Source organism: Pseudomonas sp. TREG-RG-20F-10-E-6-01 (genome assembly GCF_022662455.1).
GTDB lineage: Bacteria > Pseudomonadota > Gammaproteobacteria > Pseudomonadales > Pseudomonadaceae > Aquipseudomonas.
The window spans coordinates 1-91,195 of the sequence record NZ_JAKNQP010000017.1 but is presented as its reverse complement, the minus strand read 5'-3'; the positions used below and the strand labels follow the sequence as shown (position 1 = coordinate 91,195).

76 protein-coding genes, 1 tRNA gene and 3 pseudogenes are annotated in these 91,195 nt (G+C 60.7%); 39 read left to right on the top strand and 41 right to left on the bottom strand.

Going from position 1 to position 91,195, the window contains the following annotated elements; translation table 11 throughout:
- The 3 genes and pseudogenes from L8K08_RS28165 to L8K08_RS28155 all read right to left on the bottom strand — a co-directional run.
- Positions 1-474, bottom strand: a pseudogene (locus L8K08_RS28165) (hypothetical protein); the annotation flags it as partial.
- 246 nt (positions 475-720) lie between these two features.
- Complete coding sequence (locus L8K08_RS28160) at positions 721-1,956, bottom strand: tyrosine-type recombinase/integrase (RefSeq protein WP_242201462.1); 1,236 nt, start codon at positions 1,954-1,956, stop codon at positions 721-723.
- Positions 1,957-2,123: 167 nt separating this feature from the next.
- Positions 2,124-2,200 (bottom strand) — tRNA-Arg (locus tag L8K08_RS28155).
- A gap of 371 nt (positions 2,201-2,571) precedes the next feature.
- Between L8K08_RS28155 and gabD the strand changes: the two genes are divergently transcribed.
- From gabD to L8K08_RS28140, 3 genes are all read left to right on the top strand, one after another.
- The gene (gene gabD / locus L8K08_RS28150) at positions 2,572-4,014 is read left to right on the top strand and encodes an NADP-dependent succinate-semialdehyde dehydrogenase (RefSeq protein ID WP_242201460.1); all 1,443 of its coding nucleotides are present in this window, start codon (positions 2,572-2,574) and stop codon (positions 4,012-4,014) included.
- Between the two features lie 180 nt (positions 4,015-4,194).
- Positions 4,195-5,472, top strand: coding sequence for a 4-aminobutyrate--2-oxoglutarate transaminase (gabT, locus tag L8K08_RS28145; RefSeq protein ID WP_106577350.1), 1,278 nt, complete (start codon positions 4,195-4,197; stop codon positions 5,470-5,472).
- A 139-nt stretch (positions 5,473-5,611) separates the two neighbouring features.
- Positions 5,612-6,814 carry an HDOD domain-containing protein gene (locus L8K08_RS28140; RefSeq protein ID WP_242201457.1) on the top strand — a complete coding sequence of 401 codons (1,203 nt, stop codon included), beginning with the start codon at positions 5,612-5,614 and terminating at the stop codon, positions 6,812-6,814.
- A 52-nt stretch (positions 6,815-6,866) separates the two neighbouring features.
- Here the strand turns inward: L8K08_RS28140 and L8K08_RS28135 are convergent, their stop codons facing one another.
- Entirely contained in the window at positions 6,867-7,868 is a 1,002-nt protein-coding gene (locus tag L8K08_RS28135; protein WP_145159695.1) for a sensor domain-containing diguanylate cyclase, read from the bottom strand.
- Between the two features lie 421 nt (positions 7,869-8,289).
- The gene (gene desA / locus L8K08_RS28130) at positions 8,290-9,474 is read right to left on the bottom strand and encodes a delta-9 fatty acid desaturase DesA (protein ID WP_242201455.1); all 1,185 of its coding nucleotides are present in this window, start codon (positions 9,472-9,474) and stop codon (positions 8,290-8,292) included.
- A 165-nt stretch (positions 9,475-9,639) separates the two neighbouring features.
- Between desA and dibA the strand changes: the two genes are divergently transcribed.
- From dibA to L8K08_RS28100, 6 genes are all read left to right on the top strand, one after another.
- Complete coding sequence (dibA, locus tag L8K08_RS28125) at positions 9,640-11,553, top strand: phosphodiesterase DibA (RefSeq protein WP_242201453.1); 1,914 nt, start codon at positions 9,640-9,642, stop codon at positions 11,551-11,553.
- A 300-nt stretch (positions 11,554-11,853) separates the two neighbouring features.
- Positions 11,854-12,036, top strand: coding sequence for a sulfur starvation response protein OscA (gene oscA, locus L8K08_RS28120; RefSeq protein WP_003170956.1), 183 nt, complete (start codon positions 11,854-11,856; stop codon positions 12,034-12,036).
- Positions 12,037-12,110: 74 nt separating this feature from the next.
- Positions 12,111-13,121, top strand: a complete 1,011-nt coding sequence (locus L8K08_RS28115; protein ID WP_106577355.1) for a sulfate ABC transporter substrate-binding protein — start codon at positions 12,111-12,113, stop codon at positions 13,119-13,121.
- 199 nt (positions 13,122-13,320) lie between these two features.
- Positions 13,321-14,139 carry a sulfate ABC transporter permease subunit CysT gene (cysT, locus tag L8K08_RS28110; RefSeq protein WP_003218141.1) on the top strand — a complete coding sequence of 273 codons (819 nt, stop codon included), beginning with the start codon at positions 13,321-13,323 and terminating at the stop codon, positions 14,137-14,139.
- A gap of 13 nt (positions 14,140-14,152) precedes the next feature.
- Complete coding sequence (cysW, locus tag L8K08_RS28105; protein ID WP_003218139.1) at positions 14,153-15,025, top strand: sulfate ABC transporter permease subunit CysW; 873 nt, start codon at positions 14,153-14,155, stop codon at positions 15,023-15,025.
- A gap of 3 nt (positions 15,026-15,028) precedes the next feature.
- Positions 15,029-16,009: a sulfate ABC transporter ATP-binding protein gene (locus L8K08_RS28100; RefSeq protein ID WP_145159703.1), complete on the top strand. Its 981-nt coding sequence runs from the start codon at positions 15,029-15,031 to the stop codon at positions 16,007-16,009.
- A gap of 121 nt (positions 16,010-16,130) precedes the next feature.
- Here the strand turns inward: L8K08_RS28100 and L8K08_RS28095 are convergent, their stop codons facing one another.
- A complete protein-coding gene (locus tag L8K08_RS28095; protein WP_145159705.1) occupies positions 16,131-16,658 on the bottom strand; it encodes an Mpo1-like protein in 528 nt (175 codons plus the stop codon).
- Positions 16,659-16,741: 83 nt separating this feature from the next.
- Between L8K08_RS28095 and L8K08_RS28090 the strand changes: the two genes are divergently transcribed.
- Positions 16,742-17,428 carry a Crp/Fnr family transcriptional regulator gene (locus tag L8K08_RS28090; RefSeq protein ID WP_242201451.1) on the top strand — a complete coding sequence of 229 codons (687 nt, stop codon included), beginning with the start codon at positions 16,742-16,744 and terminating at the stop codon, positions 17,426-17,428.
- A gap of 38 nt (positions 17,429-17,466) precedes the next feature.
- Positions 17,467-17,832: a response regulator gene (locus tag L8K08_RS28085; protein WP_119738264.1), complete on the top strand. Its 366-nt coding sequence runs from the start codon at positions 17,467-17,469 to the stop codon at positions 17,830-17,832.
- A 230-nt stretch (positions 17,833-18,062) separates the two neighbouring features.
- On the opposite strand, the gene L8K08_RS28080 is transcribed toward L8K08_RS28085, so the two are convergent.
- The gene (locus L8K08_RS28080) at positions 18,063-19,067 is read right to left on the bottom strand and encodes an AraC family transcriptional regulator (protein ID WP_242201449.1); all 1,005 of its coding nucleotides are present in this window, start codon (positions 19,065-19,067) and stop codon (positions 18,063-18,065) included.
- Positions 19,068-19,168: 101 nt separating this feature from the next.
- Here L8K08_RS28080 and L8K08_RS28075 point away from each other — a divergent pair, with 101 nt between their 5' ends.
- Positions 19,169-20,248 (top strand): fatty acid desaturase, encoded by a 1,080-nt coding sequence (locus L8K08_RS28075; RefSeq protein ID WP_242201448.1) that lies wholly within the window; start codon positions 19,169-19,171, stop codon positions 20,246-20,248.
- Here the strand turns inward: L8K08_RS28075 and L8K08_RS28070 are convergent.
- Genes L8K08_RS28070 through L8K08_RS28060 form a run of 3 tightly spaced genes read right to left on the bottom strand, consistent with a single transcriptional unit; the run spans position 20,220 to position 24,255 of the window.
- Entirely contained in the window at positions 20,220-21,830 is a 1,611-nt protein-coding gene (locus tag L8K08_RS28070) for an arylsulfatase (protein WP_242201437.1), read from the bottom strand. The two genes, L8K08_RS28075 and L8K08_RS28070, sit on opposite strands and share 29 nt — an antisense overlap.
- A gap of 14 nt (positions 21,831-21,844) precedes the next feature.
- Positions 21,845-22,660, bottom strand: a complete 816-nt coding sequence (locus L8K08_RS28065; protein WP_242201435.1) for an ABC transporter ATP-binding protein — start codon at positions 22,658-22,660, stop codon at positions 21,845-21,847.
- Positions 22,657-24,255 (bottom strand): ABC transporter permease subunit, encoded by a 1,599-nt coding sequence (locus L8K08_RS28060; protein ID WP_242201434.1) that lies wholly within the window; start codon positions 24,253-24,255, stop codon positions 22,657-22,659. The genes L8K08_RS28065 and L8K08_RS28060 overlap by 4 nt, the downstream gene beginning before the upstream one ends.
- A gap of 288 nt (positions 24,256-24,543) precedes the next feature.
- Between L8K08_RS28060 and L8K08_RS28055 the strand changes: the two genes are divergently transcribed.
- On the top strand, positions 24,544-25,545 hold the full coding sequence (locus tag L8K08_RS28055) for an ABC transporter substrate-binding protein (protein ID WP_145159720.1): 1,002 nt from the start codon (positions 24,544-24,546) through the stop codon (positions 25,543-25,545).
- Positions 25,546-25,642: 97 nt separating this feature from the next.
- Here L8K08_RS28055 and L8K08_RS28050 read toward each other — a convergent pair whose 3' ends face one another.
- Complete coding sequence (locus tag L8K08_RS28050) at positions 25,643-26,563, bottom strand: LysR family transcriptional regulator (protein WP_242201433.1); 921 nt, start codon at positions 26,561-26,563, stop codon at positions 25,643-25,645.
- A gap of 182 nt (positions 26,564-26,745) precedes the next feature.
- Between L8K08_RS28050 and L8K08_RS28045 the strand changes: the two genes are divergently transcribed.
- Positions 26,746-27,651, top strand: coding sequence for a TauD/TfdA family dioxygenase (locus tag L8K08_RS28045; RefSeq protein WP_242201432.1), 906 nt, complete (start codon positions 26,746-26,748; stop codon positions 27,649-27,651).
- A gap of 134 nt (positions 27,652-27,785) precedes the next feature.
- Here L8K08_RS28045 and L8K08_RS28040 read toward each other — a convergent pair whose 3' ends face one another.
- Positions 27,786-29,393, bottom strand: coding sequence for an alkaline phosphatase family protein (locus L8K08_RS28040; protein WP_242201431.1), 1,608 nt, complete (start codon positions 29,391-29,393; stop codon positions 27,786-27,788).
- 106 nt (positions 29,394-29,499) lie between these two features.
- A complete protein-coding gene (locus L8K08_RS28035; RefSeq protein ID WP_145159728.1) occupies positions 29,500-30,444 on the bottom strand; it encodes a LysR family transcriptional regulator in 945 nt (314 codons plus the stop codon).
- Between the two features lie 155 nt (positions 30,445-30,599).
- On the opposite strand from L8K08_RS28035, the gene L8K08_RS28030 reads away from it, so the two are divergent.
- Positions 30,600-32,915 carry a TonB-dependent receptor gene (locus L8K08_RS28030; RefSeq protein ID WP_145159730.1) on the top strand — a complete coding sequence of 772 codons (2,316 nt, stop codon included), beginning with the start codon at positions 30,600-30,602 and terminating at the stop codon, positions 32,913-32,915.
- On the opposite strand, the gene L8K08_RS28025 is transcribed toward L8K08_RS28030, so the two are convergent.
- Complete coding sequence (locus L8K08_RS28025) at positions 32,886-34,085, bottom strand: CynX/NimT family MFS transporter (protein WP_242201430.1); 1,200 nt, start codon at positions 34,083-34,085, stop codon at positions 32,886-32,888. The genes L8K08_RS28030 and L8K08_RS28025 overlap by 30 nt on opposite strands.
- Positions 34,086-34,195: 110 nt before the next feature.
- On the opposite strand from L8K08_RS28025, the gene L8K08_RS28020 reads away from it, so the two are divergent.
- The 11 genes from L8K08_RS28020 to L8K08_RS27970 all read left to right on the top strand — a co-directional run bounded on the left by L8K08_RS28020 (position 34,196) and on the right by L8K08_RS27970 (position 43,645).
- Complete coding sequence (locus L8K08_RS28020; protein ID WP_242201429.1) at positions 34,196-35,047, top strand: LysR family transcriptional regulator; 852 nt, start codon at positions 34,196-34,198, stop codon at positions 35,045-35,047.
- A gap of 396 nt (positions 35,048-35,443) precedes the next feature.
- Positions 35,444-36,265 carry an energy transducer TonB gene (locus L8K08_RS28015; RefSeq protein ID WP_242201428.1) on the top strand — a complete coding sequence of 274 codons (822 nt, stop codon included), beginning with the start codon at positions 35,444-35,446 and terminating at the stop codon, positions 36,263-36,265.
- Positions 36,266-36,316: 51 nt separating this feature from the next.
- Positions 36,317-37,039 (top strand): MotA/TolQ/ExbB proton channel family protein, encoded by a 723-nt coding sequence (locus L8K08_RS28010; RefSeq protein WP_242201465.1) that lies wholly within the window; start codon positions 36,317-36,319, stop codon positions 37,037-37,039.
- Between the two features lies 1 nt (position 37,040).
- Entirely contained in the window at positions 37,041-37,442 is a 402-nt protein-coding gene (locus tag L8K08_RS28005) for a biopolymer transporter ExbD (RefSeq protein WP_145159738.1), read from the top strand.
- 307 nt (positions 37,443-37,749) lie between these two features.
- Entirely contained in the window at positions 37,750-38,331 is a 582-nt protein-coding gene (locus L8K08_RS28000) for an alpha/beta hydrolase (protein WP_119738240.1), read from the top strand.
- A gap of 49 nt (positions 38,332-38,380) precedes the next feature.
- Positions 38,381-39,322: a sigma 54-interacting transcriptional regulator gene (locus tag L8K08_RS27995; RefSeq protein ID WP_242201427.1), complete on the top strand. Its 942-nt coding sequence runs from the start codon at positions 38,381-38,383 to the stop codon at positions 39,320-39,322.
- 124 nt (positions 39,323-39,446) lie between these two features.
- Entirely contained in the window at positions 39,447-40,229 is a 783-nt protein-coding gene (locus tag L8K08_RS27990; protein ID WP_145159742.1) for a MetQ/NlpA family ABC transporter substrate-binding protein, read from the top strand.
- Between the two features lie 489 nt (positions 40,230-40,718).
- Complete coding sequence (locus tag L8K08_RS27985; RefSeq protein WP_106577379.1) at positions 40,719-41,384, top strand: amino acid ABC transporter permease; 666 nt, start codon at positions 40,719-40,721, stop codon at positions 41,382-41,384.
- Positions 41,365-42,024 carry an amino acid ABC transporter permease gene (locus L8K08_RS27980; protein ID WP_032884905.1) on the top strand — a complete coding sequence of 220 codons (660 nt, stop codon included), beginning with the start codon at positions 41,365-41,367 and terminating at the stop codon, positions 42,022-42,024. Before L8K08_RS27985 ends, L8K08_RS27980 begins: the two co-directional genes overlap by 20 nt.
- A complete protein-coding gene (locus L8K08_RS27975; protein WP_106577380.1) occupies positions 42,021-42,797 on the top strand; it encodes an amino acid ABC transporter ATP-binding protein in 777 nt (258 codons plus the stop codon). The genes L8K08_RS27980 and L8K08_RS27975 overlap by 4 nt, the downstream gene beginning before the upstream one ends.
- Positions 42,794-43,645: a transporter substrate-binding domain-containing protein gene (locus L8K08_RS27970; RefSeq protein ID WP_242201426.1), complete on the top strand. Its 852-nt coding sequence runs from the start codon at positions 42,794-42,796 to the stop codon at positions 43,643-43,645. The genes L8K08_RS27975 and L8K08_RS27970 overlap by 4 nt, the downstream gene beginning before the upstream one ends.
- A 396-nt stretch (positions 43,646-44,041) precedes the next feature.
- Here the strand turns inward: L8K08_RS27970 and L8K08_RS27965 are convergent, their stop codons facing one another.
- A complete protein-coding gene (locus L8K08_RS27965; RefSeq protein WP_242201425.1) occupies positions 44,042-45,202 on the bottom strand; it encodes an AAA family ATPase in 1,161 nt (386 codons plus the stop codon).
- A 122-nt stretch (positions 45,203-45,324) separates the two neighbouring features.
- Between L8K08_RS27965 and L8K08_RS27960 the strand changes: the two genes are divergently transcribed.
- The 4 genes from L8K08_RS27960 to L8K08_RS27945 all read left to right on the top strand — a co-directional run bounded on the left by L8K08_RS27960 (position 45,325) and on the right by L8K08_RS27945 (position 52,836).
- A complete protein-coding gene (locus L8K08_RS27960; RefSeq protein ID WP_242201424.1) occupies positions 45,325-46,407 on the top strand; it encodes an efflux RND transporter periplasmic adaptor subunit in 1,083 nt (360 codons plus the stop codon).
- Positions 46,404-47,474, top strand: coding sequence for an efflux RND transporter periplasmic adaptor subunit (locus L8K08_RS27955; protein WP_242201423.1), 1,071 nt, complete (start codon positions 46,404-46,406; stop codon positions 47,472-47,474). Before L8K08_RS27960 ends, L8K08_RS27955 begins: the two co-directional genes overlap by 4 nt.
- The gene (locus L8K08_RS27950; protein ID WP_242201422.1) at positions 47,471-50,524 is read left to right on the top strand and encodes an efflux RND transporter permease subunit; all 3,054 of its coding nucleotides are present in this window, start codon (positions 47,471-47,473) and stop codon (positions 50,522-50,524) included. Before L8K08_RS27955 ends, L8K08_RS27950 begins: the two co-directional genes overlap by 4 nt.
- Before the next feature lie 116 nt (positions 50,525-50,640).
- Entirely contained in the window at positions 50,641-52,836 is a 2,196-nt protein-coding gene (locus tag L8K08_RS27945) for a glycoside hydrolase (RefSeq protein ID WP_242201421.1), read from the top strand.
- Positions 52,837-52,944: 108 nt separating this feature from the next.
- On the opposite strand, the gene L8K08_RS27940 is transcribed toward L8K08_RS27945, so the two are convergent.
- From L8K08_RS27940 to L8K08_RS27885, 12 genes are all read right to left on the bottom strand, one after another.
- On the bottom strand, positions 52,945-53,571 hold the full coding sequence (locus L8K08_RS27940; RefSeq protein ID WP_242201420.1) for a class I SAM-dependent methyltransferase: 627 nt from the start codon (positions 53,569-53,571) through the stop codon (positions 52,945-52,947).
- A 39-nt stretch (positions 53,572-53,610) separates the two neighbouring features.
- On the bottom strand, positions 53,611-54,255 hold the full coding sequence (locus L8K08_RS27935) for a methionine ABC transporter permease (protein WP_145159760.1): 645 nt from the start codon (positions 54,253-54,255) through the stop codon (positions 53,611-53,613).
- On the bottom strand, positions 54,245-55,360 hold the full coding sequence (locus L8K08_RS27930) for an ATP-binding cassette domain-containing protein (protein WP_145159762.1): 1,116 nt from the start codon (positions 55,358-55,360) through the stop codon (positions 54,245-54,247). The genes L8K08_RS27935 and L8K08_RS27930 overlap by 11 nt, the downstream gene beginning before the upstream one ends.
- Positions 55,357-56,172 carry a MetQ/NlpA family ABC transporter substrate-binding protein gene (locus tag L8K08_RS27925; RefSeq protein WP_242201419.1) on the bottom strand — a complete coding sequence of 272 codons (816 nt, stop codon included), beginning with the start codon at positions 56,170-56,172 and terminating at the stop codon, positions 55,357-55,359. Before L8K08_RS27925 ends, L8K08_RS27930 begins: the two co-directional genes overlap by 4 nt.
- 141 nt (positions 56,173-56,313) lie before the next feature.
- Positions 56,314-57,666 carry an LLM class flavin-dependent oxidoreductase gene (locus L8K08_RS27920; protein WP_242201418.1) on the bottom strand — a complete coding sequence of 451 codons (1,353 nt, stop codon included), beginning with the start codon at positions 57,664-57,666 and terminating at the stop codon, positions 56,314-56,316.
- Complete coding sequence (locus L8K08_RS27915) at positions 57,666-58,859, bottom strand: SfnB family sulfur acquisition oxidoreductase (RefSeq protein ID WP_242201417.1); 1,194 nt, start codon at positions 58,857-58,859, stop codon at positions 57,666-57,668. Before L8K08_RS27915 ends, L8K08_RS27920 begins: the two co-directional genes overlap by 1 nt.
- A 24-nt stretch (positions 58,860-58,883) precedes the next feature.
- Entirely contained in the window at positions 58,884-60,125 is a 1,242-nt protein-coding gene (locus tag L8K08_RS27910) for an SfnB family sulfur acquisition oxidoreductase (protein ID WP_242201416.1), read from the bottom strand.
- Between the two features lie 187 nt (positions 60,126-60,312).
- Entirely contained in the window at positions 60,313-61,098 is a 786-nt protein-coding gene (locus L8K08_RS27905) for a hypothetical protein (protein WP_242201415.1), read from the bottom strand.
- 381 nt (positions 61,099-61,479) lie between these two features.
- Entirely contained in the window at positions 61,480-62,226 is a 747-nt protein-coding gene (gene tcyN / locus L8K08_RS27900; RefSeq protein ID WP_242201414.1) for an L-cystine ABC transporter ATP-binding protein TcyN, read from the bottom strand.
- 3 nt (positions 62,227-62,229) lie between these two features.
- On the bottom strand, positions 62,230-62,895 hold the full coding sequence (gene tcyL / locus L8K08_RS27895) for a cystine ABC transporter permease (protein ID WP_106577395.1): 666 nt from the start codon (positions 62,893-62,895) through the stop codon (positions 62,230-62,232).
- Positions 62,895-63,689: a cystine ABC transporter substrate-binding protein gene (gene tcyJ / locus L8K08_RS27890; RefSeq protein WP_145159776.1), complete on the bottom strand. Its 795-nt coding sequence runs from the start codon at positions 63,687-63,689 to the stop codon at positions 62,895-62,897. The genes tcyL and tcyJ overlap by 1 nt, the downstream gene beginning before the upstream one ends.
- Before the next feature lie 280 nt (positions 63,690-63,969).
- Positions 63,970-64,965 (bottom strand): D-cysteine desulfhydrase, encoded by a 996-nt coding sequence (locus tag L8K08_RS27885; RefSeq protein ID WP_242201412.1) that lies wholly within the window; start codon positions 64,963-64,965, stop codon positions 63,970-63,972.
- Between the two features lie 166 nt (positions 64,966-65,131).
- Here L8K08_RS27885 and epsC point away from each other — a divergent pair, with 166 nt between their 5' ends.
- The 4 genes from epsC (at position 65,132) to mgrA (ending at position 71,098) form a co-directional block, all read left to right on the top strand.
- Positions 65,132-66,058 carry a serine O-acetyltransferase EpsC gene (gene epsC, locus L8K08_RS27880; protein WP_242201411.1) on the top strand — a complete coding sequence of 309 codons (927 nt, stop codon included), beginning with the start codon at positions 65,132-65,134 and terminating at the stop codon, positions 66,056-66,058.
- 414 nt (positions 66,059-66,472) lie between these two features.
- Complete coding sequence (gene betT / locus L8K08_RS27875) at positions 66,473-68,434, top strand: choline transporter BetT (RefSeq protein ID WP_178119672.1); 1,962 nt, start codon at positions 66,473-66,475, stop codon at positions 68,432-68,434.
- A 168-nt stretch (positions 68,435-68,602) separates the two neighbouring features.
- Positions 68,603-69,952, top strand: a complete 1,350-nt coding sequence (locus L8K08_RS27870) for an OprD family outer membrane porin (protein WP_145159784.1) — start codon at positions 68,603-68,605, stop codon at positions 69,950-69,952.
- A 108-nt stretch (positions 69,953-70,060) separates the two neighbouring features.
- Positions 70,061-71,098 carry an L-glyceraldehyde 3-phosphate reductase gene (mgrA, locus tag L8K08_RS27865; RefSeq protein WP_145159786.1) on the top strand — a complete coding sequence of 346 codons (1,038 nt, stop codon included), beginning with the start codon at positions 70,061-70,063 and terminating at the stop codon, positions 71,096-71,098.
- Positions 71,099-71,378: 280 nt separating this feature from the next.
- On the opposite strand, the pseudogene L8K08_RS27860 reads toward mgrA, so the two are convergent.
- From L8K08_RS27860 to L8K08_RS27825, 8 genes and pseudogenes are all read right to left on the bottom strand, one after another.
- Positions 71,379-71,465: pseudogene (locus tag L8K08_RS27860) on the bottom strand (taurine dioxygenase); the annotation flags it as partial.
- A gap of 340 nt (positions 71,466-71,805) precedes the next feature.
- On the bottom strand, positions 71,806-72,642 hold the full coding sequence (gene tauD, locus L8K08_RS27855) for a taurine dioxygenase (RefSeq protein ID WP_242201410.1): 837 nt from the start codon (positions 72,640-72,642) through the stop codon (positions 71,806-71,808).
- A gap of 11 nt (positions 72,643-72,653) precedes the next feature.
- On the bottom strand, positions 72,654-73,490 hold the full coding sequence (gene tauC / locus L8K08_RS27850) for a taurine ABC transporter permease TauC (RefSeq protein WP_242201409.1): 837 nt from the start codon (positions 73,488-73,490) through the stop codon (positions 72,654-72,656).
- Positions 73,487-74,266, bottom strand: coding sequence for a taurine ABC transporter ATP-binding subunit (gene tauB / locus L8K08_RS27845; protein ID WP_064450187.1), 780 nt, complete (start codon positions 74,264-74,266; stop codon positions 73,487-73,489). The genes tauC and tauB overlap by 4 nt, the downstream gene beginning before the upstream one ends.
- Before the next feature lie 18 nt (positions 74,267-74,284).
- Positions 74,285-75,259, bottom strand: coding sequence for a taurine ABC transporter substrate-binding protein (tauA, locus tag L8K08_RS27840; RefSeq protein WP_242201408.1), 975 nt, complete (start codon positions 75,257-75,259; stop codon positions 74,285-74,287).
- A 247-nt stretch (positions 75,260-75,506) separates the two neighbouring features.
- A complete protein-coding gene (gene gshA / locus L8K08_RS27835; protein WP_242201407.1) occupies positions 75,507-77,090 on the bottom strand; it encodes a glutamate--cysteine ligase in 1,584 nt (527 codons plus the stop codon).
- Positions 77,091-77,304: 214 nt separating this feature from the next.
- Positions 77,305-77,688, bottom strand: coding sequence for a PaaI family thioesterase (locus L8K08_RS27830; RefSeq protein ID WP_242201406.1), 384 nt, complete (start codon positions 77,686-77,688; stop codon positions 77,305-77,307).
- A complete protein-coding gene (locus L8K08_RS27825; protein WP_119738198.1) occupies positions 77,688-80,012 on the bottom strand; it encodes a Tex family protein in 2,325 nt (774 codons plus the stop codon). Before L8K08_RS27825 ends, L8K08_RS27830 begins: the two co-directional genes overlap by 1 nt.
- Before the next feature lie 357 nt (positions 80,013-80,369).
- Here L8K08_RS27825 and ompR point away from each other — a divergent pair, with 357 nt between their 5' ends.
- Together ompR and L8K08_RS27815 are read left to right on the top strand one after the other, a co-directional pair.
- Positions 80,370-81,110, top strand: a complete 741-nt coding sequence (gene ompR / locus L8K08_RS27820; RefSeq protein ID WP_053255745.1) for a two-component system response regulator OmpR — start codon at positions 80,370-80,372, stop codon at positions 81,108-81,110.
- A gap of 116 nt (positions 81,111-81,226) precedes the next feature.
- A complete protein-coding gene (locus L8K08_RS27815) occupies positions 81,227-82,540 on the top strand; it encodes an ATP-binding protein (protein WP_145159800.1) in 1,314 nt (437 codons plus the stop codon).
- A 143-nt stretch (positions 82,541-82,683) separates the two neighbouring features.
- On the opposite strand, the gene rimK is transcribed toward L8K08_RS27815, so the two are convergent.
- Genes rimK through L8K08_RS27800 form a run of 3 tightly spaced genes read right to left on the bottom strand, consistent with a single transcriptional unit; the run spans position 82,684 to position 84,861 of the window.
- Positions 82,684-83,589, bottom strand: a complete 906-nt coding sequence (gene rimK, locus L8K08_RS27810; RefSeq protein ID WP_025855543.1) for a 30S ribosomal protein S6--L-glutamate ligase — start codon at positions 83,587-83,589, stop codon at positions 82,684-82,686.
- Positions 83,586-84,068: an ATP-dependent zinc protease gene (locus L8K08_RS27805; RefSeq protein ID WP_094950878.1), complete on the bottom strand. Its 483-nt coding sequence runs from the start codon at positions 84,066-84,068 to the stop codon at positions 83,586-83,588. Before L8K08_RS27805 ends, rimK begins: the two co-directional genes overlap by 4 nt.
- A 13-nt stretch (positions 84,069-84,081) precedes the next feature.
- Positions 84,082-84,861 carry an EAL domain-containing protein gene (locus L8K08_RS27800; RefSeq protein WP_242201405.1) on the bottom strand — a complete coding sequence of 260 codons (780 nt, stop codon included), beginning with the start codon at positions 84,859-84,861 and terminating at the stop codon, positions 84,082-84,084.
- Positions 84,862-84,977: 116 nt separating this feature from the next.
- On the opposite strand from L8K08_RS27800, the gene L8K08_RS27795 reads away from it, so the two are divergent.
- The gene (locus L8K08_RS27795; RefSeq protein ID WP_053255749.1) at positions 84,978-85,385 is read left to right on the top strand and encodes a S4 domain-containing protein; all 408 of its coding nucleotides are present in this window, start codon (positions 84,978-84,980) and stop codon (positions 85,383-85,385) included.
- Between the two features lie 134 nt (positions 85,386-85,519).
- On the opposite strand, the gene L8K08_RS27790 is transcribed toward L8K08_RS27795, so the two are convergent.
- Positions 85,520-86,323 (bottom strand): phosphatase PAP2 family protein, encoded by an 804-nt coding sequence (locus L8K08_RS27790; RefSeq protein WP_242201404.1) that lies wholly within the window; start codon positions 86,321-86,323, stop codon positions 85,520-85,522.
- Between the two features lie 125 nt (positions 86,324-86,448).
- On the opposite strand from L8K08_RS27790, the gene hslO reads away from it, so the two are divergent.
- Together hslO and L8K08_RS27780 are read left to right on the top strand one after the other, a co-directional pair.
- Positions 86,449-87,351 (top strand): Hsp33 family molecular chaperone HslO, encoded by a 903-nt coding sequence (gene hslO, locus L8K08_RS27785; RefSeq protein WP_242201403.1) that lies wholly within the window; start codon positions 86,449-86,451, stop codon positions 87,349-87,351.
- Between the two features lie 179 nt (positions 87,352-87,530).
- Complete coding sequence (locus tag L8K08_RS27780) at positions 87,531-89,072, top strand: phosphoenolpyruvate carboxykinase (protein WP_145159806.1); 1,542 nt, start codon at positions 87,531-87,533, stop codon at positions 89,070-89,072.
- A gap of 39 nt (positions 89,073-89,111) precedes the next feature.
- Here L8K08_RS27780 and L8K08_RS27775 read toward each other — a convergent pair whose 3' ends face one another.
- Positions 89,112-90,854 carry a hypothetical protein gene (locus tag L8K08_RS27775; protein ID WP_242201402.1) on the bottom strand — a complete coding sequence of 581 codons (1,743 nt, stop codon included), beginning with the start codon at positions 90,852-90,854 and terminating at the stop codon, positions 89,112-89,114.
- Positions 90,855-91,096: 242 nt separating this feature from the next.
- Positions 91,097-91,195 (bottom strand): annotated as a pseudogene (locus L8K08_RS27770) (EamA family transporter); the annotation flags it as partial.

The following is a 91,195-nucleotide window of genomic DNA, read 5'->3' as shown; positions in this document are numbered from 1 at the left end:
ATACTGGGTGGCGTCAGTTAGCCTGATCTGCTCGACCAGATCATAGTCAAGGTCATAGAGACGCAGCTCTAGGTTGAAAAGCCAGTTGCCAAGTGCCGTTACTGCCTCGACTGCCTGAATGAGCGCATAGGTTGCTACAAGCTGGGTGTCGCTGGCTGGGTGATTGATCTCTAAGACGCCTCGAATGACTCTAGGTAGTGAGGTCGCTTCGGAAAAACAAACGTGCTGATCAATCACGCTTCGAAGATGAAACATCTTCGTCGTAGTTGATTCTGCGCAGTCAGCGTAGCGGCCGTCCTCTAGCCAGTAGGACATCGCGTTGTCGATGCAGTGAAACGCATCGCTAAAGCGTTCGGAGAATTGGTGATACAGCGACAACGTGCGAACAGCGATTTCAACATCGTCGAGGTCCCAAAGTAGGCAGTCGACATCCACACCGGCGATTTCTAGTTCTATGCCGTACTCAATGTCCATTGAGTTCTCCCCGACGCCCCGAGGCCAGTGGGCTAACGCAGCGGTTTTCGGAAGGAAACGCGGATGCCAGCAGGGTTGCGGGTGTGGCCTTTCTGTAACACGACTGCTCGATGTAACACGTGGTGCTCAGAAGTTTTTCAGTGCGTGTAACGCTAAATATATTCAATAAAAACAACTGTTTATAGGTTTGCGTAACACGGGTAACACCCGTAACACCATTTGTTAGGGGGTATAGGGTGAATTGCTTCACACGGGCTTCCCAAATTGACCTTGCACTACATTTCCGGCCACAAGGGAATCAAGATAATCGGCGTACCACTGCATCATCACTCTGCGCTGAGGGAGGTACACCGCTTTGTTATAGACCCCGGCGATCCCCTCCTTTGCATGAGAGAGCTGTGCCTCAATGTGATTCTCATCGAAACCCTGCTCACTGAGTATGGTACTCGCGATGTGACGAAAGCCGTGGCCTGTTTGCCGACCGGCATATCCCAGTCTGCGGAGCGCCATTAGAAAGACGGTGTTGCTACGGGGGATTGTCCTGTCTTTCCTGCCTGGAAATAGGAGAGGGTACGCACCTGTCAGTGTTCGTAACTCAGTGAACGCTTCGATTGCCTGTCGAGAGAGAGGCACCACATGTTCGCGACGGCGTTTCATTCGCTCGGCTGGGATCGTCCACAGCTTTTTGGAGAGGTCGATTTCTGACCAGCGTGCTTCTCGGATTTCGCTCGGGCGCGATGCTAGTAAGGAAAGCAAGCGAAGCCCTATACGAACGTCCTTTGCGTGAGGGTAGGAGTTGATCGCTCTAAGTAGCGCAGGCAGCTCTTCAATCGAAACGTGTGCATAGTTTTCAGCGCTACGTGATTGCAGGAATTTGCTGAGACCTTCAAGGGGGTTGTGGACGGCTCGTCCTGTTACGCGGGCCAGGTCATAGATCTCTTTGCAAAAGGCACGAACTCGGCCCATTTGTTCAATGATCCCCTTCTGCTCCATGCCGCGTAGAAACTCCATCCATTCCAGGGGCAATATTTCTGTGTACACGCGTTTTCCGAAGACGGGGAACACATGAAGCTCAAGTGCGCCAAGTACCCGTCGAGACGTACCTGATTCCCAGCTTGTGCGTCTGGCCTCAAACCACTCGCGCCCTAACGCTTCAAAGGTGTTGTTGGCAGCAACCTGGTCTGCAACCTTCCGAGCCTGCTTGCTCACCAATGGATTTTTGCCGGTCGATGCGTCTTCACGCAGTTGAGCTGCTTTCTGTCTCGCCAATGAGCCACTGATTTCCGGGTAGCCGCCGAGACCCAGCCAAGACCATTTTCCGTCTGGCTTTTTGTAGCGCAGCTCCCATGATTTCTGCCCGTTAGGTTTCACCCGGAAGTACAGGCCATTCCCGTCCTGCTCCCGATACGTTGTTTGCTCAGGCTCCAGGCCTGCAAGCGTGGTGTCTGCTAAGGGGCGGCGTTTGATTTCAGTGCGCTTCACTTCCTGTATGCCTCCAGTTATAGGAATCTCAAAGCATACACGTGGGCATACACGGCGGGAAGTTATAGGAGTAGACAGGGACGGATAGCCAGAAACAAGAAAGCCCGCACAGGGCGGGCTTCTTGGGGTGTTTAGTAGACTGTCTGAGACAGCCCGAGACTGCTATGTGGTGCACCCGGCGGGATTCGAACCCACGACCCCTGCCTTCGGAGGGCAGTACTCTATCCAGCTGAGCTACGGATGCTTGTGCGGGCGACATCATACCCATGTCGTCCTTGGGCGTCCATGCCGGTCTTTGGCCGTTTGTGGGTAGGAATTGGCTGCACAGAGGCCCTGCGCCGGGCGCCGGTGGTCGATGGGGTGGAACGCGGCCGAATCACGCTGATCAGAAAGATTCGGCAAATGCGCCGTTTTCGTTCTTTTTTTCGAACAGACTATTGCCCTGTACCCCCATTGATCCTAGGATTCGTTTGAGATTTCAAACGCTCTGTCTCCCGTGCGCTCTTTCATTCTTGCCGCGCGCTGGGGCTGATTTCCCTGACGGCAGCCCACAAGGCGCCTTTCAACAACTCTAATTCGCTCCGCGTGCGCGCGGTGCTGTTAAGGAAAGCCGACATGCAGCTCAAAGATACCCAGTTGTTCCGCCAACAAGCCTTTATCGATGGCGCTTGGGTCGATGCGGACAACGGTCAAACCATCAAGGTCAACAACCCGGCCACGGGCGAAATTCTCGGCACCGTGCCGAAGATGGGCGCCGCCGAAACCCGCCGCGCTATCGATGCCGCCGACAGGGCGCTGCCGGCCTGGCGTGCGCTGACCGCCAAGGAGCGCGCGAACAAGCTGCGCCGTTGGTTCGAGCTGCTGATTGAAAACCAGGACGACCTCGGTCGCCTGATGACCCTGGAACAAGGCAAACCGCTGGCCGAAGCCAAGGGCGAAATCGTCTACGCCGCTTCCTTTATCGAGTGGTTCGCCGAAGAAGCCAAGCGCATCTACGGTGATGTGATTCCCGGCCACCAGCCCGACAAGCGCCTGATCGTGATCAAGCAGCCCATCGGCGTGACCGCTGCTATTACCCCGTGGAACTTCCCGGCCGCGATGATCACCCGTAAAGCCGGCCCGGCCCTGGCCGCCGGTTGCACCATGGTGATCAAGCCGGCTTCGCAAACGCCGTTCTCGGCCCTGGCCCTGGTTGAGCTGGCGCACCGCGCCGGTATCCCTAAAGGCGTGCTCAGCGTGGTCACCGGCAGTGCCGGCGACATCGGCGGCGAGCTGACCAGCAACCCGATCGTGCGTAAATTGTCCTTCACCGGCTCCACCGAAATCGGTCGCCAGCTGATGGCCGAATGCGCCAAGGACATCAAGAAAGTCTCCCTGGAGCTGGGCGGCAACGCGCCGTTTATCGTGTTCGACGACGCGGACCTGGATAAGGCCGTCGAAGGCGCGATCATTTCCAAATACCGCAACAACGGCCAGACCTGCGTCTGCGCCAACCGCCTGTACATCCAGGATTCGGTGTACGACGCGTTCGCCGAGAAGCTCAAAGTGGCTGTGGCCAAACTCAAGATCGGCAACGGTCTGGAAGACGGCACCACGACTGGCCCGCTGATCGACGAAAAAGCCGTGGCCAAGGTTCAGGAGCACATCGCTGATGCCCTGAGCAAAGGCGCCAAGCTGTTGGCCGGTGGCAAGGTGATGGAAGGCAACTTCTTCGAGCCGACCATTCTGGTCGACGTGCCGAAAAATGCCGCCGTGGCGAAGGAAGAAACCTTCGGCCCATTGGCGCCATTGTTCCGCTTCAAAGACGAAGCCGAAGTGATCGCGATGTCCAACGACACCGAGTTCGGCCTGGCTTCCTATTTCTACGCCCGCGACCTGGGCCGTGTGTTCCGTGTGGCTGAAGCCCTGGAATACGGCATGGTCGGCGTCAACACGGGGTTGATCTCCAACGAAGTGGCGCCGTTCGGCGGCATCAAGGCGTCGGGCCTGGGCCGTGAAGGCTCCAAGTACGGGATCGAGGATTACCTGGAAATCAAATACCTCTGCCTGGGCATCTGACCGGCAAGAGCTTGCAGCAAACGCAGAGGGCACGAGAGCGCTGACCCTTTGCGTGTTTCACACCGTTATTCGTAGTGGCCGGGAAAGCTGTGGCAGTCGATCATCGCATGCTGCCGTAGTTGCCTCCCCGCCACGTATTCCTTGGACCACGCCACCCGATGAGTGGCGAATGAGGACTTTATGAGCAAGACCAACGCATCCCTGATGAAACGCCGCGAAGCCGCTGTACCGCGCGGTGTTGGCCAGATTCACCCGATCTTTGCTGAATCCGCGAAGAACGCCACCGTGACCGATGTTGAAGGTCGCGAGTTCATCGACTTCGCCGGCGGTATCGCTGTGCTGAACACCGGCCACGTGCACCCGAAAATCATCGCCGCTGTGACCGAGCAACTGAACAAGCTGACCCACACCTGCTTCCAGGTTCTGGCCTACGAGCCTTACGTGGAACTGTGCGAAAAAATCAACGCCAAGGTGCCAGGCGACTTCGCCAAGAAAACCCTGCTGGTCACCACCGGTTCCGAAGCGGTTGAAAACGCCGTAAAGATCGCACGTGCCGCCACTGGCCGTGCCGGCGTGATCGCCTTCACCGGCGCCTACCACGGCCGCACCATGATGACCCTGGGCCTGACCGGCAAAGTCGTGCCGTACTCGGCCGGCATGGGCCTGATGCCAGGCGGCGTATTCCGCGCGCTGTTCCCGAACGAACTGCACGGTGTGAGCGATGACGACGCCATCGCCAGCATCGAACGCATTTTCAAAAACGATGCCGAGCCGCGTGACATCGCTGCCATCATCATCGAGCCGGTGCAGGGCGAAGGCGGTTTCTACGTCGCGCCTAAATCCTTCATGAAGCGCCTGCGCGAACTGTGCGACAAGCACGGCATCCTGCTGATCGCCGACGAAGTGCAAACCGGTGCCGGCCGTACCGGTACCTTCTTCGCCATGGAGCAGATGGGCGTCGCCGCCGACCTGACCACCTTCGCCAAATCCATCGCCGGCGGCTTCCCGTTGGCCGGTGTGTGCGGCAAGGCTGAATACATGGACGCCATCGCCCCAGGCGGCCTGGGCGGCACCTACGCCGGTAGCCCGATCGCGTGCGCCGCTGCATTGGCGGTGATGGAAGTGTTTGAAGAAGAGCACCTGCTGGACCGCTGCAAGGCTGTTGGCGAGCGCCTGGTGACTGGCCTCAAAGCCATTCAAGCCAAGTACCCGGTAATCGGTGAAGTGCGTGCCCTGGGCGCGATGATTGCGGTCGAGCTGTTCGAAGGTGGCGACAGCCACAAGCCGAACGCTGCTGCCGTCGCCTCCGTGGTGGCCAAGGCGCGTGACAAGGGCCTGATCCTGCTGTCCTGCGGCACCTACGGCAACGTGTTGCGCGTACTGGTCCCGCTGACCTCGCCAGACGAGCAGTTGGACAAAGGCTTGGCGATCATCGAAGAGTGTTTCTCCGAGCTGTAAGCGGAACCTGATTTGATCGACAGAAAAAACCCGCCTCGGCGGGTTTTTTTGTGCCCGATGCAGCACATTCAGGCCGTGTTCATTGTACGTAGGCAGCGTGATTGTCTAAGGTTGCAGCATTGCCGATGGAGCGTGCTGGATGACTGCTGTTGATTTACCGGCTGTACCCCGAGTGTTGATTGCCGAGGCGGACCCTTGGTCGCGGGATCTGCTCAAGCAAGTGTTGTTGAATGTGCGCTGCGACGCACGGCTGGATGTGTGTGCTGATGGGCAGCAAGCAGCCACGCTGTTGCGAGAAAAAACCTACGACCTGATTCTCGCGGATTGGGAGCTGCCGGGCGTCGATGGCTTGAGCCTGCTGCGCAGCGTGCGCCAGAAGCGCCGTTCGCTGCCCTTTATTCTGTTGAGCAGTCGTAATGACAGCGCCAGCGTGCGCGAAGCCTTGCCCCTGGCGCCGACGGCGTACCTGACCAAACCACTGAACATGGAAGGCCTGACCCAGCGCCTGCAAGACCTGCTGCTCAACGAAGGCGAAAGCGTGTACTGCGAAATTGCGCCGCTGGCGCCGGGAATGACGCTGCCGGTGTTCCTGGAGCGCCGCCGCGAAGCCTCTGACGGCGCGCCGTTGCGCGTGGATGTAAAAGACGCCGTAGAGCACAGCCTCACGCCGGATGGCCTGGACCTCGGATGCCTGGAAGACCAGGTGCGCATGGACCCGCAAATAACGGCCGTATTGATCGCCGCCGCCAACAGCGCCGGCCATCACGGCACGCCGGTGCAAACCCTGTCCGCCGCGCTGCACACACTGGCAGCCGGGCAGAGCATGAACCTGATTCTGGGCCTGGCCCTCAAGCACAACGTGGTGCTGGGCGACCCGGCGCTGGTGGCCTATGCCGAGCGCCACTGGCAACTGTCCCAAGACACTGCCGACTATGCTCGCCGCCTGGCGCGCATGCTGGAGCTGGACCACGAGCGCTGCTACAGCGCCGGCATCCTGCATCGGTTGGGCGACTTGGCGTTGTTGCGCTGCCTGGAAGACTGGCGCCAGGGCGGCGGGGCGTTGGATGACGAAGCAATTGGCGAGTCTCTGGCTACCTACGGTGCGGCCTATGGTTCGGCATTGCGCGCGCGTTGGCGTTTGCCGTTGGAGCTACGCCAGTTGATTGCGTCGATCTATTCACTCGAAGGCGGGGTGTATTCGCGAGAATCGCTGGTGATGAACCTGGCAGCGCAGATGGCGCGGCTGACCGAGCGTGAAGGGTTGGAAGAGCTGGCCGGCAGCAAAACGGCGCGCTTGCTGAGGGTCGGGTTGTCGGAGTTGACTCGGGTACGCAAGGCCTAGCCAGCAACGAGGTCACGTGTGGGAGCCGGCCCGCTCCCATCGTTGAGTGCCGTTAACTCGCTATGACGCGGTTCTTGCCTTGGCGTTTGGCCTCGTACATCGCCGCATCCGCGCGCGCAAACAGGCTGTCCAGAGACGCATCTTCTTCGCGCAGCGTAGCCAGGCCCTGGCTGACGGTGACGGTAAATTGCCGCCCTTCGTAGCTGAAACTCAGCGCCTGGATTTCCTTGCCCAACCGCTCGGCCACTTGCAACGCCATGTGCGGCGCACAACCGGGCAGCACGGCGGCGAATTCTTCGCCACCGATGCGCCCGAACAGGTCGCCACGGCGCAGTACGCTGCGACCGCTCTCGGCGATACGCCGCAACACCTGATCGCCCTCCAGGTGGCCGTAACTGTCGTTGACCTCTTTGAAGTTATCAATGTCCAGCAACAGGAACGCCAGCGTTGTGCCCTGGGCGCAGGCGCTGTCGAAGGCCAGGTTGGCGCATTCGAAAAAGTGCCTGCGATTGCTGCTCTGGGTCAGTACGTCGGTGGTGGCGAGTCGGTGCAGTTCCAACTCCATCTGTTTCTTTTCGGTGATGTCTTCGGCCATGCCGACCACGATCACCGGCCTGCCGGGCTCGACCTGTTGATTGATATAGCATTTGTCGCTCAACCAGCGAATCTGCCCGTCGGCGGTAATGATGCGGTACTCGCGGTCCTCCACGGCGCCTTGCTCCAGCACGCGAGCGAGGCTGTATTCAGCGTAATCGAGGTCTTCGGGGTGAACGCTGTTGCGCCATTCGCGATGGTCGGCCAACAGCAGACCGGCCGGACGGCCAAACACTCGCTCGTAGGCCGGGCTCACGTACAGCACTTGGCGCGTTTCCCAGTCGATGGCCCACAGCACGGCATTCACGCTGACCAGCAGTGAGCTGAGCAGTTGCTCGCGCTCACTCAGCCGCTCGACTTCACCCTGGGCGTGCATGAGCGCCAACAAGGTTGCCGCCGCGGCCGGGCGGGCAGGCTCAGCTGTGGGGGCATCGGGCAAGTAAGGCTTTTCGTGAACCATCGGTACAACTCTCTCTGGGCGCGCCGCAGGATGGAGCAGCGGTCACTACAAGGGGTCACCATGATGGCGAAGTGTTCTTTGAGAGAGGGGAATTGCGGTGAAGTTCCATGAACAGGCTGACTAAGAAATGACGTCAGAAACCGGTTGTAGGCCGATTTTCGCGGTGAATAGGCTGGTTTTGGTGATTAGTTTTACGGTGGGGAGGGTGCTTGCTGTGGCGAGCGGGCTTGCCCCGCGTTGGGCTGCGAAGCGGCCCTGAAACCTGACGCTGCGGTTTATCAGCAGAAATGCGATGGCGTTTATTGGGGCTGCTTCGCAGCCCAACGCGGGGCAAGCCCGCTCGCCACAGGGAGCCCGCCTGCCAAGGCCAACCCGCCTATCACGGCAAGCCCGCTCACTTGAGCGGGCTGTGAATGCTCGATCAGGCCGCTGCAGGACGCAGCGAATAGGTCTTCAGCTGGTGGGCAAAATCGCGCAGGGACTGAATGCCGCTGGCCTCGGCCTCGTGCACCCATTCCTTGATCGCAGCCAGCATGTCGTGGCCATTGGAGCTGGTTTTCAGCCAGATCTGCTGCAGCGCCAGGCGCTTCTCGTAGATCACGGTGAGCGCATGGCTGTGTTCCAGCAGGCTCTGGATACGCACGTGGTGGCGGTCATCCAGCAAGCTGGTTTCACGCGACAGCAGACGTTTGGCACGGTGGAACTGATGACGCACCGAGTGATCGACCTTCTCCAGCTCTTGCTTAACCAGCGGGCCGATCACCAACTTGCGGTACTGGGCCATGATCTGGAAGCGGTTGTTGAGGATCGCCATGGCGGTGTCCATGTCCAGATGGCCTTTGCCTTCGACACGGTGGGCGATGGGGGCAACGCGCTGCACCTTGGCCAGGCGCAGGAAGCTGAAGACTTTGATCCACGCCCAACCCAGGTCGAACTCCCACTTCTTCACCGACAGCTTGGCCGAATTGGGATAGGTGTGGTGATTGTTGTGCAGCTCTTCGCCGCCGACGATGATGCCCCACGGCACCAGGTTGGTCGCCGCGTCACGGCATTCGAAGTTGCGATAGCCCACGGCGTGCCCCAGGCCGTTGATCACGCCGGCAGCCCAGAACGGAATCCACATCATCTGGATCGCCCAGATGGTGATGCCGATGGTGCCGAACAGCATCAGGTCGATGACGCCCATGATCGCCACGCCCAGCAGCGGGTAAGGCGTATAGATCTTGCGCTCGATCCAGTCGTCCGGGCAGTTCTTGCCATAGATGCGCAAGGTCTCTGGGTTTTCGGCTTCAGCACGGTACAGCTCGGCGCCTTTGCGCAACACGGTGGACAGGCCTTTGACGACCGGGCTGTGCGGGTCGTCGACGGTTTCGCATTTGGCGTGGTGTTTGCGGTGGATGGCGGTCCACTCGCGGGTGTTCTGCGCCGTGGTCAGCCACAGCCAGAAGCGGAAGAAGTGTTTCAGGCCGGCATTGAGCTCCAGGGAGCGATGGGCTGAATAGCGGTGCAGATAAACCGTGACCCCAACGATGGTCACGTGGGTCATCAACAGAGTGACTGCCACCAGTTGCCAGGCTGACAAGTCAAGAAAACCGTTGTACCACATAGGCTGTATGGCCCTCAGATAAAGAAAAAAGCAGCTCACGCATTATCACTAAGCCTACAGAGAAAACCAGCCGCCCTTTCAGATAGAAGTGACTGGATGTTTCTTATTCTATAATCCGCAGCCTTTGTAGGGCGATTTTGTTTTTTGGTAAGGATTACTGACCATATGCTGTTTTCATACCGAGGTGCCCTGCGTGTGGGGCTGGTATACCTGCTGGTTTCCATTGCGTGGCTCCAGCTCAGCCATCATCTATTGATCGACTTTCTCGATGACCCTCGAGAATTGGAACGCTGGCTGCAGGTGCGCGGCTATGTCTGGGTGGGGCTCAGCGCGCTCACCCTGTCTCTGATTTGCGCCCGTTTTGCCCGTGCTCACCAGCTGCAGCAGCCCCTGAAAGAAAACCGCGAGCGCCTGCGCCAGGCGGCTGCCGTGTTCGATTGCACCCGCGAAGGCGTGCTGGTCACCGACGCCCAAGGGTTGATCGTGCACGTCAATCGGGCGTTTATCGAGATCACCGGCTATCGTCGCGAAGACGTCATGGGCGAGCGACCAAGCTTGTTCAAGTCCGGGCGCCATTCGTCGAATTTTTATCAACAGATGTTCCAGACCCTTGAACGCACCGGCGAATGGAGCGGCGAAATCTGGAATCGGCGCAAAAGCGGTGAAATTTATCCACAGTGGCAAACCATCCGCGTCATCCAGGATGACCAAGGCAAGGTCAGCCATTACGTCGCGGTGTTTTCCGATATCAGCGCGATCAAGGATTCCGAGCACGAACTGGCGCACCTCGCCCATCACGACCCGCTCACCGACCTGCCCAATCGCCTGCTGTTCACCGACCGCGCCGAGCAGGCGCTGGCCTCGGCGCAAGTGCACAAACGCGGCTGTGCCTTGCTGTTGCTGGACCTGGATCACTTCAAGATCATCAACGACAGCCTCGGCCATAACGTCGGCGACCAGTTGCTCAAGGCGGTCGGCGAGCGGCTCAAGGGGCTGTTCGGCCCCGGGGTGACCCTGGCGCGCCTGGGCGGCGACGAGTTCGCCGTGCTTGCCGAAAGTTGTCCACAGGTGGTGCAGGCCGCCGCCCTGGCCCAGCGCATGCTCGATGCGATGAAGCAGCCGTTCATCTTTGACGGCCACCAACTGTTTATCAGCGCCAGTATCGGTATCAGCCTGTTCCCCAGCGATGCCCTGAGCGCCCAGCAGTTGCTGCGCAATGCCGATTCCGCGCTGTTCAAGGCCAAGAGTGCCGGGCGCGAAAGCTACGCGCTGTACACCGAAGAGCTGACCGCCCATGCGCAGAACCGCGTGGAAATCGCCAGCGAACTGCGCCGCGCCCTCGACCAGCAGGAGCTGCGCGTGTATTACCAGCCGGTGCACAACCTGCAGGGCAGCCGCCTGATCGGCGTCGAAGCGCTGGTGCGCTGGCAACACCCGGAGCGCGGTCTGGTGCCACCGGGCGATTTCATCCCCATCGCCGAACGTACCGGGCTGATTGCCGACATCGACGCCTGGGTCATGGACCAGGCCTGCCGCCAGATGTGCCAATGGCTGGCCGATGGCGCGCCGCTGAGTTTTATCGCGGTGAATGTCTCCAGTCGACTGTTTGCCCGGCGCGAGCTGTACGAGCAAGTCGCTCAGGTGCTGCACGCCACCGGCCTCGATCCGGCGTTTCTTGAGTTGGAGGTCACCGAAAGCGCGGTGATGGATGATCCGGAAGTGGCCCTTGAGCAGCTGCACCGCCTGCGTGAGCTGGGCTTGCGCCTGGCCATCGACGACTTTGGCACCGGCTATTCGTCACTGCTGCGCCTCAAGCGCCTGCCGGTGCAGAAGCTCAAGATCGACCAGGGCTTTGTCGCCGGGCTGCCATGGGATGAGGACGATGCGGCGATTGTGCGCGTGGTAATCGCCCTGGCGAAAAGCATGGGCATGCAGGTGCACGCCGAAGGCATCGAGCAAGTGGAGCAGGCGCGGTTCTTGTTGGAGCAGGAATGCGATATGGGGCAGGGGTATTGGTTCGGGCGGCCGATGCCGGCACAGGAGATTGATTGGCATCGGGCACCTGCTATCAGAACCTGAAATACGATCAAATGTGGGAGCGGGCTTGCTCGCGAAGGCGGAGTGTCAGTCAATACATGTGTGGCTGACCCAACGCATTCGCGAGCAAGCCCGCTCCCACATTTGGATCTGTTCCCGGCTTATTTTCGGGGTGAGCGCCTAAAAATCCTTCGCAACCCCACGTCCTGCCAGAAAATTCTTTCTGGTTATATAAACATTCTTAAATAGTATTTTTAAGAATATCCGCGCTTATCTACTATCGCCCTCACGCCGCAAGCAGTGCCGCCACTGCCAGGCACTATTCATTTCAGGAGCGAGACCATGAGCGCATCTCTACGTAGCGTCGACGGCCAGGACGAAGCAGCCATTTTGCGTGAGATCCAGAGCGCCTTGCGCGACCTGCGGTTTGGCGCGGTGGAAATCACTGTGCATAACGCCCAAGTGGTACAGATCGAACGCAAGGAAAAATTCCGTTTGCAGAACCCGGGTAACAAACCGAGCTGAGCAACAACGGCGACTCGCATGCTAGACCCGCAACTATAAGAAAAAGCCAACACCCAGAATTTCAGGAGCCTTCTATGTCGTCGATTCGCCGTTACGCCCTGGCCGCACTGGCCAGTGCCGTGTTTGCCGGTTCCGCTGTTGCCAAAGACTACGAGCTGCTCAACGTCTCGTATGACCCGACCCGTGAGCTGTACCAGGACTACAACGCTGAGTTCACCACCTTCTGGAAACAGTCCCACCCAGGCGACAACGTCAAGATCCAGCAATCCCACGGCGGCTCGGGCAAACAGGGCCGAGCGGTGATCGACGGCCTGCGCGCCGACGTGGTGACCCTGGCCCTGGCCGGCGACATCGACGAAATCGCCAAACTGGGCAAGACCCTGCCGGAAAACTGGCAAACCCGCCTGCCGGACGCCAGCACGCCCTACACCTCGACCATCGTGTTCCTGGTGCGCAAGGGCAACCCTAAAGGCATCAAGGATTGGGGCGACCTGATCAAGAAAGACGTGTCCGTGATCACCCCGAACCCGAAAACCTCCGGCGGCGCCCGCTGGAACTTCCTCGCCGCCTGGGCCTACGGCCTGAAAGCCGGTGGCAGCGAAGCCAAGGCCCAGGAATACGTGAAAGAGCTGTTCAAGCACGTGCCGATCCTCGACACCGGCGCGCGCGGTTCGACCATCACCTTCGTCAACAACGGTCAGGGTGACGTGTTGCTGGCCTGGGAAAACGAAGCGTTCCTGGCGCTGAAAGAAGACGGCGGCGCCGACAAGTTCGACATCGTCGTACCTTCGCTGTCGATCCTCGCCGAGCCGCCAGTGGCCGTGGTCGACAAGAACGCCGAGAAAAAGGGCAACACCGAAATCGCCACCGAATACCTCAAGCACCTGTACAGCCCGGCTGGCCAGGAGATTGCGGCGAAGAACTTCTACCGCCCACGCGATGAGAAAGTCGCCGCCAAATACGCCCAGCAGTTCCCGAAACTGGACCTGGTGACTATCGACAAAGACTTCGGCGGCTGGAAAACTGCCCAACCGAAATTCTTCAATGACGGTGGCGTGTTCGACCAGATCTACTCGGCGCAGTAAGCCAAATTAAACTGTAGGAGCCAGCTTTCTGTGGGAGCCGGGCTTGTGTGGGAGCTGGCTTGCCTGCGATAGCATCACCCCGGTGTGACTGACACACCGAGGTGCCTGCATCGCGGGCAAGCCCGGCTCCCACAGACAGAGCCAGCTCCCACACAAGCTCGCTCCTATAGTGGTATCTACCCGCTAACCAAGGACTCTTATGTCGCGTCGTATTTCCCCCGTCATACCCGGCTTCGGGCTGACGCTGGGCTACACCGTGGTGTACCTCAGCCTGATCGTACTCATCCCCCTGGCGGCGATGTTTGTACATGCCGCTCAACTCACTTGGGATCAGTTCTGGAACATCATCTCCGCTCCGCGTGTGCTGGCGGCGTTGAAACTGAGCTTCGGCACGGCGCTGTATGCCGCCATCATCAACGGCGTGATCGGTACGCTGCTGGCCTGGGTGCTGGTGCGCTACACCTTTCCCGGCCGCAAGATCATCGATGCGATGATCGACCTGCCCTTCGCACTGCCCACCGCCGTTGCCGGCATCGCACTGACTGCGCTCTACACCCCCACCGGCCTGGTCGGCCAGTTCGCCGCTGACCTGGGCTTCAAAATCGCCTATACCCCGCTGGGCATCACCCTGGCGTTGACCTTCGTCACGCTGCCATTCGTAGTGCGCACGGTGCAGCCGGTGTTGGCCGATATCCCCCGGGAAATCGAAGAAGCCGCCGCGTGTCTCGGCGCCAAGCCCTTGCAGGTGTTTCGCTACATCCTCGTGCCTGCGTTGCTGCCCGCCTGGCTGACCGGCTTCGCGCTGGCCTTCGCCCGTGGCGTCGGTGAGTACGGTTCGGTGATTTTCATCGCGGGCAACATGCCGATGAAAACCGAGATCCTGCCGCTGCTGATCATGGTCAAGCTCGACCAGTACGACTACCACGGCGCCACCTCCATCGGTGTGCTGATGCTGGTGGTTTCCTTTGTTTTGCTGCTGCTGATCAACTTGCTGCAGCGGCGCATCGAACACCCATAAGGAGGCGCGGAACATGTCCCAATCGTCTATTTCCGCCGCGTCTTCGGCCAACGCCGCCCGTCGTGGCAGCGCGGTGTCGCGACGCATCCTGATCAGCCTCGGCTGGCTGGTGTTCTTCCTGTTCCTGCTGCTGCCGCTGTTTATCGTGGTGTCCCAAGGCCTGAAGAATGGCCTGGGGGCGTTCTTCACCGCGATTCTCGAGCCGGACGCGCTGTCGGCGCTGAAACTCACGGTGATCGCCGTGGTGATCTCGGTGCCGCTCAACGTGGTGTTCGGCGTCAGCGCCGCCTGGTGCGTGAGCAAATACTCGTTCCGTGGCAAGAGCATCCTGGTCACGCTGATCGACCTGCCGTTCTCGGTGTCGCCGGTGATCGCCGGCCTGGTCTACGTGCTGATGTTCGGCGCCCAGGGCTTCTTCGGCCCGTGGCTGCAAGACCACGACATCCAGATCGTATTCGCCTTGCCGGGCATTGTGCTGGCGACCATCTTCGTAACGGTGCCGTTCGTGGCCCGTGAACTGATCCCGCTGATGCAGGAGCAGGGCACCCAGGAAGAAGAGGCCGCGCGCCTGCTCGGTGCCAATGGCTGGCAGATGTTCTGGCATGTGACCGTGCCGAACATCAAGTGGGGCCTGATCTACGGCGTGGTGCTGTGTACCGCACGGGCGATGGGTGAGTTCGGCGCGGTGTCGGTGGTGTCCGGCCACATTCGTGGCGTGACCAACACCCTGCCGCTGCACGTCGAGATCCTCTACAACGAATACAACCACGTTGCCGCGTTTGCCGTCGCGAGCCTGTTGCTGATCCTGGCGCTCTTCATCCTGCTGCTCAAGCAGTGGAGCGAGAACCGTATCAACCGCCTGCGCAAAAGCGCCGGTGAGGAATAAGTCATGTCGATTGAAGTCCGTAATGTCAGCAAGAATTTCAACGCCTTCAAGGCCCTGAACAGCATCAATCTGGACATCCAGAGTGGCGAGCTGGTGGCGTTGCTGGGCCCGTCCGGCTGCGGCAAGACCACCTTGCTGCGCATCATCGCCGGCCTGGAAACCCCGGATGCCGGCAGCATCGTGTTCCACGGTGAAGACGTGTCCGGCCACGATGTACGTGATCGCAACGTCGGTTTTGTGTTCCAGCACTACGCGCTGTTTCGCCACATGACCGTGTTCGACAACGTCGCTTTCGGCCTGCGCATGAAACCGAAAAACCAGCGCCCGAACGAAAGCCAGATCGCGGTAAAAGTCCATGAGCTGCTGAACATGGTGCAGCTGGATTGGCTGTCGGATCGCTACCCGGAACAACTCTCCGGTGGCCAGCGCCAGCGTATCGCCCTGGCCCGCGCCCTGGCGGTCGAGCCTAAAGTGTTGCTGCTGGATGAGCCGTTCGGCGCCCTCGACGCCAAGGTGCGTAAAGAGCTGCGCCGCTGGCTGGCGCGTCTGCACGAAGACATCAACCTGACCTCGGTGTTCGTGACCCACGACCAGGAAGAGGCCATGGAAGTCGCCGACCGCATTGTGGTGATGAACAAGGGCGTGATCGAACAGATCGGTTCACCGGGCGAAGTCTACGAGAACCCGGCCAGCGATTTTGTGTACCACTTCCTGGGGGATTCCAACCGCCTGCATTTGGGTGAGGACCAGCACGTGCTGTTCCGCCCGCATGAAGTGTCGTTGTCGCGCCATGAACTGGAAGATCACCACGCGGCTGAAGTGCGTGATATTCGGCCGCTCGGCGCCACCACACGGGTGACGCTCAAGGTCGAAGGCCAAAGCGAGTTGATCGAGGCCGAAGTGGTCAAAGACCATGACAGCCTGACGGGCCTGGCGCGTGGCGAGACCTTGTTCTTCAAACCCAAGGTTTGGCAGAAAGCTTAAAAACACCGCATGACCCCTGTGGGAGCGGGCTTGTGTGGGAGCTGGCTTGCCTGCGATAGCATCACTGCGGTGTGACTGAGACACCGAAGTGCCTGCATCGCAGGCAAGCCAGCTCCCACATTCAGACCTTGCTCGGCTTTAGATCGCGGCGTTCTACCGGGCCGGACCGCGCCTCAATCTGCTCCTTGAGGTCATGCCGCAACCCCAGCACAAACGCCAACTCCGCCACCACAAACAGTGGCCCGACGATCAGCCCCGAGACGTCATCCACAAACGCCGGCTTCCTGCCCTCGTAATAGTGCCCGACAAACTGAATCGCCCAGCCCACCACAAACATCCCTATGCCGCTGCCCAGCCACACCGCTGTGCTCTGCGCCGCCAGCGCATGCCCGGCCCACACCGACAGGCCCATCAACACCGTCATCAGCACGCCCAGCGCCAGTTCCAGGCGCAAGTAAAACCATGCCGAAAACAGCGCGAGTAGCACTGCCGGAGATATCCACAGGCTACCGACGGCCCATTCGGGGCGCGACAACAGCACCGCCACGGCGACGACGATCAGCGGGATGCCGACAAAGTGGCTGGCGATATTGCGCGGGTCGCGGTGGTAGGCGGCGTATTGACTGAGGTGCTCGACGAGGCTTTTCATTGTTGTTCCTCCTGTAGGATGCTTGATCATGCCCTGCCAGCCTGTGACTGACTGTCAGCTGGGCGACAATCTTCGGAGTTCGCATGGACACAGAGAAATGGCGCGCGCAGCTGGCCAGCGGTCATTGGTTCAGGCACTTGCCTGCCTCTTTTCAGCATAGCCTGCTGGCCAGTGCCCGGCAGCGCCAGCTGGCGGCGGGGCAATACCTGTTCAAGCGCGGCGACCCGCCCTGTGGCCTGTATGCGGTGCTCGATGGCACGCTGCGCATCAGCGCGGTGAACGAACACGGTAAGGAAGCGCTATTGAGCCTGGTAGAGCGGCCGTATTGGTTCGGCGAAATCTGCCTGTTCGACAGCTTGCCGCGCACCCACGACGCCTGCGCCGTGGGGCCGTGCACGCTGTTGCAGGTGCCGCAGCAGGCGTTGCTGAGCATCCTTGATGAGTCCCCGCAGTACTGGCGCGACCTGGCCTTGCTGATGAGCCAGAAACTGCGCCTGAGCTTTATCAATATCGAGCACCTGAGCCTGATGCCGGCCTCGGTGCGGCTGGCGCACCGTTTACTGATGATCGTTGAAGGTTACGGCGATACCGAGCACTCAAAACGTGTGCTGCAACTGCCCCAGGAAGACCTGGCGGCGATGTTGAGCCTGTCACGCCAGACCACCAACGCCTTGCTCAAGGACCTGCAGACCCAGGGCGTCGTGCGCCTGGGCTACGGGGAAATTGAAATCCTCGATGCTCATCGCTTGCGTGAAGCGGCGCAGACCTGAGGGTGATAGCCTGCAAACCTGATCAATCGAGGTGTGTTATGCGCGTGCTGTTAGTGGAACATGAAACCGAAGAGGCACAGCGGATGGCCCGGGGTTTGAACGAGGCCGGCTACACCGTGGAGGTCGCGGCCAATGGCATGGCAGCGTTGCGCTTCGTGGAGAGTACCGAGTACGAGCTGGTGATTCTGGATGTGATGTTGCCGGGCTTGAACGCCTGGAAGTTGCAGCAGGCTATTCGGTTGAAGGGCGAGACGCCGGTGTTGTTCCTGACCACGCCGGGCGGGATTGAAGACCGGCTGCGCGGGTTGGAATTGCATGAAGATGATTATTTGCTCAAGCCCTTTGATGCCAAGGCGCTGGCGGCGCGGGCAAGAAAGTTACTGCGCCGCGATCGTGGGCGCTGATTGATCCAGGATGTGCATGGCCTGATCCACCGCCTTCGCGAGCAAGCCCGCTCCCACCTTTGACTGCATTCATACATCTAAATGTGGGAGGGGGCTTGCCCCCGAAGGCGCTGATTGATCCAGGATTTGCAGGGTCTGATCCACCGCCTTCGCGAGCAAGCTCGCTCCCACCTTTTGATTTGTTAACGCAGTCAAATGTGGGAGGGGGCTTGCCCCCGAAGAGGCCCTACCTAGCGCAACCCATCCCGAAACTGCCCCGGCGTCATCCCCGTCCAGCGCTTGAACGCCCGATTGAAACTGCTGGTATCGGCAAACCCAAGCAAGTGGCTGATCTCGGCCAATGAGCACTGCGGATCCCGCAAGTGCAGCAGCGCGAGATTCTCCCGACATTCATTGAGCAACGCGTCAAACCGGCAGCCTTCATCGGCCAGATGCCGTTGCAAGCTGCGCAAACTCAAATGCAACGCCTGGGCGATCCGTTCGGCACTCGGCTCACCCTCCGGCAATTGCGCCTCGATGGCCGCGCGCACCTTGCGCTCCCAAGTCAGCGGTTGCAGCTGGGCGAGGGTGCGTTTGAGCACGGTTTCATTGTGTTCGGCCAACTCCGGGTTGGCGTCATCCAGGTGGCTGTCGAAGTCCCGCGCGGCAAACTCCAGGCGGTCTTCCTCGGCGCCAAAGAATACCGGTGCGCGAAACACCGTGTGCCACGGCGTGGGGTCGGCCGGCTCCGGGCGCTGCAGGTACACCGCCAGCGGCGCGTACTCACGGCCCAGCCGATTTCGGCAGGTGCGCACATAGATCGCTGCAAACGCATCAATCGCTTCCAGCGCCGGTGCCGGGCTGCCGACGGGTTGCAGCAGGCGAAAGCAATAGCGCTCGCCCTCTCGACTAAGCTCCAGCGTCAGCGCATCGCTGACCACTTGGTGATAGCGCACGATCCGCTCAAACACCTCGCGCAGGCTGCCGCTGGCCACCAACGCATAACCCAGCGCATGAAAGGTGGTCGGGCTGACAAACCGCGACACCCGCAAGCCGATGGCCGGGTCGCCGCTGGCCTGCACGGCCAGTGCCCATAACCGCGTGGTGGCCGACAACGGATAGCGCGCGTTGGGGTCGTCCATCTGCTGCGGGTCGAGCCCGGCTTGCGCGCACAGGGCGGCGCTGTCGAGGTTCAGGGCGTCGAGCTGCTTGCGCAGGGCGCGGGTCCAGCTGGCGAGGGAAGTGGCTTCGGGCATGACGATTGGCGCTTGCGGTCAACAGGTTGGCGTGTGGGGCTGATGCCCTGGCGCACCGCTTGGGCCAGGATGCATCAATCAATAACCAAGAGGATGGAAGCATGGACGGTACTTCTGCAAGTCCCCAGCAGATGAACGCACAACAGCGTTCAGCGCATATCCGTGACGTGGTGCTCGCCGAAGGGGCCAGATTACGCCAGCAGCACCCCTGGCTGCGGCACCAGGACGCCCTGGGCGCGGGCATTCTGGCGTTTGCCTTGCTGGGCATGCTCGGCTCGGCGGCGCTCTACATCACCGGCCACATGGCGTGGTGGGTATGCCTGCTGCTCAATGCCTTCCTCGCCTCGCTGACCCACGAGCTGGAACACGACCTGATCCACAGCATGTACTTTCGCAAGCAACGCCTGCCCCACAACCTGATGATGGGCCTGGTATGGCTGGCGCGTCCGAGCACCATCAACCCGTGGATACGCCGGCATCTGCACCTCAATCACCACAAGGTGTCCGGCACCGAGACCGATATGGAAGAACGCGCCATCACCAATGGCGAGCCGTGGGGCCTGGCGCGGTTGCTGATGGTGGGTGACAACCTCATGTCGGCGTTCATCCGCATGCTGCGCGCCAGGACCTGGAAGCACAAATTCAACATCCTCAAGCGCTCGCTGTTGGTGTACGCACCCTTGGCGCTGCTGCATTGGGGCGCGTGGTATGTGTTTTTGGGCTTTCATGCGGCCAATGGCATTGCCAGCCTGATGGGCGCGCCGATCGCCTGGTCAGCCGGCACCTTGCAGGTGATGCAGGTGATCGACATCGCCGCCGTGGTGATCATTGGCCCCAACGTGCTGCGCACCTTCTGCCTGCACTTTGTCAGCTCCAACATGCACTACTACGGTGATGTGGAACTGGGCAACGTGATCCAGCAAACCCAGGTGCTCAACCCCTGGTGGATGTGGCCGCTGCAAGCGTTTTGCTTCAACTTCGGCAGCACCCATGGCATCCACCATTTTGTGGTGAAAGAGCCGTTTTACATCCGCCAGATGACCGCCAGGGTGGCGCACAAGGTGATGCGCGAGATGGGCGTGCGCTTCAACGATTTCGGCACCTTTGCGCGGGCCAACCGCCTGGAACCGCAGGCCCGCACACAGGTCGGGCTCAATCCGGCTGAAACGGCGACGCGCTGAGCACTACGCCGGTCTCGTCCACGTACTGCTGCCAGTGGCCGATCAGGGTCTCGAGTTTGTCCGGGTGACTCAAGGCCAGATCATGGATTTTTCCGGGGTCCTGGCCCAGGTCATACAGTTGCCACGTCGCCGGCCCTGCCGGGCCTGGGATGTACACGGCTTTCCACTGGCCCTGGCGAATCGCGCGGCGGCCGAACAGCTCCCAGCCGGTGACGGTATGTTCGTCGTGCACCTGATTGGTCTCGCCGGACAAAAAGCCCAGCCACGACTTGCCCCGCAACGGCGCCACCGGCTTGCCGCGCCAGTGCTTGCCGGGGTGGCGTACACCGGCCAGGTCCAGAATCGTCGGCGTAATATCCATCACCGTGCCGAACCCATGGCTGATCCGCCCGTTGAGCGCCAGTGGCGGGTAGTGCACCAGCGCCGGCACCCGAATGCCACCCTCGGTGGTAAACGCCTTGAACAGCCGCGAGGGCGCGGTCGCCACCTGCGCCCATGACGGCCCGTACCAGACGTACGAGTTGGCACGGCCGATGTTTTCCAGGCTGTTGTCGTAATGCTGGTTGAGATAGGTCAACAGCTGCGGCCCGAACGTGGGGAAGGCTTCCAGCAGCGCGCCCTCGGCGCCGTTATCGGACATGAACACGATGAAGGTGTTGTCCAGTTGCCCCTGGCGGCGCAGGTACTCCACCACCCGGCCGATGTTCCAGTCCATGCGCTCGACCATCGCCGCATACACTTCCATCGCGCGGGCCGAGAGCTGGCGCTGTTCATCGCTCAAGGCCGCCCATTGGGTGTTCAGCTCAATCAGCGGGTGAGGCTCGACATGGGCGTCGATCAACCCCAGCGACTTGAGCTTTTCCAGGCGTTCCAGGCGCAGCACTTCGGGGCCGGCGTCGTAGCGGCCACGGTATTTTTCGACAATGTCCGCCGGCGCCTGCAATGGCCAATGCGGCGCCGAAAACGGCAGGTAAGCGAAGAACGGCCGCGCCTGGTCGCGCTCCTTGAGGTACTGCAGCAGCTTGTCGCCAAACGCATCGGAGGAATAGAACCCCTCGGGCAGTTGCGCGACGAAGGTGTCGTCCTCGATGTACAGCGCCGGGGTGGATTTGAGCAGGCCTGGCGTGTCGTCGTCATAGGTCGGCTCGAAACCATAGTGGTTGGCCGCGCCGGGCAACAGTGAAAACGACCGCTCGAAACCCCGCGCATGCGGCGCCAGTTCGGCGGTGAGGCCCAGGTGCCATTTGCCGCTCATCAAGGTCTGGTAACCGGCCTCGCGCAGCAGCTCCGGCAGCGCCACGACGTTGTCGTTGAGGTAGCCCTCGTAACCCGGTTTGCCGATCAGCTCCGGCGTGAGCGCCTCGGCCATGGTGCCGATGCCGGCGATGTGATGGTCGGTGCCGGTCAGCAGCATCGAGCGCGTGGGAGAGCAGGTCGGCGCGGTGTGGAAGTCGGTCAGGCGCAAACCCTTGAGCGCCAGGGCATCCAGGTGCGGCGTAGAGATTTCCCCGCCGAACGCGCCGAGGTCGGAAAAGCCCATGTCATCGGCCAGGATCACGAGAAAATTGGGACGTTGCGGCATCACGGCACTCCTCTTCAGCAGGCAATAAAGGCCAGCGGCAGGTCGCGAATCTGTTCGCGCACGGGCGGCTGATAGTGGTCATCGCTGATCAGTTCATGCAGCAGTTCTTCGCGCAGCTGGTGGAATTCGAAGCTGCTGCGCTGGCGCGGATGGGGCAGGGCGATATCGACGATTTGCTTGATCCGCCCAGGCCTAGGCTCCATCACCACCACGCGGTCGGCGAGGAAAATCGCCTCTTCCACGTCGTGGGTCACCAACACCGTGGTGATCCTGGCGCGCGCGCGGATCGCCAACAGCTCGTCCTGCATTTGTTGGCGGGTCAGTGCGTCCAGGGCGCCGAACGGCTCGTCCAGCAGCAGGATGCGTGGGCTGGCGACAAGGCCACGGGCGATCGCCACCCGTTGCGCCATGCCGCCGGACAGCTGATGGGGATAGGCGCGGGTGAAGTCGCTCAGGCCCACCAGCTCGATAAAGTCGCTGATGCGGCGGTTGCGCTCGGCTTCGCTCAGCGGCTCGTTGACCAGACCCAGGCCGATGTTTTGCGCCACGGTCAGCCAGGGGAACAGGCGGTGCTCCTGGAACACAATGCCGCGCTCGCCGCCGATGCCGTCTACGGCCTTACCGTCGACCTGGATGTCGCCGCGAAACTGCGTATCGAGCCCCACCAACAGGCGCAGCAGGGTGGATTTGCCGCAGCCGCTGGAGCCGACAATTGCGACGAATTCGCCCTCGGCAATCTCCAGGTTGAATTCACGAATGGCTTCCAACGCGAAGCCGTCGACGTCGAAGGACTTGCCCACATGGTTGAAGCGGACGATAGGTGCGTTCATGCGTGTCTCCAGCGGGTGGCGCGGGTTTCGATGCGTTGGCCGATAACATTGAGCGTGGCGCCGGTAAGGCCGACCAGCAGCATGCCGCCCATGATCACGTCCATGCGCAGCAGTTGCTGGGCGCCGATCATCAGGCTGCCGATGCCGCCATTGGACGGCATGAAATATTCCGCGCCGATGGTGCCGAGCCAGGCGTAGATCAGGCTCAGGCGCAGGCCGGCGAAAATCCCCGCCGCCGCGCCTGGCAACACCAGACGGCGCAGGCGTTGCAACAGGCTCAGGCGCAACACTTGCGCGGCCTCGCGCAGTTGCGGCGACAGGTTGAGCACGCTGCGTTGGGTGGCGATAAACAGCGGGAAAAACGCGGCGAGTGCGATAAACACCGACTTGGCCAACTCGCCCAGGCCGAACCACGCGGTGAGCAACGGCACCCAGGCAAAAATGGCGATCTGGCGCAGTGCGGCCAAGGTCGGGCCGAGTACGCGCTCACTGCGTCGCGACAGCCCCAGCCACAGGCCCATTGCAAAGCCCAGGCCGCCGCCCAGCAGCAGGCCGCCCAGTGTGCGGCCCAGGCTTTTGACCAGGGCGCCGGACAAGCTGCCATCCAGCACGCCGGCGCCAGTGGTTTGCAGCACCGCCCATGGGCTGACCAGAATATTGGCGTCCACCCAGCCCTGCTGCGTCGCCGCCTGCCACGACGCTAACAACAGCAGCGGCAGTAACCACGGTTGCAGACGCTGCCAGCCGTGATAGCGCGGCCCGCGACGAATCTGTGCGGTGGCCGGGTGCGGCCAGTGCACCCATTTGCGATCCAGCCAGCCGATGCCGCGGTCCATCACCACGCCCAGCACGCCGATGACCACGATGCACACGAACACGATGTCGAGCATGAACAACTGGCGCGCCCAGACCATCAGGTAGCCGATGCCTTCACTGGACGCCAGCAACTCCACCGCCAGCAACGACGTCCAGCCGGCCGCCAAGGCCAGGCGTACCCCGGCCATGAATGCCGGCAGCGCGGCGGGCAGGATCAGGCGGCGGATCAACAGGTGCGGGGGCAGGCGCAGCACGCGGGCGGCTTCACGCAGGTTGGGCTGGGCATCACGCACGCCGACCAGGGTATGCAGGGTGACGGGCACGACGATTGCCTTGACCAGCACCACCAGTTTCAGCGTTTCGCCGATGCCGAAAAACACCATGAACAGCGGAATCCACGCCAGGGTCGGCACTTGCGACAGCGCGCTGAAGGTTGGAAAAATCAGGCGCTCCGCGCGGGCGCTGAACCCCAACAGCGCGCCCAAAAGGGCGCCTGCGCCGACACCGGCCAGCAGCCCCCCGAACAAACGCTGCACGCTGATCGCCAGTTGGCTCCACAACTCGCCGCCGGCCAGTTCCACGGCGCTGCTCCAGACCAGCGAGGGCGGCGGCAGAATCTGCTCGCTCATCCAGTGATTGCGGCTGGCCAGCCACCACAGCGCAAACAGTCCCAGCGGCAGCAGCCAAGGTATCAGGCGTTCGCTCAGCTTCGGCCAGCGCGGCGCGGCGTGTTTACCGGGGGCCGCCAGAGGTAGGCTCAGAAGTGAAATTCGGGCCATGGAGGACCTCCGTTGTCGACGTGGGCATTATGTGATTTCGATCTTAGAAAAATACAATCAAGATGATTGTGGGATAAGAAAAATCATTTAAAGCCTCTGTCCGACACGCATCCAATGCATTCGAAGAATATTTTCGATGCTGTTTATGCATATCCCTCTGGAGCCTGCGTTTTAGCTCGCATAGTCCAAAAAGCTATTAAATTGTGAATTTATAGTATTTAAAGTTTTGATCGGCCTGTGCCTACTTTCTGCTCCCCAGGCGACCGTCGCCCACCAGGAGCTGCGCTTATGAAACTGCCCTTCAAACGTCTGATCAGCCTGTTCGCCGGCACCGCCCTGGCCGGCTTGGTGCACGCTGCCGATCTCACGGAAATTCGCATCGCCGTGCCCGACCTCAGTGCGGGCAGCCAGCACAGCGGCGGTGGGGTGACCGATGTACTGCAAAGCCAGCAGATCTTCGAAAAGGCCTTTGCCGACCAAGGCATCAAGATTCAATGGAATTACTTCAAGGGCGCAGGCCCGGTGATCAATGAGGCCTTTGCCAACGGCCAGGTGGACCTGGCTTACCTGGGCGACCTGGCGGCGATCATCGGTCGCTCCAATGGCCTGGACACGCGCTTGCTCAGCGCCTCGGCGCGCGGCGTCAAGCATTACCTCGCCGTGGTGCCAGGCTCCGGCATCAAGACCTTGCAAGACCTCAAGGGCAAGCGCGTCGCGGTGTTCCGCGGCACGGCCAGCCAGTTGTCATTCGACACCGCGCTGGCCAGCCAGGGTTTGAGTGAGAAGGATCTGAAAGTCATCAACCTGGACTTCAGCGCCGCCATTGCCGCCTTGGCCGCCAAGCAGATTGACGCCACCTGGGGCGGTTCAGGCCTCACGGCGCTGCAAGCCAAGGGCCTGGCCGAAATACCGCTGACCACCAAGGACATCGGTGGCGCCGGCAGCGTGCAGGCGGTGCTGGTGGGCAGTGCCAAGTTTGTGGATCAGCACCCGCAAGCCGTGGCCACGTTGCTCAAGGCCCAGCAGCAGGCGGTGCAGTGGTTGACCGATGACAACAACAAGCAGGCTTACATCGACCTGGTGTCGGGGCTGGCCAGTTACCCGCCGGTGATCCTGACCAACGATCTGAAAGACCAGAAACTCAGCGAGATTTTCCCCTCGACCCTGGACCCGGTGTTCCTCGGCAAATTGCAGGACGCGGTGGACTTGGCGTCCAAAGAGCGGCTGATCCGCAAGTCGTTTCAGGTGAGTGATTGGGTGGCGCCGAACCTGGCGGCGGCGGGGCTCTGAGGCTGGTGGTGGCTGGGCTATCGCTATCGCGGGCAAGCCCGCTCCCACAGGGGATCGCATTCCAACTGTGGGAGCGGGCTTGCCCGCGATGAGGCCTTCAAACCGCCACACTCACCTCCTGCCTGTCCACCGCCACCAACGTCTCAATCATCGCCTTGGCCGCCGGCGACAACCGCGACCCGGTGCGGCTGACAATCCCGCAACGCGCGCTCATGGTCTCCAGGTTTTGCGGCAGGTTGCGCCAGTGCAGCAGCACCAGCGAGCCCTGGGCGATGTCTTCGGCAAACGCCTCTTCAGTGCCCACGCCAATCGCATCGGACTGCAGTACGATCTTCACCAGCGCCGGGAAATGCTCGGTCTGAATGCTCGGTGAAAAGTCCATGCGCCCACTCAGGTTCGCCAGCAGTTTGCGAATGCCCTGGGAGATCAACGGTGAGGCCAGCGGGTAGTCGAACATGTCGTTGGTCGACAAGCTGTCCTTGGCCAATAGCGGGTGCCCCGGTCGGCAAAAAAACACCCCGCGCTTGGGCGTCAGTGCGCGGGTCTGGAAGTTCGGGTCGGCTTCGAACTGGCGAATGTCGGCGATAAAAAATTCGATCTCTTCACGGCTCAAGGCGCGGCTGAGTTTCTCCGAGTTGTCCACCTGGAAACTGGTGCGGATTTTCGGGTGCGCACCGATAAACCGTGCCACCGCATCCGGCACCAGTTTCACGGCCGGCGCCGGGCCGGTGCCAAAGCGCAGGTCACCGGCATCGAGTTTGGTCATGCGCGTCACTTCACTGCTCAGCAGGGCGGCGCCATGCACCAGGCTCAAGGCGTGTTGCAGCACCACCTGGCCCTCGGGCGTGGGGCGCAAATCCTTGTTGCCGCGATCGACCAGCACACAGCCGAACTCTTGCTCCAGCCCTTGAATGCTGCGGCTGAAGGCGGGTTGGGTGATACCCATGGCGTCCGCTGCGCGCACGAAACTGCGGTGTTCGTTGAGGGCGATGAAGTAGCGCAGTTGGCGAAGATCCATATGCTTTCCCGGCATTTGAAAAATAGGTCGAAGGCATTTGCGACCCAGGGAGCTGAGGTTTTAAATGCAAGCTCTTATTCCGTCAACGAAGCATTGATTCATTTGCTAGATCTAAAATGCATATCAATAGAGCGTTGCCGGAAAGCATCCCCACCATCAGCAGGCACATGAGGGTCTTCACCATGAGCAACGCCGCATTAGCCGTTCAACCCGTCGCCCAGGCGCTGGACATCCACCCGGTTGCTGGTCGCATCGGCGCCGAGATCCGTGGCATCAAACTGTCCGGTGACCTGGATGCCGCCACCGTCGACGCCATCCAGCAAGCGCTGGTGCAGTACAAAGTGATCTTCTTTCGCGAGCAGACCCACCTTGATGACCAGAGCCAGGAAGCCTTCGCTCACCTGCTCGGTGAGCCGATAGCCCACCCGACCGTGCCGGTGCGCGACGGCACGCGGTTCCTGCTGGAACTGGACGGCACGCGCGGCCAGCGCGCCAACTCCTGGCACACCGACGTGACCTTCGTCGACGCCTACCCGAAAGCCTCGATCCTGCGTTCGGTGCTGGCGCCAAAATCCGGTGGCGATACGGTATGGGCCAACACCGCCAGTGCCTACAACGACCTCAGCGTCGAGCTGCGCGCCCTGGCCGACAACCTGTGGGCGATACACAGCAACGAATACGATTATGCCGGGCGCAAGCCGGACGTATCGGTGGAAAAGCTTGAGGAGTACCGCAAAATTTTCACCTCTACGGTGTACGAAACCGAACATCCAGTGGTGCGTGTGCATCCGGTCAGCGGCGAGAAAACTTTGCTGTTGGGGCACTTCGTCAAGCGCCTCAAAGGCTATTCCCAGGCGGACTCGACGCAGCTGTTCAACCTGCTGCAAAGCCACGTCACCCGCCTTGAAAACACCGTGCGCTGGCGCTGGAATGCCGGCGACGTAGCGATCTGGGACAACCGCGCCACCCAGCATTACGCGGTGGATGACTACGGCACCCAGGAACGCATCGTGCGCCGGGTGACGCTCAAGGGCGACGTGCCGGTGGGTGTGCAAGGGCAATCCAGCAAAACCACCAAAGGTCTCTAAGCGAACCCAGTTCCAAATGTCGGAGCAGGTCTGTGTGGGAGCTGGCTTGCCTGCGATAGCATCGCCGGGGTGTGTCTGATACACCCAGGTGCCGGCATCGCAGGCAAGCCAGCTCCCACATGGGTTTTTGGTGTTTACCAGACGCCTATCTGCACGACCTTCTCTGCCTCTGGCTCACCATACCGAAAGCGTTGGCCACGCAGCGCGATCTCTGCATGGCTGATAGTGGTGCGCCGTTTCAACCCGCGCAGCCACTCAAACAAATACCCCAGGTGCGTCTCGCGCACCGCCGCATAGGCCGGGTCGGCGCCCAGGTCGTGCAACTCCTGTGGATCATTTTCCAGATCAAACAGCTGTGGGCGAAAGCCGTCATACGCGAGGTACTTCCAGCGCTCGCTGCGCACCATGGTCATGCGGCAGCGGTCGATGGGCTGCTCCAGACGCTCGCGGGCCGGGGCCTGGAACGCATAGTCGTATTCGGCGATCGCGTAGTTGCGCCAAGTGATGTCCTTGCCGTGCAACAGCGGGATCAGCGAGCGGCCCTCCAGGCGGTGGTCAGCCGCTGGCAGTCCCAGGGCGTCGAGGAAGGTTGGCAGGGCGTCGATGGTTTCCACCAGGCGTGCGTCCACTGAACCACGGCTGATGTCGGCGCCGGCGCGCGGGTCGCGCACGATCAGCGGAACACCCACCGCAGGCTCCAGCAGAAATTCTTTTTCACCGAGGAAGTGATCGCCGAGGAAGTCGCCGTGGTCGCTGGTGAACACGATCAGCGTGTCGTCCCAACGGCCGTTGCTTTGCAGAAAATCGAACAGCCGCCCGAGTTGGTCGTCGACCTGTTTGATCAGGCCCATGTAGGTCGGAATCACCGTCAGCCGCACCTCATCACGGGAGAAATTCAGGCTCTCCTGGTGCTGGCGGAAGGCGTGGTAAACCGGGTGATCGCTCGTGTGTTCAGGTTGAATGGGCGCCTGGGTATGCTCGGCGCCATACAGCGCGTGGTACGGCGCCGCGGCGATATAGGGCCAGTGCGGCTTGATGTAGGACAGGTGCAGGCACCACGGCTGCTCGCAGTGTTCGGCGATAAAGTCGATGGCGCGGTCGGTGGTGTAGACGGTTTCCGAATGCTCCTGCGCCACGCGCGCAGGCTTGCCTGAGTGACGCATGTGCCAGCCGCTGAGGATTTCACCGTTTTCACCGGCGGCGGCATTGGCCCATTCATGCCACGGGTTGCGGCCGTCGTAGCCCTGTTCACGCAGGTAATGGGTGTAAGGCGCGGACTCGCGTTTGTCGTCGAACAGCGGGCTGTCGGGGTAAATGCCGTCGTGGCGCATGTACGCGTCAAACCCGACCTCATTCAGCGGCTCGGCCTGCGCGCTGTCGGGGTCGATCTTCAGGCGCTGCAGGGCGTCCAGATTCGGCGTGGCGTGGGTCTTGCCGACCAGTGCGGTGCGGATGCCATGGGGGCGCAGGTAATCGCCAATGGTCAGCTCTTCGAGCGGCAGCGGCACCGCGTTCCACGCCACCTGATGGCTGCTGACATAGCGCCCGGTGTAGGCCGACATCCGCGACGGCCCGCAAATGGTGCCCTGGGTGTAGGCCCGGCTGAAGCGCACGCCGGCAGCGGCGAGGCGGTCGATATTCGGTGTGTGCAAATGCGCATGGCCGTAGCACGACAGGTAATCGCGGCGCAGTTGGTCGCACATGATGTACAGCACATTGCGCACGGGTTTTGGTTGAGACATGGGGCTTCACCGAACAGAACAAAGGTGACGGTTTTCGCTGTTCGGGTGGTGGGCTGGCAAGTGCATTTGAGGACTGGGTTTTATGCAGGGAATGCATGGGTGCTACTCAAACAGCGACATTCTCCAATGCACACACATCCTCATCCAACTCATCAATCTGCTTGATCTGCTCAATCATCGCCTCCGCCAGCGGCGACAACCGATACCCCGCGCGGCTGACAATGCCATAGCGGGTGTAACGCTCCTCCAGGTCTTCCGCCAGCCCATCAATCGTCAAACACACCAGTTCACCCCGCGCCATGTGCAGCACATCGCTGTTGGCACTGACGATGCCAATGGCGTCCGAACGCAGCACCACGCCCATCAGGCTGTAGCCGTTTTCGCATTCCACATTGGGCAGGTAATCCGGCCGGCCGCTGAGGTCGACAATGACCTTGCGCAGGTTCGGCGGGCGGATGGTCACGGCCAGTGGGTAGCTCATCAGCTCGGCGGCGCTCACGCTGCTGCGCGTGGCCAACGGGTGCCCGACGCGGCAGCAGAAATACCAGCGCCGCGCGCGCAGGCGGTGGGTGTGATAGTCCGGGTTGGCCTCGAAATGGCGGGTGTCGGCGACGAAAAATTCGAACTCTTCGCTGAGCAGGCGCTTGCTCAGGCTTTGCCAGTCATCCACCTGGAACTGCACACGTGCCTTGGGGTAACGCCCGATAAAACTGCCGATGGCGCGCGGGATCAACCCGGCCGCCGGTGCCGGGCCGCAGCCGAAGCGCAATTCACCGGCCTCAAGGCCATTGAACTGGCTGATCTCGTTGGCCAGTTGCTGCGCGCCGCTGACCAGCCGACGCGCATGTTCGAGCAGCACCTGGCCTTGCTTGGTGGGCGCCAGGTCCTTGCGGCCACGGTCCACGAGTTGGCACCCGGCGCTGTGTTCCAGCGCCTGGATGCTGCGGCTGAACGCCGACTGCGAGAGGTTCACGGCCAACGCCGCCGCGACAAAACTGCGCTGTTCAGCGAGGGCGATGAAGTGGCGAAGTTGGCGCAGATCGATATGCATTTTTCACATCAAAAATATCCGGGAAATGCATTGGCTATGCATTAGGTCGACTCCTTATAAAGGCTATCTCTTATGCAGTAAATGTTCGTAAAAACATAAATAAATAACCTAATGGAATATTCGATAAGGGATATTTCCAAGGTCCGGAGCCGCTTATGAGTCTGTTGAAGTCCTTGCCGATGGCCATGTTACTGGCCGGCAGCACCAGTTGGTCGCCGACCCAGGCCGCCGAAACACCCGCGCCGGCAAGCAAGGGCGAAAACGCCAGCGGCCAGCTTGAGACGGTCACGGTGACGGCGCGGCGGCGCACCGAAAGTGCCCAGGAAGTGCCCACGCCCATGAGCGTGATTGGTGGCCAGGCGCTGGAGAGTCAGCGGGTCTATCGCATTCAGGATTTGCAGCAACTGGTGCCCAGCGTCAACGTCGCCTACATGCATGCGCGCCAGTCCAGCGTGTCGATTCGCGGCTTGGGCAACAACCCGGCCAGCGACGGCCTGGAAGGCAGCGTAGGGCTGTACATCGATAACGTGTACCTGGGCCGGCCGGGCATGGCGGTGTTTGATTTGATGGACATCGAACAGCTGGAAGTGTTGCGCGGCCCGCAAGGCACGCTGTTCGGAAAAAACACCACCGCCGGCGTGATCAATATCAGCACCCGCGCGCCTAGTTTTACCCCGGAGCGCAGCATCGAAACTTCGCTGGGCGAGGACGGTTATTTCCAGACCAAGGGCACCATTTCGGGCCCGCTCACCGATGACCTGGCCGGGCGTTTTTCGGCCTATCGCACGCGCAGCGACGGCGACATCAAGAACGAATACAACGGCCACGACCTCAATGGCGGCTCACGCCAGGGCTTTCGCGGGCAGTTGCTGTACAAGCCCAGCGAGACGTTCAACCTGCGCTGGATCGGCGACTACAACGAGGAAGATTCCAGCGCCGGCACGCGCGTGCTGTACAGCACCGGGCCGACCATCAATGGCACCAACCTGTATCAATCGCGGGCAACGGCGGCGGGAGCGACACTGGTGGATGGCACCCACCGCAAGGTCAATCTGGACAACGACCAGCACGTTACCGTGTTCCAGGGCGGCACGTCTGTGGAGGCCAACTGGACCCTGCCCAGCGACTTCACCCTGACCTCGGTCAGCTCGTATCGCTGGTGGAATTTCACCCCGCGTAACGACGACGGGCTCAACGTGCCGGCGGCGTATAACGCCGGGGTGTCGGTGGAAGATAAACAATGGTCCCAGGAATTCCGCCTGGCCTCGCCTACCGGCGGGTTCTTCGACTACGTGTTGGGCGCCTATTACTTCGGCAATTCGCTGGATAACAAATCCTTCGCCTATTACGGGCCCAAGGCGGATATCTGGAACGGCACGCCAACCGGCGCGTTGAACAATGTGAGCAGCGTCGGCAACGGGCATATCCGCACCGACAGTTTTGCCCTGTTCGCCCAAGGCACCTGGCACCTCACCGAGCGCCTGGATTTCACGGCCGGCCTGCGCGGCACCTATGAAGAGAAAAGCGCCTGGGTCACGCGCAATGCGCCAGTGGGTGGCGCGGCAGTGACCGGCGCGGCAGCCACGGCGCGGCGCGGGCGTGCCGGGGTGTACGACTCGGGCGACCTCAGCCAGTACAGCGCAACGCCGTCGGGGCTGCTGAACCTCAGCTATCACTTCAATGAGAACCTGCTGGGCTACGCGACCTTGTCTCATGGCGAGAAATCCGGTGGGGTCAACCTGGCCGTGGGCTCCGCGCCGACCGCCGGGGCCGACTCACTGTTGATCGGCACCGAGCGCGCCAACAACGCCGAGCTGGGCTTCAAGAGCACGCTGTGGGACCGCCGCCTGCAGCTCAATGCCAACCTGTTCTGGACCCAGGTCAACGGCTACCAGACCAACGCCTACGACCAGGACAACCGCGTGCAGTACCTGACCAACGCCGGCTCCGTGCGCTCGCGCGGGGTTGAAGTGGAAAGCACGCTGGTGCCGCTCAAGGGCCTGACGCTGAACCTCAACGGTTCGTTCAACGATGTGAGTTACCTGTCTTACAAGGATGCGCCGTGCCCACCGGAAGTCAGCCTGCGTCCGGGCGCGCCGGCGTCCTGCGACCTGACCGGCCACCAGGTGGTCGGCGCATCCAAGTGGATCGCCAACGCCAACGGTGAGTACAAGTGGAACCTGGATAACGGCTTCGAACCTTACGTAACTGCCAGCTACGCGTTCCGCTCCAAAGCGGTGGGCACCGTGGAGGATTCCGACTACGGGCAGATCCCCGCCTACGCCGTGGTCAACCTCTCCACCGGCCTGCGCGGCAACTATCAGCAAGGGCAGTGGGACGTGTCGTTGTGGCTGAAAAACGCCTTCGACAAAACCTACTACACCACCCTGTGGACCGGCGGCAACGGCGGCTACGAAGGCCTGCTGGGCACACCGCGCACGTTAGGCGTGACCGGGCGCTATGACTTCTGATGTGCTGCGATAGGTGGCCGGGCTGAACACCCGTGTCACCAGCAGCATCGCCACCGCGGTCACCGTCAGCACCACCCAGGCGCTGACAAAGCCGCCGGTGAGTTGGCGCAGCCAGCCGGTGAGCCACGGTGAAATTGCGTTGATCAGAAAGCCCACGCCTTGCACGAAGGCGGCCAGTTGCCCAGCTTGGCGTGGGTCCCGGTGATGGTCGAGGGTCAGCAGCAGGCTCAGGGCGAAACACGCGCCCAGGCCGAAGCCGCACAGCGCCACCCACAGGTGCGGATAGTCCAGCGGCGCGATGATCAGGCCCAGATAGCCGATGGTTTGCGCCAACAGGCTGATGCCCAGCAACGGACGACGGTCGACACCGCGTTGCGCCAGCACCGGCATCAACAGCGCGGCGATCACCTGGAAGATGGTCATGAAGGCCAGCAACGAACCGCTCGGCAATACGCCCCAGCCCAGTTGCTGATAGTACGCAGGCAGCCACGCCACCAGGCTCATGTAGCCGCAGTTCACCAAACCGAAATACAGCGCCAGCAGCCACGCGCGACGATTGCGCAGGCCTTTGAATGCGGGCGCCATGTGAGGATTGCGCGGCGCACCCAACGGCAACCAGGCCCACAACAACAACGCCCCCAGCGCCGGCAGCAGCCACACGCCCAACCCCGCCTGCCATTGCTGGAAATGCGTGGCCACCACCGGGCTGAGCAGTGCGGCCAGCCCGCCGCCGGCCATCAACGACGCTGAATACACACCCATCGCCACCGGCACACGGTGATGGAATTCGCGCTTGATCATCGCCGGCACCAACGCCTGGATCAGCGCCACACCGGCGCCGCCGAGCAAGGCCGTGACCAGCAACGCCGACGCCTGGCCCATCAACCAGCGCGCCAGGCACGCCAGCAGAATCATCATCAAGCCCAGGGCAATACCGCGCCGCTCGCCCAGTCGCGCCTCTACGCGCACGCCGACCAGCGCCACCAGGCCCATGCACACCACGGGCAGGCTGGTAAGCAGGGCACTGCTCTGGAAACTCAGGCCTGTGGCCTGGCGAATCTCGCCGAGCAACGGGCTGATGGAACTGAGGATCGGCCGTAGGTTCAGGCCAAGCACGACCAGCAGGCCCCAACCGGCTAGTCTGCTCATGAATGAAGGGTTGAGCGGCATGCAGGACCTTTTCGGTGTGCAAAAGAGGCAGGAAGTATGGGCAGCTCGCGAGGTATTCTGAAATTAAATATAACCATGCCAATCAGTGGCAAACGCAATGGTGAAGCGCCATGTTCGACCCCGTGTTGTTACGCAGTATTGTCGCCGTGGTGGATTGCGGCAATTTCACCCGCGCTGCCGAGCGCCTGCACGTGACCCAGTCCACCGTGAGCCAGCAGATTCGCCGCCTGGAAGAGGCCGTGGCGTGCCAGTTGCTCGACCGCGATCAGCGCCGCGTGGTGGCCACCGCCGAGGGTGAACGCTTGCTGGCGTACGCGCGGCGCATCCTCGCGCTGCATGAAGAGGCTGCCGACGTGCTGATCACTCAGCAAAGCGAGGGTGTGCTGCGCCTGGGGGTGCCAGAGGACTTTGCCGCTGAACGGCTGATGCCGTTGCTGTCGTCGTTCGTGGTGGCCTACCCGCGCGTGCGCCTGGAAGTCACCAGCGGCCTCGGCCCGGAGCTGCAGCGTCAATACCGTGCAGGTGAGTTCGACGTGTTGCTGGTCAAGCAAATGGGAGACAGCGACGACTGCCTGGCGTCGTGGCCGGAGCCGCTGTGCTGGGTCGACAGCCGCAGCATGCCGTCCTTGGGCCGCGACCCGTTGCCCCTGGTGGCGTTTCCGGTGGGCGGGTTGTATCGCAATGAAATGCTGCATCACCTGGAAGTGGGTGGCTGGCGCTGGCGCATCGGCTATTCCAGCGCCGGCCTGGCCAGCGTGTGTTCGGCAGTGGCGGCGGGGCTCGGTATCAGCCTGTTACCACGCCGGGTGGTGCAGCCTGGGCACGTGGTGCTCGGCGAGGACAGCGGGTTGCCCACGGTGCAAGGCGTGCGCCTGGCGCTATATGGCCGCAGCGGGTTGGGCGCAGCCGGGCAGACGTTGCAACGTCAATTGCTCGAGTTATGCGCCAACAGCCCAGCGTAAACCTGTCGACGAGCGCCGCGTTCTTGGCGAGCGGGCTTGCCCCGCGTTGGGCTGCGTAGCCGCCCCAAAACCTGCCAAACCGATATGCCTGACAGCGCGTTATCTCCCAGTGGGTCTGCTGCGCAATCCAACGCGGGGCAAGCCCACCCGCCACAATCGATGCCTTCACTGAATATTTTTTATGCCTGAAAAGCATTGAAAAACAGCACCTTCGCCACAGGCCGCGCAGGCCGTGGCTTTGGCGTTTCAGGATGTTTCTCATATTCAATTTAGATCTATGTATAACTTTAAAGATTACTTTAAGAGATAAGCGTCTGGCCCCGATGATTCAGCCCTCGACGGCCGCCAAGGCAGGCCTGTCGGTTTTTTTGTGTGAAGACCGTAGGGAGTGAATCAATGGGCAATGTCCAGACCGCCGCCAGTGCACCCGAGGCGCAATGGCGCCAGGCACCGGGTGGTGAGTTGGTCGACCTTGGCCGGCCGCATCGGGCGCCGTTGGGGCAGTTGCGTTTGCAGAAAACCCCGAAGCGCTTCTCTAGCCGTCGCGAAGGGCTGCTGCTCGGCTTACTGGTGTTGGCGCTGCACGGTGCGGTGATCTATTGGGTGAGCCAGAAGCCGACGCCGGTATTGCCGATTGTGCCGCCGGAAATCCCGCCGATGACGATCGAATTTTCCCAGCCGGCGCCGCCGGTGGTTGAACCGCCACCACCCGTGCCGCCACCACCACCGCCACCTGTGGTCGAGCCACCGCCGCCGGTGGTGGATGAGTTGGCCGCCAAGCCGGCGCCGCCAAAACCGATTCCCAAGGCTAAACCCAAACCGGTGCCCAAGCCCGAGCCCAAGCCTGCACCCAAACCGGTCGAGCAACCGCCCGCGCCACCTACGCCGGCGCCACCTGCACCGCCCGCGCCAGCCGCGCCACCGTCGCCGGCCCCGGTTACACCCGCTTCGGCGAACGCCGCGTACCTGAAGAACCCGGCGCCGGAGTACCCGTCACTGGCCCAGCGTCGCGGTTGGGAAGGCACGGTGTTGCTCAGGGTGCATGTGTTGGCCAGCGGCAAGCCGGGCGAGATCCAGGTCCAGAAAAGCAGCGGTCGCCAGCAACTCGATGACGCCGCACTGACCGCCGTGAAGCGTTGGAGCTTCGTGCCGGCCAAGCAGGGCGATGTGGCCCAGGACGGCTGGGTCAGCGTACCGATCGATTTCAAGATTCACTAACTATTCGGCAGCGGTGTGTTGGACACGCCGCGACCTGCACAGAGGGAAAACATCATGGCATTAGCATCTCCAGTTGAATCCATCGAAAGCGCGGTGATCTGGCTGCTGGTGGCCTTTTCGGTCGCCACCTGGGGCTTCGCCTTGCTCAAGGGCGTGCAGTTTGGTCGCCTCAAGGCCCAGGATCGCAAATTCCACAAACAGTTCTGGGCGGCGTCGAGTCTCGACTCGGCCGCTGAACTGGCCGAAACCCAGCCCGGCGCCGCGGCGCGCGTGGCCCAGGCCGGTTATGCCGCGATCCAGGTCGGTGACACGCCACACGCCGCGGACCTGAGCCAGGCCATCAACCACCAGGACCGCCTCGAACGCGCCCTGCGTCAGCAGATCGTGCGTGAGCGTCGCTCGCTGGAAACCGGCCTGGCTGTGGTCGCCAGTATCGGCAGCACTTCGCCGTTTATCGGCCTGTTTGGCACCGTGTGGGGGATCATGCAAGCGTTGAAAGGCATCAGCGCCGCCGGCTCCGCCAGCCTGGAAACCGTGGCCGGCCCGATTGGTGCGGCGCTGGTGGCCACCGGTGTGGGGATCGCCGTCGCGGTGCCGGCGGTGCTGGTCTACAACTATTTCCTGCGCCGCCTGAAGCTGACGGCTGCTGACCTGGATGACTTTGCCCACGACTTCTACAGCCTGGCGCAGAAAAACGCCTTCCGCGTGCTGCTGCACCCTGCGCTGACCAAAAGCGCAGCTGGCAACCCGCAGAAAGTGAAGGAGGCGTCCTGAGATGGCCTTCTCCACGCAAGACAGTGACGAGGTGCTGAGCGAGATTAACGTGACGCCGCTGGTGGACGTGATGCTGGTGCTGCTGGTGGTGTTTATCGTCACTGCGCCGCTGTTGACCAACGCGATCCCGATCAACCTGCCCAAGACCCAAGCCGTGGCGCCGGTTGAGCAAAAGGACCCGCTGGTGGTGAGTATCGACGGCGCCGGCAAACTGTTTATCAACAAGGACGAAATCCAGCCGGACCTGCTGGAATTCAACCTGCAGGCGGCCAAGGCCAAGGACCCCGATGTGCGGGTGCAACTGCAGGCTGACAATGGAGTGAACTACGGCGAAGTGGCGCGAGCCATGGCGTCTATCGAACGCGCGGGGATTACCAAGTTGTCGGTGATTACTGCACGTTAGTTTCAAATGCCTCGACAATTTTTTGGCCGTTTCCTTGGCAGGGTGCGGCCTTTTTTTTGCCTGGAATTCCGTTGAAGCTCGATGTGAAATGAGGTCTATGTGGAAGCGGGCTTGCTCGCGAATACGGTGGGTCAGTAGCAGATGCGCCGACTGATGCACCGCATTCGCGAGCAAGCCCGCTCCCACATTTTGATCTGCGATGGGTTTGAGATTTTGGTTATTAATAAATAGCTTCTTATTCCTTAACGAATATAACCCCCGTCCCTATACTGGTCAGCAACGTTAAACGCTGCAGGAGGGCACACCCATGCACAGCGAGTCGATTCGTTATCTGATCGTGCCGGGCTGGCAAGGATCGCCAGAAGATCATTGGCAAACCCATTGGCAGAACAGCCTGCCCAACAGCGCGCGGGTGGAGCAGGCCGATTGGCTGACGCCGCGTCGCGAAGACTGGGTGGCCGCACTCGCCGAGGCCATCGCCGCCGACAGCACTCCCGTGATCCTGATCGCCCATAGCCTGGGCTGCATCACCGTCGCGCATTGGGCCGCCACTGCGCCGGTGCACTTTTTGCGTCAGGTCCGCGGCGCTTTGCTGGTGGCTCCGGCGGATGTCGAACGCCCGGCCTGTTCACCGGCGTTGCGCAACTTCGCGCCGATCCCGAGCGACCTGCTGCCGTTTCCCAGCCAAGTGGTCAGCTCCGACAACGACAGCGCGGTCAGCGCGCCGCGGGCCCTGGAACTGGCGCGCAATTGGGGTGCAGAGGCCGGGATTCTGTCCGGCGCCGGCCATATTAATGTGAAGTCCGGCCACCAGCGTTGGGAGCAGGGCTTCGCCTACCTCTATCGCCTGCAAAACCGCCTTGAGCACCACGCCCGGCGTACTGCCTGAACATTTTTCAACGCCCCGTCCCTGAGTGGATTTGGGGCGGGAGCCTGCCATGAGTCTGCATGAAACCTTCGGCCAGCCCTTGCTGACCTTCCCCGACGCCGAAAAAAGCCCGCTGAGCATCCGGGCCAAGGCCCTGGTGTTTGTCGACCCGCGCTCGCGCCAATTGCGTGAAGACTTGGAAAGCCTGGCGCCGCGCGCCTTGCCGGTGTTGATTCGCGGTGAGACCGGCAGCGGCAAGGAGCTGCTGGCGCGGCATATTCACCGTGGCAGCGACCGCACCGGGTTGTTTGTCTCGGTCAACTGCGGCGCGATCAGCCCCACTTACGCCGATGCCGAGCTGTTTGGCTACGCGGCCGGCAGCCACAGCGGCGCGGCGAGCAGTCGGGCCGGGTGGTTCGGGTCGGCCAACGGCGGCACCTTGTACCTGGATGAGATCGGCGACTTGCCGTTGCCGATCCAGGTGAAATTGCTCGCCGCCCTGGAAAATCACGAAGTCACCCGCGTTGGCGCCCACCAGCCCAGCCCGGTGGATGTGCGCCTGGTTGCGGCGACCAGCATCGACTTGGCCCAGGCCGTGGCGGCGGGCAAGTTTCACGAACGTCTGTTCCATTATTTGAGTGAAGGCCAGCTCGACCTGCCCGCGCTGCGCGAGCGCGTCGGCGACATTCTGTCGCTGGCTGAATATTTTCTCGGCATCTACAGCCAGCGCCTGGACCTGCCGGTGCCGCTGATCAGTGATGCCGCCCAGCGTGTGTTGGAACTCCACAGCTGGCCGGGCAATACCCGCGAGCTGGAAAACGTTATTCACTTTGCGTTGCTGGTGAGCAGTGGTGATGAGATTTTGCCCGAACATCTCAACCTGCCGGTGGCGGGCTCGCCACTGGAACAGGTGCGGCGGATCTTCGCGAGTGCCAGCGCCGCCGAGCGGCAAACCTTGCTCAGCTTTCTAAATGAACAGCAGCTACATGAGCAAAATGGAATATCAAAGTGAATAAAAGATATTGTTCGGGAATAAAAAATATAGGTATTGTCCACTCCACGCCGCGATAGCACTTCGCTGGCACACCATAAAAACGGTCGTCAGAGACGCCCCGGAATTTCGATAAGGACACTGCATGAAAAAGGTTCTGTTGTTTACCGCACTGGCGGCTGCCCTGACTGCAAGCTTCGCCCAGGCCAACGAGAAACTGGTGGTTGCCGCCACGCCGATCCCGCACGCCGAGATCCTTGAGCTGGTCAAACCGACCCTGGCCAAAGAAGGCGTAGACCTGGAGATCAAAGTATTCACCGACTACGTGCAACCGAACGTGCAAGTGGCTGAAAAGCGTCTGGACGCCAACTACTTCCAGACCCTGCCGTACCTGGAAAACTTCAACAAGGGCAAGGGCACCAACCTGGTCACTGTGGTCGGCGTGCACGTTGAACCTTTCGGCGGTTACTCGAAGAAGATCAAGAATATTTCCGAGCTCAAAGATGGCGCCACCGTGGCCATCCCGAACGAAGGCTCCAACAGCGGCCGCGCCCTGTTGCTGCTGCAAAAAGCCGGTGTGATCACCCTCAAAGACCCAAGCAACGCCCTGGCCACGCCGAAAGACATCGCCAGCAACCCGAAACACCTGAAATTCAAAGAGCTGGAATCGGCGCTGTTGCCACGCGTGCTCGACCAGGTTGACCTGGACTTGATCAACACCAACTACGCCTTGGAAGCTGGCCTGAACCCAGCCAAAGACGCGCTGATCATCGAAGACGCCAAGTCGCCGTACGTGAACTTCCTGGTGGCACGCCCGGACAACAAGGACAGCGACGCTATCCAGAAGCTGGCCAAGGCCCTGACCAGCCCTGAAGTCAAAGCGTTCATCGATTCCAAGTACAAAGGCGCCGTCGTACCGGCGTTCTGATGTAAACCAAACCCCCTTCAAGGTTTGAACGCCGACGGCTCACATAGCGTCGGCGTTTTTTTATGCCTGGAATTTGGAATGCAATAAATGTGGGAGGGGGCTTGCCCCCGATAGCAGTGGTTCAGTCAATGCATCTGTGGCTGACATACCGCTATCGGGGGCAAGCCCCCTCCCACATTTGATTTGCGCAGGCTTACATGTTTTGTGTGTTGACCGCCCGGCGCAACGCCATCAGCCACTTCACCAGCTCCTGCGGATCAATCGGCTTCACTTCGTTCATGGTTCAATCCCTCGAATCTCAGACCCCCAACCATAGTAGCCACCCGGACAACCCGCGAATCCGGCGGTTATCTTTTTGGGTGATATCAATATGCTATTTGGGTATTTAAATTTTACTTTTTATACCTTTAAAGTTCGCGCTACCCGGCGTTACCCACGCCGGATCGGACTGCGCCCGCTGCATTACCCTTGCGGCGTCATGGACTCAAGATGACCTTCGATTTCGCTTTTATCCTCAGCACCTTGCCGGCGTTTCTCAGCGCCGTGGGGGTGACGCTGCAAGTGGGCCTGATCGCTATTGCCACCTCGTTGCTGGTGGCACTGATCAACGCAGCGCTGCTGGTGTTTCGCACGCCGTACCTGTCGCGCCTGGTGGCGCTGTATGTGGAGCTGGCGCGCAACACGCCGCTGCTGATTCAACTGTTCTTCGTGTACTTCGCCTTGCCGGCGCTGGGGTTCAATATCTCCGGGTTCTGGGCGGCGATCATCACCATGACCTTCCTCGGCGGCGCCTACCTCACCGAAGTGCTGCGCGCCGGTGTGGAAGCGGTGCCGCTGGCGCAGATCGAGTCGGGCAAGTCCATCGGCCTGTCCGACTGGCAGCTGCTGCGCCATGTGATCCTGCCTCAGGCCGGCATCCTCAGCTTGCCGGCGCTGTTCGCCAATTTCATCTTCCTGCTCAAGGAGACCACGGTGGTCTCGGCCGTGGCGGTGCCGGAGATTCTCTACACCACCAAGAGCTACATCGCGCTCTACTACAAAACCTACGAAATGCTCGCCGTGCTGACGCTGATCTGCGTGCTGTTGTTTTTGCCGCTGTCGCTGCTGCTCAGCCGCCTGGAAAGGAGGCTCCAGCATGGCCAGTTCGGGTCTTGAGTTGTTGTGGGTGTCGTTGCCGCAACTGGGCAAGGGCGCTGCGCAGACGCTGTCGATTTCATTTTTGAGCATTGCCTTCAGCACCGTCGGCGGCGTGCTGTACGGCGTGCTGCGCACGCTGAATAACACGCTGATCAACGCGGTGCTGCGGGTGTACCTGGAGCTGTTCCGGGCGATTCCGGTGCTGGTGTGGTTGTACCTGTTGTTTTTCGGTTTGCCGATTTTCTTCGGCCTGAGCATCCCGAGCTTCTGGTGCGCGGTGCTGGTGCTGTCGTTGTGGGGCGCCAGCGAGGTGGGCGAAGTGGTACGGGGCGCGCTGCATTCGCTGCCGCGTGGCCAGCGCGAAGCGGGCTTGTCGATTGGTCTGTCCGACCCGCAGCTGTACGGCTACGTGTTGCTGCCCCAAGCCCTCAAGCGCATGACGCCGCCAACCATCAACGTCTACACGCGCATCATCAAGACCAGCTCGCTGGCGGTGCTGATCGGCGTGGTGGACGTGATCAAGGTCGGCCAGCAAATCATCGAGCGCACCTATGAGTCAGTACTGATCTACGGCGTGCTGTTCCTGTTTTTCTTCTTTATCTGCTACCCGTTGTCAGCCGCCTCCAAGGTGCTGGAACGGCGCTGGGCCCAAGCATGAGCGCATTGATCGAGTTCCAGGCTTTCAACAAATTCTTCGGCGAGCAGCAGGTGCTCAAGGGCATCGACCTGAGCGTGCAAAGCGGCGAAGTGGTGGTGATCCTCGGCCCCAGCGGCTGTGGCAAAAGCACCTTGCTGCGCTGTCTCAACGGCCTGGAAGTGGCGCACAGCGGCAGCCTGCGTTTTGCCGGCAAAGAGCTGCTGGACAAGAATACCGATTGGCGCCAGGTGCGCCAGGACGTGGGCATGGTGTTCCAGAGTTACCACCTGTTCCCGCACATGAGCGTGCTCGACAACATCCTGCTCGGCCCGCTGAAAGTGCAAAAACGCGCGCCTCGCGAAGCCCGTGCCCAAGCGGAAAAATTACTCGAACGCGTTGGCCTGGCCGACAAGCGCGACGCCTTCCCTCGCCAGTTGTCCGGTGGTCAGCAGCAACGCATCGCCATCGTCCGTTCGCTGTGCATGAACCCGCAAGTGATGCTGTTTGACGAAGTCACCGCCGCCCTCGACCCGGAAATGGTCAAGGAAGTGCTGGAAGTGATTCAGGGCCTGGCCCGCGACGGCATGACCTTGTTGATCGTCACCCATGAAATGGCCTTCGCCCGCGCCGTCGCTGATCGCGTGGTGTTCATGGAGGCCGGTCGCATCCTCGAACACAACACCCCCGAAGAATTCTTTACGAACCCGCAAACCGCACGCGCGCAGCAGTTTCTGGAGAAGTTCTCCTTTGTTTCAACACTGCCCAAGAAAACCAAGGAATTGGAGCTGATATGAAAAAACTACTGCTGCCACTGTTTGCCGTCGCCTTACTGGCCGGCTGCGATAAAAAGGCCGAAGAGCCTGTCAAACCCGTCGCTGCTGCCAGCTCCATCGACAAGATCAAGGCGCGCGACAAGCTGATCGTCGGCGTATTCACCGACAAACCGCCGTTCGGTTTTGTGAACGAAGCCGGTCGTTACGTCGGCTTCGATACGGATATCGGCCGTCAATTTGCCAAGGATTTGCTGGGCGATGAAAACAAGGTCGAGTTTGTCGCCGTCGAACCGGCCAGCCGTATTCCGTTTCTGCAGAGCGACAAGGTCGACCTGATCCTAGCCAACATGACCGTAACGCCGGAGCGCAAGGAAGCGGTGGACTTCACCAACCCCAACCTGAAAGTGGCGGTACAGGCTTTGGTGCCGCAGGACAGCTCGGTGAAAAGCCTGGATGACCTGGCCACCCGCACCACCATCGTCACCACCGGCACCACCGCCGATATCTGGCTGACCAAAAACCACCCGGACTGGAAACTGCTCAAGTTCGAGAAAAACTCCGAGTCGCTGCAGGCGCTGTCGGCCGGGCGTGGCGATGCGTACGCGCAAGACAACCTGGTGCTGTTCAGCTGGGCCAAGCAGAACCCGGGCTACCGCGTGCCGGAAGAAAAACTCGGTGATGAAGCACCGATTGCGCCGGCCGTGAAGAAGGGCAACATCGAACTGCGCGACTGGGTGAATACCGAGTTGGCGAAGTTGGGCGAGGAGAAGTTCCTGCTCAAGCTGTACGACCAATATGTGCGTAAAGAGCTGAGCGATGACACCAAGCCTGAGAGTGTGATTGTTGAGGGCGGTAAGTGGCAGGGTTGATCCCGCGCTGACTGTTCTACCGCTATCGCAGGCAAGCCAGCTCCCACCTTTGACCGAGTTCCAACCTTGGAATGCGGGCTAATGTGGGAGCGGGCTTGCCCGCGAAGAGGCCAGTGCAATCACGGCACCTACTCCGGCCAATACCACGTTCTACCGCTATCGCAGGCAAGCCAGCTCCCACCTTTGACCGAGTTCCAACCTTGGAATGCGGGCTAATGTGGGAGCGGGCTTGCCCGCGAAGAGGTCGGTGCAGTCACTGCACCTACTCCGGCCAATACCACGTTCTACCGCTATCGCAGGCAAGCCAGCTCCCACCTTTGACCGAGTTCCAACCTTGGAATGCAGGCTAATGTGGGAGCGGGCTTGCCCGCGAAGAGGCCAGTGCAGTCACTGCACCTACTCCGGCCAATGCCACGCCGGCGCATCCAGCATCCCTTGCCCCACAATCCGCGTCTCGCCCATCACCTTCTCCAACACAATCGAATTACACCCTTCATCCTGTTGCAACGCCGCAATCAATCGGCTGGCATGCGACACCACCCACACCTGGCAATGCTGGGACGCCTGGATAATCAAACGCGCCAACGCCGGCAGCAAATCCGGGTGCAGGCTGGTTTCCGGTTCATTCAGTACCATCATGGTCGGCGGCCGTGGCGTGAGCAGCGCCGCGATCAACAATAGATAACGCAAGGTGCCGTCCGACAACTCCGCCGCCGACAAGGGCCGCAGCAAGCCTTCCTGATAAAACTCAATCGCAAAGCGCCCGCCCTGCAACGGCTGGATATTCAGGCGTGCGCCGGGGAATGCATCGCTGACCGCACGCTGCAATGCCTCGGGGTCGCCGATTTCGCGGATGGTCTGCAACGCCGCGGCCAAATCGCGCCCGTCGTGATGCAACACCGGCGTGCGCGTGCCCAATTGTGGTTGGCGAGCGGGCGCGTCCACGTCGCTGCGAAAGTGATCATAAAAGCGCCAACCACGGATGCTTTCGCGCAGCAACAACACCTCCGGCGAGCCGCGCAGGCTGCCGACCTGATCAAACAGGCTGTGGTAATCGGGTGTGTGCTGGGCCAGTACATCCCAGTTGCGCCCCTCTCGCGCCCGAACCATCGGCCCGGAGCGCTGCACCAGCAGGCTGGCGGGGCGATAGAGGTGGCCGGCCCAGATGCATTCTTTTTTTATTTCGGGGTCCAGGGAGAAATAACTGATACCGGGTGACGGCAACCCCATGGAGATGGCGTAGCTGAAATCTTCCCCGGCAAATCCCAGGCGCAGACGCTTCACGTTCTGGCGGGTGGTGGCTTGTACGGCGACTTCGCCCTCACGCATGCGTCGGCTGATGGTTTCCGGCCCGGCCCAGAAGGTCGAGTCCAGCCCGCCTTCACGGGCCAGCGCATTGATGACGCCGCCTTGGGCGGTTTCCGCCAGCAGGCGCAAGGCGCGATACAGGTTGGACTTGCCGCTGCCATTGGGGCCGGTGACCAGGTTCAGCCGGTCCAGAGGCACCACCAATTTATTGATCGAACGGTAATTGGCCACCGCCAGGGTTTTCAACATAGGGTATTCAGTCGACGTGGGAACCATTGGAGTATGGGATCCTCCATGCAGATAAGGAACCCTGATCTAAGCTCACAGTCGCATACACACTGGCAAGTCGGCATCACGCAAAAGGAGCCTGCATGGGCGGTCGCACTTCGATAGTTTTACTCAGCCTTGGCCTCTTGGCGCTGCTGACTGGCTGTGGTCAGGAAAAGGCCGAGCCCAAGGAGCATTCGCGGGTTTTTGTGCAGACGGTGCAGCCGGCGGATTTCGCCGCGGCAGTCACCCTGACCGGCGATATCCAGGCCCGTGTGCAAACCGATTTGTCCTTTCGCGTGGGTGGCAAAATCATCCAGCGCATGGTCGACGTGGGTGACCGTGTGACCGCCAAGCAAGTGCTGGCCAAGCTCGATCCCAAGGACCAGCAGACCAACGTCGATTCCGCTCAGGCCCAGGTTGTGGCCGAGCAGGCCCGCGTCAAGCAAACCGCCGCCGCCTTCGTTCGCCAGGAAAAACTGCTGCCCAAGGGCTACACCAGCCGCAGCGAATACGACACCGCCCAAGCCGCGCTGCGCAGCAGCCAAAGCGCCCTGGCCGCCGCGCAAGCCCAGCTCGCCAACGCCCGTGAACAACTCGGTTATACCTCGCTGATCGCCGATGCGCCCGGTGTGATTACCGCGCGCCAGGCGGAAGTCGGCCAGGTCGTGCAGGCCACCGTGCCGATTTTCAGCCTGGCCACCGATGGCGATCGCGATGCGGTGTTCAATGTCTATGAGTCGCTGCTGGTAGAGCCGCCGCCGGATGCACCGATCACGGTCAGCCTGCTGGATAACCCGAACATCAAGGCCGTGGGCAAGGTTCGCGAGGTCACGCCGGCGGTGGCGGCCAATACCGGCACCGTGCAAGTCAAAATCGCCCTGCAATCGCTGCCCAAGGGCATGCAGTTGGGCTCGGTGGTCAGCGCCACCGCCAATGGCCCGGCCAAGGCCAGCATCGAGCTGCCGTGGTCGGCCTTGACCAAAGACCTCAACGAACCCGCCGTGTGGCTGATCGACGGTGACGGCAAGGCGCAGTTGCACAAGGTCAGCGTGGCGCGTTACCTCACCGGCAAAGTGATTATTGGCGACGGGCTCAAAGGCGGCGAAAAAGTCGTGGTGGCCGGCGGACAATTGTTGCACCCCGGCATGCTGGTCGAGATCGCCCAGCAAGGAGCCCAGCCATGAAGCGCCTGACGGCTCTGCTCGCCGCCAGCCTGTTGTTGGCCGCCTGCTCCAAGAAAGAACCGCCGCCCGAGCCCGTGCGCCCGGTGTTGTCGATGGAAGTCAAAGCTGAAGACCAGGAAAACCTCGGCCGCTTCGCCGGCACCATCCAGGCCCGCTATGAAAGTAACCTGGGCTTTCGCGTACCCGGCCGTATCGCCCGCCGCGCGGTGGACGTGGGCGCCGAAGTGGAGAAGGGCGCCTTGCTCGCCGTGCTCGATCCCACCGATCAGCAAAACCAATTGCGCGCCGCCCAGGGCGACCTCGCCCGCGTGCAGGCGCAGTTCATCAACGCCCAGGCCAACGCCCGCCGCCAGCAGGAATTGTTCAACCGTGGTGTCGGCGCCCAGGCCCAGCTGGACGTGGCCCAGACCGACCTGAAAACCACCCAGGCCACCCTCGACCAGGCCAAGGCTTCGGTCAACCAGGCCAAGGACCAGCTCAACTACGCCGAACTGCGCACCGACCACGCCGGTATCGTCACCGCCTGGAACGCCGAGGCTGGCCAGGTCGTCAGCGCCGGCCAGCAAGTGGTGACCCTCGCGCGCCCGGACATCAAGGAAGCGGTAATCGACCTGCCGGCCGGCCTGGCTGAACGCCTGCCCACCGATGTGGTGTTTGTGGTTGCAGGCCAACTCGATCCGAGCGTCAACACCACCGCCATCGTGCGTGAAATCGAGCCTCAGGCCCAAAGCGCCACGCGCACCCGTCGTGCGCGATTGACCCTGACCGAAACACCGCCAGCCTTCCGCCTGGGCACCGCAATCAGCGTGACCTTGAGCACCGCCATCGCACCCCGTATCCAACTGCCGGTGAGCGCCTTGCAGGAAGTTGACGGCAAGACCCGCATCTGGCTGCTCGACACCCACAGCCAGACCGTGCAGCCGCGTGACGTTACGGTGGTCAGCCGCGATGCCGACAGCGCCGTGCTCAATGGCGGCGTCAAACCCGGCGAACGCATCGTCACCGCTGGCGTGAACAGCCTGAAACCCGGGCAAAAAGTCAAAATCGACGAGGACAGCCCGCGATGAAAGGGAGCTTCAACTTATCCGACTGGGCCCTCAAGCATCAGTCCTTCGTCTGGTACCTGATGTTCGTCGCGCTGCTGATGGGCGTGTTCTCCTACATGAACCTTGGCCGCGAGGAAGACCCCTCGTTCACCATCAAAACCATGGTGATCCAGACCCGCTGGCCGGGCGCGACCCAGGAAGAAACCCTCAAGCAGGTCACTGACCGCATCGAGAAAAAACTCGAAGAACTCGACTCCCTCGACTACGTGAAAAGCTACACGCGGCCGGGCGAGTCCACGGTGTTCGTGTTCCTCAAAGACACCACCAGCGCCAAGGCGATTCCGGATATCTGGTACCAGGTGCGCAAGAAGATCGATGACATTCGCGGCACCTTCCCCCAAGGCTTGCAGGGGCCGTCGTTCAACGATGAGTTCGGTGACGTGTTCGGTTCGGTCTACGCGTTTACCGGCGACGGCTTGTCGATGCGCCAGCTGCGTGACTACGTAGAGAAAGTGCGCGCCGAGATCCGCTCGGTGCCGGGGCTGGGCAAGGTCGAGATGATCGGCCAGCAGGACGAAGTGATCTACCTGAATTTTTCCACGCGCAAACTGGCAGCGTTGGGGATTGACCAGCGCCAGGTCGTACAAAGCCTGCAGTCGCAGAACGCGGTGACCCCGGCCGGGGTGATCGAGGCCGGGCCGGAGCGGATTTCGGTGCGCACCTCGGGGCAGTTTGCCTCCGAAAAGGACCTGGCCAACGTCAACCTGCGCCTCAATGACCGTTTCTACCGTTTGGCCGACATTGCCGACATCAGCCGTGGCTACGTCGATCCGGCGCGGCCGATGTTCCGTTTCAATGGCCAGCCGGCGATTGGCTTGGCCATCGCCATGCAGAAGGGCGGCAATATCCAGTCATTCGGCAAGGCCCTGCACACGCGCATGGATGAGTTGACGGCTGACCTGCCGGTGGGCGTTGGCGTGCACAAAGTCTCCGACCAGGCAGAAGTGGTGGAAGAGGCCGTCGGCGGCTTTACCAGCGCGCTGTTTGAAGCCGTCATCATCGTGCTGGTGGTGAGCTTTATCAGCCTTGGCATGCGTGCCGGGTTGGTGGTGGCGTGCTCGATTCCGTTGGTGCTGGCGCTGGTGTTCGTGTTCATGGAATACAGCGGCATCACCATGCAGCGCGTGTCGCTGGGCGCGTTGATCATCGCCCTCGGCCTGTTGGTGGACGACGCGATGATCACCGTGGAGATGATGATCACGCGCCTGGAAAAAGGCGAAACCAAGGAACAGGCGGCGACCTATGCCTATACCTCGACCGCATTCCCGATGCTCACCGGCACGCTGGTGACCGTCGCCGGCTTTGTGCCTATCGGCCTCAACGCCAGCTCGGCGGGCGAGTACACCTTCACGCTGTTTGCGGTGATTGCCGTGGCGATGCTGGTGTCGTGGGTGGTGGCGGTGCTGTTTGCGCCAGTGATTGGCGTGCATATCCTCAGCGCCAACGTTAAACCCGAAAACAAAGAGCCTGGGCGCATCGGTCGCGCGTTCAATGGCGGCATGCTCTGGGCCATGCGCAACCGCTGGTGGGCGATTGGTATCACCGTGGGCTTGTTTGTGGCGTCGGTGTTTTCCATGCAGTTTGTGCAGAACCAGTTTTTCCCGTCATCGGACCGCCCGGAAATTCTCGTCGACCTCAACCTGCCGCAAAACGCCTCGATCAACGAAACGCGCAAGGCGGTCGACCGCCTTGAGGCGATCATCAAGGACGATCCGGATATCGCGCGCTGGAGCACCTATATCGGCCAGGGTGCGATTCGTTTCTACCTGCCTCTGGACCAGCAATTGGAAAACCCCTACTACGCGCAGTTGGTGATCGTCAGCAAAGGCCTGGAAGAGCGCGGCGCGTTGATTGCGCGCCTGCAAAAACGCCTGCGCGATGACTTTGTCGGCATCGGCAGCTATGTGCAGCCACTGGAAATGGGCCCGCCGGTTGGGCGGCCGATTCAATATCGCGTGTCTGGCAAGGACACCGACCAGGTGCGCAAGCACGCCATTGAACTGGCGACCTTGCTGGATAAAAACACTCACCTGGGCGAGATCATTTACGACTGGAACGAGCCGGGCAAAGTGCTGCGCGTGGACATTGCCCAGGACAAGGCGCGGCAATTGGGGCTGTCGTCGGAAGACGTGGCGCAGTTGATGAACAGCGTGGTCAGCGGTGCTTCGGTGACCCAAGTGCACGACGATATCTACCTGATCAACGTGGTCGGCCGCGCCGAAGATGCCGAACGCGGCACCCCGGAAACCTTGCAGAACCTGCAGATTGTCACGCCCAACGGCACCTCGATTCCGTTGCTGGCCTTCGCCACCGTGCGGTATGAGCTGGAACAGCCGCTGGTGTGGCGTCGCGACCGCAAGCCAACCATCACCGTCAAGGCTTCGGTGCGTGATGAGATGCAACCGACCGACCTGGTCAAGCAACTCAAGCCCGAAATCGACACGTTCAGCGCCGGCCTGCCGGTGGGCTACAAAGTCGCCACCGGCGGCACCGTCGAAGAGAGCGGCAAGGCCCAAGGCCCTATCGCCAAAGTGGTGCCGTTGATGCTGTTCCTGATGGCCACGTTCCTGATGATCCAGCTGCACAGCGTGCAGAAGATGTTCCTGGTGGCCAGTGTCGCGCCGCTCGGGCTGATCGGCGTGGTGCTGGCGCTGATCCCCACGGGCACGCCCATGGGCTTTGTGGCGATCCTCGGCATCCTCGCGCTGATCGGCATCATCATCCGTAACTCGGTGATTCTGGTGACGCAGATCGATGCGTATGAACGCGACGGCTACACGCCGTGGGATGCCGTGGTGGAAGCCACCGAGCACCGGCGCCGTCCCATCCTGCTGACCGCTGCGGCAGCCAGCCTGGGCATGATCCCGATTGCGCGGGAAGTGTTCTGGGGGCCGATGGCCTACGCGATGATTGGCGGGATCATCATCGCCACCTTGCTGACGCTGTTGTTCCTGCCAGCGCTTTATGTGGCTTGGTACAAGATTCGCGAGCCGAAAAAAGAACAGGCCTGACCCTCGGCGCCTTCCTGCAAGGATGTGGGAAGGCTCCTGGAAACACTTTCCCTACATTCGTCTGGCAGTAAGTGTTTTACCCTCCGGGCCTGTTTGCGTTTTGGAAGGCCCGTGTCATGCGCCGTTTAGTGCTGATTTTTTGCCTGTTGCTGTCTCCCCGACTCTTCGCTGGCACCGTGCTGGAAAACGCCCTCTGGCGGGTCGAACTCGACCCCGCCACGCTGGCGCTGCGCGTCACCCCGGCGGGCGAGGCCGCAGTGCAGGCCTCCAGCGGTGTGGCGGCGCACGCGGTCACCGATGTGCAGGCCGATGCCGGGCAAGCCACTTGGCAGTGGGACAGCGGCGCCTACCACCTGACCGCGCGCCTTGAGCAGCGCGACCTTGAACTGACCATCAACGCACGCGAGCCGGGCCCATTGGCGCTGTTGCGCCAACCCGCCGAGGCCATGGGCAAAGGCTTGATCTGGCCCTTGGCCGAAGGGCATTACGTGCCGGCGGGTAACACCCTCTGGCAGGCGTTTTTGCTGGAACAGGGCGAGGTCAACACCACCCAGGATCTGAGCCTGCCGCTATGGGGCGTGGACCATGGGCGCTTTACGCTCAATTGGTTGCTGACCAACCCCTATAACAATCGCCTGGCGTGGCAGGCCGATGGCAACGGTCTGGCGCTGTTGGCATCCCATGAATTCACCGCACTGCAACCCACCGCGCCGATGACGCTGCGCCTGCACCTGGGCGATGCCGACCCGCTGGCCGGAGCCAAGCGCTATCGCCAATGGCTGGTGGAGCAGGGCCGTTATGAGCCACTGGCGGACAAGCTGCGCCAGACCCCCGAGGCTGAAAAGCTGCTGGGTGCCAGCCACGTCTATCTGTGGGGCAATGACCTGTTAGGGCCCCAGGATGTGCGCGACTGGCCGCTGCTGGTGAAGGTGCTGCGCGGCCACGAACTCAAGGGCTTGCTGGACAAAGAGACCATGCAGGTGCTGACGCAGGCCGGCACGTTGGATCGCTACCAAAAGACGGTTTTGCTGCGTGGGCTCAACGCGGCGATCAACAAAAAGGCCCGGCAAACCTGGCAGGCCAGCGACGAGCCGGACATGCGCCAACTTGCCGAGGGGTATGGCGCACTCCGGCATGAACTGGCCACGGCATTTGCCGGCGCCTTGACCGACAGCCCTGCCACTTGGGGCAGCACCCTGTCGGCCAAGACCCTGAAATCGCTGCAAGACGCGGGGCTCAAGCGTCTGCTGCTGACGTTGGGCGAAGGTTGGGAAGGCGGCCTCTGGCACCCCGAAGCGATTCAGGCGGGGGTCAACGCGGGCTACTTGATGGCGCCCTACGACTCCTATGAAACCGCACTGTCCATCACCGAAAACCCGGACTGGACCACCGCGCACCTGGGCACCAAGGCTTATCGCAACTGCGCCATCGTGTTGAAGGACGGCAAGCTCAAGACCGGCTTCCAGCAATCGGGCCATTACACCGACCCGCGCTGCGTGCGGCCTTTACTGGAAGCGCGGGTGAAAGCGGTGCAAGCCAAGGCCGGTTTTAACGCCTGGTTCCTGGATGCCTACGCCACCAGCATGGTTTTCGACAGTTACCGTGACGGCGCGCCAATGACCCAGGCGCAAAACGCTGAAGGCAATATCGACGCGTCGCGCTGGCTCAACACGGTGCTCAAGCTGCCCGCCGGCTCCGAAGACGGCAATGCGGTGACAGCCCAAGGCATTCTGTTTGCCCACGGCATGCAGACGCCAGTGATTGGCTGGGGTGATCGCGAGATGACCCAAGACAGGCAATCGCCTTACTACGTAGGTAACTGGTACCCGCCGGAGCAACCGACGGTCTTCTTCAAGCCCGTGCCGCTCAACGAGCCGTTTCGCAGCGTGTATTTCAACCCGACGATGCGCCTGCCGTTGTATCAGGCGGTGTTCCACGGCTCGGTGATCACCACGCATCATTGGTTGTTCGACAGTTTGAAGCTGAGCAATGTGCGGGCTGAAAATGAGTTGACCCAGCTGCTCTACAACGTGCCGCCGCTGTATCACTTGAGTGCCGCGACGCTTAAAGAACGGCTGCCGGTGATTCAGCATCAGGACCGGTTCTTCCGGCCGCTGCATCAACGCCTGGCGACTCAGGCGATGACAGGGTTTCGCTGGTTGACGGCCGACAAACAGGTGCAGGAAACCACGTTTGCCGATGGCACGCGGTTGGTGGCGAATTTTGCTGCTGGGGACAAAGAAGGGTATGCGGGAAAGAGTGTGACGGCGTTGGTAGAGGGTGAAAAACCTAGGGTGTATCAGGTGGATTAGCTGTGCCGGTAAGGCCTCATCGCAGGCAAGCCAGCTCCCACAGTTGAAATGCATTCCAATTGTGGGAGCTGGCTTGCCTGCGATAGGGCCGGGCCAGACGACGAAAATCTACAGTTTGCGCCACACACTCGCCAACCAAGGCTGCTGTTCCCTCGGCAACCCGGCCGGTCGGTAGTAATGCTCCAGCTCCACAAACCCGGCCGCCGTCAGCAGACCCTGCCAGGTTTCAAGGTCGTGATAAGACCCATAGCGAGGTCCGTTCCAACCTTCCTGATTTTCACCACGTGGGTTGGAGCTGAACAGCACGCCCCCAGGCCTCAACGCGCTGTGCAGTTGCTTGAGAATGCGCGGCAGTTCCTGCTTGGGGATATGAAACAACACCGCGTTGGCAAACACCCCGTCGAAGCGTTCGGTCGGCAGGTCCAGCTTGAGAAAGTCCTGCTGCAGCACTTCACAGCCACTGTCCTCGCGGGCCATTTGCGCAAATCGTTCGCAGCCATCGAGCCCCACGGCGATATGGCCCATGCGCGTAAATGTCTGCAGATCACGCCCCGGCCCGCAGCCGAAATCCAGCACGGTAAACGGCGCTGTACCCTGGATATGGCGCAGCAGCGCGTCGATGTTCTGGCTGACATCGTGATCGCGGGTGCCTTCACGGAAGTCCTCGGCCACCTTGTTGTAGTGGCCGAGGGTGATGGAGGTGATCTGGTTGAGGTCGTCGGGCTTGAGGGTCATGGCGGGGAATACCGGGCGCTGAGATCGCCCGACTATACCTCACCGCTTGTTCAGCACCCGAGCCAGGCGATCGCCGCCCAACTGAATCACCGCGACGAGAATCACCAGCAACACAATCACGGTGAGCATGATTTGCGTATCGAAACGCTGATAGCCGTAGCGGTAGGCAATGTCACCCAAGCCGCCTGCGCCGATGGCGCCCGCCATGGCTGACGAGTTGATCATGGTCACCAGCGTGATCGTGAACCCGCCCACAATCCCTGGCAGCGCCTCTGGCAACAGCACGTGCCAGATGATGTGCCAGCGGCGGCAGCCCATGGCCTGCGCGGCTTCGATCAAACCGTGGTCCACTTCGCGCAGGCTCACCTCGGCGATCCGCGCGAAAAACGGCGTGGCGGCGATGGTCAGCGGGACAACGGCCGCCCACACGCCATAGGTGGTGCCGACAATCAGCCGGGTAAACGGGATCAGCGCCACCATCAGGATCAGAAACGGAATGGAGCGGAACAGATTGACGAACGCGCCGAGCACGCGGTTCAGCGCCGGTGCCTGGTAGATGCCGCCCTTGTCGCTGGTGACCAGAAACACCGCCAGCGGAATACCCACCAACAGCGCGATCAACGACGACACGCCCACCATCAATAGGGTGTCGATGGCGCCCTGCAATAAACGCTCAAACCACATAGCCCAGCACCTCCACCTGTTGCGCCCAACGCCCGGCCAGGGTGCGCAGTGCTTGTGCGTTGTGCGGCGAGCCATTCACCGCCAACAGTAATTGCCCCAAGGCATGCCCCTGAATGCGCTCCACGCCGCCTTGCAGCAAGCGCACGCGCCCGCCAAGGGCGCTGAACAGCGCGGCCAGGTCGGGTTCGTCGGTATCGCTGCCGGTGAACTGCAAACGCAGTACCAACGCGGCGTCGGCCGATGTCTGGGTGAGTTGCAGACGGTTTTGCAGTTCTTCCGGCAGCCCGTGTTGCAGCGGCGCCAGCAGGGTTTTGCTGACCTCATGCTGCGGGTTGCCGAATACTTGCCACACCGGGCCTTGCTCCACGATTCGACCGTGCTCAAGCACCACCACGCGGTCGCAGATTTCACGGATCACCGCCATCTCGTGGGTGATCAACACGATGGTCAGGCCCAGGCGTTTGTTGATTTCGCGCAGCAGGCCGAGGATCGACTGCGTGGTTTCCGGGTCGAGGGCCGAGGTGGCTTCGTCGCACAGCAGAATCTGTGGGTCGTGCACCAGCGAACGGGCAATGCCGACACGCTGTTTCTGCCCGCCGGACAGCTGCGCGGGATAAGCCTTGTGCTTGTCCTGCAAACCCACCAGTTCCAGCAGCTCACGCACCTTTTGCTCGCGCTGCAGCTTGGGCACGCCGGCGACCTTCAGCGGCAGCTCGACGTTCTGCCACACTGTTTTGGCCGACATCAGGTTGAAGTGCTGGAAGATCATGCCGATGCGCCGACGCAACGCGACCAGGCGGTCTTCGTCGTACTCGCCGATGTCCACCTGATCGATCAGCACGCGCCCGCTGCTGGGTTGCTCCAGGCGGTTGATGGTGCGGATCAGCGAGGATTTGCCGGCGCCGCTGCGGCCGATGATGCCGAACACCTCACCGCGCTGGATCGCCAGGTCAATGCCTTGCAAGGCATGCACGCTGCCGTCATAGGTTTTGCCCAGGTTGATAAACCGCACATGGGCGCGGTTCAAATCCGGGTGCAGTTCTGTCTGCTCGGCGTCCCTGGGCGCGGTGCCCAGGTCGCGCAGTTGGGCGTTGGCGGCGGTCATTTTTTATCTTCCCAGCCGACTTGGTAGAGCTTGCCGAGGGATTTATCCAGCGCGGCGCGTACCACCGGCGAGTGCTGGTAGATGTCGACGAACTTGATCACGCGCGGGTCGGTTTTGCTTTTGGGCTGGACCACAAACTGGATCACGTATTCCGGGTGATCGAGGCCGTCGAACAGCAGCGCCGACTCAGCATCGAAGGTCTTGGACAGACGGATGTAGGCCGGGTAACCCTGCACCAGATCGGCGTCGTCATAGGCGCGCACCAGCTGCACGGCTTCCACTTGCAGGATCTTGATCTTCTTCGGGTTGGCGATGATGTCTTCTTCGGTGGCCTTGTAACCCACGCCCGGCTTGAGCGTGATCAGCCCGGCCTTGGCCAGCAGCTGCAGGCCACGACCGCTGTTGATTGGGTCGTTGGCGATCGCCACGCTGGCGCCCTGAGGCAGGTCGTTGAAGCTTTTGTACTTCTTCGAATACAGGCCAACGTTATTGATGATGCCCGGCGCATACGGCACCAGGTCGAACCCGGCGGCAGCCTTGGCGTTTTCCAGGAACGGGATGTGCTGGAAGTAGTTCACGTCGATGTCGCCGGCGGCGAGGCTGACGTTGGGCGCGATCCAGTCGGTGAACTCCACCAGTTCGACCTTCAGGCCTTGCTTGTCGGCTTCGGCGACGGCGGCTTCCAGGGGAATCGCGAAGGCGGCGGTGGTGCCGACTTTCAGCGGTGCATCGGCGGCGAATACCGCCGAGCTGAATAAACCAAGGGCCAGGGCCAGTGCTTTGACTGGGTGGGTGAGCAGGGGCTTTTTCATAATCGATTTCCAGTCATAAGGTGTGAGTGCAAACAACTCGGTCAACTGTGGGAGCTGGCTTGCCTGCGATAGCGGTGGGCCAGCAAAAAAATGTGCCTGACAGACCGCCATCGCAGGCAAGCCAGCTGCCACAGTTTTGGTTCAGTGTCGGTAGGTGGAACCGGTGTGTTGTTCGGGTAAGCGCGCGGAGCCATGGAAGACTTTTTCGCGCAAGGTGCCGGCTTCATAAGCCGTCTTGTACGACCCACGCTTCTGCAACTCCGGCACCACCAGGTCGATGAAATCGACATAGCTTTCCGGCGTGACAATGCGCGTCAGGTTGAAGCCATCCAGCCCGGTTTCGCTGATCCACGATTCCAGCTCGTCAGCGACCTGTTCCGGCGAGCCGACCAAGGTGATGTAGCGCCCGCCGAGGGCGTGCTGCTCGAGCAATTTGCGCCGCGTCCAATCGTTGTTTTGCAGGTTCTTGGTGGCCGACTGAATCGCGTTGCTTTTCACGTACTGGATCGGTTCATCGATTTCGTATTGAGCAAAGTCGATCGCCGTAGAGGCCGAGAAGTGCGCCACACCGGCTTCCGGGCTGGCATAGCTCACGTACTCGGCGTGCTTGGCCCAGGCCAGTTCTTCGGTGGCGCCCACGATCACGTTGAGGCCCATGAACACCTTGATGTCCTCCGGGTTGCGCCCGGCTTCGACGGCACTGGCACGCACCTTGTCGACCTGTGCTTTGGTCGCGGCCTTGTTCTGCCCGCTGATGAATACGCACTCGGCATGGCGTCCGGCGAACAGCAAGCCGCGCTCCGAGCTGCCGGCCTGGAACAGCACCGGCGTGCGTTGCGGCGACGGCTCGCAAAGGTGATAACCCTCGACCTGATAGAACTCGCCGTGGTGCTCAACCTTGTGCACCTTGCCGGGCTGCGCATAGACCCGTTGCTGTGGATCGTTGATGACCGCGTCGTCTTCCCAGCTGCCTTCCCAGAGTTTGTACAGCACTTGCAGGTATTCATCGGCCTGGTCGTAGCGCCGGTCATGCTCGACCTGTTCGGTCAGGCCCATGGCCTTGGCGGCGCTGTCGAGGTAGCCGGTGACGATGTTCCAGCCGACCCGGCCACGGCTCAGGTGGTCGAGGGTGGACATGCGTCGGGCGAACAGATACGGCGGCTCGTAGGTGAGGTTGGCGGTGAGGCCGAAGCCGAGGTTTTGGGTGACGGCCGCCATGGCCGAAACCAGCAGCAATGGGTCGTTGACCGGCAGCTGGATCGACTCTTTGAGCGGCACGTCGATGGAGTTCTGGTAAACGTCGTACACGCCGACAATGTCGGCGATGAACAAACCGTCGAACAGCCCGCGCTCCAGGGTCTGCGCCAGGTCGGTCCAGTATTGGAGGGTCTTGTACTGCGTTGAGGTGTCCCGTGGGTGTGTCCACAGGCCATGGTTGATGTGCCCGATGCAGTTCATGTTGAAGGCATTGAGCAGGATTTTTTTCTTGGCCATCAGATGGTCCCCCGCAGTGGCGGGTTTTCATCGTTGAGGTAGTAATTGCCCACCGCATGGTACTTCCAGCGCACCGGGTCGTGCAGGGTGTGCACGCGGGCGTTGCGCCAGTGGCGATCCAGGCCATGTTCGGCCAGGGTCGCCTGGCTGCCGGCCAGTTCGAACAAGGTGCTGCCGGCGGCCAGGGAAATTTCAGTGCTCAAGGCGCGCACTTCGGCGACGGCGATGGACGCTGCTGCGACGGTTTCGGCAGTGCTGTCGGCCTGGGCGCGGTCGAGGAACTCACCGGAGCGCTCCAGTAACGCCTCGGCGGCGTGCAGGCGGATGCTCAGGTGGCCGAAGCTTTTCAAGGTGAGCGGGTCTTCAGTGGCCTTGTCGTTGCCGGAGTCGATCCACGGCCGGGTCTTGGTGCGCACAAAATGCAGCGCATCCTCGAAGGCGGCGCGGGCGATGCCGGTGTCGATGGCAGCGTGAAGGATCTGCGCCAATGGGCCGACTGTGGTCGGGCGCTCGAAGGCGCTCTGGAACGGGACCACATCCTGTGCGGCAACCCACACGTTGTCGAACACCACGGAGCCGCTGCCGGTGGTGCGCTGGCCGAAGCCGCTCCAGTCGTCGATGACCGTCAGGCCTTCGCTGTCGCGCGGCACAAATGCCAGTTGCTGCACGCCGTGTTCATCCACCACTGAGGTGGGGATGCGTTGCGCGTAGATGGCCCCGGTGGCGTAGAACTTGCGGCCGGTGATACGAAAACCGTCGCCGTCGCGGGTGATTTGGGTCACCCGGTCATGGGCAGTTTTGGTACCCAGCTCCGCCAAGGCGTTGCCGAAACGTTGGCCCGCGAGCACCTCGGCGTACAGGCGTTTTTGCTGCGCCGGGCTGCCATTCACGCGCAGCACTTCCAGGGCATAAAAATGGTTTTGCGGGATCTGGCCCAGCGAGGCGTCCGCCTGGGCAATCAGCGCAATGACCTTGGCCAGAGTGACGTTGGACACACCCGCGCCGCCGTGTTCCTTCGGCACGCTGATGCCCCACAGGCCGGAGCGCGAAAACACATCCAGCTCGGGCAGGGGCAGGCGGCGTTCGCGGTCGCGCTGGGCGCTGTCGCGACCCAAGTCTTCGGCCAGGTCGCTGGCGACAATAAGGGCTTGTTCGTCGCTGGTGATAACCGCGACGTTTGTAGAGAAAGTCATGATGTTCTCCAGATGTCTGGTCGGTCAGATCCAGGAATGACGAGCCGGCAACGTGCCGTTCAGGCGATAGGCGCCGATGGCGTGATACTTCCAGCGCACCGGGTCGTGCAGGGTGTGCACGCGGGCGTTGCGCCAATGACGGTCGAGGTTGAATTCGGCGAGGGTGGCGCGACTGCCGGCCAGCTCGAAGAGCTTTTCGCTGACCTGCAGCGACACTTCGGTGGTCAGCACTTTCGCTTCGGCCACGGCAATCGACGCGCGCGCGGCGGATTGCGCGGTGATCGGCGCAGCGCTGACCTCGTCCAGTACCTTGCCGGCCTTGCGCAGCAGTGCCTCGGCGGCATGCAGTTCGATGTTCAGCTTGCCGATATCGGCGATCACATACAGGTCATCGCTGGCGCGTTCGACCTTGGCGTCGATCCATGGGCGCGAGCGTTCACGCACGAAGGCGATGGTGTCATCCAGAGCGCCGCGGGCGATGCCGGCGTCGATGGCCGCCTGGATCAATTGCGAGACGGCGCCCTGGATGTTCGGGCTTTCGCCGATGCGCCAGTTCTCTATCACCAGTTCGGCGTCCACCGGTACCCGGTCAAGCAGCACGGTGCCGCTGGCGGTGGTGCGTTGGCCGAAGCCCGACCAATCGTCAACGATGCGCAGCCCTTGCGTGCCACGGCGCACAAAGGCCATGACTTGTTTGCCGTCATCGTTCAACGCCTTCACCGCCACCCAATGGGCAAACAGCGCGCCGGTGGAGTAGAACTTCTGGCCGCTGACCACGTAGCCATCGCCTTGGGCGGTGAGCCGCGCTTTGAGTTCCAGGGTGTTTTTGGTGCCGCGTTCCGGGCCGCCATTACCGATGCGCCAGCCGTCGAGGACGCTCTGGAACAGCTGTTTTTTCTGGCGTTCGGTGGCAGCGCCCTGCAGCAGATGCAGGATGCCGAAGTGGTTCTGCGGGATCTGCCCGAGGGCCGGGTCTGCCGCGCTGATGATCGCGAACACCTCGGCCAGGGTCACGAACGATACCTGTGGGCCGCCGTATTCACGGGGAATGGAAATACTGCCGAGCCCGCTGCGGGTGAACTGCTCAAGCTGCGCCCAGGGCAGCTTGCGCTGCTGGTCGCGCTTGGCCGCTTGCAGGCGCGCGGCCTGAGCCAGTTCGTGGGCTGCGCTCAACGCTTGCGCGTCGTCGCGCAGCACAGCCGCCGGCAACAGCAGTGGGGCTACGTCCAGATCACTCTGGGGGGGTGTTAGAGCCAAGTTAGACATCAGCGCCGCTCCTTGGCTGCACGTAATGCCCTGGCGTTATGCACCGGGGTAATTCTGACCATACCGACCTCGCATTCAATGAAATAAAAACAGAAAAATCAGAGATGTCCGGTGGTCCGGTGCATATACCCTAAGCGTGTTAAATCTTTAAATAAACTAACTTTTAGGAATATGCATAGAAGGTCTGTTACCCAGGTTCGCAGGGAGAACCGGGCTGACGTGGTTGATAGGTCGACGTGGCCCCGGCCGGGCGGGCCGGCGCCTGCGACGAGCAGGCGGCGATGTTCAACGTGCGCGCGGGCGCCCAGCGCGAATTATTGCCGACGCGATCCAGAATGCAGTACGTCACGTCCAGCCGGCAGTCGTCGCCCGCTTCGACAATCACCGCAGAGGGCACCCACACCTGCACCGTCAGACCGACGTCTTTGCTCTGGATCGTCGGCAGGTCCAGACGCACGTCGCCCCAACGCAGGGTGATGGCGTCGCCGGTGGCCATATGCGCGTACGGCTCGATGCTCAGCGGAATGCCGCGTCGCACCTGACTACCGTTGATGCCGTAGCGGCGGATCATGTCGGGCAGGCTGACGGGGGCAAGGTTCTGGTTTTCGTCGTTGAACAGGGGCGACGGTTGGCCGCCGGGTGGGCAGGTCTTGACCCGCACGTGCGTGACCGCCGAACGGGCCGGGCCGTGGCCGATTTGCATGACCTGATAGTGAATCTGCGCCGAGCCATCCTGCACAAAGCTTTGCGGGATGCGCAGGCGGGTGGGAGTACCGATTTTGCACGCGCTCACGCGCCGGGAGTCGGCAAAGCAGTTGTTCCAGAACAGCTCGATCAGGTCGCCTTCCTCCATGCCGGGATAGGGGGCGATATCCACCTGCAGTTGGGCGGCGGCGAGGGCGTTGATACCGTATCGATTAGCCTGGGGCAACGTCGGGGCGGTAAGCATGGCCGAGGGTGCAGTGCGCGTCATAAGTCATCTCCTTGATGCAGCCAGCAGCAATCGTTCCGGCGCCCGTGGCGCGAGTGTGCGCCGGGTGCCGAAAGGAACGATTCAGTGAATAGCCGGGATAGGATCCAATCCTCTGGGCCCTAGATAAGAGGGTTGGCCGGCGGGCGTCAATGGCGGCAAAGGGCTAAACGGCGGGTTGGAGCAGATTCAGAAAGAGCTGACGAGGCGGGGGATTTTAAGGTGGGTGCGGCGGTGCGTTTTATTTGTTATCGCGAGGATTTTATGTAGGAACGCGCTTAGGTGGGCGCTGGCTTGCCTGCGATAGCATCGCTGCGGTGTGACTGACACACCGAGGTGCCTGCATCGCAGGCAAGCCAGCGCCCACCTAGGTTTTTCGGGGTGTCAGTGGGCCAGAAACTTGCTCAGGAACTGCTTGGTGCGTTCTTCCTTGGGGTTGGCAAACAGCGCCTTGGCCTCGCCCTGTTCGACGATCACGCCCTTGTCGAAGAAGATCACCCGGTTGGCCACATCCCGGGCGAAGCTCATTTCGTGGGTGACGATGACCATGGTGCGGTTTTCTTCGGCCAGGCTGCGGATGGTCGCCAGTACTTCACCGACCAGCTCCGGGTCGAGTGCCGAGGTGGGTTCGTCAAACAGAATCACCTCCGGCTCCATGGCCAATGCACGGGCGATTGCCACGCGCTGTTGCTGGCCACCGGACAAGCGCCGCGGGTAAGACCCTTCCTTGCCCGCCAGACCGACCCTGGCCAGCAGCGCGCGGCCCAGTTCGGTGGCTGCTTCGCGAGGCATCTTCTTGACCACCATCGGGCCTTCGATGACGTTTTCCAGCGCGGTGCGGTGCGGGAACAGGTTGAAGTTCTGGAACACAAAACCCACGTGCTGGCGCAAGCGCCGCACCAGGCCTTGCTGCTGGTTGAGCGGCTTGCTGCTGTCGATCTCGATGTCACCCACCTTGATGCGACCGCTGGTGGGTTCTTCGAGGAAATTCAGGCAGCGCAGGAAGGTGGTCTTGCCGGAACCACTGGGACCAATGATGGCGACAACTTCGCCTTCCTTGACCTCAAGGTCGATCCCGTTGAGTACCACCTGACCCTTGAATTGTTTGGTCAGTTTTTCAACCACGATCATGCTTCAAGACTCCAGGTCATGCCGGTTGACCCGGTCTTCCAGGCGGTTCTGAAAATGCGCCAGGATGCTCGCCAGGATCCAGTAGATCAGGGCAGCGGAGAGGTACATGGTGAAAATTTCGAAGGTGCGCGCAGACACCAATTGGGCCTGGCGGAACAGCTCGGGCACCTGGATGGTAGCGGCCAGCGCCGTGTCTTTTACCAGCGAAATAAAGCTGTTGCCCAATGGCGGCAAGGCCGTGCGCATGGCCTGCGGCAGGATGGCCCGGCGAAGGGTCTGCGCACGGGTCATGCCGATACTGGCTGCAGCTTCCCATTGGCCGCGCTCGATGGAGCTGATGGCGGCGCGCAGGATTTCACAGGCGTAAGCCGCCATGTTCAGCGAAAAGCCAATCATGGCGGCCGGGATCGGGTCCAGCTCGATGCCCACTTGCGGTAAGCCGTAGTAGATCAGGAACAGCTGCACCAGCAAGGGCGTGCCGCGAAAGAACGACACGTAGACGCGGGCGATCCAACTGACCAACTTGAAGCGCGACAAACGCATCAAGGCCAGGCCAAAGCCCAGCAGCAAGCCGAAAAACATCCCGCCGAGGCTAAGAATCACCGTGTAGTACGCGCCCTTGAGCAGAAAGGGCGCGGAGTCCAGCGCGAGTTGGAAACCTGCTTCCATTATTGAGTGACGTCAGCGTTGAAGTATTTCTCGGACAGCTTCTTCAAGGTGCCGTCGGCACGCAGTTTGTCGAGGGCCTTGTTCACGGCGTCGAGCAGTTCAGGCTCGCCTTTGCGCAGTGCAATACCGGCTTCCTGACGGGAGAAAGCATCACCGGCGGCAGCAGTGTCCGGGGCTTTCTTGGCGTATTCCAGCGCGGCCAGACGGTCGATCAGGATGGCGTCAATGCGCCCGATCCGCAGGTCCTGGAACTTGGTAGGGTCATCGTTGTAGGTCTTGATGATGGCTTTGGGTTGGTTGTCCTTGAGCCATTGTTCGTAGTTGGTGCCCAGGCCTACGCCGACTTTCTTGCCGGCCAGGTCATCGGCGGTTTTGATGGCGTCGACGTTTTTCTTCAGCACCAGCGCCTGGATACCGGAAACGGTGTAAGGCTTGGAGAAGTCGTACTTCTTCTTGCGCTCTTCGGAGATGGTCACTTGGTTGACCACGGCGTCCAGGCGCTTGGATTCCAGGGCCGCGAGGATGCCGTCCCACGGTGTGGCTTGCAGCTTGACCTTGACGCCCAGCTCTTTGGCCAGCGCTTCGGACAGCTCGACTTCGAAACCGCTGAGCTTGCCGCTTTCATCGACGAAGCTGAACGGCGGGTAGGTGCCTTCCAGGCCGATCTTGATCTCGCCGGCCTTCTTGATGGTGTCAAGCTGCTCACCAGCGATGGCTTGGCCCATCAGACCAGCCCCGAGTGCCAAGCCCAATGTGCCAACCAGCAACGTGCGACGGAATACAGAAATAGTCATGAACAGCCCCTGTGTTTTTTATGTTGAGCGAAGCAGGTGACGCAGTAGTCGTATCCTGCCTTAAAGCGCGAAGCGCGTCTTCGCCTTCGGCGCGACTATAAAGCCAGTTTCTAAGACTTGAAAATAATATAAATCTAATTTGTTATGCGTTTTTAGAATATGCAATCAATCCAATGTGGGAGCGGACTTGCCCGCGATAGCGGTGTATCAGCCAACATTTTTGTAGCTGCCTGACCGCTATCGCAGGCAAGCCAGCTCCCACATTTTGATCCGTGTTTATTCAGTTAAACACGGAGTCAAACGCAAACAACGCCGGCGCCCCGCCGGTGTGCAGGAAAATAATCGGACCTTCTTCAAACCGCTGGCGACCGATGCCATCAAGCAAGCCGGCCATGGCCTTGCCCGTATACACCGGGTCCAGCAGAAGGCCTTCCTGGCTTGCCAGTAACTTGACCGCCGCCAGGGTGCCGGCGTTCGGTTCGCCGTAGCGCGGGCCGAAATATTCGTCCCACAGGATCACTTTGAATGCGTCGGGAACGCCCACGCCGAGCAACTCGGCGGTGCGTTCGGCCAGGCCCTGCACTTTCGGGAACTGAGCTTGCTCGGTGCGCGACACGGTAATGCCCACCACCGGCAAATTCGGCAGCACTTCGCTCAACGCCAGGGCGAGGCCACTGTGGGTGCCCGCACTGCCGGAGGCGAGTACCACGGCGGCGAACTCAATGCCGCTGGCTTCGATCTGCCCGGCTAGCTCCAGCCCGGCGCGCACGTAACCCAGCGCCCCGAGTGCATTCGAACCGCCGATCGGCACCAGGTACGGCTTCTTGCCGTTGCTGCGCAGGCGATCGGCGAGGGCATTGAGTTGGTCGTCAACGTTGTCGAGGTTCTCGACCAGTTCTACTTTGGCGTCAAACAGCTCCAGCAACAGGCGATTGCCGTTGCCCAGGTAGTTCGGGTCTTCGGTGCCGGTCGGGTTCTCCAGCAGTGCCACGCAACCCAGGCCCAACTTGGCGGCCAGCGCAGCAGTCTGGCGCACATGGTTGGACTGGATCGCGCCGGCGGTTACCAGGGTGTCGGCGCCTTGAGCGAGGGCATCGGCTGCCAGGTATTCGAGCTTGCGCAGCTTGTTGCCGCCCATGGCCAGTGGCGTGGTGTCATCGCGCTTGACGTAAATGTCCCTGCCCAGCCAGGTCGACAGCCGCTCGAGTTTTTCCAGGGCAGTGGCACCGCCCAGCAGGTCCAGGCGGTTAAAACGGTCGAGCTGTTGTTTGATCATGGCGACGCACAGTGGCTAAGTGATTGGGCGACTATAGGCAGGCACTTTTCGACCGGCAACCGCCAATCGCTTATGTCGGTTAGTTCTTAGCATCACACCATTGGTTCTTAAGGGCCGTCTGGGTGCATACCGTAAAGTGATGGGCAATTCGTCAGGAGTGAATACCGTGAGTGAGCGTTCCAGCCATTGGCAATTGCAGACCATCGTCAGCCAGCTGCGCAGCGCCCGGGACCAGTGGCGAACGCGCAATGGCCGCTTGAGTGGCGAGCACGGCGGCCGCGAATTGCCGTCGCGCGAGGCCGTGGCGCAGATTCTTGAGTCGCTGTGCGGCGCGTTGTTCCCGATGCGCCTGGGGCCGGTGGACTTGCGTGAAGAAAGTGAAGACTTTTACGTCGGCCACACCCTCGACGTCGCCTTGAATGCCCTGCTCGGCCAGGCGCGCCTGGAGCTGCGCTACGCCGCACGCCAGGGCGGCAAGGATGACGGCGAGGTCGATGCCCTGGCGATCCGTCTGATCCAGGATTTTGCCCTGGCCCTGCCGTCGCTGCGCAGCCTGCTGGACACCGACGTGCTGGCCGCCTACCACGGCGACCCGGCCGCGCGCAGTGTGGATGAAGTGCTGTTGTGCTATCCGGGGATTTTGGCGGTGATTCACCATCGCCTGGCGCACCATCTGTACCGCGCCGGGCTGCCGCTGCTGGCGCGGATCAGCGCGGAGATCGCGCACTCGGCCACGGGTATCGACATTCACCCTGGCGCGCAGATCGGCCCGAGTTTCTTTATCGATCATGGGACGGGTGTGGTGATTGGCGAAACCGCGATCATCGGCGAGCGGGTGCGCATTTATCAGGCAGTGACGTTGGGCGCCAAGCGCTTCCCGGCAGATGAGGACGGGCAGTTGCAGAAGGGCCATCCACGCCATCCGATTGTTGAAGATGATGTGGTGATCTACGCCGGGGCGACGATTCTGGGGCGGATCACCATCGGCAAGGGCTCGACGATTGGCGGCAACGTGTGGCTGACCCGCAGTGTGCCGGCGGGGGCGAATATCACGCAGGCGAATTTGCAGCATGAGGATGGGGCGCAGAAATAGAGAGTCAGCATAAATCCCCTGTGGGAGCGGGCTTGCTCGCGAAGGCGGAGTGTCAGTCACGGGATATGTTGCTGACCCACTGCATTCGCGAGCAAGCCCGCTCCCACATTTTTGACTGCATTCCAATTTTGAGCCGTACTTAAAGCGGAAATCGCTGAACGATTTACCTCGCGCACCCGTCATACCAATCCCTGAGCTAGTGTAGGAATGACCTACCACTCAGCCCTGCGATTAGTCCCAAACCGCCTATTCATGTTTAACTTGAATGTTCGTTCAAGTTAAACCGGTGGTTCGCTGCCCGCTCACAACAGGAGGCTTACCTTTGCTGAGTCCGTTATTTACAGCCACATCCCATACCCTAGGGGTGCATCGTTCATGAGTGCATCGTCCACCCCATCCAGCGGCATGGTGCGCATGAATGCGCCCGTTTTCTACTTTGCCGCCAGTTTCATCCTGCTATTTGGCATCACCGTCATCGCTATCCCGCAACAGGCCGGTGCCTGGCTGCTGGCCGCGCAAAACTGGGCGGCCAACACGGTCGGCTGGTACTACATGCTCGCGATGACGCTGTATCTGGTCTTCGTGGTGGTCACCGCGCTATCGGGCTACGGCAAGATAAAACTCGGTGCCGACCACGACGAGCCCGAATTCAGCTACCTGTCCTGGGCCGGCATGCTGTTCGCGGCCGGGATCAGCATCACGCTGTTCTTCTTCTGCGTGTCCGAGCCGCTGACGCACCTGGTGCAGCCACCTCAAGGCGCGCCGATGAACGCCGATGCCGCGCGCCAGGCCATGCAGATCCTGTTTCTGCACTGGGGCCTGCACGGCTGGGGCGTGTTCGCGTTTGTTGGCATGGCCCTGGCGTATTTCGCCTACCGGCATAACCTGCCGCTGGCGCTGCGCTCGGCGCTGTACCCGCTGATCGGCAAACGCATCAACGGCCCCATCGGCTACGCAGTGGATGGCTTCGGCATCATCGCCACCGTGTTTGGCCTGGGCGCCGACATGGGCTTTGGCGTGTTGCACCTCAATTCCGGGCTGGATTACCTGTTCGGCATTGCCCACACCCAATGGATTCAGGTTGGCCTGATCACGCTGATGATGGGCGCCGCGATCCTCGTCGCCGTTTCCGGTGTCGACAAGGGCGTGCGGGTGATGTCCGACATCAACATGCTGCTGGCCTGCGCGCTGCTGCTGTTTGTGTTGTTCGCCGGGCCTACCCAGCACTTGCTCAACACCTTGATCCAGAACATCGGCGACTACCTCGGCGCCTTGCCGACCAAGAGTTTCGATGTGTACGCCTACGACAAACCCAGCGACTGGCTGGGCGGTTGGACGGTGTTCTATTGGGCCTGGTGGATTGCATGGTCGCCGTTCGTGGGCCTGTTCATCGCGCGTATTTCCCGCGGGCGCACCATCCGTGAGTTCGTGTTCGGCGTGCTGCTGATCCCGCTGGGCTTTACCCTGGCGTGGATGTCGATCTTCGGCAACAGCGCCATCGACCAAGTGCTCAACCACGGCTTGACCGCCCTCGGCCAGTCGGCCATCGATGACCCGTCGATGAGCCTTTACTTGCTGCTGGAAACCTACCCGTGGAGCAAGACGGTCATCGCGGTCACGGTGTTCATCAGCTTCGTGTTCTTCGTCACCTCGGCCGACTCCGGCACCGTGGTGCTGTCGACCTTGTCGTCCAAAGGCGGTAACGCCGATGAAGACGGGCCTAAATGGCTGCGTGTGTTCTGGGGCGCGATGACTGCGTTGGTCACCAGTGCCTTGCTGTTCGCCGGCAGCATCGATTCGCTCAAATCGGCGGTGGTGCTGACCTCGTTGCCGTTCTCGCTGATCCTGCTGCTGATGATGTGGGGGCTGCACAAGGCGTTCCACCTCGAATCGCAAAAGCAGATTGCCCAGTTGCATTCGCTGGCGCCGGTATCGGGCTCACGCAAGGGCACAGGCGGTTGGCGCCAGCGCCTGAGCCAGGCGGTGCATTTTCCGTCGCGCGATGAGGTGTACCGGTTCCTTGAAACCACCGTGCGCCCGGCGATCGAAGAAGTGACGGCGGTGTTTGTCGAAAAAGGCCTCAGCGTCGTCACCCAGCCCGACCCGTCCAACGACAGCGTCAGCCTGGAAATCGGCCACGGCGAAGAGCATCCGTTCGTGTATCAAGTGCAGATGCGTGGCTATTTCACGCCGTCGTTTGCGCGCGGCGGCATGGGCTCCAAGCAGCTCAACAACCGCCGTTACTACCGGGCGGAAGTGCACTTGAGCGAGGGCAGTCAGGACTACGATCTGGTGGGCTACACCAAGGAGCAGATCATCAACGACATCCTCGACCAGTATGAGCGGCACCTGCAGTTCCTGCACTTGGTGCGCTAGTTCCCTCTCACCAAAAAAAGCCCGCAAAGCCCCGTTCTACGGGGCTTTCTTAAATTTAATTTCATTCGTTGAAGCCGCGCTTTGACGCGCAACTGTCATCTGGCCACTGCGTAATTGTGTGAAGCGTTTGACGCTTTCATTTCAGAACAGTGACGGAGACCGGTAACAATGAAGACGTTAATAAGCCCCGTGGTGGGTGTCGCCATGGCGAGCTTTATGCTGTCCGCCCACGCCGATTTTATCGACGACAGCCACGCCGATGTGACCTTGCTCAACCGCTACCTCAACCAGCAAGGGCGTGATGTGGTGAACAGCAACGCCAAGGCCCACAGCATTCGTGATTGGGGCCAGGGTTTCGAGTTCAACTTCAAGTCGGGCTACACCGATGGGCCGGTTGGTTTTGGCCTTGATCTGCAGGCCTTCTATGGCTTGAAACTGGATTCCGGTGGTGACCTCAATGACAAGGATCACCAGGGCCGCTACCCCGGCAGCATGTTCCCGTTGGACGACGGCAAATCCGCCGACCAGTTTGGCGTGCTGAGCCCCACGTTCAAGATGCGCTTTGCCAAGGATGAGCTGCGCGTGGGCACGCTGTACGGCAACAATCCGGTGTTGGCGAACACCGACGGGCGCCTTTACCAGCAGACCAACACTGGCGTGCAACTGGTGTCCAAGGACCTTAGCGATTTCACCTTCACCGGCGGCGATATCTTCAAGACCAAGATCCGCAACGAAACCGGCGACCAAGGCATGATCACTGCCGGTGGCACCAAAGAAAGCGACCGCTTCCTGTTCGGCGGTGCGGACTACACCGGCATTCAGAACACCACCGTCAGCCTGTGGTATTCCAACCTTGAGGATTACTACCAGCAGTTCTTCCTCGGCGCCAAGCGTCATGACGCGGTGGCCGTGGGTGCATTCGACACCGACGTGCGCGTGTTCCGCAGCCTGGGTGTGGGCGCCAACGCCGATGGCGACAAAGACTTCGCCGGGGCCGGCCTCTACGGTGACGGCACCAGCAAAGGCCGCATCAACCAGACCACCGCCAGCTTGCTGGAGAGCTACAGCCTGGACGGCCATACCGTTGGCCTCGGTATCCAGAAAAACAGCGGCGACAGCGACTTCCCGTACCTGGATTCGGGCCTGAACAGTGGTGACGCACGCCAGGGCCCAGGTTCAGGTGCGGACACGCCGGCGCTGACCAACATGCAGCTGAACAAATTCCAGCACGCCGGCGAGCGTACCTGGCTGGCGCAGTACAAATATGACTTCGGCAAGCTGGGCCTCACCGGCCTGACATTCTCTGCCGCCTATGCCCACGGCGATGACATCCGCACTGCGCAGGGCGACACCAGCGAATGGGAACGCAACATCGCGGTGGCCTACCAAGTACCCACCGGTACCCTCAAGGGCCTGGGCGTAACCTGGAAAAATGCCCACGCCAGCCCTGACATTACCGGTGCCACTGTGCAAGATGAAAACCGATTCTATGTCAGCTACGTCGTTCCACTTTGGTAGGAAATTGCTGTAAAAGAGACGGGCATAGTTAAGCGATTCAGTGGCTTAAAAGGCCTGGGAATAACCTTATTCCCAGGCCTTATTTGCCCTAAGCCCAGAGAGGATTCGATGACGTACATTGCTGCCGAAAACCGCTATGAATCTATCCCTTATCGCCGCGTAGGCCGCAGTGGATTGGTGCTGCCTGCACTGTCCCTGGGGCTGTGGCACAACTTTGGCGACAGCACCCCGATCGACACCCAGCGCGCGTTGCTGCGCACCGCGTTCGACCTGGGCATCAACCACTTCGACCTGGCCAACAACTACGGCCCGCCCTACGGCAGCGCCGAGATCAACTTCGGCCGTTTGCTGCGCGAAGACTTCAAGCACTATCGCGACGAGCTGATCATCTCCAGCAAAGCCGGCTGGGACATGTGGCCCGGCCCTTACGGCCAGGGTGGCGGTTCGCGCAAATACGTATTGGCGAGCCTGGACCAGAGCCTGCAACGCCTGGGCGTCGACTACGTGGATATTTTTTACTCCCACCGTTTTGATGCCGACACGCCGCTGGAAGAAACCGCCAGCGCCCTCGCCACTGCCGTGCAACAAGGCAAGGCGCTGTACATCGGTATCTCGTCTTATTCCGGCGTGAAAACCCGCGAGATGGCTGCGCTGCTTCAAGAATGGAAAGTGCCGTTGCTGATCCACCAACCGGCCTACAACCTGCTCAATCGCTGGGTGGAAAAAGACCTGCTGGACACCACCGAAGAACTCGGTGCCGGGGTGATTGCGTTCACGCCGCTGGCCCAGGGTTTGCTCACCGACAAGTACCTCAACGGCGTGCCGGCGGATGCGCGGGTTAATCGTCCAGGGGGTGGTTCGCTGCAGGCCAAGCACTTGTCCGAAGCCAACATCGCCCACGTGCGCGCGCTGAATGAAATCGCCAAGCGTCGCGGCCAGAGCCTGGCGCAACTGGCGCTGGCCTGGACCCTGCGTGACCCACGGGTGACCAGTGCGCTGATCGGTGCAAGCCGGCCGGAGCAGATCATTGAAAACGTCGGGGCGCTGCAGAACTTGAGCTTCAGTGCCGAGGAACTGGCGGAGATCGATCGGTTTGCCCAGGAAGGCGGGATCAACCTGTGGGAAAAACCATCGACCGCTGAATAACCTGATAGCGTCGGGTCAATGTGGGAGGGGGATTGCCCCCGATGGCGGTGTCAGTCACGTGACCAGTTGACTGACCCAGCGCTATCGGGGGCAAGCCCCCTCCCACATTTTTGCTCTTCAGTGTGGCAAATTTATTCGCTACGACTCGATCCCTGTGGGAGCCGGGCTTGCCCGCGATGGCGGTGGGTCAGTCGATGAATGTGGTGCCTGGTGCCCCTTTATCGCAGGCAAGCCAGCTCCCACATTGTTGATCTTCATGGATGCAGAGGTTGTGCCTGGCTTAAAAGGGAACGTCGCCCAGAATCGTCGCGCGGTGCATCACTCGCCGCTGCGGCCGGTAGTCATCGACCGCTGAATAACCTGATAGCACCGGGTCAATGTGGGAGGGGGCTTGCCCCCGATGACGGTGTCAGCCAGGTGACCAGTTGACTGACCCAGCGCTATCAGGGACAAGTCCCCTCCCACATTTTTGCTCTTCAGCGCGGCAAATTTATTCGCCACGACTCGATCACTGTGGGAGCCGGGCTTGCCCGCGATGGCGGTGGGTCAGTGATGAATTTTGTGGCTGGTGCCCCTTTATCGCAGGCAAGCCCCCTCCCACATTTTTGCTCTTCAGCGTGGCAAATTTATTCGCTACGACTCGATCACTGTGGGAGCCGGGCTTGCCCGCGATGGCGGTGGGTCAGTCGATGAAGGTTGTGCCTGGCTTAAAAGGGAACGTCGCCCAGAATCGTTGCGCGGTGCATCACCCGCCGTTGTGGTCGGTAGTCATCGACCGCGTAATGCTGGGTCACGCGGTTGTCCCAGAACGCTACGTCATTCTCCTGCCAGCGCCAGCGGATGGTGAACTCTGGCCGTGTCGCATGAGCAAACAACAGCTTCAAAATCGCTTCGCTTTCGGCCGGCTCCAGCTCATTGATCTTGGTGGTAAACCCATCACTGACAAACAGCGACTTGCGCCCACTCACCGGGTGCGTGCGCACTACCGGGTGCGACAGCGGCGGGTTTTTCTTGCGGGTTTCTTCCCAGCGCGCCAGGTCTTCGGCGGTGTTGCCAAAACGCTCCAGCGGGAAGGATTTGGTGAAGTCGTGTGTGGCGGTCAGGCCATCGAGCAAGCGCTTGAACGGCGCCGACAGCGCCTCATACGCCGCAATGCCACTGGCCCACAACGTGTCGCCACCAAACGCCGGCAGCAGCTTGGCGCTGAGCACCGCGCCGAGGGCCGGCGTGGGCAGGAAGGTCACGTCGGTGTGCCATACGGCATTGTCACGCACGTCGGTCACGGCGGTATCCAGGATCAGCACTTCGGGCTGCTCCGGCACGTTGGGGTAAATCGGGTGAATGTGCAGGTCGCCAAAATTTGCCGCGAACCGCGCCTGTTGCTGTGGGGTGACGGCTTGTTCACGGAAGAACAGCACCGAGTGGGTGAGCAACGCCTGCTCGATGGCGTCGCGCTGTTCCAGGTTCAGCGGCTGGGTGATATCGACGCCACTGATCTGGGCGCCCAGGGCGGTGCTTAATGGCGTAACGGTCAGGCTGCTCATGCTCTTCTCACTCAATGTGCCTGGCCATGCCAGGGCACCCATTTACGCTGCAGGGCACGCAGGCCCATTTCCATGGCGAAGGCGATCAGGGCGATCACCAGAATCCCCAGCACCACCACATCGGTGACCAGGAACTGCGCCGCCGACTGCACCATAAAACCCAGGCCGCTGGTGGCGGCGATCAACTCGGCCGCAACCAAGGTCGACCAGCCTACGCCCAGGCCGATGCGCACACCGGTGAGGATGTCGGGCAGGGCGCTCGGCAGGATCACGTGGCGAATCAATTGGGCACGGGTGGCGCCCAACGACTGCGCGGCCCGCAGCTTGGCCGGGTCGACGGTGCGCACGCCGGTCGCGGTGGCGATGGCGATAGGCGCGAAGATCGCGAGGTAAATCAGCAGCACCTTGGACAGCTCGCCGATGCCGCACCAGATCACGATCAGCGGCAGATAAGCCAGCGGTGGAATCGGCCGGTAAAATTCAATCAGCGGATCGAGAATGCCGCGCGCAATACGGTTGGCACCGATGGCAATGCCCACCGGCACGGCGGTCAGCACCGCAAAACCCAGCCCCAGGCCGATGCGCTGCAGGCTCGCGCCCAAGTGCTGCCACAAGGTGGAATCCATGTAGCCGGTGGTCGCCAGCAGCCAGCCTTTTTGCAGCACGGCGGACGGTGGTGGCAGGAACAGCGGTTCGATCAAACCGGTAGCAGTCACCGCCCACCAGAGTGCCAACAAGGCAAACAAAGTGAGCACGCTGATCCCGCGTGTGCTCAGGCTACGACGCACCGGAATAACGGCGTGAGCCACCGGCTTGGCGGCGGTGGCGGGGAGTTCGTAACTGCTCATGCGGACACCTGCCGTTGCGAGAACACTTTGCCCAGCACGTGTTCGCGGGTTTCGATAAAGCGTGGGTCGGACTTGATCGCGCGCGCCGATTCACCGGCGGCGTAGCGCTGGCCGAAGTCCAGGTGCAGGCGCTCGACGATCTGGCCCGGGTTGGGCGCCAACAGGATCAAATCGGTGGCGAGGAACACCGCCTCTTCGATGTCGTGGGTAATCAGGAACACCGGCTTGGCCGTGCGCCGCCAGACTTGCAGGAGCAGTTCCTGCATCTGTTCGCGGGTGAAGGCATCGAGGGCGCCGAAGGGTTCGTCCATCAGCAGCACACGCGGGTCAGCTGCCAGGGCGCGGGCCAGGCCCACACGTTGTTTCTGACCACCGGACAGTTGCCAGATACGGCGGCTGTCGAAGCCGGCCAGGTCGACCAGGGCGAGCATTTCCCGGGCGCGTACTTCGCGTTGTGCCTTGGGCACGCCAGCCAGCTCCAGGCCGAAGCCGACGTTGGCGAGCACGTCTTGCCAGGGCAACAGAGCGTCGTCCTGGAACACCACGCCGCGCTCGGCGCTGGGGCCTTTGACCGGCACGCCGTCGAGGGTGATACGCCCGGCAGAGGGTTCGACGAAACCGGCAATCAGGTTCAACAGCGAGGTCTTGCCACTGCCGGACGGGCCGAGGGCCACCAGCAATTGCTGGGGCCCAAGGTCCAGTGAAATATCAGACAGTACCGGTTCTGTGGCGCCTGGGTACTGTGCGCTGATGCGCTCCAGTTGTAGCAAGGCCATCGCAATGAACTCCTTGAATCAGTGAGTGATGAACTTGGCGCTGACGTAAGGGGCGTAGTCCGGCAGCACGGCGTCGACTTTGCCTTGCTCCTTGAGAAACGCGGCGGTGTCGGTCACAGCCTTGGTGGTCGGGGCGCCCAGCAGGGTCACCTGATCAGCGGCCAGCGGGTAGACGTTGCCTTGCAGCAGCAGTGGGATGTCACTGGCCTTGGCGCCGGAAAGCTTGACCAGCTTGTCGACGTTGCCTGTGTCGGCGAGCCACGCTTGTGGGTCTTTGCGGTACGCGGCGTAGGCGTCCAGCGTGACTTTGGCGAAAGCGGTGACGATTTCCGGGTGTTTCTCGGCGAAGTCTTTGCGCACGATCCACGCATCGAAAGTCGGCGCGCCGAACTTGGCCAGTTCGCCGGTGATCAGCACCTTGCCGTTTTCCTTGGCCACGCCCAGGGCGGGGTCCCACACGTAGGTGGCGTCGATGTCACCGCGCTTCCAGGCGGCGATGATGGCCGGTGGCGCGAGGTTGAGGATGGTCACTTTCGAAGGGTCGATGTTCCAGTGCTTCAGCGCGGCCAACAGGCTGTAGTGGCCGGTGGACACGAACGGCACGGCGATCTTTTTGCCGATCAGGTCCTGCGGGCTGTTGATCCCCGAACCATTGCGCGCCACCAAGGCTTCGGCGCCGCCGATCTGGGTGGCGACGAGGAAGGTTTCCACTGGGACTTTGCGGGTAACAGCAGCGGTCAGCGGGCTGGAACCCAGGTAGCCGATCTGCACGTCGCCGGAGGCGATGGCGGCGATGATGTCGGCGCCATTGTCGAATTTGCGCCAGTCGATCTTGGCGTTAGTGGCTTTTTCGTAAGCGCCGTCGGCCTGGGCGACTTTCGCCGGGTCCACGGTGGTTTGATAAGCGATGGTGACATCTGCCGCCTGGGCAAACAGGCTGGCACCGGCCAGGGACAATGCAGCCAAGAGGCGCAGAGGGGTAAGCAGTTTCAAGGGGAAGCTCCTCAATCAGGCGGCCGAGGGTCGGCGTGTGAGGAGACTAAATGATCTAAGAACTCGAAAATAAATAACTTTTTCGAATTAGCTTATTAGAAGAAGAGTGAACTCAGGTATTCAATCAGATGAGGGCAAATGTGGGAGGGGGCTTGCCCCCGATGGCGGTAGATCAATCACTGATGGGTGACTGACACTCTGCTATCGGGGGCAAGCCCCGCACATGTTGAGCCGGGTTCGGCTTCAGTTAGTTACTGATCGCCAGGATGCTCGCCTGGTACGACCCGACGAACACATCAAAGTCGCCGACCTCGTTCTGCTCCAGTTCCGCCTGTTGCGCCAGCGACGTGCGCGCCAGTTCTTCAAAACGCGCCTGCTCGTCGGCTGGCAGCGGCTCTTTACGGAAATGCTCGGCGTGCACCTCGCTCTGGTGCAGGGAGAATTGCGCAAAGCTTTCCTTGCGCTCGGCCATCGCTGCCAACACTTGGGCCGACGGCGTCAGGGACGGATCCTTGACCTTCGCCAGCTGAGCGTCCAGCGCCTCACTGTGCTCGGTAATGCCATGGCTCTGATCCAGCAACGCCGCCAACGGCGCAATCTGCTCCAGCAGCTCGGTGGCCCATTCCTTCATGTCCACAGGCTGGCCCTGACGCTGCAATTGCAGGCCCGGACGGCGGCCTTCCTTGACCACGCTGAGGAAGTTGGAGGTGGCATTGCCGCACTCGTTGTTGGCGAACAGCGGGCTGTCGTTCAGTGCGCAATACAGCAGGAACGCGTCGAGGAAGCGCGACTCCGGCAGGTCGATACCCATCGGCAGGAACGGGTTGATGTCCAGGCAACGCACTTCGATGTACTGGATGCCACGGGCCACCAGCGCCTGGATGGGGCGCTCGCCGGTGTAGGTCACGCGCTTGGGGCGAATGTTGGAGTAGTACTCGTTTTCGATCTGCAGGATGTTGGTGTTGAGCTGAACCCACTCACCGTCCTTATGGGTACCGACTTCGACGTAGGGCGCGTAGGGCGTTGCCACCGCTTCGCGCAGGCTGTCGGTGTAGCTCGCCAGGTCGTTGTAGCACGGCGTGAGGCCGGCCTGGGCGTTGCTCTGGTAACCCAGGTCGCTCATGCGCAAGCTGGTGGCGTACGGCAGGTACAGCGTGTCGGCGTCCAGCACTTCCAACTGGTGCGAGCGACCGCGCAGGAACCCGGCGTCCAGCGCTGGCGAGGCACCGAACAGGTACATCAGCAGCCAGCTGTAGCGACGGAAATTACGGATCAACGCAATGTAGGCCGTGGACTGGTAGTCGCGGTCGGTGCCGACGAAACCTTCAGTTTCCTTGAGCAACGGCCACAACTGCTCCGGCAGGGAAAAGTTGTAGTGAATGCCGGCGATGCACTGCATGGTCTTGCCGTAACGCAGGGCCAGGCCCTTGCGGTAAACGTATTTGAGCTGGCCGATATTGGAGGTGCCGTAGTAGGCAATCGGAATATCTTCCTCGGCCGGCAATGGGCACGGCATCGACGGGCTCCACAGGTACTCGCTACCGAGTTTGCTGTAGGCAAAGCGATGGATCTTGTCCAGGCTGCTCAGGGTATCGGCCGGGTTGGGCAGGGCTGGGGTAATGAACTCCAGCAGCGATTCCGAGTAGTCGGTGGTGATCAATTCGTTGGTCAACGCGGCGCCCAGGGCTTCGGGGTGCGGCGTTTGTGCCAGGCGACCCTCACCCGTGACGCGTAGGCATTCGCGCTCGATGCCGTGCAAGCATTGCTCTAGCAGGGAGAGGTGTTCGCGCTTGCCGAGCAGGGCCAGGCGGCGGTTGAGAAGTTCGCTCAAGTTGGATTCCTTCACGCGTCAGTCGCCCCAATATGGGGGTGGGCAGGACGGTCTACAAGGGTGAAGTTAAAACTGGCGTTATCGCCTGGTTTTGAGTCGATTTGACCCGCTTTGAAAAAGCCTACTTCACTCCATGAATTGGGCTATAGCGCAGCAAGAAAATTCCGACGCTGTTGTCGCAGCGCCGAAATTAACTCAAATCGAGGGCGGGGAGCTATAGGACAGCGAATGTGCCTTGTGCTTTTGCGACCAGTTTGTCGTCCTGATACACCTCTGCTTCAACCACCAACGTGCGTCGACCTGCGTGGATAACACGGCTGGTGCACAGCACGTCGCCGTCGGACACGGCACGGATATAGTTGATTTTGCACTCGATGGTCGCGCTCTGCTGGTCGAAGCCATGGGAGCTGGAACAGGCCAGCCCCATGGTGATGTCCACCAGGCTGAAAATCGCCCCGCCGTGGAGCTTGCCTGCACGGTTGCGCAGCTGCGGCTCCAGGGTCAGGGCCACCTCGGCAACGCCCTCGTCCAGGCGTTGCAGGCGACAGCCGATCAGCTCGCTGAACGCGCTCTGGGTCAAACCGGTCGGGATTTCCATCAGCGTTTCTTCAACTGTTTGGCATTGGCGAACAGCGACGCCATCGCGTTGTTGCTAGGCGCTGCGGTGGCGGTTTCTTTGCGCGGTGCGTTGTTCTGCGACTGGCGTGGCGCCGAGCCTGGGCGAGCGCCACGGGCACCGTCGATTTTTTCGCCGGGGGTGTCGCTCATGCGCATCGACAAGCCAACGCGTTTGCGTGGAATGTCGACTTCCATGACCTTGACCTTGACCACATCACCGGCTTTCACCGCTTCGCGAGGGTCTTTGATGAACTTCTCCGAAAGCGCGGAGATATGCACCAAACCGTCCTGATGCACGCCGATGTCCACAAACGCGCCGAAGTTGGTCACGTTGGTGACCACGCCTTCGAGGATCATGCCCAGTTGCAGGTCCTTGAGGTCTTCGACGCCGTCCTGGAACTCGGCGGTCTTGAACTCGGGACGCGGGTCACGGCCAGGTTTTTCCAGCTCTTGCAGGATGTCGGTGATGGTCGGCACGCCGAAGGTTTCGTCGGTGTACTTTTTTGGATCCAGGCGCTTGAGGAACGCGGCGTCGCCGATCAGCGAGCGGATGTCGCGGTCGGTCTCGGCAGCAATGCGCTGTACCAGCGGGTAGGCTTCCGGGTGAACCGCCGAAGCGTCCAGCGGGTTGTCGCCGTTCATTACGCGTAGGAAGCCGGCGGCCTGTTCAAAGGTTTTTTCGCCCAGGCGTGCGACTTTTTTCAGCGCAGCGCGGGTTTTGAACGCGCCGTTTTCGTCGCGGTGGGTGACGATGTTCTGCGCCAGCGTGGAGTTGAGGCCGGAAATACGGGCCAGCAGCGCGACCGAAGCAGTGTTCACATCCACGCCGACCTTGTTCACGCAATCTTCCACCACCGCATCCAGACCGCGTGCCAGTTTCAGCTGCGACACATCGTGCTGGTACTGGCCGACACCGATGGATTTAGGGTCGATCTTCACCAACTCGGCCAGCGGGTCTTGCAGGCGGCGAGCAATGGAGACGGCGCCACGGATCGATACGTCGAGGTCCGGGAATTCCTTGGAGGCCAGTTCCGACGCCGAGTACACCGACGCGCCGGCCTCGGAGACCATGACCTTGGTCATTTTCATGGCTGGGTATTTTTTGATCAGCTCGGCGGCCAGCTTGTCGGTTTCCCGGCTGGCGGTGCCGTTGCCGATGGCGATCAGGTCCACGGCGTGCTTGGCGCACAGCGCAGCGAGGATAGCGAGGGTCTGGTCCCACTTGTTGTGCGGCACGTGCGGATACACGGTGGCGTGGTCCAGCAGCTTGCCTGTGGCGTCGACCACGGCCACTTTGCAGCCGGTGCGCAGGCCCGGGTCGAGGCCCAGGGTCGCACGCGGGCCGGCCGGCGCGGCCAGCAGCAGGTCGTGCAGGTTGTGGGCGAAAACATTGATCGCTTCGGTTTCGGCGCCGTCGCGCAGCTCGCCGAGCAGGTCGGTTTCCAGGTGGGTGTAAAGCTTGACCTTCCAGGTCCAGCGCACGACTTCACCGAGCCACTTGTCCGCCGGACGGTTCTGATTCTGGATGCCGAATTGTTGACCGATCATGCCTTCGCACGGGTGCATGGTGCCCGGCAGCTCGTCGCCGACCTTCAGCGCGGAGCTGAGAATACCTTCGTTGCGGCCGCGGAAAATGGCCAGTGCGCGGTGCGACGGCATGCTCTTGAGCGGTTCATCGTGCTCGAAATAGTCGCGGAACTTGGCGCCTTCCTCTTCTTTGCCGGCGATGACGCGGGCGCTGAGGGTGGCTTCCTGTTTCAGGTAGTTACGCAGTTTTTCCAGCAAGTTGGCGTCTTCGGCAAAACGCTCCATGAGGATGTACTTGGCGCCCTCGAGGGCCGCCTTGACATCGGCGACGCCTTTTTCGGCGTTGATGAAGCGCGCGGCTTCGGTTTCCGGGGTCAGCGACGGGTCGTTGAACAGGCCGTCAGCCAGGTCACCCAGGCCGGCTTCCAGGGCGATCTGGCCCTTGGTGCGGCGCTTCTGTTTGTACGGCAGGTAAAGGTCTTCGAGGCGGGTCTTGGTGTCGGCGAGTTTGATGTCGCGTTCCAGTTGCGGGGTCAGCTTGCCTTGTTCCTCGATGCTGGCGAGGATGCTGATGCGCCGTTCGTCGAGTTCTCGCAGGTAGCGCAAGCGCTCTTCCAGGTGCCGCAGCTGGATGTCGTCGAGGCTGCCGGTCACTTCTTTACGGTAACGGGCGATGAAGGGCACTGTGGAGCCTTCATCCAGTAGAGCGACGGCCGCTTCGACCTGTTGTGGGCGTACGCCGAGTTCCTCGGCGATGCGGCTGTTGATGCTGTCCATAAAACCACCTGAAATTCTGAAAGCAGCTCGCAGGCCCGGAAAACAAGGCGTTGCAAGGCTGGTTGAGCGGCCCGACTGGCGCCGCTACCTGGGTCAAAAGGCAGCCTGTTGACCCTCGAAATCGGAAAATTGCTGCCCGTCGCGGTAAAAAATAGCGAGGCAGCAAGCAGTAAAGTCTGACATTGCTCAGCGCAAAGGCGGCGCATTATAACCAGCGTTCTGCAGCTGGGGGGGGATTGCGCCAAAGGTTGCAGGGGGCGCGTTCGCTGGCGGTAGAGGAAAAATCTGCTAACAATGCACACGGTGCGTATAACGGCAGCTACGCCATAATGCGCGCCGAGATAAGAGGAGCATCTAATGAGCAGCACTGCACAAACTGCTGAAGGCGAAAAAATTCTCATCGTTGATGACGATCCGGGGCTGAGCAGCCTGCTGGAGCGTTTTTTCAACTCCAAGGGCTACCGTGCCCGCGCGGTGCCGAACACCGAGCAGATGGACCGCCTGTTGGGGCGCGAAGTGTTCAATCTGGTCGTACTCGACCTGATGCTGCCCGGCGAAGACGGCCTCACCGCATGCAAACGCCTGCGCGGTGCGAACAACCAGATTCCCATCATCATGCTTACCGCCAAGGGCGATGAGCTGAGCCGCATCAAGGGCCTTGAGCTGGGCGCTGATGATTACCTGGCCAAGCCGTTCAACCCGGACGAGCTGATGGCCCGGGTCAAAGCCGTGTTGCGCCGTCAGGCAGCCCCGGTACCCGGCGCGCCAGGCAGCGAAGACGAAAGCGTCACCTTTGGCGACTATGAACTGTCGCTGGCCACCCGTGAGCTCAAGCGTGGCGAAGAAGTGCACATGCTGACCACCGGTGAGTTCGCCGTGCTAAAGGCCCTGGTGATGAACGCGCGCCAGCCGCTGACGCGCGACAAACTGATGAACCTGGCCCGTGGCCGGGAGTGGGATGCTTTGGAGCGCTCCATCGACGTGCAGATTTCCCGTCTGCGCCGCATGATCGAGCCGGACCCGTCCAAGCCGCGCTATATCCAGACGGTGTGGGGTGTGGGTTATGTGTTCGTGCCGGATGGCACCGCAACCAAGTGACCGATGATTTGCAGGCGCGGGCATCCGTCGTTTGACTCCATGAGAGTCAACGGGATGCCCGGCGTCGGCAATTCTGCGAGCGCCGCTCGTTTCTGCAAGGTGTCCAGCCGTTTCCTATGAAAACCCCGTTGTGGTTCCCGCAAAGTTTCTTTTCCCGCACCCTTTGGCTGGTGCTGATCGTCGTCCTGTTTTCCAAGGCACTGACGCTGGTTTATCTGTTGATGAACGAAGACGTGCTGGTGGATCGGCAGTACAGCCACGGCGTCGCCCTGACGCTTCGTGCCTATTGGGCCGTCGATCCCGAAAACCGTGAAAAGGTGGCCAAGGCATCGACGCTGATTAGAGTCGACGGCGCCGGTGTACCTGAAGGCGAGCAGCATTGGCCCTACAGCGAGATTTATCAGCGCCAGATGCAGGCTGAGCTGGGGGACGACACCGAGGTGCGATTGCGCATGCATGTTTCGCCTGCGCTGTGGGTGAGGGCGCCGAGCCTGGGCGACGCGTGGATCAAAGTGCCGCTTTACCCGCACCCGTTGCGGGGGCAGAAGATCTGGAACGTGCTGGGCTGGTTCCTGGCGATTGGCCTGCTTTCAACGGCATCCGCCTGGATTTTCGTGCGCCAGCTCAACCAGCCACTCAAACGCCTGGTCTTTGCCGCGCGCCAACTGGGGCAGGGGCGCAGTGTGCGCCTGCCGGTCAGCGATACGCCCAGTGAGATGACCGAAGTGTATGGCGCCTTCAACCAGATGGCGGAAGACGTTGAACAGGCCGGGCGCGAACGCGAGCTGATGCTGGCGGGCGTGTCTCACGACCTGCGCACACCGTTGACACGGTTGCGGTTGTCCCTGGAGTTGATGGGCAACCATAACGACCTCACGGATGACATGGTGCGTGACATCGAAGACATGGACGCGATTCTCGATCAGTTCCTGGCGTTTATCCGTGATGGCCGCGACGAAGTGGTCGAGGAAGTCGACCTGACGGATCTGGTGCGTGAGGTGGTGGCGCCCTACAACCAGAACGGCGAACAGGTACGCATGCGCCTGGAGCCGATTCAGCCGTTTGCCTTGCGGCGGGTGTCGATGAAACGCCTGCTCAACAACCTCATCGGCAACGCCTTGCACCATGCCGGTTCCGATGTGGAAGTGGCGGCGTATGTGTCCGGCGACAGTACTGCGCCTTATGTGGTGTTGAGTGTGATGGACCGCGGTACGGGGATCGACCCGGCGGAACTGGAAGGCATCTTCAACCCGTTCACCCGTGGTGACCGTGCCCGGGGTGGCAAGGGCACGGGCTTGGGATTGGCGATTGTGCGGCGGATTGCTTCAATGCACGGCGGCAATGTTGAACTGCGCAACCGGCCGGACGGTGGCCTGGAAGCACGGGTGCGCTTGCCGTTGGGGCTGATGCTGCCCAGGGACGCTGTCTAACAAACAACAAAGATCAAAAATGTGGGAGCGGGCTTGCCCGCGAATGCGGTAGACCAGTCAATAAATTAATCGACTGACACTCCGCCTTCGCGAGCAAGCCCGCTCCCACATTGTTTTTGCAGGGTGGCAACGCTTGCCGCGTATCAGCCCTTGCCCTTGGTGCGCGTCATATTCGGCCCACCATTCTTTTCCAGATGCTGAATGATGATGCCCGCCACATCCTTGCCGGTGGTGGTTTCAATGCCTTCCAAGCCCGGCGATGAGTTCACTTCCATCACCAGTGGCCCGTGGTTGGAGCGCAGGATATCCACGCCCGCTACCGCCAACCCCATCACTTTGGCCGCCCGCAGCGCGGTCATGCGTTCTTCCGGTGTGATCTTGATCAGGCTGGCGCTGCCGCCACGGTGCAGGTTGGAGCGGAATTCCCCCGGCTTGGCCTGGCGTTTCATTGCCGCAATTACCTTGTCGCCCACCACGAAGCAGCGGATGTCCGCACCGCCGGCTTCCTTGATGTATTCCTGCACCATGATGTTCTGCTTGAGGCCCATGAATGCCTCGATCACCGATTCGGCAGCGGTCGCGGTTTCGCACAGCACCACGCCGATGCCTTGGGTGCCTTCCAGCACCTTGATCACCAGCGGTGCGCCGTTGACCATGTCGATCAGGTCGGGAATGTCATCGGGGGAGTGGGCAAAGCCGGTCACCGGCAGGCCGATACCGCGCCGCGAGAGCAATTGCAATGAACGCAGTTTGTCGCGCGAACGGGCAATGGCTACCGATTCATTGAGGGGGAATACGCCCATCATTTCAAACTGGCGCAACACCGCGCAGCCATAAAACGTCACCGAGGCACCAATACGCGGGATCACCGCATCAAAGCCTTCCAGCGGCTTGCCCCGGTAATGGATCTGCGGCTTGTGGCTGGCAATGTTCATATAGGCACGCAACGTGTCGATCACCACCATTTCGTGGCCACGTTCGGTGCCGGCCTCAACCAGGCGGCGGGTGGAATACAGACGCGGGTTTCGCGACAGCACAGCAATCTTCATGCAGCACCTGGGGCAGAAATAGTAGAGACCGGGAACACCGGCTTGTCTTGAACGTACTTGACGCCTGGACTGACCACCAAATGGCCGTCAATCAGCGCCTTGGAACCCAGCAACAGGCGGTAACGCATGGCCTTGCGACAGGCGAGAGTGAACTCCACTCGCCACACCCGATCACCCAGCGCGAGGGTGGTGCTGATCACATAGCGCACCTGCGCATGGCCGTTAGAGCTCTTGATAGTTTTCATCGTCACCACCGGCGCCTCGCAGCGGCGGTGACGCAGTTGCACCACGCTGCCCAGGTGCGCGGTAAAGCGCACCCACTTCTCACCGTCGCGCTCAAATGGCTCGATATCGGTGGCGTGCAGGCTCGAGGTACTGGCACCGGTGTCGATCTTTGCGCGCAGGCCAGCCACTCCCAAGTCGGGAAGTGCCACCCACTCACGCAGACCCACAACGGTCAAATGGTCAAATGTCTTCAATATGGGTAACCGATCAGTTCGCCCAGGCCTGTGGTGAAACCTCGGCCAGGGCTTTGAATGCAGGCTTGGCGAACCAGTAACCCTGCATCAGAAATATTCCGCAGTCGGACAGGAAGTCGCGCTCGCCGGCACTTTCGATGCCTTCGGCAATGACAGTAACGCCCAACTGCTCACAGATTGTGACAATCCCCTGGACGATTACCTGACGGACACGATCCTTGTCGACATCGCGAATCAGCGCCATGTCGAGTTTGATCAGGTCAGGTTGGAAATCGGCCAGCAGGTTCAGCCCCGAATAGCCCGCACCGAAATCGTCGATGGCGGTCTTGAAGCCGAATTCGCGGTATTCACGCAGAATATTGGTCAAATGGCGATAGTTATCTACGTGCTCGCTTTCCAGCGTTTCAAAAATCAGCTGGTTCAGCGGAAAGTTGTGCGCGCGGGCCGCCTCCAGGGTACTGCGAATACACAGCTCGGGCCGGTACACGGCATTGGGCATGAAATTGATCGAAAGATGGGTTTGCATACTCAAGGCAGCGGCCCCGGCAATCGCTTGGGTACGACACCGCTGGTCAAAGCGGTAACGGTTGCTTGCGTTGACCTGGCCCAGCACCGACAGCGCGCCTTCGCCTTGCGGGCCTCGCACCAACGCTTCGTGGGCGAAGATCGAATGGTCTCGAAGATCTACGATAGGCTGATAGGCGAACGCGAAATCGAAACCCAGGGGTTCGCTTTGCTGGCAACCCACGCAACGCTGATTTGGCGAGGTGAGTGAAATGGGGAAGTCGGTCACGGCGTATCCTCGCAAAAACAGGGTGGTGCCTGGCGTATCTTAGGTGAGCGTTGGGGTTTATGCGTCGAAGGGCTTCAACGGTAAAGTTGCGACATTTTTCAGAGCGAGGAATTCAAGTGGCTCAAAAGCAGGAAGAGGAAGAAAAAGTCCGTTTGGACAAGTGGCTGTGGGCAGCGCGCTTCTTTAAAACCCGTGCCCTGGCCAAAGCCGCTATCGAAAGCGGCAAAGTGCACCATCGCGGTGAACGCTGCAAGCCGGGCAAGGAGCCGCGCGTCGGTGATGAGCTGCAGATTCGGGCAGGGTTTGATGAGAAGACCGTCGTGGTGCAAGCCTTGTCCGTTGTGCGCCGCGGCGCGCCCGAAGCGCAGGCGTTGTACACCGAAACCGAGGCCAGTATCGCCAAACGCGAAAACGCGGCCGCCATGCGCAAGGCCGGGGCTACCGGTATGACGACCGATGGCAAGCCGAGCAAGAAGCAGCGTCGCGATTTGTTCAAGTTTCGCGGCAGTGGTAATGATGATTGACAGCGCACATCTCCAGGTCAATGGAGATCAAATGTGGGAGCTGGCTTGCCTGCGATAGCGTCAGGCCAGCCAGTCTTTCCGTCACTGACCCACCGCTATCGCAGGCAAGCCAGCTCCTACATGAATCTACTTCGTCAGGCGGCAGTGCGTATGACGCTCAATCGCCCGATCACCGGCAGCTTACCGAGCAAACCGAAGATTGGCGCCGTCAGTCGCAGCAACCCATTCGACACCTTCGCCGCAAACGGCGTGTAATACCCCCATCCCAGCGCCAACAGGGCCAGCAATACCCCGCCGATATAATCGTCTTGCCCCCAGTGCGCGCCGGCCACCAGCCGCGGCATCATGAACAACAGGGCCAAGCCCCAGATCACCAGCACCTGGCCGATGCGCTTGGCAAACACCGTCATGAACATGCCCCAGATCAACAATACCGACGCGTGATCGCCGGGGAAGCTCTGGCTCGAACGGTCCTTCAACTCCCAGGTTTTTTCCAGACCAGGGAAATAGTCACTCATATGAATCGCCCCGCTGATCACCATCGACGGGCTGCTGTGCTGCCAGCCCATCTGCGCCGCGAGTTTGGAAAACAGCATGCGGATGAACAGCAACAGCAGCAGAATCCCGAAAAAGCCGAAAAATGCCTGGCGCACTTCAATCGCCCTGAACACCCAATCTCCGCGAATCAGCAACGTCAGCAAAATCACGCCGACCACCGCGTCAAATGGTCGCAGACTGGCCACGGCCCACACATGCAGCCAGGTCGAATGACTCGCCAGCGGGTCATTGAGCAGGTGAAACAGCCATTCGTCGAAAATTACACACAGCATCTGGCCCGTGGGCCACAGCCAAAAACACAGCAGTCCGATAGCGAGTAGATTGCACAGTGCCCATCGCCGGAGGTTCCACTTGGCTTGGAACAAACCCGGATTGTTCATAAACTGTTCCTCTTCGCTCTATTTAGCTCTCCGTTTCCAGGAGAAAGCCGCACCAAGATGGTGCTAAAGCGTTTAATTTTATAAACCTTGTAATCATTTTGTCATCAATTCAGATACCCAGACCTATGACTGATCTACCGGATACCGACTTCACCCAACGCTTCATCTTCGACGAGAACGACGCCCGCGGCGAACTGGTCTCGCTGGAGCGCAGCTATGCCGAAGTCCTCGCCAAGCATCCCTATCCGGAGCCGGTTGCGCAGCTGCTTGGTGAGCTGATGGCGGCGGCATCGCTGCTGGTGGGCACCATGAAGTTCGACGGTTTGCTGATTTTGCAGGCGCGTTCCGAAGGCCCGGTGCCGATGCTGATGATCGAGTGCTCCAGCGAGCGCGAAATTCGCGGCCTGGCCCGTTACGACGCCGACCTGATCGCGCCGGACGCCACGCTGTCCGAACTGATGGCCAACGGCGTACTGGCAATCACCGTCGACCCGACGGAAGGCCAGCGCTACCAGGGCATCGTCGATCTCGACGGCGAAACCCTATCGGACTGCTTCACCAACTATTTCGTGATGTCTCAGCAGGTCGGCACCAAGTTCTGGCTGAATGCCGACGGCAAGCGCGCCCGTGGCCTGCTGCTGCAACAACTGCCGGCCGACCGCATCAAGGACGACGACGAGCGCACCGACAGCTGGCGCAAGCTGACCGCCCTGGCTGGCACTCTGACTGCTGAAGAGCTGCTGGGCCTGGACAACGAAACCATTCTGCATCGCCTGTACCACGAAGAGGCCGTGCGCCTGTTCGACCAACAGGGCCTGCGCTTCCGTTGCAGCTGCTCGCGCGAGCGTTCGGCGAATGCCTTGGTCAGCCTGGGCCTGGAAGATGCGCAGAATCTGGTGGTGGAACACGGTGGCAATATCGAGATCGACTGCCAGTTCTGCAATCAGCGTTACCTGTTCGATGCCGCCGATGTAGCCCAATTATTCGCCGGCGCAGGCATCGACACCCCTTCCGACACCCGCCACTAAAACGTTTAAGCACAGGTAAATCACCTGACAAATGCCGGATTAGCGCAGTTCTGACGGGAGGGCCCTACTCTTTTTGGGCTTTTCTGGCATAATCCGGCCCACTTTTTTCGCGGTAGTAGTGCGCAACTTTCTACTACAAAACGTTTGGAGCACTCGGCCATAGGCCGACGGGGAACCTCATGACGCAAGCCAATAACGCCGTATACACCGATCTGAGTGTTGACGATCTGGTCAAAGAAGCCCTGCAGCGCGGTGAAGGCGTGCTTGCCGATACCGGCGCGCTGGTCGTAGAAACCGGTCACCGTACCGGCCGTTCTCCGGTCGACCGCTTCATCGTTGAAGAGCCTACCACCCAGGATGCCATTGCCTGGGGCCCGATCAACCGCAAGTTCCCAGCCGACAAGTTCGATGCGCTGTGGGCTCGCGTCGAGGCGTTCAACAACGCGCAAGAGCATTTCGTTTCCCACGTTCACGTAGGGGCTGCAGAAGACCACTACCTGCCCGTGAAAATGACCACCCAGACTGCCTGGCAGAACCTGTTCGGTCGTTGCCTGTTCATCAACCCGGCTCAGTACAACCCGGCCGGCCGTGATGAGTGGCAAGTGCTTAACGTGGCCAATTTCGAATGTGTACCAGAGCGTGACGGCACTAACTCCGACGGTTGCGTGATCCTCAACTTTGCACAGAAAAAAGTCCTGATCGCCGGCATGCGTTACGCCGGTGAAATGAAAAAAGCCATGTTCTCGGTGCAGAACTTCCTGCTGCCGGCTGCTGACGTGCTGCCAATGCACTGCGCCGCCAACATCGGCGAAGAAGGCGACGTGACCCTGTTCTTCGGTCTGTCGGGCACCGGTAAAACCACCCTGTCCGCCGACGAAAGCCGTTACCTGATCGGTGACGACGAACACGGCTGGGGCGAAGGCGTGGTGTTCAACATCGAAGGCGGTTGCTATGCCAAGTGCATCGACCTCTCCGAGAAGAACGAGCCGGTTATCTGGAAAGCCATCAAGCACGGCACCGTGCTCGAAAACGTGGTGATCGACGATGCCAAGCACGCCGACTACACCAACGTCAGCCTGACCCAGAACAGCCGTGCCGCCTACCCGCTGGAGCACGTTGCCAAGCGTTCCGAGAAGAACCTGGGCGGTGAGCCAAACGCGGTGATCTTCCTGACCTGCGACCTGACCGGCGTACTGCCGCCCGTGTCGATCCTCAGCGAAGAACAAGCGGCCTACCACTTCCTGTCCGGCTACACCGCGCTGGTGGGCTCGACCGAAATGGGTTCGGGCAGCGGCATCAAGTCGACCTTCTCCACCTGCTTCGGCGCGCCGTTCTTCCCGCGCCCGGCCGGCGAGTACGCAGAGCTGCTGATCAAGCGCGTGCGCGGCTTCGGCTCCAAGGTCTACCTGGTCAATACCGGCTGGACCGGCGGCGGCTACGGCGTCGGTAAACGCTTCAACATCCCGACCACTCGCGGCGTGATCGCAGCGATCCAGAGCGGCGCGTTGATCGGCGCTGAGACCGAACACCTGGACACCATCAACCTCGACGTGCCATTGGCCGTACCGGGCGTTGAGACTGGCCTGTTGAACCCACGTAACACCTGGGCTGACAAGGCTGCCTACGACGAAGCGGCGAAAGCGCTGGCGGGTCTGTTCATCGAGAACTTCAAGAAGTTTGAAGTGAGCGACGCGATCAAGGCGGCCGGGCCGAAGTTGTAGAAGTTAAACGCTTAAAAAATCGCCCTTTTGGGCGATTTTTTATTTGCTGCAGAATAGTTTGAAAATAGTGTTGTTAGATGAACAAATGCTTGAGAGGTGCGATAGCAAGATATGCGCTTTGTTCTGGGGGGCATTAATTAATTTTTCCTTTGATATGCCCGGTTGAACTATCCAGCATTCATTTTGAGCGTCCATATTTGTGAGTGCGCTTGTGATGGAGGCTATTAGGTCTTTTTCAGTTTTACAAGCTGGATTGAGATATACAGCATTTTTTAGAAGACGTTCGGCTCGGGCCGAGTGAGCCCCGGGGAATAGATATTTAATGTTTTTTATAAGCTGTGATGATACGACTTGGAGATCGTCAATTCTCAGGCCGACATTCTCTGAGGATGAGTACTTTTCGTGAATTAGCATGATTTTATCTTCGCATATGACTAAATGGTCAGAAATTTCATTTGCTCCACCGTCTTTTATTATCGCAATAATTTTGTAGTTTAGAATTTGCTCGGTCAGATATTCTTCTGTTCGGGTTGCGATAGAAATATGACCTTTTAGATCGGAGGGGCTGTCTTCTTTTCGGATATCAATCATGTCCCAGCTGATGTCATGATATATATCTTTTGTGAATGTGGTTTGCAGTCTGTTGTCCTTCCAAAACGAATTTTCCCTAAATGCGACTCCTTCCTCGAATATTATTGTGAAGCTTTCTTCTGATTTGAGAAAGTCGACTAGGTCAAATCTTTTCTTTTTTTCAAATGGTGCTCCATCTTCTGCGATTATTACAGAAGCTTTTTTGTTTTGATCCGCATAGCTAATTTTAATTGAACTGTTTGAGATCTCTTCAATGTCTAGTGTGATGGAGTTTATATTGTCACCGATGCTGACTTGGTTTTTTCCGAGTATTGTGCAATACCAGTCAGTTAGGGATTTTTTATTAATTTCTAGAATGACAATACCTTTGCGCGGAACAATATAGTCTAGATAAAAGCTCAATGGCTCCAATAGCTCTGGATTTTCTACTTCTATCGGACTAACCAATGTTTTTATGAATTCACCACTGTTGTCTGCTGTTAGAGCATCTTCAATATTTTTGCACTGGTTAGAAAATGATATGATTCCATCGGTCCATGTGCCCCAGAACTTTCTTCTACTAGCAGAACAACCGAATACTTTGCTATCGCCAAATTCATTGGTTTGCGCACCTAAGCAGTAACTGAAACTATAACCTGAATCAAAAGATGGTGTTAACGAAAGTCGTGCGTCTTTTCCCGAGTAGGATTTTGCTTCAGCTGCCGTTCCACCTGCGCCGAAGGTGTTGTGTATGCCCAGCATTTTTATATTCAAATCAGTCTCGGTCAGTGCGTGATATATCTTTTTTATGTCGACTTTTCTTTCGTCTATATCTTCGTATACTACGCTTTTAATTATTTCTTCCAGCTTGCGGTTTGTGGTGTGTATATATAGATGTGATTGAGAGTCATCAATCAGTATTAGAGCGTTTTCAGTATTCTCTATTTTTGAAATTGTTTTATTGGATAGGGCTTGTATGTCATCTATCCAAGTTGGAAGCTCTTTGAAAGATATTAGATATGCAAGGACACTTTTTGTGCTGCTCGACCATTCGATGCTTATAGTCTTTTTTTTGGAGCTTGATTTTTCAATTCTTTTCGAAAGATATTCGTCGAATATCTTCCGATTGTATTTTTCTTTTTCGAAAACCAAAACTTGGAAGAAGGGAGAAATATTGTTTAGTGTTAGGTTTATCTCTTGTTCTTCAGCCATTTTGATTTCCTTATCCGAATTTCAGTTAGATTAGGCGGATCCGTATAACCTTTACTGAAAAGCGCTGATGGATTTCAGTTGGATGTCGATTTCGCCACCGTTCAGCTCTAGCTAAACCGACCAGGAGGCTTTTTGCCATCTTTTTCTCGTTTGCGCGTTAAAAAGGTCAAGCGCGGATTTGAGCTTGCTTAGGACGTAGGAGCGAAAATTTGAGAAGCCAAGGTTCCTGCGATATTTTTTGGCTACGTTAAGTGCAGAGTCATTGCTCCTGACAATACCAGTGCTACGCCAATCAATTGCGTAATGCTCAGCCTCTCTTTGAAAAACACAAACCCAAGAAT

Excerpts from the sequence above, each read along its gene's own strand:
- gabD (WP_242201460.1), top strand. The coding sequence starts at position 2,572 with ATGCAGCTCAAAGATACCCAGTTGTTCCGCCAACAAGCCTTTATCGAT.
- gabT (WP_106577350.1), top strand. The coding sequence starts at position 4,195 with ATGAGCAAGACCAACGCATCCCTGATGAAACGCCGCGAAGCCGCTGTA.
- L8K08_RS28140 (WP_242201457.1), top strand. The coding sequence starts at position 5,612 with ATGACTGCTGTTGATTTACCGGCTGTACCCCGAGTGTTGATTGCCGAG.
- L8K08_RS28135 (WP_145159695.1), bottom strand. The coding sequence starts at position 7,868 with ATGGTTCACGAAAAGCCTTACTTGCCCGATGCCCCCACAGCTGAGCCT.
- desA (WP_242201455.1), bottom strand. The coding sequence starts at position 9,474 with ATGTGGTACAACGGTTTTCTTGACTTGTCAGCCTGGCAACTGGTGGCA.
- dibA (WP_242201453.1), top strand. The coding sequence starts at position 9,640 with ATGCTGTTTTCATACCGAGGTGCCCTGCGTGTGGGGCTGGTATACCTG.
- oscA (WP_003170956.1), top strand. The coding sequence starts at position 11,854 with ATGAGCGCATCTCTACGTAGCGTCGACGGCCAGGACGAAGCAGCCATT.
- L8K08_RS28115 (WP_106577355.1), top strand. The coding sequence starts at position 12,111 with ATGTCGTCGATTCGCCGTTACGCCCTGGCCGCACTGGCCAGTGCCGTG.
- cysT (WP_003218141.1), top strand. The coding sequence starts at position 13,321 with ATGTCGCGTCGTATTTCCCCCGTCATACCCGGCTTCGGGCTGACGCTG.
- cysW (WP_003218139.1), top strand. The coding sequence starts at position 14,153 with ATGTCCCAATCGTCTATTTCCGCCGCGTCTTCGGCCAACGCCGCCCGT.
- L8K08_RS28100 (WP_145159703.1), top strand. The coding sequence starts at position 15,029 with ATGTCGATTGAAGTCCGTAATGTCAGCAAGAATTTCAACGCCTTCAAG.
- L8K08_RS28095 (WP_145159705.1), bottom strand. The coding sequence starts at position 16,658 with ATGAAAAGCCTCGTCGAGCACCTCAGTCAATACGCCGCCTACCACCGC.
- L8K08_RS28090 (WP_242201451.1), top strand. The coding sequence starts at position 16,742 with ATGGACACAGAGAAATGGCGCGCGCAGCTGGCCAGCGGTCATTGGTTC.
- L8K08_RS28085 (WP_119738264.1), top strand. The coding sequence starts at position 17,467 with ATGCGCGTGCTGTTAGTGGAACATGAAACCGAAGAGGCACAGCGGATG.
- L8K08_RS28080 (WP_242201449.1), bottom strand. The coding sequence starts at position 19,067 with ATGCCCGAAGCCACTTCCCTCGCCAGCTGGACCCGCGCCCTGCGCAAG.
- L8K08_RS28075 (WP_242201448.1), top strand. The coding sequence starts at position 19,169 with ATGGACGGTACTTCTGCAAGTCCCCAGCAGATGAACGCACAACAGCGT.
- L8K08_RS28070 (WP_242201437.1), bottom strand. The coding sequence starts at position 21,830 with ATGCCGCAACGTCCCAATTTTCTCGTGATCCTGGCCGATGACATGGGC.
- L8K08_RS28065 (WP_242201435.1), bottom strand. The coding sequence starts at position 22,660 with ATGAACGCACCTATCGTCCGCTTCAACCATGTGGGCAAGTCCTTCGAC.
- L8K08_RS28060 (WP_242201434.1), bottom strand. The coding sequence starts at position 24,255 with ATGGCCCGAATTTCACTTCTGAGCCTACCTCTGGCGGCCCCCGGTAAA.
- L8K08_RS28055 (WP_145159720.1), top strand. The coding sequence starts at position 24,544 with ATGAAACTGCCCTTCAAACGTCTGATCAGCCTGTTCGCCGGCACCGCC.
- L8K08_RS28050 (WP_242201433.1), bottom strand. The coding sequence starts at position 26,563 with ATGGATCTTCGCCAACTGCGCTACTTCATCGCCCTCAACGAACACCGC.
- L8K08_RS28045 (WP_242201432.1), top strand. The coding sequence starts at position 26,746 with ATGAGCAACGCCGCATTAGCCGTTCAACCCGTCGCCCAGGCGCTGGAC.
- L8K08_RS28040 (WP_242201431.1), bottom strand. The coding sequence starts at position 29,393 with ATGTCTCAACCAAAACCCGTGCGCAATGTGCTGTACATCATGTGCGAC.
- L8K08_RS28035 (WP_145159728.1), bottom strand. The coding sequence starts at position 30,444 with ATGCATATCGATCTGCGCCAACTTCGCCACTTCATCGCCCTCGCTGAA.
- L8K08_RS28030 (WP_145159730.1), top strand. The coding sequence starts at position 30,600 with ATGAGTCTGTTGAAGTCCTTGCCGATGGCCATGTTACTGGCCGGCAGC.
- L8K08_RS28025 (WP_242201430.1), bottom strand. The coding sequence starts at position 34,085 with ATGCCGCTCAACCCTTCATTCATGAGCAGACTAGCCGGTTGGGGCCTG.
- L8K08_RS28020 (WP_242201429.1), top strand. The coding sequence starts at position 34,196 with ATGTTCGACCCCGTGTTGTTACGCAGTATTGTCGCCGTGGTGGATTGC.
- L8K08_RS28015 (WP_242201428.1), top strand. The coding sequence starts at position 35,444 with ATGGGCAATGTCCAGACCGCCGCCAGTGCACCCGAGGCGCAATGGCGC.
- L8K08_RS28005 (WP_145159738.1), top strand. The coding sequence starts at position 37,041 with ATGGCCTTCTCCACGCAAGACAGTGACGAGGTGCTGAGCGAGATTAAC.
- L8K08_RS28000 (WP_119738240.1), top strand. The coding sequence starts at position 37,750 with ATGCACAGCGAGTCGATTCGTTATCTGATCGTGCCGGGCTGGCAAGGA.
- L8K08_RS27995 (WP_242201427.1), top strand. The coding sequence starts at position 38,381 with ATGAGTCTGCATGAAACCTTCGGCCAGCCCTTGCTGACCTTCCCCGAC.
- L8K08_RS27990 (WP_145159742.1), top strand. The coding sequence starts at position 39,447 with ATGAAAAAGGTTCTGTTGTTTACCGCACTGGCGGCTGCCCTGACTGCA.
- L8K08_RS27985 (WP_106577379.1), top strand. The coding sequence starts at position 40,719 with ATGACCTTCGATTTCGCTTTTATCCTCAGCACCTTGCCGGCGTTTCTC.
- L8K08_RS27980 (WP_032884905.1), top strand. The coding sequence starts at position 41,365 with ATGGCCAGTTCGGGTCTTGAGTTGTTGTGGGTGTCGTTGCCGCAACTG.
- L8K08_RS27975 (WP_106577380.1), top strand. The coding sequence starts at position 42,021 with ATGAGCGCATTGATCGAGTTCCAGGCTTTCAACAAATTCTTCGGCGAG.
- L8K08_RS27970 (WP_242201426.1), top strand. The coding sequence starts at position 42,794 with ATGAAAAAACTACTGCTGCCACTGTTTGCCGTCGCCTTACTGGCCGGC.
- L8K08_RS27965 (WP_242201425.1), bottom strand. The coding sequence starts at position 45,202 with ATGTTGAAAACCCTGGCGGTGGCCAATTACCGTTCGATCAATAAATTG.
- L8K08_RS27960 (WP_242201424.1), top strand. The coding sequence starts at position 45,325 with ATGGGCGGTCGCACTTCGATAGTTTTACTCAGCCTTGGCCTCTTGGCG.
- L8K08_RS27955 (WP_242201423.1), top strand. The coding sequence starts at position 46,404 with ATGAAGCGCCTGACGGCTCTGCTCGCCGCCAGCCTGTTGTTGGCCGCC.
- L8K08_RS27950 (WP_242201422.1), top strand. The coding sequence starts at position 47,471 with ATGAAAGGGAGCTTCAACTTATCCGACTGGGCCCTCAAGCATCAGTCC.
- L8K08_RS27945 (WP_242201421.1), top strand. The coding sequence starts at position 50,641 with ATGCGCCGTTTAGTGCTGATTTTTTGCCTGTTGCTGTCTCCCCGACTC.
- L8K08_RS27940 (WP_242201420.1), bottom strand. The coding sequence starts at position 53,571 with ATGACCCTCAAGCCCGACGACCTCAACCAGATCACCTCCATCACCCTC.
- L8K08_RS27935 (WP_145159760.1), bottom strand. The coding sequence starts at position 54,255 with ATGTGGTTTGAGCGTTTATTGCAGGGCGCCATCGACACCCTATTGATG.
- L8K08_RS27930 (WP_145159762.1), bottom strand. The coding sequence starts at position 55,360 with ATGACCGCCGCCAACGCCCAACTGCGCGACCTGGGCACCGCGCCCAGG.
- L8K08_RS27925 (WP_242201419.1), bottom strand. The coding sequence starts at position 56,172 with ATGAAAAAGCCCCTGCTCACCCACCCAGTCAAAGCACTGGCCCTGGCC.
- L8K08_RS27920 (WP_242201418.1), bottom strand. The coding sequence starts at position 57,666 with ATGGCCAAGAAAAAAATCCTGCTCAATGCCTTCAACATGAACTGCATC.
- L8K08_RS27915 (WP_242201417.1), bottom strand. The coding sequence starts at position 58,859 with ATGACTTTCTCTACAAACGTCGCGGTTATCACCAGCGACGAACAAGCC.
- L8K08_RS27910 (WP_242201416.1), bottom strand. The coding sequence starts at position 60,125 with ATGTCTAACTTGGCTCTAACACCCCCCCAGAGTGATCTGGACGTAGCC.
- L8K08_RS27905 (WP_242201415.1), bottom strand. The coding sequence starts at position 61,098 with ATGACGCGCACTGCACCCTCGGCCATGCTTACCGCCCCGACGTTGCCC.
- tcyN (WP_242201414.1), bottom strand. The coding sequence starts at position 62,226 with ATGATCGTGGTTGAAAAACTGACCAAACAATTCAAGGGTCAGGTGGTA.
- tcyL (WP_106577395.1), bottom strand. The coding sequence starts at position 62,895 with ATGGAAGCAGGTTTCCAACTCGCGCTGGACTCCGCGCCCTTTCTGCTC.
- tcyJ (WP_145159776.1), bottom strand. The coding sequence starts at position 63,689 with ATGACTATTTCTGTATTCCGTCGCACGTTGCTGGTTGGCACATTGGGC.
- L8K08_RS27885 (WP_242201412.1), bottom strand. The coding sequence starts at position 64,965 with ATGATCAAACAACAGCTCGACCGTTTTAACCGCCTGGACCTGCTGGGC.
- betT (WP_178119672.1), top strand. The coding sequence starts at position 66,473 with ATGAATGCGCCCGTTTTCTACTTTGCCGCCAGTTTCATCCTGCTATTT.
- L8K08_RS27870 (WP_145159784.1), top strand. The coding sequence starts at position 68,603 with ATGAAGACGTTAATAAGCCCCGTGGTGGGTGTCGCCATGGCGAGCTTT.
- mgrA (WP_145159786.1), top strand. The coding sequence starts at position 70,061 with ATGACGTACATTGCTGCCGAAAACCGCTATGAATCTATCCCTTATCGC.
- tauD (WP_242201410.1), bottom strand. The coding sequence starts at position 72,642 with ATGAGCAGCCTGACCGTTACGCCATTAAGCACCGCCCTGGGCGCCCAG.
- tauC (WP_242201409.1), bottom strand. The coding sequence starts at position 73,490 with ATGAGCAGTTACGAACTCCCCGCCACCGCCGCCAAGCCGGTGGCTCAC.
- tauB (WP_064450187.1), bottom strand. The coding sequence starts at position 74,266 with ATGGCCTTGCTACAACTGGAGCGCATCAGCGCACAGTACCCAGGCGCC.
- L8K08_RS27830 (WP_242201406.1), bottom strand. The coding sequence starts at position 77,688 with ATGGAAATCCCGACCGGTTTGACCCAGAGCGCGTTCAGCGAGCTGATC.
- L8K08_RS27825 (WP_119738198.1), bottom strand. The coding sequence starts at position 80,012 with ATGGACAGCATCAACAGCCGCATCGCCGAGGAACTCGGCGTACGCCCA.
- ompR (WP_053255745.1), top strand. The coding sequence starts at position 80,370 with ATGAGCAGCACTGCACAAACTGCTGAAGGCGAAAAAATTCTCATCGTT.
- L8K08_RS27815 (WP_145159800.1), top strand. The coding sequence starts at position 81,227 with ATGAAAACCCCGTTGTGGTTCCCGCAAAGTTTCTTTTCCCGCACCCTT.
- rimK (WP_025855543.1), bottom strand. The coding sequence starts at position 83,589 with ATGAAGATTGCTGTGCTGTCGCGAAACCCGCGTCTGTATTCCACCCGC.
- L8K08_RS27790 (WP_242201404.1), bottom strand. The coding sequence starts at position 86,323 with ATGAACAATCCGGGTTTGTTCCAAGCCAAGTGGAACCTCCGGCGATGG.
- hslO (WP_242201403.1), top strand. The coding sequence starts at position 86,449 with ATGACTGATCTACCGGATACCGACTTCACCCAACGCTTCATCTTCGAC.
- L8K08_RS27780 (WP_145159806.1), top strand. The coding sequence starts at position 87,531 with ATGACGCAAGCCAATAACGCCGTATACACCGATCTGAGTGTTGACGAT.
- L8K08_RS27775 (WP_242201402.1), bottom strand. The coding sequence starts at position 90,854 with ATGGCTGAAGAACAAGAGATAAACCTAACACTAAACAATATTTCTCCC.